The sequence below is a fragment of the Halosolutus amylolyticus genome (assembly GCF_023566055.1).
GTDB lineage: Archaea > Halobacteriota > Halobacteria > Halobacteriales > Natrialbaceae > Halosolutus > Halosolutus amylolyticus.
Genome location: NZ_JALIQP010000007.1, coordinates 1 through 115,343, shown reverse-complemented (window position 1 = coordinate 115,343; position 115,343 = coordinate 1). Strand labels below are relative to the sequence as shown.

The window sequence follows — 115,343 nt, the reverse complement described above, 5'->3', positions numbered from 1 at the left end:
GCGGTCCCTGTCGAGAGTTGGGTCAATGCCAGGAAACTCCGCGCTTCGTACTCCTTCAGCCCGAGGTCCTGCAACAGACTCACCGTCTCGGCTTTACGTTGCTCAGATGTCATTATGTTGTCCGGTCATGGCCGAATGGTTGAGAGGACTAATTCACGCTCGGTCGGGATTTGGGTGACTGAATCTCCACACTTCGAGCAGGCGTTCATCGCTTTGCTGATGTACGTCCTCTCACAGACGGGGCACGAAAACAGGGCCGTGGTGACTTCGTCTTCGGAGTCGTCGCGAGTGGGCAGTGTCTCGGCCTGTGTGCGCCCGCTGAGTTGGGAAAGCCACGTGTGAAGCCGGCTCATTGGGTTACGGCCATCCCGCGGGCAGTAGGTCTTCGTGGTCGGCCACCAACCGGTATAACGACGCGTTCTCGTCGAAGCTGGGTCCCCGCCGAATCGTGCAGGAATCCGTATCCCACGTGATATAGCCTGCCTCGGAGAATTTGGGCAGATGAACGTGATATAGAGCTGTGCGCATCTTGGTGAGGGTGGCGTCGTCGACGGCGTCCGGGTCGCTGTCGGTTTGCCAGGCAGCAACCCGAGTGGCGAGGCGGTCGAGGGAGACTGGAGTCTCCTGCTCGTCGAGGTAGTACAGGACGTACCGACGAACGGGATCTGCCAATATGCTTAAAGTATTTGTTACCGCCTCGTTTGACTGGGCCATACTGTGGTGAGGACGTACTAACGAATAACCTCTTCTTATAATAAAATTGTTATGATTGGAATATTCAACCTAAATCTGTTATCGGTGGATATATTGAAGCAAGAATGTGAACAAGAGAGCTATGAACGTAAGTGGATTTGAGATTTTCAATCGATTCTCCGGCTATCCTTGATCGGTGACCGGTCCATCGTCGGTGTCGTCCTGGCGCGCGTCGGGTGCTGGCCGTGGATAGAAGTGGTCCCATGATTGGACCTGCGTCTCGGAGATGATCTCAGAACTGTTGATCGTCAGGCCCAAGTCCGCCAGTTCGTTGCGGATCTCTTCGATTTCCCCGACCGTGTCGGCGACGACCTCGATGTGGACATTCCGTTCGCCCCCAAGCAAATCGCGGGTGGTCACCACACCGCGAACGTCGAGGATCTGTTCGGCCATCGATTCCAGTTTATTCGGATTGACCGTGCAGACGAACATGACGTGGAGAGGGTAGCCCGCTTGCTCGTAGTTGATCTCGGGGTGATAGCCTCGGATCACGCCCCCGTCTTCGAGTTTGTCGAGGCGATTTCGGACCGTCGTGGAGGTCACATCCACCTTCTCGGCGATCTCTGTGTCGGTTTGGCGGGCATTGAGTTGGAGTTGGTGCAGGATGCTCCGGTCCACGTCGTCGATTTGAATGCCGTCCATACCACGTCCTTGGATGGGGTGACTGAAAACTCCGTATGGCCCTTCACTAGCATAGATTGACGCAGTCCGTCCGATAACTCCGCAAGCATATCTCTCATCGGCAAACCGGCGACTACGAACACCAAGTCACCGAAGCTAAATCCAGAAAACGCCGAGTGCGGCGTAGCTCGCCACTCCGCTTCGAAGAGATGGATTGAATCCACGCTACTGGATGAGGGACTCAAGGTACTTGCGGAGGTCTTTTACCGCGTCTGTGACCCGTCGCCGGCGACGTGAGTTGACATCGACTTCTATGCCGTGACTCTCAATCCATTGGCGCATTTTGTTACGACCGGCTTTCCGTTTGATGCCGACCTGCCGGAGGTGTTTGATCGGGTGTCGCAGCCAGTTGTATTCCTCGTGGGCGAAAACGTCGATATACTCCGGCGAGTGGGCGATGAGGATGATGTGGATCTGTCTGTCGGCTAGCAAGGCCCGTCGATACGCCCAGCTACCATTTGGATCCGACCCAACTGACGGCTGGTGGTACCACGCTAGCGGGTCCCACTCGAACCCGTGTGTCTGGAGTGTTTCTGTGAACTCGTCCAGCGGCTGCTGGACGGTGCCGACGTATTCGGTATCACGAAGGCGGTACTCGGGCTGTCCGAGAGTTCGCCCAAGTCGGGTGATCAAGGGACCGAGCCGCGTTCTCACGCGGTAGGGAACATTGGGTTCGAGAGTCTCAACGATGGACTGCATTTGGTGGCCGTTGGGTTTCCAACATCTCGAATGTATTGCAGACCCGGCGAAACGCAACTGAAGTGAGCGACATCCCGCCACCGTATACTGAGCGGAATCGCCCCATGCTGACTACATCCTCTCTAGTCAGCACGGCCTCAGCGAACCGTCAGCGATTGAGAATTCCAACAGAGCCACTTTGATTGCATCCAATGAGTGCGCCACAAAAAGACTCGCAGACAATTCATTACAACATTATTTGATTGAATTATTCGGTAAGTAGAGGTGCGTACTTACCGCGTGAGTCGTCAGAAGGAGTTATTAGAGATCAATGCTATCCTGACGTTCCTTTTCAAGCCGTTGACATCCAATCACTAACGAATCGGGAATGTTGGTCGCGTCCGCGTGGAGAGCTTCGAAAACTACCGCCACCTGATCAAACTTTGAACCACGTGAGGCAACCAACGGTTCTGTCCCCCAAGTAATGAACTCGTTATCCGCTAACATCGGCAGATGAACGTGATGTAATTCCTGACGAAGCATCTCCGGGTCGGGTGGGACGTTGGGCACTATTGCACTCTCTGGCAACGGAACTGAGTGATCGGGTTCAGCATCCAACAGAGAGACGATGAGTTGGCGACGTGGCTCCGATGAGAGTGCTTTGAAAACGGTATCCCAATTTTCGATGACTTGGTCACCGTTCTCGAAATGTTCACCAACCATGGCAATCAGTGACAAATTTGTGCCGTGGGCATAAGAAGTCTTGCCGTGATGAAACGGTTACAGATGGTTATCAAAATGTTCTCAGTGCACAGAGCCCACCGAAAAGCGTGTTCTTCACCTACACAGATCGATACCTGCACCACCTGTACGTAACACTGAGGCCAGGAACATCGCCTGACCAACTCGCGCACCCTATTCAGCACGGTCTCAACGAACTATTTGCAATTGAGAATTCTAACAGCGCCGCTTTGCTCACATTCAATTGGTTCCCAGCAGAGCTAGAACTCTTCTCCGGTAGATTCGGCCTCATCCAGTTGGTCGTACATCTCGTCTGGGAAGGGGAGACTTCCCCAGATGGAGTATGGACACTGGTCCTGTCCGATGCAGTACCGCTGCATATCGTCGTTGTCGCAGTTCATCGGAAGCGGGGTGTCGCCATCGATCGTATTCGAGAATTCGTAGCGAATCTGGTAGTCGGTAACCTGTTCATCGTACCATGACCACCGCGAGAAGACGCCCTTAAGGTCCCCGACAATCGTATCGAGGTCACTATCCTGGTACTGTGGCAGCCACATCACCATCCGGGCGAAGCTGTACAGGTCCTTTCGGACTGGCTTCTTTTCGTAGAGGCGTTCGGCCATGTTCGCCATACAGGGGAGCTCGAACAGATCTTCGATCGACTCGACGTCAAGAGGCTGGACGCCACGCGAAGACTCCTGAATCCGATAGTGGTTCGTATTTCCGTGCTGTCGGATAGTGAGATTCCGATGGTCGCGCTGGGATGCAAGGAGATTCCCAAGACTCCGAGGACTCGAGATACGATTACATACGTCCCGCTTCCAGTCCGCTTCTGGGTCGTACGCCTCCACTGCTTCAAACAGCTCCTTCGCTGAGTGGAACGCTCCCAGCGTGGTGACTTCGTCTGGAGCGTCTCGAATCGCGTCCCGAAGTACACGGATGGTCCGTTCGCCGGGGTTCCAGTCTCGCCAGATTCGTTCGTGGTGTCCCGTCTCGATGAAGCGGTCGATGCGCTCTGTGATGGCCGATTCATTCGTGGTCAGCCACGTCAGCTGGTCTTCGGAGAGGTTCTCCTCTTGGACTCGCAGGAGCTTCTTGAACGCACGTCTGGCGTACTGGCGATACTTCGTGTCGAAATCACCGACCGGTACGTAGAGGCAGTTGTCCTTGATGCGAGTGAGCAGTTCTCCGGTCTCTCCTGGCTCGGTGTCGGCGTGAACGAGACAGTCCCTCGACGCCGCAGCCATCGGGATTTCGAGATACAACCCCTCACCAAACTCGGGTACCTCCTTGATTCCTGTACAAACGCGACCCGGGTGCGGACCATCCTCTCCGGGGCCTTTCGCGTACAACACCTCTGCAATATCCTGTTGAAGACTCCCGTCACCGAATTCTCGCAGGAGAGAGGCGAGGTTGTTGACGTATAGCTCGCGAATATCGTAGAGGACCTGCACCTTTCGCGGTGGGGCGTGCTCGAACTTCGGGTGTGCCTTGACGCAGATCGCACTCAACGTCGCGAGGACGGCGAGTGTTCCCGGTTCGTCGACGAACGGTTCCTCCGCTGCGTTTGTCCTGATGTCTTCTTTGAACGCCGCTGTCCCGAACCGCTCGAGGTTGTTCAGCAAATCTTCGGGTTGGTCTTCGCCGTCGACGATATATCGATTGTAGCCCCGCGTGAACAGCTGGTTGATGCGGGTCGTGCCGTATTCGAGCGGGAGCGTCGCAACGCGATAGGCGGCACGCTCGTCCTCGACAGGCGTCGACTGACTCATGACTGGAGCACCTCCGGTGTCGCAGATTGAACGTCGAAGTTCGGGCTCTCTATCGGCGTGACGATACTGCAGACGTCAGCATGCAACGAATAGGGTAGTCGGGCGACTCGACGACGGTCGGCTGTAACCACTGGGTCGATGGGGATCTCATAGGTGTCTTGCAGAAGGTCGTTCAGCACTTCTCGACTCTTGGCGTCGTACCGATGGGCAGGGTCCGAATCGAAGAGGTAGACGTGAACGCCCTGACCGCTGTACACTACCATCGTCTCCTCGGCGTTGAAGTCGTCCTCGAAGATATCCCGCAGCTCGAAGCCATACTCGATGGCCCGTTCGATATCCTCAAAGGCATACGGATACCCCTCGGGAGCAGCGTCGAGGATTCCTGCGGCGTTGAGGAACGCATCGTCATCCCGGTCGTCGACGTCCTCCGAGACCGTATCCGCTGCTCGGTTCCTGGCGATATCTTTCGCATCGATGTCGACGAGGAGGACCCAGGGTCGCTCCCAGTGATCCAGCGCGTAATAGACTGCATCAGGACACGGGTCTGGTTTGTCAAGCAGGTCTGGATCTGCGAGCGCGAAGTTACTCCGACCGAGTGGATCATTCCGTGCTGGATGCCGGATGAATTCGAGGACGTCGTCGAACTCCTGAAACGCTGCCGTGGTCCGCTCACCGGAGGTGTTCGTCTGCCACGTATCTCGCCGAATGAAGTCCTTGTCGGGGACTCCATCTTTCCGTACCGGGTGGGGTTCCCGAAATGCGAGTGCGTACTGTTTCGGCCCCTTCGCTGTGATGAACGACGGGAGTTCGTCACGGTATGAGGGGAACTCCTCGGCGTAGTACCTGTAGATCTCCTCGCGAGTTGCGTGACGCCACGTCATGTGTTCCACTCCTGGTCGAGTTTGTTGAAGCTCCGAATCGTCGTCAGCCCAGCTGCGTCGAACGATTCAACAGCCTCTCGAATATCCGAGAACGACCGGGCTGCACGCCCGCTCACACTGCTCTCAATTCGATCAGCCTCTGAGAGACATTCCAGCACCTCGATGGCTGTCTCGCGTCTGTTGAACGCCCAAACAGCGTTCGCATCCACTGCACTCTGCTTGTCGTAGTCGTCGACCGGCGCGTGTTTGTTGTTACTCGCGAGTTCAGCTTCACCGACCCACACGAGTTCCCCATCGGCATCGAAGCCAGCGACGTCGAACACCGTCTCCTCATCGTACTCATAGTAGGATTCGACCTGTGCGACGTCTTCGTGGGAGTCTAACCACAGTTCGAGCAGCTTTACACCGACCTTGTGCGGCGTCTTCTCCCCGACATCTCCCTGACCAGGGCCGACCTTGAGCTTCTGGCCGAGCAGTTCTCGCCCTGCCGGGAGGACGGTGTAGTACTTCCGACCGCACGCTCGTCCTTCCTCCAGCAGGTCTTGATCGACGAGCCGTTGCACGTCCAGGTCGTCAAAGTCGTTCTTGAACGCACTCATTGAATCCAAGAGTCCATGATCCGGTGCGTCACCATTCATCACGTCGAGGATGCGGGTCAGAAATCGGATGTCGTCGTGAGTAAGCCCGCGCCGTCGAAGCTCGTCATCCGGGACGGTTACACCACCAGCCTGTACTGGTGACGATCTGTTCTCGTCGGCAGCGGTCCCCTCCTCTTCACCGATTAGCTCTTCTGGCTCAGTTGACCCAGGATCTCCAAAGAGCGGGTTGGTGGTATTCCTGTCTTCCCCTTCGTTTCCTTCGTTTCCTTCGTTCTCTTCGTCGGCTGCTGAACCACTGGTTGCCTGTCCGATGAACGACGACTGCGTCGAGTCCACAGGGCTAGCCGATTCTGCGGATGTCGACCGTGCATCGTTTGATCTACTTCCCCATCCTTCATTGTCGGCTGCCTCCGATTCGCTTGGCCCCTCAGCAAGCCCGTGCTTGGTCTGTGTTCGCTCCGACAGCCGAGGGAGGGCCACGGCCTCGAAGTGGTCCTCCTGTTCGACAGAGAGCGGCTCGTCACTCTCTGGATGACCGGCTGCTATCGGGAGCGGCTTCACCGAGAACGGGGCTGGACCCGTCTCCCCGAATGACGGGCTCGGAAGTTGCGCGATCCACTCCCCACTGGGGAGCGTGTTGATCCGATTTCGGAGATCAGTCGGGCTCAGGTCTTCGTGGGCCAGCGACTCGGCGAGGTCGCGTTCGATGGATATGTTCCCGATAAGCTTCGTTTTGATGTTGTTGAGGACCTCGTCGTAGGCACGCTCGCTTCGATTCCTGACCTGTCCGGGGAACTGCATCACCAGTCCCATGCTCAGGCCGAACGACCGACCTTGGGGAAGCAACTGCTCGGAAACGAGTTTCGTCGAGGCGACGGGGGCTGCCTCCTCGATGATGAGGTTGGTGAGATTCTCGTAGTCTGTCTTCCCATCACGTCGACGAACCCGCACTGCGTCCCAGAGGTTACTCAACAGGAGGAGTGTAATTGCTCGCTGAGCCTCCGGGCGGAGATCACCCAAGTCGAACAAGATCGTGGCATCTTCGTCGAGGAACTCACAGAAGTCGAATCGGTTGTCGACGTAGTCGCCGTTATCCCCCTGTTCCGGAACGTGACTGAAGATACGTCGCAGGTGCGCGTCCTCTCTAAGTTTGTCGAGGCGGTTCCCAACGGCGTCCATCGACACCTGGAATTGTCGGTCATCTTTCTCAAAGTGGCGCGTAAGCGACTCCTCGACATTTTGGTTCTCGGCAGCGACAGGAGGGACTGTCCGCTCGCGTTGCATCTGGAGTGCAGCCGCAAAGAGATCATCGAGGCCGAAGGCGTCACTACCGTATTCCTCGTCGAAGAGCGCCTTGATGAGGTAGCTGAGAATCTCGTTGGCGACGAACGCCTGTTCATACTGTTTGCGACCCATGACCATCCGCATAATGTCGTGGAAGTGATCGACCTTGTCCTGGATCGCATCCTCGCGCCTCCACCCCGCTTCAAGTGTCGAACGGATATCGAAGAAAGAGAAAGCAGGGAGGGTTTCGGGAACGCAGAACTGATAGGTGTTGTCCACTCCGTTGAATCGGTTATAGTGACAGCGAAGGTAGTTCGCACACATCCCATCGCCTTTCGGATCAACGATAATAACCGGCCCACCCGTCCTCTCCCTGAGAGACAGCGCATCATTGATGATTGCTTTCGACTTTCCGCCCCCAGTTGATGCAAACCTGCCGTAGTGTCTCGTTAAGAGATTTGGCGGAATCCGTACCGGATCTGGTTGGATCGTACTATTTTCATCAAGTGCATATCCGATCGCCATCCCCTCACGGAACTGTGCCATCAAATCGGGATTCGGTCGTGGCAGGGGATTGCGACTGCGCTGCTCTGATCGTGCCCCTCGAGAGCCCTCGACAGTCAAATCATCGGCGCTCGGGACAACAACCACGTTTGCGAGTTCGTCCGCATTGAACACGAAATCTGGCCGCTTTTTCCCGCTACCAGCGATCATCTCTCCGTTGAGAACGCGCTCGAGATGGCGTTGAGCTCGTTTGGCTTTCTGCCGATCGAGGTATCCTTTCTCTCGGATACGCAGTCCGTAGAGTTCGTAAAACGGACCGTCGAGTGGATGGAGTGCTGCCTTCAGCTGCTCGAGTTCTGCGCGGATCTCAACATCGCCGCCAGGAGCCATTGCAACGGCTCGAGCATTGACGGTGAACGTTCGACGTGGGTGTTTGCCGTCGATTCTCTGAATACGGTTTTTTGTCTCCTGAGACAGCTCTCGATCTGCAGGATCTGCATCGACAGGCTCGAGCCATGAGCCGATGAGGTCCTCGGCCCAAGTATCGCGTCCCTCTTTGAGGTCCATTTTTCGGATTTCAGCATCATCCCGCCAATCAGGTTTGCGCTGCCAGAGAATCTGATAGACAGTCGGTGCGGTCATCTCATGGAGGACCTCAACAACGGCCGAAAGCGGAGGTTGCTCTGATTCATATTCTTCATCGGGTTCGTCGACGACAAACGGCGCGATGGTCGTCATCCAGTCTTCTTTGCGGCCAGTTTTACCGAGCCACTCGACCCCCAGTGGTGAGGGCTTCGGGGTTTCGTCTTCTATTTCACCTTCATCGAAACCTTCCAAATCACTCTCTCCCGTATCAGTTCGAGGATTCTCTCGGTTCAACGCTCCCTGTTCCTCAGACTCGAGATCTTCCCCCGCCAAGTCGGGTTCAGGTGTGAGAACCGCCTCGAGATCGAGTTCCGTTCGCATAACCGTGAACGTGGTCGGGTAAATCGACCGGAGGCGCTTTTCAAGCGTGTTGAGGTGTTCTTCCTGGTTGACCCCGTAGTAGAACTCTACTGGTGCATCAGGACCTGCAGAGACGGCGAGGAATTCGAACGTTGGTGGAGCTGTGTCCACTCTGGGCCTCACCCGGTTCCAGAAACTCTCTGCCGCTGGGTTCGACAGTTTATGAAGACTCTCAAGAGCGGCTGGAATATCCGACCGACGGAGTGGTCCCGACGTCGGAGTCACTTTCAGATACTCGTTGTTACTCATGTTTCGATTCACCTCCGTGCTTACCGCCATCAGTCTGTGGTGGAGTTGAGACCTGGCGTGAGGTTGTTGGATTAGTATTCATAGATCGCTCTGTAGATGTGTCTGCTGAACGGCCTGGCAACTCAGTCTGTGACTGGGCTTTCGGATCGAAGTCGATCACTGCCGTCTCGTCTTCCATTGCTCGGACTTCGATTCCCCGCCACTCACCGTCGACGCCGACGAGCGCCTCCGAATAGCCCGTCCGGTCGTTGCCGGGAACGGCTTCCTGGACGAAGCGCATCTGTGCCGAGTTGAGGCCGAACTCGTTGGCCCACTCACGATCCATGCCGTCGAGGTGGTGGAACTGCTTGATCGCACACTGGTCGATGATCGCCTCGGACTCTGGATGCTGGAAGAACTCGTCGACGGTCTGGGTCACAAGTCGGATCGAGAGGTTGTGATGTCGGTGGTGACGGAAGACGATCTCGAGGTATTCGAGACTCGCCGCATCCTGCATGATGTACCGAGCCTCGTCGATGACGAAGACGACCTCTTTGTCCGTCTCCTTCGCTCGCTCATAAACCAACGAGATCAACAACTGCATGACGAGACTCGTGCTCCCACCGAGACTGCCCTCCTGCTGGGCGAGATCGAGATAGATCACCTTCTCGTCGCGGATGTCGAATTCGGTCTCTCGGCCCAAATTCTCGTACCGGCCGTCTTCCGCGAACGGGCGAAGCTGATCGATGAGCCACGTTGCGTCTTCGCCGATCTTCGTCGCTTCCTCATCCGTCCGCACGACGTACTCTTCCGGGGTCTCGACCATCTCCTCGAGGATGTCGAGGACGTCCCGCATCGTCGGGCTCTCGTTGTGATGAGTCGCGATATCGTCGGTAATTCCGTTGCGTGAATAGGCACGCTCGATCGCGGTCTCCAACGTCGTCCGGCGGTCGCCGAGTGTGATTCCCCGAAGCGCAAAATAGTTCGAGAGGAAGCTCATCACGCTATCGAGCTTTTCGCGATACGGGCTGGCGTCCTTGCCCATTGCCCGTTGCACACGTTCGGGAGTGGGCTTGATCTCGAGGGGATTCAAACCCATCTCCCCGCCGATTGTGATTCGCTCACCACCGAGGGCTTCGGCGACACCGGCCCAGTTGTTCAGCGGCTCGAGGATGATCCCGATACGGTCCTCGCTTTGCTCAATCGAACGGATGAAGTTCTGCTTCGATCCGAACGATTTGCCAGAACCAGGGTCACCGATCGTGAACATCGCATAGCCGTTCTCTCGAGCGAACGGGTCGATGACGACCGGACTCTGGTTCTTCCAGTGAACGCCGAACTCGACGCCGCCGTCCTCGAGAATTGTGGCGTTATGTGGCGACGCGAGCAACGCACCGACCGCACCACCGAGTGCTGTGGCCTCCCGGCCGAACGGGTTGGGGCCGATTGGCGCTGCAGCCTGGATGGCGAGGTCTTGCTTACAGATAGCCGTCTTCGGCGAGAGTCCAGCGGGTTGTTCACGAAGCCGGCTCCGAACTGTCCGGACGGCGTCACGAAGCTCGTCACGTGACTCCGATCGAACCGTAATGAACATGCCTTGCTCGAACACCCGGCTCCCGTTCTCAACGCTCTTGTACGTCGACAGCGCCTCGTTGGCTCGCTCCTGAAGATAGCTCCCACGGACAGTACGCTCGAGGTCAGCATCGGCCTGGAGGTCGTCGGCCACTCGCTGGAGTTCGTCTCGAGCCTGCTGCTGACTCTTCGGGGTGATATGGACCGTCAGATCGAACTCGACGTCCGTGAGCTCGAAGAGTTCGGTCAGATAGCCGTCTTTCGGGTAATCCGGGTAATCGGCGATGTAGAGTGTGGACGTCCACTGATCACCGACGCGAGCGGTCCGCGTATCCCACTCGATCGCCGCCGGTGCGACGACGTGTTGATGATGTTCGGCGATGTCGTCGAGGACCTGACCCTCTTCGAGGCCGTCTTCGACGGTCGCCTCCTCGAGGAGATCCGCGAGTTCGACTTCTTCGACGTCTTCAGCTCGCCAGCGGTCCCATCCCCACTTCACGAGAAGCGTGAGCAATGCCGTTGCACCGATGTAGAGGGCAATCCCAGCCTGCGTCCCTGGATCGGGGAGTGCGTCGATCACTGATCGACCCTCCGTTGATGATCAATGGTCGGATGATCACGAATTGCATCCGCTCCGTCGTCGTATTCGTGTTCCTCGCCGTTCCAGAAGTCCAGTGAAAGGACGAATAGTTCGACCGTCGTAAGCCGATGAGCGGACCATCCTGATGCCTTCTGGATGAATTCCGTCTGGAGACCGTGGCAGCGGTTCTCGAGTTTCTCGAACATGGCCGCCCGGATCTCCGCGTCGGTCATGTCGTTGCGACGAGTCACGAACGGGTTGAACAGGAAGCCGACCACCGGAAACGAGGTGAGTTTTTCAGCGGGCGACTGTTCGTCCTGATACCGATCGTAGACCTCGAAGGGGTCGACTTCGACGCCGATGAAATACCGTACCTGTTGGGTCCCCTCGAGGTCTCGCGGACGTTGCTCGCGATACTCCTCGAGTAACTCTTTGAAGATCGGGTTCTGCTTGACGTCGCTGTCAGTGAGCCGCCCATCGATTCGCTCGATCAGCTTCTCGACTGGGAACGACCGAGTCGTAGCGTGGAATTTGAGCGTGAAGTCGAGTTCCTTGTTCGCGAACTCCTCGCCGAGTTGCTGAATCTGAGCCCAGTCACCGGACATCGCGAAGTCCATGTTCCCGGGATCGATCTCGAGGTAGGCCTCCATCGCGCCATCGGAGCGCTCGATTGCACCGGCACCAGGCCACGCTCGCCTGATGTTCGTGAGATCCTGTGTTCGTTCGTCCGGCTTGAACGGCGTATAGCTCACGAGTCCGCCTTCGGTACTCGCTTCGGTGGACTCAGCCGTGGCCTCCGTGCTGTAGGTGAACCGAGGCCGCTTGCAGTAGTGGCGGTAGACGTCTCCCAGCCACGTTGACGCCGGGAGATGGTTGGGTGACGCGTAGACGATCGACCCACCAAGGACGACACCGAGTAGGACGAACGGTAAGATCGCACCATCGAGTCCCGTGAGCCCACCAAAGAGGAGGCCACCGATCGGGAAGCCAAGGAGCACATAGACGTCTCCCTCCTCGATGTTCAGAATCGGTATGCGACTCTCTTCACCCAGCTCATCCATGATTCGACGGCCAGCTGCATCGTGATCTCGTGTCATTCAGTAATACCCCGGATCGTTCTCGGTGCGACGGTACGCCGGGACGCCTTCCTGGCCGTACGCATCTGTCGCAACGTTATCGTGGTCGGTTCGTCCTCCGCTGCCGCTCGAGTTTCCAGACTGTTGGGATGAGCCACCGCCTTGGCGCATCTTCGACGCAGCCGTATAGCCAGCAGCCGCTTTCGGTCCCCACGCCGCAGTCGTGGCTGCTGCAGCAGGGCCTGCAACAACACCGGCCCCAACGACTGCGCCAGCTGTTACTGCGCCCTTGGTCGTCGCTCCGATGATCTTCGTCGTCATCGGGCTGGCATACTTGAACAGCTTCCAGACGATGAGAATCGAAAGGAGTGGCAGCGTAACCGCGATGAGGTAGCTCAGGAACGAACTATCCGGAACAAGCGCCGAGTCCGTCCCCTCACTGAACAGGAGTTCATACCCTTTGAACAGCAGCGCCACTGGAATCGGCATAATCGCAAGCGGTACGAACTTCATACAGACCGTGCGGGCGATGTGAGAGACGACAGGAAGGTTTCCATAGGCCAGTGCGATACCGATCGGAATCGCATAGATCAAGATGTACAACAGGATCTCGCGAAGGAAGAACAGCGCCTGTAAGATCCACATGGCGACAGCGCCAACTCCAGTGAGGAAGAGAGCTAGTGCTGGGTTCGAAATGGTCAAATAAAGCAAGTCGATCATTGTATCGGTTACCGTCGAGACGTCTGGGAGAAGGGCAATGGTGAAGCCGTCGACGAGATAGAGCGCTAACACAGCGACCCAGTACCACGTTACGATCAGGAACGCACCTGTCCAGGCACTGCGCTTTGCCTTTCGTGTCTCGTACGCACTGCCGATATTGAAGATTCGAATCGTATGCCTTCCCTGGACACACATCACGAGCAACAACAGGGAAACGAGCATGATCTCCCCAGCAACGAGATTGCCATGAATCTCTTCCCACGGTGTGTTCGACGGTTGACCAAACACGAAGGCGCCATCCGTCTCCGGTGTTGGCGTGCCGAAAACCTGTGCCGTGACGGCCTCATAGCCATCTGTCAATCCCTCCTGGAACCATTCGATGAGCTTGTCAACTGCGTCTTCGAACCACTTGATCCCGATATCCGAGAGTGACCACGACATTACGAGTCCCTCTCAATGTCGATCTCACAATCATCGGGAGCGGTACCGAGATAGTGGATAACGTAGTCAAGAGTGAGATCTATGGAATGGCTTGTAGAGAGGCGGATAGTGAACTGACCGCCCTGTCCAACCGAATCGCATTTCGATCGTGTACCCGCTGGCGAAAAGGGTCGCGTGTTGCTGTAGATCAGGACTGTCTCTCCTGCAGGGAGAGCTATTGACTCTGCATCCGCTCCAAAGTCATTCTCTGGATCGTAGATACCACTCTCTCCAGCCTCATCGTAGCTCTCGTGTGTCGGGAACGGGACATCGCCTTCGAACCGAAGCGCGGTAGCTGCGGTTGGTCCAGTTCCTCGATTCGTCACAGAAAGTATCGCCTCTGCTTCCGTACTGGAGTCTCTCGCACCCTCGTACATCTCCTCAGGGTAATTCCTGGCCAACCGGAGTTCTGTTAACTCGAGATCCGGTTCGAGCGTAACTGACGTCGTCTCAACGGTCTCCTCGTCTGCAAGCCCAAGGAGTTCGTATTCGCCAACTGGATAGTCGGTCCCAATCTCGATCGCAGTTTTGGACACCCCCGATTCAATCGTTTGTTGGGCAAACAGCTCGCCAGAGGGATCGATGAGGTTCAGCTGGTCAACTGCATCCCGTTCGAGTTCAACCACGAGCTCAAGCCCTTCGACCGTGACGCTCTGGATAATCTCTCCACCGGGGTCTGTTGATGGGTCGTCATCAGAATCACTCAACGCAGAACAACCAGCAAGTCCAGTAGTGATCCCGACGAGTATGCTTCCGAGAACGGTGCGTCTATCGAGTGGTGTTTGTTGAATTGTCATAACGTATCTCTCATTTTCAAGAACGAGCCGATCCGCTTCGCTGCGTATAGTGCGACAGCAAAGGGAATGGCATACCGGATAAGATCGACTAACAATGTGAACCAGCCTGTCGGGGTGGCCAACGGATGCCACGTTTCTGTGGCTGTATCGCCGATATAGGCTGGGTTGTGCGAGCGCCACGAACCGGGATGGTACTCTGCGGTGTAGATGCCCGGCTGGTGAACAGTTATCTCTGCGATGCCAGCTGCGTTCGTCCGCACCACCTGATCGCCGATCGTAATGTAGCCCTCACGCGAAGCAGCGCCAATCAGTGAGAATCGTGGATCGTCGAACGGACTCTCGAGCATGATCGGCGCTCCCGTCTCAGCATCGCGAAGCTCAATCTGCAACGTCACTGCACTCGCGTTTGATTCGATGATTTCGACAGAGAGGTCACTCTCGCGTATCTCCCGTTCCAACCCTCCATCGGGTTCAATGATTTCTGCTGAGACACCGCGAACAATCCCGTCGACCCTGATAGCATCTCGATCGATACCATCGTACCGGAGAGCAAGACCGGAAGAACGAGTATAGGACTCGGAGACGACGTCGATGTCGACGTTCTCGTGAATCGAGGGTTCTGGAGACGAACTCTCTGTCCCCCAGACCTCGAGAATCTTGGGACCGTCACGGATGGGTTCTGAACGCGGGCCTAGCTCGGATGGATACGCGTGGACGTATACGGGGAGGGCGTCGGATGGTATCGACTCTTGACCGTCCCGACTCGAGTGTATCAGATCGTCCCAGTTGGTATCTCGAGCCGTGTAGTATCGCCACACACCACGGACGTTCGCCTCACCATCATCCGAAAGCGTGTATCCATGCCACGGTTGGGTCTGATAGATTGCGACACCGCTGTCGCCGTTTGGATACGATGCGTGGTAGATCGACGCCCGTAGATCGTAAACCTCTACATCGAGGTCCTGAGAGACGGTCACCTGGTCGGTGATGACCTCCGTCTCATTGCCACGATCGCGTTCGACTCGAGCGCTGATATCCGCCTCGAGTGTGAGTGTTGCCGGGCCACCACGATCGAATGCATATTCGAATGTCGGAATCTGTGTTCCTCCTGTGGTCTCGACAACGTCGTCATCGTGTAAGAGGCGGACTTCGTCGATTCTGTGGTCTTGGATTGACGAGTTGCTGTCGAGACGAACACGATAATCGACGAATCCACTGAGTTCGCCTTCCGGTGCGATGTAGTGAACGGTCCTATTTTCGTCTATGTGTGTTCTCGTCGACGGCTGGATCGAGAACGTCGTCGCGTGTGCATCGGCGATAAGGACAGAATCTGTTAGCTCTGCATGGGTAGGATAGATCGAAGTCTCTGCATTTCCACCCTCAAGTGACTCGTAATCGTATGCAGTCCAGCGTTCAGCGGTATCTGGGGGCTCTTTGAATGTGATATCCGTGCAATTGCCGAGTTCCTGCATGGCCGTTCGCTGCTCATCGTATCGTTCCTCGTACTCGGCATCACTGAGACACTCATTCGGAGCTTTCGACCAGAGTGTCGCCGTCTCGTTGACGTCTAACTCACTGTCGTCAGTGCCCGGTCGTGGTGGAGAGTCGGCACTCACGGCAGTCACCCCTGCAAACGCGAGCGTGACGGCAACGAAAGCGAGCACCGCAACCATGTGAGGGCGAGTATGATGCACGAGCGGTGTGAATCAAAGACGATCCAGAGTGCGGTGTTGAGTTACCACGGAACGAGATCGACACACTCAGCGAGTGGAAGCCCCATTGCCGATCCAGTAACCGTGTACAGCGGTCCGAGGATCACGAGGATAACCGCAGACTTCATCGCCGTCCGCTTGTGCTGCTTTAGGCTTTTTTTCTGCTCAATGTTCATGGTGAACATCTCAACGAGTGAATCAGCCTGCCAAACCACAACCAGTCCCATAATCCCGAGTGCAGTCGTAATCTGGAAGAATCCAGAGATCATGTCTGGCAAGCCTTCAGCGTCACAAACGATGCTATCTTGAGCCAGCACGGGGTCTACAGCGACGAGCGAAAGAATAAAGAACGAAACGAGTCCGCTACGTATCACTCGCTGTTGACGGACAATGGAATTACATTGTTCACCAGTAGGACGACCTCTTGTCGTCATTGAGAGAGCTGACCTCTACTAGATCTGTCTCGAGTCATCTCGCTGTGCAAATTTGCGGAGAAGCTACTGTTCAACGGGAGGTGCCGACTCCAACCTGTTCGAGAGAATTTTCGATTTCGGTTCCTCAAGTTGCTCATTGATTATCGAACAGCGATCTAATGAGATAGAGCATATATCTTCTGTATTGCTTAAATGATTCCAGGAATTGATTGTCTTACCAGACGTAATTCCAGCCAGTCAGGAAAATATAAGATAATAATGAAAGTCATATTTTCCTGTATTTGAGATCTTCGTTACCCCACGGGTTGAAGAATTTAGACCGCACGGGGTAACTATGAATAACGATAAAACAAAGCCACCCGTATCAGAGTTACCGGACTATATTCTCGGTCCACTCAAGAGCCAATCACCAGAACGGCTCGAAGTGATTTCGGAATATGCTGACACCCTCGCAGCCTGGAAACGAGAGAAGCACAATCACGAACACCATCAGAAGCAGGCAAAAGAAGAAGTGGATGCCGACCAGCCCGAGAATCTCGAAGATCGTGAAATCTCAACGGACCCAAGAGACTACGAAGAAGTACCTGTGAGTGGGGCCTACATCACGATCAAGGAAACCAAGCCTGGCTATTACTACTATTATTGGCAGCGGCGTGAAGGGAATTCATGGAAGAACAAATATATTGCACCTGTAAGTCCGAAAGAAGATTGAAGAATAGGGGTATCGTATCGAGAAGAATGCGATTGTCTATATTCGGTGGTTTGGTTCGTCGTTTCTGGTCCAATTATTGAACTGGTAGGTCCATCGCCTTATCTCTTTGAATAGATGTTCGACAGCGTATCAATTGCCGTGTATAGTGTCGAAATCGGAGACCGTTTCGGCGGAGGACAGCTTTCAGCCACGGACCAGAATCGATGAGAAACACCACGTCATCGAAATCGTGTTTCCCGTCGAGTTCAGACAGGAAGATCGGGGTAACACCCTCGTTTCGTGTTGGAAGGAGCCCGACGTAGAGGAATTCGTTCATCACGGGATACCGCGGCGTACAGCCATACCGTCAATCCCCAGGTAGGGTCCCCGCTTTATTGAGCGCGACGTGATCCCGTTGTTTGCCATTCGTCGACTGGAAATCAGCTTTCTGATCCCGGCCATGAACAATCAATCATACTTATATGACCGGAATTCTACAGAACAAGTATAGTAGTTAAAAGTAATACTTGGCGTAGCTGGAGTTGAATATTCACTTGCTTCAGTTCGCGCGGCGTCTGCTCACTTTCTACACAATGATATCGATGTTAGAGCCACCGGGACAGACGAATTGTGACATAAATACTACGGATTTCACCGCTTCACTCCATCAGACTCTAATCTGAACAGCGCCTAATCGCGGTACTTCCTCAAGAACGGTTAAAATAGGGACTCGCGTTCGAGAAACGAAAGTATCGGGCGCAAGGTTTAGTAAGCGAGCGTGTAATTCATCTACAATGACGCTCTTACCGGTCGACACTGATGTCCTGGAAGACGTATGTCGTGACATTGCCCAGGACAATTATGGGTTTATCTACGTCTCTGATCAAAAAAGCGAGATCAAGTCTGCCTACGAGAGCGCCAACATCGGACTCGTCAACGCGCGGTCGCTGTCGTCAAGCGACATGCGAAAAGCGTTGACCGTGATGGCGGCCGACGAGTTCATCGACATCGAGCAACTGCGAGACGGCGTCTTTTACGTCGATCCGTTCGGCGTCAAGGGGAACATGAACATCACCCGCGAGCTGACAAACTTGTTCGGCCAGCGGCTCGTCGTCACGGGGGAGACCTTACGGTCGCGGTTCTCGCTTGCGATTGACGACATCGAGTTCTTCGCCGACGAGCTCGCCGACCGGAACTACGTCCGGCGGATTACAGCGGGAAAACGCGACTACTATACGATCGGTCCCCAGCTCAAGGAACACGCCGACGATGTCGGCCTCGATTCACGCCTCGAGCGGGAAGCCTCGAACGGGAAGATCGCCCATAGTGACCTCGAGAGCGTCATCGACGTCGATGCAACTGCCGACGTGATCCGGTATCTCGACCGGGAGGGGTACATCGTCGACCTCGACGGAGAGTATCTGGTCGAGGAGGCCATCGACGAATACGCCCGGTATCTCGCCGAACAGATCGAGGACGCGGTCGAGGCGGAGTTCGAGGAATCGAGTTACGTGCTTCGAACCGGTGAGTTCGAGAAGGTCGTCGAAAACGAGATTGACAACAGATTCGATGTCCTCTCAAAGGCCCGCAGCATTCGCGGGGACCTCCTTGACGGGACCCGCGACACGTTGATCGACCGACTCGGACTAAAAGCTGAGCAGGAGATGGTCGAGGCCATCGAGCCGTTCGAAGCCGTCGTCGAGGACCACGCTCGGCGAGTTCTTATCGACCTGAAGGCCGAACAGGACCAGCTACCTGGTACGCTTCCGGAGTGGGTCGAACTGGCCGAGGATCACTTCGAAGAACTTCACGTGAGTGATACGACCGACGTCAACAAATACGTCCGTAATGCGGTTCAGGATCGGTACAGAGCCCTCGTCAACGAGGAGGAGTTCGGCGGGATGGCAGCGTGATCGAACTCAGAACGACAACAACGAGGTACGCAATCACCACGACCACGCATCACCGAAATTCTAACTACTAATCCACAATGTCTCGAAAATACGACTTCAAACGGATCGAAAGCGATGGACAGGAGTACGTGATCGCCGACCCGGTCAACCAAACCGACAATCCAGTTCGCCTTGACGCTCGCTGGATCAAGGGTGACCACATCGAAGGCGAATGGGAACGGGCCATTCGCGCGATCATCAAGACCGACCTACTGGGATCGATGGAACTCGAGGAGGGGAACGGCCGAATTGACCGACGGAAAGCGATCGAGACGCTCGCTGCAGCCAGCGACGACGAGGGAGACATCGTCACCAGCCAGCAACAGGCCGAGGCGCTGCTCGAGTTCTTCGCTGACGAGGACATCCTGAACCTGCAGGGGGGGAAGGTCGAGATGCTTCGCAACCCGAGCAACAATCCTGAGGAGATAAACGGGCGGATGATCCTCAATTGGGCGGCCGCGATCGACGCCTGCGTCGAGAAGATCTCCGAGACGATCGATCGGGTCGACGGCGCGAAGGAGAAACTCGAGAATAGGATGGCCGACGTCGAGCACGACTCAGGAAAGATCGATGAATATCTGACGGAGACCGCCCAGGAGCTCAAGAGCCTCGGCGACGGACCAGGCGTGCCACAGGATCCCGCAGAGCTCCCGGCGGAGGAGCGTGATCGGTTCCGGCAGCTCAAGCGGAAACTGGTCTACCACAAGAAGATGAAGGAGGCCGATCGTGAGAACCTCGCGGAGAAAGTCGAGAGCGGGACCGATCGGCTAGCGGACAACATCGAGATGCTCGAGTCGGCCAAGCTGACGCTCGCGAACAAACGCGAGCAGGTCCGAACGCAGGCATTAAAGAAGCAGACGTTCCCGGACGAGGCGATGAACATCGTCGACAACATGGGCGAGCTGACGACCCAGCTCGCCGGCGTCGGCGGTATCGAGGAGACGATCGAGGAGACGCCCGACCACGAGGTCGCCACGCTGGTCGACGACGTCCTCGGCGACATCGAGAGTGTCGGCGAGACTGCCCAGCAGACGGCTGGCGAAACGGTTGACGAGACGGGCCCCGAAACGGAAACCGGTGAACTCGAGATGTCGTAGGATGCGCGCAGACTCACTGCTGCAGGGGATTCGTCGGGTCGACGAACAGGGGAAGCGGCTCCTCGCTGTGCGGACGTTTTCGGACCCGAATCCCGCGTGGCGGGTCGACGTCGCGATGGCTACGCTCGTCGACGTCGCCGAACTACTTCGCGCTGGCGCCCCGTTTCCCCCACGCCTCGTGGAGGAAACCTGCGCTCGGCCGGTCAAGTTCGAATTCCAGCCCGATGGGGGGACACGAAAGACGGGAACGGGGATCGACTCGCAGAAACGGGATGACCTCGTTCGCCGGGTTCTCGAGGTCGGCTACGAACGCGGCCAGGCGACAATCGAGCGACTCGAGCCGGACGTCGCCGATCGCGTCGCGGCCGACGACCGGTTCGAGACTGTTGACTCACGGGTGTTCGTCCCGCTGTCGGCGTCCGCACCGTACGCGCGAAACTGGCGACCGCTCATCCGGACCGCACTCGAGCGCCTCGAGGATGTCCTCGATGACTTCAGACGAATCGTCAGCCGAGTACAGGCATCAGGTGCCGCTGGAGCGCTCACTATCGGCTGTGAGTCGATCGTCGAGATGCTCGAGACCCTCTCGATCGTTGTTCGGCGGGCGGATGCCGATACCCGATACGTCCGCGATCGTACCGACCACCGCCAGGGCGAACTGTTATCGACGATCGAGGACGCGACGACACAGATACGGAGTGACGATAATGCTTAATCTGACCCCAATACTGAAACGAGATCAGCCGACGTCCCGAATCGAGATCGGAGCCAAGAAGGTCGGCCTCGAAACGGACGCCGTCGAGATCCGACACAACGACAGACGGGCGTTCTTCTACGTCGAACCGGTTGACGACTCGATCGTCGACGGGATCGGGAACAAGGTCCGGATGCACCGGAACGTCAAGACGGTGTTCGGGGGGATTGACCGCGGCAAGGACTTCCTCGTGGATCCCGGCGCGTCGAAACATGACGTCGTGGAATGTTCCGCAGCGAAAATCCACACCAGCGAGGTCACGCCGAAGGAACTCGAGCCGTTCCTTCGAGAGAACGATTATCTGTTGCACCCGATGGAGGAGGTCGTCCCGAAAGGCGACGAACGAGCGACGTTCGAGGTCGCCGCGATGGAGCCGACAGGGTACACGACGCTGCGGGTCACACCGGACACGGAAATCGAGTTCATCGGCGCCGGCGAACTCCGGGAACTACGGGCGACGCGGGACGCGGCGAGTCGCGGTGGCCCTGGCCCTGCCGGAGAGGCGGCTGGCGACGAGGTGGGAGTCCAAGTCTCGCTCGAGCCCAAGAAGCCGACCGTCAGCTTCGAGGACGACGTCGCCGGCCTCCCGGAAGTAAAGCGCACAGCGGAGAACTTGCTCGCCCTGTTCGATCCCGACGTTCGCGACGAGGTCGTCGACCGCTACGGCGACGAGTTCGCTTCCCGAGGCAACAGCATGCTGCTGTACGGACCGCCCGGCTGCGGGAAGACCCTCATCTCGGAGGCGATCGCCTACGAGGCGAAGTTCAACTCGAGCATCGAGGACGCCTACGGCGAGGTCAAGTTCCTCGAGATCAAGGGCAGCGACGTCCTCTCGAAGTACTCCGGCGAGTCGGAGAAACGCGTCGAGGCGATTTTCGAGAAGGCGCACGGGATCGCACAGGAGGGGTTCGCGGTCCTGTTTTTCGACGAGGTCGACACCCTGATCCCGGATCGGGGGGACGACTCCCTGCAGCGCCACGAGCGGTCGCTGACCAACGCCTTCCTGCAGGAGATGAACGAAATCGAAGATAACCTGCTCGTCATCGGGGCGACGAACATGCCATTCACGATCGATCCGGCGGCGACCCGCCGGTTCCCGATCCAGCAGTTCATCCCCCAGCCCGACGAGGACGTGATGGCCGAGGTCTGGCGTAAACACCTCTCGGCCATGGACACCGAAGGCATCGACTACGAACGACTCGGGAGGGCCTCGAAAGGGTACACCCCGGCGGAAATCGCCGACCGCGTGCTCGGCAGCGAACTGCAGCGCGAACTCGTTGAGAGCGTTCACCTCCCCGACCGGGAGCCGATAGAGCCGGATACCGACTACTTCTTCGACCGGCTCAACGAGACCGAGCCGAAGACGATCCGGCAGTACGTCGCGAGCGTCCGGACGCAGATTGACGACCTCGAGGGCTACCCCGAACTCAAACGCTACGTCGAGGCCCAGGCCGACCAGCTGGACATGCACATCAGAACGGAGCCATCGTCGCTCGGACAGCTTTTTGGCACCGGAACGGAGCCGCCCGAACAGGCGGCAAACGAACCGACGGCCGGAGCGGCGGAACCGAAGCCGGGGCCGACCGAAGGGAACGAACCAGGGTCGGACATGGCCGAGATAGACATCTCGGATCCGGACTCCGTGGACGAGGGGATCGACTCGAACGGCGGTGAGGACGATGAGTGACGGCTACCGGCAGGTCGGTTCCTTCGAGAGCGATCCCGTCGACGCCGTCGGCGTCGACGACGGAGCGATCGCTGTCGGGATCGGCGACCGTGTCGTCGTCGAGACGGGGAGCGATCGGGTCGAGATCGATCACGGCGACCGCATCGTCGACGTCGCCCTCGCCGATCGCGTGCTCGTCCTCTCGTCGGACGCGTTGACGACCTATTCCCGAACCGGCGAGCGGATCCGAGAGCAGCCGGCCGCAGACAGCCACGCTGTCGCCGCCGTCAGCGACGAGGGACTCGCCGGCGTGCTCGGGCCAGAACGGCTCAGGTCGGTCGATATCGAGACCGGCCGCGAGCGGTTCGACGTCGAGCGCGTCCGTCCCGGCGGACCGGCAGACGACGCCCTCCTAGGCACACCGGCCGGGTTCGCGATTTCGACGTGGTCGTTTCTGACCCGAATCGACCTCGAGGGCGAGGTCGACTTCGATCGCAACCTCGAGGCCGTCGTACGGAGCCTGGGGCGGTGTGACGATGCGATCGTCGCGGCGCTCCAGAACGAGCGCCTCGTCGCCGCCGACCTCGAGAGCGGAACTTCCCGCTGGCGGACGGAGCTCGCAGTCGAACACGTCGCGCCGGTCGGTGAGTCGTCGGTGCTGGTGACGACCGCCGACGGCATCCGCGCGGTCGATCCGTCCGGGGCGACGACGCCGGTCGCCGGACTCTCAAGCGGGGAGGGGTACGCGACGCCCGACAGCTCACTTGTCTGTGCGGTCCGGGACGAGACCGTCTCGACGTACGTCCACAGCCGCGATCAGCTCCGGGTCGCCGTCGCGACCGAGAGCGTCGGCGTCGGCGGTACGATCGACGTCGAGGTGACCAACGTGACCGACCGGGAGCGCCGACTATCGCTGTCAGCGTCGATCGACGAAGCGACACTCTCACCGGCCGATCGGACTGCGGCCGTCGAGGCCGGCGAGACGACGATCGTCGACTTTCCGGTCGAATCGATCCGGGCCGAAGGGAAGACGACGGTCGAACTCACCGTAGACGGATCGGTCCTCGAACAGGCCGTGATCGACCTCGACGACGCAGCGAGCGGCGGGATCGCCGTCGATACCGATATCGAAGTGGCGACGATCGAGCATGGTGTCGCCGAACTCGCGGTCACCGTCGAAAACGTCGGTGGGGTGGGACTCGAAGCCCTTCGGCTACGCGAGACCAACGAGGGAACCGACGCTCTCAAGCCCGGCGAGGAGTGGACTGGAACGGTCTCTCGGCCGTACGAGCCCGATCGGCGGGTCTCAGTCGGACTCGAGGTCGCTCGAGGCGATCGACGCCGGGAGTACGCCCCGACGTGTACGCTGCCACCCGTCCCGACGATCGACGTCGAACCGGACGGCGACGCGGTTCGAGCGACCGTCGAAACCGACGACTCGGTGACCGTCGTCGATCGACTCGTAATCGAACTCCCGGGAGCGGGCCGGGTCCGAACGGAGGTGACGATCGAGCGCGACGAGTTCCTGCTGATCGTCCCGCAGTTCGACGACGGGACCGCACGGATCGGGTTCGAATCCCTCGACGTCGACGAGCGGGTCCGGCTCTCCGGCGGTCCGGGTTCGTTCGGCCGCTCGTCGAGGATCGGGGGATCGGACCGCCGTCGGACCGGTCGAACGGACGGGACGCGATCCGATCATACGACTGCGTCGACAGACAGTGACACAGCCGATTTGTCGGCGCAGAACCGACGCGAGAACCGCGACGATCGCGACGATCGTCACGATGGAACCGCACCGACGGACTCCGCGCCCGACGAAGCGACCGCCGACGCCGCTCCTGCGACACCGTCCCCGTCGGGACCCGACTACGGCGACGACGGATCGGACGATCGGTCGCGAGCCGGGGGCGAACCTTCCGCGACGGCTTCGGCGAGCGACGAGGAGCGAATCGGTGGCGGCTCCGGGGCCGACGCCGACGAAGGGGATGTCGGAGAACCGCAGTTGGTCGCGACCCGGCGGATCGACGAGGATTCGATCCCAGCCGGCCACGCTGTCCGCGACCGGATCGAACTCGAGAACCAGGGCGAGTCAGCAGGCGACGTCACCGTCGAGATCGGCGACTCGACCGTCGACGTCGGTCGTCTCGCGGCCGGCGACCGGACGGCCGTCGAGCGCTCGGTCGCAATCGGCTCCGGCTCGGAAACTGTCCTGTCGCAGGCGTCGGTTGTACTCGACGGAACGGTCTGCGAGCGGTTGCCCAAGCGTGAGCTGGCCGCCAGCGGCGACGGCCTCGCCGTGCGGGCGACCGTCGACGCAACCGACGGGACCGTCGTCGCCGACATCGTAAACCGCAGCGATCGTCTCCGGACCGTTCGCGGCCTCGAGATCGGCGGCCGGTCGGTCCCGATCGAGGCCCGGCTCGAGCACGGCGAGACGACCACCGCTACCGGGGCCCTCGACGAACAGTTCGGAACGGACACGGACGCGCTTGAGGGTGTCCTGGTGGTCGGCGATGGCGACGGCGCGGAGCGGCGTCTCGACATCATCGCGGACGTCTCGTCGGCCACAAAACACGGCCCCAACGATGGCGTGGACGGCGACGGTCCGTTCCAGATCGGGATCGGTCCGGAGACGCAGGTCGCTGGCGAGTACGGAACCGTCGTGCTGGTCTTCGAAAACGAAGGCGACCGACCGCTGACGGACGTCGCGGTGTCGGCCAGCGGCGAACCGATCAACGACCTGTTCTACTCGGAGGCGCGTCGCGAACGCCTCGAGCCAGGCGATCGGATCGAGCACTTCGTCGATATGGAACCAGGCGTGAGGTCGCCGTCGTTCGACGCGACGATTCGGTACGCGGCCGACGGCTCGGAGCGCGAGGTCGCTCTTCGCGCGGCCGGTCCGTCCGCCGAGGACGAAGCTGCCTGGACCGACGACCACCGCGAGCAGTGGTCGATCGATCGCGTCGAGAACGCGAGTGAGGACGCGGACGGTCCGTCGTCGCTGTCGACGCCGTTTCGGCTCGAGTGACGTCGGTCAATTTTCCGTCGAGCAAGTCCGTAACGGTCGGCCACGACAAGACCCGTCTCGATTGTCGAAGAGGATTTCACTATCGAGTGGGCGTTCGACGACGGAAGTCACGAGAATCGGGAAGTTGTACCACCGGAATCGCAAGAGAGAGAAACCTCGCGAGTCACGCCGAAAGTGCAGGGCGCGAACCGGTCACACGAGGAAGTCGCCGCTGACCGACTCCCGCGCGTCTCGGAGGTACCAGTAGGTCCCGCGTGCGGTGCGGACGACGATCCCAAGGACGGCCAGCGCGTAGACGGCGAGAGAGGTGAACAGCGACACGCGGGTTATCTGCAACGTCGCGGTCCGGGACTCGTGTTGGGTCGCGACATCCGCCGCGCGACTCGACTCGCCGGCCGCTTCGAACGTCGCCGTCGCGTTCTCGTAGGCCGTGTTCATCTCGTCGACGTTGTCGGTGTACGCGTCGTACTTGGCCGGATTCAAGAGCAACGGTTGGCCGGCGACCGTCAGGAACTGCTCCGACTCCATCGTCGACCACGTCTCTTCGGCCCGCTGACGCGCTCGCTCGCCCGTCGAGATGGCTGCAGTGTAGTTTTCGAACGAGGATTTGGCGCTCGCCTCGAGCGCCGCGGCCCGCTCATCGTCGCCCTGGAGCGAGACGACGCGAGCGAGCTGTCGCTGAATCGTCGCTTCTTCCACCAGCGAGACGTTGCCGGACTCGAGGCGATCCTTGTAGTACGCCTCCTGCTCCCCGATCGCCGATTCGAGGTCGTCTTCGGCGGCGGAGACCGCCCTGTCGCTGTCCGCTCGGAAGGTCGCGCCGTCGAGTTCGTCCGCGTAAAGCGTCATCGTGTTGTACGCGGCCGCCGCCTGGACGATTTCCGTCTGGGCCGCCTCGTACTCACCGGCAGACTGTCGTTCGCGGACCCTCTCCATGGACTCGAGATACAGCGACGCAGCGCTGCCGTAAGAGAGCACCGTCGTGACGTCCTCGCTGGAGACCTCGCCCGATCGCATCCGGTCGTCCATCGTCTCGATCATCTCGACGGTCCCGTCGGCGACCGGCCCATCATACGCGGAGACGTCCTGACGTATCGGATCGAGATCGAGCGGCACCGGTGAAGCGACGACGATCACCGTCTTCTTGTCGACGCCGTCGCCATCAACCACGTATGTCCACTCGTAGCTGGTTCCCAGTTCCGCATCGGTGTCGAACGCGGCCTGGTACACCACCGGTTGGGATTCACCAGCGTCAAGGTTCCCTGGTGAGTCCTCGATCGTCATCCACCTTTCCGGCCCGTCCTCGAGCGTTATCTCGAGGTTATCGACATCGTTGTAGCCGAGTACCTCGCCCACCGAGGTCGACTGCCGTTCAGATTCACCTATCGGAACGTCGCCAAACTCGATCCGGTTGGGAGCATCGAGTTCAGTCCCGTGTTCAATAGTCACGGTTCCCTCATAGCTCGTATCCGTCGCGCTGAGATTCGTCGAGCTGACCGTACCGCTGATGTCGTATTCCCCTTCTTCGAGTCGGGTATCCGCCGTCACGGCCAGTTCGACGGTCTCCCCAAATTGGCTTCGACCGTCGATCGTATCGGGCTGGTCAGCGACGGAGACGTCGATACCGGAGTTCGAAGAGGACGCCGTGACGTCGTCGAGCACGAGCGGGAGATCCCCTGCGTTCTCGACTTCGAGCTCGACCGTCTTCGTGATCGTCGACGTCGAGTCCCGCGGCTCGTCGAGCGTCATCTCGTCGTCTAGTTCGACCGCGCCGAACTCGGCGGGATAGATGACGCGGCCCTCGACGTCGACGGTTCGGGCCGCCCCCTCATTGCCGTTGGGGACGAGTTCGACCTCCCACGAGAGGTCCTCGTACTGGTCGACGCCGCTGTCTGCGTAGGCGTTCCAGTTCAGCGTGGTATCGCTCGCGCTGACGCCGAGATCTGCATCCTGATCGGTATTGACGACGGTCGCATCGACGTAACTGAGGCTCTCCTCGCCCGTGAGCTCCTGGATATCGATCTCACCGGACGCGCTGTCACCGACGACGACGTCGCCGATATCAAGGGGTTCGTCCTCTAGACCGGCGATAGCAGGGCGAACAACCTGAAAATCGTCCGAGTCACGACCGGCACTCACGGTGATCGTGCCGTCGCCCGCGTCGTCGGCCGCCTCGATCTCGAGGGTGATCTCCTCCGTGGTTTCGGCGGCGACGGTGTACTGATCCGGATCTATGGAGATCCCGGACCCCGACGACGACACATCGACCGAGACGGACTCGTTCCGGTCGTTCTTTATTGTGACGGAGTGCGTTTCGGACTCCGTCCCCACTTCGACCGGTTCGCTCGCTGCATCGACGGTGACGGAGCCGCTCTGTACGGCCGCCCCCGGGACCGCGGCTATCGTCAGTCCGAGTGCGAGGGCGCAGACGACTGCGACGGGCAGGACTCGCTCAGACATCGCTATCACCTACCGACACGACCGAGCCGACCCTCGCAGCATCGTACGTCCGCCGCCAGACGAAGAGTCGTCCGGCTACGATCGTTCCCAGCAGGCCGACGACGACACCGTACCCGATCAGGACGACGACGGAGGCGATCGCGAGCGTCGTTCGCGTCTGACCGACATCGTCACTCATCGCCGCCAGTTGTTCTTCGCGATCGGCGAGTCCGTGGTGTGCCGCACGCTCCCGCGCCTCTCGGATCTGGATATGCGTCGCCTCTGCGTCCTGATACGCCGCGAACGTCTCGAACCCGTTCGCGCTGACAGCCGCCTGCACGTCCGCACAGTCGGCACAGTCCTCGAGGAAGGTAGACGAGGCGTTCTGCACGGTCGCGATCGTTTCGCGATCCCGCTCGAACTCGGCGGACAACTGCTCGGCCTGGACCCGGAACTGCGTCGCTTCTTCGGGCATGTCGGCCCGCTCGTAGGCCGTCGCGGTCATACCGAGGTGCTCAATTCGCTCGGGTGTACTGTTCGTCGCATCGGCTTCCTCGTAGAGGCCATCGCCAAGGCGCTCGTAGAACCGCGTCAGCGCGAGAGTCGCGAGCGTTGCCTGCGTCTGATCGTACTCCTCGAGATCGTCTGCGTAGGCGCTCACGTTTTCGGCGGCCGCGAGACTCGCCTCGTAGTCGCCGCCCTCGGCCAGGACGTAAGCGCGATCGAACTCGGTGAGAACCCCGAGGACGGCCTCGAACTCCGCTTGGTCGGCCGCCGTGAGCTCACCCGTTACTTGCGTTTTGGAGACGGCGAACGTCCGGACTGTCTCCAGTTCGTCGTACTCGTCGTAGGCTTCGGTCCCTTCCATCGAGCGGAAGGTTTCGAAGTAGTCGTTCGCCGTCTCCTCTTGGGCGGCGGCGGTCCCCCCGAAGAGCGGTACCGTCGTGATCGTCGCGACGACAAGTATCGCAGTCAGTATCGTCGCCCGACGGTTGTGTGTGTGCATGTCGTTAGAACACCGTCCGTGAAAGTCTGTCGCGGAGGGAATCGCGCTTGAATACGCCGTCGACGGCGTCGAGCAGGAGCAGGGCGGCGTGGATCGTGACGATCGCGTCGTCACCGCGGCCGACGTCGTTGCCCAGGTCCCAGGCGTGTCGCAACATCTCCTCGGCCGGTGCGGCCTCCGAGACCGATCCCCGTTCGGCCTCGACCCGGTTGGTGACCGTCTCGTACCGATCTTTGAGGACGTTTCGCTGTGTCATTGCGTCCGAAGCGAGGCGCTCGAGAAGCGTCTCAAGATCGCACTCGCCGTCCCATTCGACGGTGGCGTCGGGCATGTCCGCACAGGCCGCGAAGAGGTCGACGTTGCGCTTGGTCGTCATTGCGTCGTTGATCGCGTCGATCGAGTCCGTGGCGGCGGCCAGCAACGCGTCGGCGACGACGTCGGGGTCCGTCTTCCCGTCCGCGAACAGATGGCCGGCTTCGGGGAGAGACTCGACGGCCTCTAGCATCCCTGTGACGACCGTGCCGTAGTACCGTGGGATTGTCGTATCCCTGCCGGCGTGGTCCGACAGCGACCGGATCCGCTGTCGAAGGCGATCGATCTGACTCCGCTGGGCCGACGACAGCGACCAGGTGAAGCTGGCGTCGACCTCGGCCGTCGTCGATCGATCCTCCCGGACAGTCAGGATCGATTTGCCGCCGTCGAAGAGCCCGTTTCGACCGGCCGGCGGGTCGATCTCGGCGCGATACTGCCCGATCAGAAGCGCGTCACGGGTGGCGGCCCCGTCGGAGCCGGTCGTCACAGAAATAGTCCCGTAGCGATCGCGCAGCGACTGCTCTCGCGGCGTGACTCTCAGCGGTGTCGGGCCGACCGGAACACCGTCCACGCGTGATCGAAGTCGTACGCGCCCAGTTCGAGGCGAGAGTGCGACCGTCCGATCGCCGTCCTGCGTGAACACGACGGTCTCCGTCCGGTTCTCGTACTTGTCATGGGTGATCTCCACGTCGACGCTCGAGCCGGGTTCGCCGGGCTCGAGAGAGACAGTCCCGGTCGCGTCCGTCGTCTGGCTGGTCCCGTCGTCCGTTCGCGTGACGGTCGCGCCCGCGATCGGGTCGCCGCCGTCTCGGTCGGTGACCGTGATCGTTGCCGGAAACGCGATCGGAAGCGTCGCGCTCGTTTTTCGGCGGCTGACCGTGACGGCCTCCGAGTCGTGCTCTCCCCGTCTCGCGGCAACGTTCCAGCTCCCCGGTTCGGACACGGAGATTCGTCCCGTTCCGCCAATGATCGTCGTCGATTCCGCTTTCGTGTCGCCGTCATCGATCCGTCTGTAGCCGATCATCGTCCGACCGTCTAGCGGTCGTTCTCCGTCGGTGACGGTCACGTCGAACGTGAAGCCGCTGGCGTCAGCGCCGGTCCGAAAGCCGAGTCGATAGTAGGTCGTCGGCGCCAGCGTCGCCCCGAGTAGCACACCGACGACGGCGAGCGCGTGTGAGGTCAGACCGTCCGGCGGCCACAGGCCGTCGGTTCCGGGCCATAGTCCGCCGCCGACGATCTCGACGAGCACGAGAGCGAGCGCCAGCGCGAACCCAGCGGCGACGACGCTACTGATCTTGAGTCGGTCACCCGTCCACTCGTTGTTGAACCGGTATGCGCCGTAGCCGACTGCAGGTCCGACGAGGGCCGGCAGTAGCACGAGTGCAACGGACTGGAAAGGCTTCACCGGGTCGAAGCCATCTTCGTCACCGCCGTCACCCTGGTTCGAATCAGTCTCCGCAGGAGAGAGTGTCAACGTCCCGATGCCGGCGTTCGTCGCGATCACCAGCGAGTCGTTCGCCGTCACCGTCGCGTTTCCGAGCTCAAGCCGACCATCTTCGACTCGGTGGCCGCCATCGAACGCGTACTGATCGATCGAGCCCGTACTCGATTCGATCACGACACCACGCACACCGAGTCCGTCGACACCCTGATCGAACATGACCGCCGATCCCCCGTCCGCGACCGTCGCGGTGAGCGAGAACCGATCGAATGAGACTAGCCGGCCGTCGAGCAGGGACTCGCCTCCCGATGAAACCGAGACTCTCGCCTCGCTCACCCCCGTCAGCGACGAGAGATCGATCTCGCCGGGTCGTACCGGCTCAGTGCCGGAGTCCACGTATCGCGTCCCATCGTCAGTCCGTTCGGCCGTCACTGAATACGAGGACCCGGTCTCGAGCAGCGGTTGCCAAAGCACGAGACCGCCGGTCGTCTCGCGGAGTTCCGCTTCGAGGGTCCGACTCGTCGAATTCCCGTCGGCGATGGAGATTTCGAGGCCGATGTCGGCGGACGAGCCGACCGCCTCGACGAGTTCTGACTGCAGGATCGACAACTGGGTCCCGTCCGCTCGGACCTCTCCCTCGAGGGCGGCGTCGTCGGCGGTGACTGTGACGGTATCGTTTTCCGTGATACCGACGGTTTCGCTCGCGTTTAGCGGAAGCACGATCCGCGGGTCATCGCCGTCGATCCAGACCGGGACGTCGTCGGCCGCGAACGCGACAGTGTGGAGATCAACCACGTCCTCGTAAGTCTCGTTTCCGGCAGTGACCTGAACGGTCGCGCCGACCAGTGACTTGTCGTCGTCGACCCCTGAGATCAGCGTTCTGATGGATACCTCGGCGGTGCCGCCATTGACGGATTTGGTGGCCTGACTGGTTGAGTTCGGTCCGCTGACAGATATAGTCACGTTTTCCGGCCGGTCCGAGAGATCGGTGACGTCGACCGTGAGCGCGTCGTCGGACCGCGTTACTTGCACGTCATCGGCGTCCTGCGCCGTCGATGCGGCCGTCGCCGGGACGACCATCGCACCGGCGACTGCGACCGCGAGGGCCAGCGCAACGAGGAGGCGGCTCGCAGTCATGCAATCGTCGGGGAAGGGTACTAGTGCAGTCATACTCACTCCGCGTTCCGTTCGACGTACGACTCGAGGTTGTCGACGATGCGGTCAAGCTGGGCGCTCGTAAGGTCGGCCCCGCCGCCGCGGGATTGGCCGGCGAGCGTTTCGCCGAGCATCTCGAAGTCGTCCCACGAGTGATCGAGCAGGGGGTTCAGGTCGAAGCCACCGAGTAACAGCAAGACATCGACGTCGCTCCCGCGGCCGCGCTTGGGCGTGAGACTCGCCTGCCCAGCCACGTTGATGTCGTGTTTGGCGGTCCACTCGCGGAACGCCTGATACACGTCCGGTTCGGTGATCTCGCCGTCGTCGATCATCCGTTCCGGCGTACGGACGATCGCGTAGGCGGCCGTAGTCGTCTCGACGTCCATCGGGACGAACGTCCCGCTAGCCGCCTGATCGAGCATGTATTCGAGCTCGTAGACGGAGCCGTTGAGGTCCGTCGCGACGGCCGGCGTGAAGTGGTAGGCGTCCATCTGGGACGGGATGGTCACGTAGTCTTTGATGTCAATGACGCTCCGCGTCTCGCGGCCGGCACCGATCATCAGGTCGATCGCGGTGATGATCGCGTCGTTGATCGAGTCGTACTGGTCCCCGGCTCCGTCCTCGTCGTCGAGGTGAGAGTTCGACGCGAGCAGTACCATGTCAGCGTTTTGCTCGTCGTCGTCCGTCCGGAGGAGTCGCGATAGTCCGCAGACTGCATTAAAGTGTCGCTGCGGTTGCTCGTAATAGTACGGCCAGACGCCGAACGCGGCGTGAATGACGCTGTCCATCCATTCCTCGGCGGCGTTGTTGTCGTTCAGGTCTCGGAGTCCGTCCCTGAACTGATCGACGACGTAGGGGATCGATCCGTTGCCGGTCCCGCCGCCCAGCGTTGCGACGTGCATGAACGCGTCAGTCGTGCCGAACTCCGTGATCCGGTTGACAATCCGATCGAGGTCCTCACGAGCGCACGCCGCCCCGTTCGGGAAGAAGTTCCCCGCCCCCTGCTGGGAGCCGAACTCGAGGGCGTGCGATTCTATTACGTCCTCATCTTCGGTCGCCCCCAGCTTCGATTTGAGCCGGTCGATCGTGTTCCGAAGGTCTGCCCGGTTCGTGTTCATTACCAGGATTCGGTCGTCGATCCCCGGATTCTCCGTACGGTCGAAAAACTGTGATGCGATCCGTCCGCCACCCTCTCCCGAGGCGATGACGCTCCATCTCGTAAACGTGTCCGTTTGTGCCATGAGTTACTTCATCTCGATCGCGTCGTCGGTAGTCGTCACGCTGTGCTCCCCGCTCAAATCTGCGACGGCGTCCCAGATCACCGACCGCGGAACCGGTGCCGTCAGGAAGTTCCGCTCGAGCTCGTCGAACGGCAACCGGTCGCCCGACTCGAGGTTGTACCTGACCACGTTGGTCAGCTCGCGCTCGAGGCGGTCCTGCTCGAAGACGACGATCTCGCCCTCGGACGTTTCCGTCGCGTCGTAACCGTCGGATTCGGCCCAGACTGCGAGCAAACAGGGGGTGTGCGACGACCGAACGGGAAGGTCCATCGTGGTCGACACGTACCCCTCCGCGTTGTACAGCTCCTCGAGACGCGGGCGAAGCTCCGAGAGGTGATCAGCCATATCCGCGCTTGTGTCCGAACAGACCCGCTCTCGGAGGCTCTGCTCGGTGAACTCGACGCTGATGGTCTTCTTATCGTCAACGCGGACCGATCGTTCGATCGGTGCGAACACCTCGTCGCCGGGGGTACCGCTCAGTTCGTAGCTGCCAGTCGGGACGTCCGTGAACGTTGTCGTCCCGGCGACCCGGGTCTCGACCGTCGCGCTCTCGTTGTAGCCGGCCCCCGATAGCGACAGCGTCGCGGTCCGTTCCGCTCCGCCGCGCTCATAGGCGATCTCGACCGTGAGATCGTGCGTATCGACGTCACCGACGCGGAGCACCGGGACGTCCGGATCGAGTTCGACAGATTCGTTTTGACGGTAGTAGAGCCCGAGAAACTCCTCGGCGTTGCGAACCGGGAGGTCGTCGTCCGTAACTTGCCCCGACGCCTCAAGCTCCGCCGCGATGGTCTCGGCGACGTCCTCGTAGGCATCGACGACGGCGACTTTGGTAGTGGCCGTATCCACGGCGTTGGCGAGCGAACCGGCGACGTCCCGCCAGCGCTCGGTGAACCGGTCGAACTCCTCGATCTGCTCGAGTTCGTCAACGAAGTCCTCGTTGACGATCGCCGGCTCCGTGTAATAGCCCGCCGGAAGGTCCGCCCGCCGAAGCGTCTCCGCCTCGTCCGCGAGGTCGCGCTCCATCGCAGCGACTATCTCGATACAGGTCCGCCGAAGATCCGCGCGGCGTCGGCTTACCTCCGAGAGGTCTAGCGCTGAATCCATCCCCGTAACGGCAGACTCGACGACATCGACCGCGTCGAGGTATTCCGCATCGATGTGTGCGGCCACACCGGCTGCTTCGACGGCGTCGACCAGTGTCAACACCGCGTCCCGCTCGGCTTCAAACGAGCCTGAGAACTGGTCCCGGAGCCGATCTCTCGCCTCAAGGACCGACTCGACGGCCGCCCCGTACTCGTGGTGGTCGAGGGCCTCAGCCGCCGCGTCGAGGTCGCCTTCGATCCTCTTAGCGTCGTCCGGCCGCTGCCCGCCCCGTTTCATTTCGTGGACGGTGTCGATCGACGTCTTGATCATCTCCCCCGCGATCGCTCGTCTGGCGTCGACCGCGTCTCGACAGTCCGGGATCCCCGCATCGTCGGCCGGGTCAGCTATCGCCGCGTCGGGAGTCGCAAGATCCACCGCCTCGAGTCGGTCGATCGCGTCCGCGAGCCGCAACAGTTCCTCGTTCGCGAACGTCCGGAATTCCGTTTCGACGTCGTCGTCGAGCCGATCGACCTCGGCGGAGAGCTCCTCGAAAGCCTGCACGTCAGCGTTCGCGACGCCTTTCGTGAGGTCGAACGCGCCGGATCCTAGGTCGAACTCGACTCCCTGCGCACGGAAATCACCCGCGATCGACTCGAGGCGTGCGTCGGCAGTGAACTCCCAGTCGGCATAGGTATCGGAGAGGTCGTTTACGTCTCGAACAGTTCGCTGGAACTCCTGTGCGACCGCTTGTGCCTGTTTCCGGACGTACTGTTGTTCGCTCGTGCCGTCGCGAGACACGACGCCGCGAACGTACAGCGCGATACCCCCGACGATGATCAGCGGAATGCCGCCGATGACGAACCAGACTGCAAATTCGGAGGTGGTCGTTACGAACACGCCGGCCCCGACCGCGGCACCTAGAACTACGAGGCTACCGATCACGAGCGCGCTCTTGAGGTTGGCATTCATCGAATCACCTCCAGTAGATCGGGCCCGACGACGACCACGAGGAGGGTGGCACCGCCGATTGCCAGGACGATCCCGACGAGGATCGGGACGAGTGCCGTCTTCCGATCATAGGAGACGTTTCGGCTCAGCTTCATGGCCTCCTCGACGCGCCGCGCCGCGGCGAGCGGGACAGCGACGCCCACGAGCCCGCCGACGACCAGTCCCCCGGCGAGCGATCCCAGTGCGGCCAGCCGCACGCTCGAGGCCGCCTCGGATCGTTCGGCCTCAGCAACGTCGGTATAGCGGTCGACCGCGGTCTCGGTCTCGGCGCGCTGTCCGTCCGCATCCGTCCCGACTGCCGTCAACGCACCGTACGATCCGCTCGCGTTCCCGCTCTCGGTCCGCCGCAAGAGATACTCGGTGAGTTCCGCTTCTCGCTCGGTCATGTTCTCGTATGTGTCATTGAGTCTCTCGAGATCCGATTCAGCGGCGTTGAGCCCCGCCTCACCTTTCTCGATCGCTGTCGTCGTCTCGCCGAGTTCGGCCGTCGCGTTCGATAGCGCCGCCCGTGCAGCCAGGTACTCGGCGACTCTCTCGTCGTCGACTCGTTCAAGAGCGTCGGTATCGGAGCCGGCCGTCGCGACCGTCACGGACAGGCCGTCGGTCTGGTCCTCGTTGAGCGTGACGGAGTCGGCGAACGCGATCGAGTCTGTTCCGTTTCCGGTGAGGGTGACGGTGTACGTGCCGTCGTCGTCCGCGGTCGGGGAGTCGCGTTCAAACCCGGCGCCGGCAGCCAACCAGTCGCCCGTATACGTCGTCCCGTCGGTGCAGTAGGCGAGTTCGAACGTCGATCCCTCGTACAGTGCCTCCTCGCCGCCGGTCCACTCACCGTCGATCGATCCAACGACGGTCGAGCCGGTGCTGTCGCAGTTGACGTCGGCCGCAGCGGTGGCGGTTCCCAATCCGAGGGCGAGTATCGCCACCAGGGCGACCGTGAACAGCAGGAATCGTCGTCCCGTACTCATTGGAGTTTTCCTCCGATTTCCCGACTCTTGTACCAGTAAGTCGCGCCGCTCACGAGCGCGACGCCTAGACCTGCGCCGAGCAATAGCCCGCCGGCCGCGATCACGAGCGTCTGCTCTGCGACCGACTGCGCCGTGATCGCTTGAGACGTCGTATCGATGGCTGTCTCCGCTGACGACCCGCTGACGCTCCCCGTCGACGCGAGCGCGCAGACAGTCAGGGCGAGTACGAGGACGCCCGATGTGAGTCGCCACCTCATGCGAGTAGCTCCTCCGTCTCCTCTTCGTATGCCTCGGCTGCCGCTTCGATGTCCGCGAGCCGGTCAATGTCCTCCCGACGGTACGTCAGCAGCGTCGTCACCGAAGCGAGGTTCCTGTCACTCATCGCGACGCCGATGTTGACTTCGTTCAGGTTGGACGTTTGCTCCAGATATTCCTTGACGATCCCGATTTCGACGCTGTGAGGCCCGGATCCGAGGTTCGATTCAGGCGCCCTGATCAGCGAGATTGCTTTCTGGGCTCCACTGACATTGGCCTTTGCGAGGGTCTGCTTCGCCGCCGACAACCGCGAGAGTGCGGCGCTGTCGATGTCGCGTTTCCCGACGAACGGTAGCAGATAGCCCGGCAAAGACTGCGTCATCGTCACCGAACGCCCGATCGCGCCGTACCCTGGCGTCGATTCTTCGCCGGCGACGCCAAACGACAGCGACGTCACGATGTCCCGAACGTCGATATCGGGCGTATCGATGCCATCGACCGCGCTCGGATCGACCCCGCTCAAGACCGGACCGGCAACGAGGTCGTAGATTGCCGCCGCGACGTAGTCGTTGTATTCGCCGAACTCGCCGCCCGCCGAGTCGAGGTACGAGATGCGCTGATTGTCGACCAGGATGATGCCGTCGACTTCGTCCTCGAGGCGACCGAGGCCGTATCGCGCGTTCCACGCCTGTCGGCCGGCACTGGCCTTCTCGTTCTCATCCGACCCGCTGACCTCGTCCGCGCCGCGGGTGTTCGGCAAGACGGCGACCGCGACCACCTTGGCTCGCCCGTCAGTGAACGCCTTGATTTCACGGGCGAGATGCGGCCCGATCCCGCAGCCAGTTCCGCCACCGAGGCCGAGAAACAGGAATGCGAACTGGACGCCCGATCCCGTCGGTTCGACCACGGGATTCGGTTCGAATTCGGAGTCGGCATCGGTCGGTACGTCGTCGTCTTGCTCACCGTCGGTCGGCTCTTCCTCATCGACCGGGTCGTCTCCTTCCAGCAGGTCGTCTTCGAACGACTCGTCGGCCGACGTAGACCGGTCGAACCCCGGTTCGAACTTCTCCCCAAGAATGGTCTGGATCTGCGGGGCGTGTTCGGCCATCACCTCGTCCGCGTCGACCGGATTGCGACCGAACCCGCCCGTGACCATCTCCTCGAATCCCGGTTCGGTCCCCTGAACGAGGCCGTGGTGTTCGGCGATTCCGTACTGATCTTCGGGCGGAACATTCGAGAGGTTCTGCAGGTCCCGCATCGTCGAATTGAACACGAGTGGCCGACCGAGCGTCGAAATGTCAGCCGAATCGAACAATCCCAGCAGCGAATCGTCGGTGTAATTGAACACCGAATCGACGATCGCTCCCCCCGCTTGTCCGGCCCCAACGAACAGGTACGTCATTTGGGTATCAAAGACTCTCTCGTTCGGTTTCAAATGTAGTTACAAAACCACACATATCCTATCAACTGAACCACTAGAGCAACATACAATAAAGGTGATGGCTCTCACACAATTCTGTTCTCTTATTCGTTGTTATCCAACAATACTATTTTTCGTCCGATGTACCGATGAACTATCCTATACACTATTCTTACGTTGTCCTTTTCCCTACAATGTCAAAATTACAATTATAAATGATGTGTAGTAAATCGAGTATATCATCGGTCGAGAATCAAACAGACGTTCTGTGGCGAGATCCGAACACGGAACGACATCCTCAGAACGGCATAGCTGACCAATTCGGGGCGGTTGCCCTATCCGCGCAGCCGCCGAAGCATGACGCTGTATTCGTTTCGTTCGTAGAGCGCCTCAACGTGTTCGAGCACCTTATCGGCCGCCGTACATAGGCTGGCCGCCCGCATCGGACTCTCACCTTCGACGCTCTGGGCCTCCACTCGGAGGTCGTCGGCAAGTGAAAGGAAATGGCGGGGGATGGTGTGGTTGTGGTCAGCGCGGACGTCGATATATTCACGCTCGATGCGATCGATTCGATCCCCAATATTGGCGATCAGTCGCCCGGTTTCGACGGCGCTATCGCTGTCAAGCGATCGGGACAGTCGTGGTAGCAGCGTTCGATCGTAGAACGTACACTCCTGATAGATCGCGTACAGCTGCACGTCGGTGATATCATCCCGGTCGAGCATGGTCTCGAGTTCCCGGGTCCGGTCGGAGAGATGCCGGTAGACGTCGCCGTTCTTGCGCTGTAGTTCGTTGTCGATCGCGTTAAGCCGGCGCTCGACATCACGTCTGCCGATATCCGCAATGGAAGACCGGAGCTCCGCGTAGGCGTCCAACGAGTTAACCGTCGATCGTAACACCGATTCCGAGTCCTCCGCTTCCGGCTCGCTCAGCGTCTCGAGCAACTCCCTCGACTGGGCCGACTGCGGTCGAACGGATCGCTCGACATCGTCGGCGATCGATGGGAGTTCCGTCGCCGGCTCCTGTGTCGCGTCTGGCCGCTTGAGCACGACCGTGTCGCTCTCGAGGGTGTCCGCGAGTTCCGTCGTCTGCTCGACGACGTCGCTCGATCGGAGCGTGAGGACGCCGCTCCGCGTGACTTCCCGACAAACCGTCTCGGCCGCAGTCCGTAGCCGATCGTATTGTCGCTCGGACCGTTCGAGTTCGGCCTCGGTCGCGGAGAGGTCGGCTTCAATCGCCTCCGTTCTGGTCGACTCGACCGCTCGCTCGAACACCTGTTCGAGACCGTCAGCAATCGGCCCGTCCCGAACGGTGAGCGTCCGTTTCGCCGACTCGACCTGTGCGTCGGCTGTCGGATCATCGATTCTCTCGACGGCGGCGGCGACCGCTCCAGCCTCCTCGAGCCTGTCGACTGCGTCCTCGAGTGCCTCCTCGAGTCGTTGTTCGTCCGGAGAGGGATCCGAAAGGACGCGACACAACTCATTGGCAACGGGATCGGAAGGGCGTGTTCCTGAGGCCACGGTGTCCGCGACCGACGCGATCGGTTGCGGCGTCACATCTTCTGAGTCGGACTTCCTCTCTTCCTCTCCGATGGGGACGGTCGTATCCTCGGGTGATTGATCCGTGGACGTCAATGATTCCGTGTTCCGCTCCCGTGCCGGTGTCTCGGGAGCCGTCGTCGATGGCGTAGAGCGCTGGTCCGCATTCCGGTCGGTGCGCTGTCCTCGACTCGAACCTGGGTTTTTGATCTCCCGAACCCGCTGTCGGACCTCGGAGACCACTTCGTCGACGGTGTCCGTCGCAATCGAGCTGATTCTGGTGGACTTCCCGCCAGCGGTCTGGATTTCGAGTTCAGTAAACGTCCCGTCCTGATGGGAACGGACACCGGTCACCTGATCGTAATAAATTTCTTTGTTGGTGCCGCCGCCGACCCCCGATCGGGCTTCCATATCGTACTCCGCTCCCTTGTTCAGGTTGATAGATGTATCAGTCACGACTATCGTCGTGATATAATATGTATCCGACGGACTGACAAGCGGTGGGGAATTTCCAGAGTTGTACGTCAAATTGTATAGCTTCGCGCTGTCGACTTCGATACCGCGTCTCGCGTTTCGTTCGGATTCCCCGATGAATTTTTGAACGAATGGTTGATACTTGTTGTTTATTTCTCTGACACCCCAGTACCAGATCACGATTCCCCCGAAAAGGCCGAGTCCGACGAACGGGCCGGCCGCGTCTATCATCGCGCCGATGAGAGTAAACACGACCGTCACACCGATCAGTACAAGCCACGGCGACCACCCTATCTTCCACCGGAGATTGTTGACGTCCGCTGCCATTATACAGCGAACGAATGTATTCAGGTCGTGATTAAGCTTCTGCCCTGATATGTCTCTTTCAGATATGTTATTAGCAAAGAAAGGGGTCGACCCGTTAGAAGTGACTCGAAGGATAATTGAGGCACCGGCAGAGTACGAAAACGCCATGGGGCCGTAGCAGGGAGGAGCTATTACCCCCTGTCGTTATGCCATGTTCTCCCGTCCGAGCGACGAAAACAGCGCCTTGACGGCGTCCCACTCTTCACGGACGTTCTCCGCCTGCTCGCTACTGCCTTCCTGTTTGAGCCGCTGGGCCCGATCGTACATGTCGGCCAGCGACGGCATCTCCGGGTTCCACAGCGTTCCCCAGAGGTGGACATCGTCGAGGTCCGGCGTAACGAGCTGTTTGACGTGAACGTCGACGGTTTCAATCCCGGCAACGTCTCCCGCATCGAGAAACTCTTTGTCGGAGATGATTTCGGTTAGCGTTCCGTCGGCGACGAACTCGGAGATTTCGTCCATCTTTTCGCTGGGTCCGTACACCAGGAACGTCCCGCCCCAGGCAGTTGTCGGATCGAATTCGGCCAGTTTGTTCTGGAAGAGCGCGTTCCGGACGAGTATCTCGAGTTTCGACCGGTCGAACGAACTCGCACGCGATCGTCCCAGCACCGGCGCAAGGATCACCGCCGGCGTAAACGAGACATCCGGATTCAGCTGGTACTTGTCCTCAACTGGCCGGAAACTGTCGGCTGGATCGAACACGTCACCCATGATCGACATCGTCGCGTCCCGATCGAGAAACTGTGGCACCGACGACATCGTAAACGCCTCGAGAAACGCAACGAGCGGCCGATTCACGTCCGTGAACTGTGGCGGATTGTACTCTTCTAGTCCGTCGATCCGCGGCCGGATATCTGCCTGTACGTTCTCGAGGCGGGTATTGTCGAACGGAATGATCGCGTCCACCGCTCGGGAGGTACGGGCTAGCCCGACGACGCCGTTTACCTTCGCACGGCCACCGTACTCCGAATATTCGGTCCCTTCCGACGGGATGACGACGCTGCTAAAGAGCGGCTTTGGAACGATCGTATTGTCCGCGAGGACGTCACTCCTGAGACGATCTGCCACGACCGGCGTCGCACCACAACCGGTCCCCTTCGTGACGCTATGGATGAACATCACTGCCTGAGAGTCCTGAATCCGCTCCGCCTTCATGTCCCAGCGCTCTCGAAACGGATCGGAGTCGCCCTCGAAATCGGCCTCCATCAGCTGTTTCCCGATGTCCCACCTGTAGCCTGCCCCCGCGTAATCGTGGCGACCGAACCCAATGATACAATTCGGTAGTAGGTCGTTGCGGCTGTATCCCTTCTCCTCCTGTGCGTAGTACGTCTGCTCGAGTTCGCTGATATTCGTGTTCAGCGGACCGTAGCCGGCGAGCCCGCCCTCCCAGATCCGAGCGCGTCGCTCGTTGTTCTCCGCCAGAGTCTCGCGGCGCAACAGGATCGCATCGAGAATGTTGTTCCCCGCACCCCCGACACCGATGAGGAACCACTTCTTGCCGTAGGAATCGTCGAGCAAATCGTCGCTCGGAGTCTCGGTCGATTCCTCCGGCGTCGGTCGGGACCGGTCGTCAGTCGACCCCTTGTCGGACGCATCCGCGGCGAACACCTCCTCGCACAGTTCCGGATACACCTGTTCGACGGACTCTGGTTCGTCGCCGTGTGCGTCTCGAACGTGTTCGACGAGGGTCCGCCGGTCCCACTCTCTCTCTTGCGCCATACAGATTTTACAGAGACTCGTCATTCTCGGTGATATCCCATCCGTACGTCGGAACTATCTAAAGTATTACGTGTGAACTCGCCATGGTTCGATACGCAATATCCGACACGGGCAGTGATCACAGCCTCGTAATAAAACATCACATATATTGTGGTTTATTTATATGAAAGACGACTGTTTCACGATTGAGACTGCCGACGCGCCGATGAGAGACTACTCGGCGGATTATTCACCCGCCGTGGCGATCGAGGAACCGATTTCGTAACGTCTCGAGTCCGGATTGGGCCGCCGTTCGATCGGTGAATTCGATTTCGAGAAAGCCCGGCGGTGCTCCCTCCTGCAGATCGATGGCGGCGACGATATCCGTTTGTCGACGACAGAACACGACCAGTTCCTCAAGGATATCCGATCGAGCGACGCTATTCGGTAGGCGTTCGGTCTGATACTGGACCGCTTCACTGTTCGTCCCGCCATCTAGTTCCCGGAGGACGAACAGGATCTCGTCGGCAACATCCCCAGTCGCGACGCCGCTACGGGAACCCATCGATGCTGTGGTGCCGGCGGTCACGTCGCCGGCTGCCGATCCCTCCTCCGTGCGTCTCGAACCAGTCCTACTCGTCGAGTGGCTGTCTTCGGTATCCGGCGTATTCCGGTCATTTATGGCGATCGCGGTACCGGTAACCTTCGCGTCGACGTCGTACTGTCGCTCGATGATCGGTGTGAGGTCGCTCACGAGTGCCTTCGGAACTGCATCCGGGAGTTCGACCGTGCCACTTCCGTGTTCGATCGTCCCGACCAACCCGCCGAGGAAGTCCACGGTGACGAGCAGATCGTCGGCAGCCTCGGCTGCGTCTCGAAGTTCCCGTTGTGAATCATTGAACGAACAGCGATGTAGCAGATAAGTCGCGTCTGAGATGTCGCGTTCGATCTCGGCGATGCCCTCGAACTCGTCGTGGCGACCCGCCAGAACGAAGTCGTCGACGCGGTCGGCCAGTGCTCCGTCTAGTCGTTCGACCAGTTCTCGGACATCCGTTAGCGTCGCGGTGACTTCGCGTCGCAGTTCGACGATCTGCCGCTCGTTGCGGCAAACGTGATTGGTGATCTCCTCACGATGTTCGTCGACCGCCTCGGCAGCCATGGCTGCCTCCCGAAGCGTACCGTTTTCAAGTCGGTCCTGGACGGCCTGCTCGGCGTCTCCGAGGTAGACTGTCCGGTCCGACGGTGGTATGGAAAGCTCGCGATAGCGGCTTGGAAGGTTCACGATCTCGTACGGTTCGCCATCTGGCGCAGTCGGTTTCATTTTGAGGCGACCGTCGGCGAGCGCGTCCTCGAGTCCGCGGCGGAGTTCTCTGACAGCGCGGTCGATCTGCTCCCGATCGAATTCGTGACCCTCTCGCCTGTCAGACCTGAGGTCGCGAACGTGTTCGACAGCGTCGGGAACGATCGGTTCGAGCCGCTCAAGCGTCGTTTCTCCGATTCGCTCCTCGAACGTGGCTGACGCGGGTTCCCCCTGAATTTCGTTCCCGCTCGAGTCAGCACCTGTTCGATCGGTGGGATCGTCAGTGGGCCCCGTCGATCGGAACCAAGCGACAAACACAACGCCTGCGGCGACCAGTGCCGTTCCAACCAGTACGAGCGGGAGTGGATCATCAACCAGCGATAGGACTGCATCGAATCGATTGATCCACACCACCGAATTCGCTCCCGCATCGACGGGCAGGTCCCGTCCCTGTATTACGGACGCCATCCCACCACCCGTAACTCTATCTGCATATCGGGAGTGTCGACAGTAGAAGTGCAAAGAAGTATCGGCTATCGGACTGATGCCGATCGACACCTGCAAGTTATTTTGATATGCCCCAGCCGAGCAACTACCGATCAGAAAGCCTCTGAATAGTACTTCCTCAGCTAGTGGTGCAACGATGACACCCCCGAAAATGACAGAAGCCATAACATGGGTATCGGATAGAGTGTATTCGTACCCTCCTATAGATGGAGTTCCGACTATCTCAACAAGCCCAACAGTCACCTCAACAAGCGAGGGGCGAATAGCCCCGAGCGCGGTAGGACAGGGTAGTTCACAGTGCACTACCGCCCCCGAGATGCCAGAATTCATACGATACCTGACACCTGATTGAAGATATGACCAAGGAGTCAGACCTTGATCGAGATCCAGCCGACATTACAAATTTCCTGTATCGTCTTCGCCCAGGAGATCAAATCTCGGTCACCACGAACAAGTCTTGGAGTGATGGAAGGCAGATGAGAGTCTGGAAAATAGTGATCGAAGAGCAAGGCGATAGAAAAAAACTATCAGATTTACGGACGGGGCCCACAACAGGACAACGGAAGTTACGAGTTGATGCCAGAAACACCAAAAGAAAAGGGGAACCACCCTGCACCAGAAGGGTTTCACCGAACGCCGAACACTGACGCGACGTACCGAGAGACCACCGGCGGAGCCATCGTGAACCTCAGACTCGTTCAGTGACCGTGCTACCGTGGTAGTATACAAGTCGAAATTCACCGTGTCGCCTCTGCAAAGCGCCCTGAATCCTCATCGTCCCATAGCCCTCTTGCCCATCGCCCTCGAATCCATTCTTCAGGCTTGTTTAGTCTTATAATTGTATCCGATACGAAGAGCCCAGTGACGACTGGCTTGATGGCGTTTAAAGCCATTGCGTCAATTATCAGAATGTATAATATGTATCAAAAGTAGTAAGCGTGTGGACAGATTACTCATCGAAGTCGCGTCGAAGTCGAATGGACTCACGATCGAGTAACGACTTGAGATGACGTATCACGATGGCTCACACCACTGCTTCAGCCTGTTCGTATCGATACCAGACACTGAGCCACACGCAGCCTGCAGATACTGTCGACGTCCCCCGCACAGATCCAGACGGCTGTCCGCATCCTGCAGCTGACGGTGAGGACGATCGCTGTCTCTTCCACGCAACTGAACGAGAGTTTCCACCCGCTGCGCTGACAGAGTCGTTCATTGACTCGGTCAAATCCCCAGAGCGTGACGCGACCTTTGCGGGCGGTCGCCTCGGCGATCTCGATCTGTCCAATCGCGTCCTTGACACATCCGACGGCGAACCGATCGATCTCAGAGGTGTGACGATCGACGGGTCCATCGATCTCACCGGGGCGATCGTGAATGTCCCGTTACTGCTCGGCAACGCGGCGCTCACCGGCGCGCTGGAAGGCGAACGTTCCACGTTCGAAGCTCCGGTGGATCTGGCCGGCACCAGCGTCGAGAAAGGTGTGTACCTCCACAACGCAACGTTCGAAAGCGGCATCGCCGCAAACGGATTCGAGGTGGCTTCGTTGATGCGCGTGCGCTCGAGGCCGCTGGTCCGGTAATCTTCGACGACGCCGAGTTCTCTGCGAACATCCGATTCGCCCGATCGCAGTTCGACGGACCCCTCTCCTTCGAGAACGCCCACTGGAACAATCTCGCGGACTTCACCGCGATCGACGGCCGATCAACCGCGTCGTTTGACGATATAACCGTCGGCGTCGAAGTGCGGTTCGTCGCGGCTACGTTTCACGAACTCTGGTCGCTTGTTCGCTGTCAGATCGCCGGAGATGCCGACTTCGAACACGCTGTCGTAGAGGGAGAACTGGACGCAACAAGCACATCGTTCGGCGGCCGCGCCGTCTTCGTGCTGGCCTCGTTCACGGGAACGACCGTATCGATGTCGAACGCAACTTTCCGAGACGAGGCGTGGTTCTACACGGGACGTTCAATGGGCCGGTCGATCTGTCTCAGGTGCGATTCGAAGACTTCGCCCACCTTCGCGACGCCGAGTTCGGCTCGGACGTCTGCCTCAGGGACGCCGCCTTCGAGTTTCAGGCATTCCTGCACGAATCAACGATCGAGGGTGCCATCGACGCCAGGAACGCGACGTTCGAACACTTCCAGTTCGCCGCGACCGTCTCAGGTGACGTCGACTTCAGCGGTGCTCGATTCGGCATGCGTGGACTCTTCGCTCGGACCGAGATTGACGGTACGGCGTTGTTCGACGATGCGTCCTTTGCGGGGAACCCCGACTTCAGCGACAGTCGATTCAAAGACCGCGTCTTGTTCGCGAACACGGAATTCCTCGTCGAACCGTCGTTCGACGGAACACAGTTTGCGGTCGATCCTGATCTGGATGCTGCTACCTATCCACAGTACAGTTCTACGGATCTGTCCTATCGGCGCCAGAATATCGTCGTAGTCAGAGAGAAACTCCAGAACGCCGGTGAGACGCTGTCCGTGGACGTGCTTACTGGCGACGTCGTCATCCCGGTCAGCGCGACTGGGTTACTCAATCCCAGCACAGACCTCCAAAAGCAGTCACGGAGGCACTTCGAGAGATTGTCCACTCTGACTGGTACAGCCTATTCGATCGATCGGTCGAACTCGCTCGTACGGCAGCGTCCGAACTCGGAGACGACTTGTACGCGGGATTCGTGTTTGGGCTCTCGGTCGATCAATCCACGTACGATGCCGCCTCGTTTATTGACACCTCGAGACTCATTGGTGCGCTTCGATTGATCAAGTCCGACGGGAAGGTACGGTTCGGACATCTGGACCCAGTCGTGTCCGATCTCGACTACGTGATCTCCGTTCCAAGAACGACGCGTTCGAATCGGGCGTTTCCGTCGGGACACATAATGAGTTCCGGAAGGCGAGTTTTAGATGACAGGTTCTCCAGACGGTGCTACTCGAACGCGACAAAACATTCGATCGCGGCGTTCGTGATTATCTGCCAGCACTTGTCGCGGCGGGACGAATCGATCGATCCGATGAACATCTGCAAGCTGGCTACTCATCCCGATTTACAGGACTTTTGTACTTCGAACGGATCTTCTCCCCGTCGCGCCACTGCCAGTAGTAGTACCGGTTGTCGTTTATTTCTTTGATCGTGATCGTCGCTTTCGAGGGGACGTCATCCGGAAGCTCCTCGGATCGACCTTGGGTTCGATCGTTCTGTTCGTCTTGTTCTTCGAGGCGTGCTTCGCGTTCGCGATGCTCCGCGAGTTTCTCCGCGTACTGCGTAACGTCCCGAAGAAGGTCTGGGGAATAGGTATCCAACGTTTCAACCGCGTCATCAGGGAGCGTCTCGGGCGGAGATGGTGAGGCGTAGGACATCGATCTGCCGTATTAACCAACATGTACGCCGATCGCATAGCTCTGTTGGTTAACAGACTAGAGTTGGCTTGGTTCGATCGGTCTCGAGGAATCCACTATTCAATCATTCTTCACTATGGTCCAACGATTCTCTGACCATTCACGATGCTGATCGTCAGGGTCGCCGTGTCCAATCTGTGAATTAACCAACAAGCGTAGGAAAAAGGCACTGCGTTGGTTAATGATGAAGAGGGTTAGTTCGGGATCAGCTTGAGATTACCGAGGGTCTGATTCGAACACCCCTCTATCGATGTGTTTCCGAAAGCCGCGAGAGATCCTTCCGAAACGATCGTTCGAGAGGACGGTGCCGGCGTTTCTCATCTTTTTTCGATGGAAGAACACAGACACCCCTCTATCGATGTGTTCGATGTCTTTGGAGGGTGGGGGGAGAATCGGGTGTAGTCGAGATAGGATAACTCCACAAGAACGACTCAAACATCGAAAATCACGGATCAGACTCAGAACCCTCAATTATCGATTGATTCAAGATATCCCTATCTTCATTCTTCTTCTAGCTTTCTAGCTAGAACACTCACACACCCCTCTATCGATGTGTTCGATGTGTTCAGTAGTTGGAGAAATCGTGTCCGTCTGGAACCAACAATATCCCGCTGTTCTGGTCGACGTCTGATCGATAGAAATCATCTCCAAAACTTCTTTTGAGCCCCTTCTCTGCACTGTTTCTACTGTCTGAGCGACTCGTCTGTCTCCCCGATCGGTCTCGCGGTACCCTACTCAAACACATCGAACACTTCGATAAAGGGGTGTCTGGGTGTTGATCAACCCACTCGCGATGGACTATCCTCAAATGGATATTGGCGACTGTTTGTTCGATGTGTTTGTATCGGCTCACCTCGGTCGGCAGTTCGTCACCATTTCCCCATTGATGCCGCTCAACACTTCGTCGCTACTTAACGACTGAATAGCTTTCGTCGATTGAACTCGCCACTTGGAGGCGAATCATTGATTGAAACGCCGATTCTCACTTCGATACAGGTAGGTACTTTTTTGACCCCTCCCTGAGTGTCGGTCTAGCATGGGTACCGATGACTCCGAGTCTTCACGCTCCGATCGGGAGCCCTCGGAGGACGAGAGTGCGACACAACCGAGATTCTCATCGAGTTCTTCCGATTCGGAGCGACCGTCGGATCGATCTTCCGACGTAGATCGGTCAGATATCGCTGATCGAGTGGACACTGACGACCGATCGAACGTCGTTAACCAATCAGACGACACTCGATCAAACGATACTCGGCCGATCGACGACGGCGAGTCGATCGATGACGACCAGTCGGATACAGGGGAGCGAAGTGACACTCAGACGGAGACTGGTGGATCTGAAGATCCTATCGATGAACCGTCCACGGCCGCTTCTGCGAACGAGTCGTCGACGAATTCGATACCCCCTACGGACGGGTCCAGTGACGATTCCCGATCGATCGAGGACATGCTTCTGGAGTTCGACGATCAGAAGGGACTCATTCGCGATCGGTCGCTTCTCGATCCGAACTATATCGTCGAGGAGGATCGAATCGTCGGCCGTGACAGACAGCTCCAGGAAGTCACGAAAATGCTCCGGGTTGCACTCGGCGACAACCGACCGCCGAACCTGTTCCTCTACGGCCCGTCCGGAACCGGGAAATCGCTCATCACGAAAGCCGTCTGCAAGAACATCAGCCGTATCTGCGAGTCTCGTAATATCCGCTTCGGGACGATCGAAGTCAACTGCCAGGACCTGGACACGCTCGGCGTCGCAGTCTACGAACTCGCCAGCCGCGCAGCCGACGAAGCTGGTGTCAGCGTCGAGGTCCCGAAACACGGCGTCGCGACGAAGGAGAAGTGGGACGAACTCTATCGGATCGTCAACGAGAACTTCGATTCGGTCGTGTTCGTCCTCGACGAACTCGACATGCTCGTGGGTCGGCGGGACAAACAGGAACCGGCGTTCTCCCGGCTGCTCTACCAGCTGTCGCGAGCCGGGGCGAACGACGACCTGACCGCGTACATCTCGGTCGTCGCTATCTCGAACGACACGAAGATGATGGAGTCGGTCGGCAGTCGAGCGCTGAGTTCTTTCACGCCGGAGGACGTCCACTTCGACGACTACGATGCGAACCAGTTGCAAGCCATCCTCCGTCGACGGCAGGACGCTTTCTACGAAGGGGTGCTAAACGACGACGTCATCCCGTTGGCCGCCGCGTTCGCCGCCCAGACTCACGGCGACGCGCGGAAAGCGATCGACCTGATTCGCGTCGCCGGCGAACTCGCCGAGCGGGAGGGCGACGAGTACGTTCGCGAAGAACATGTCCGGAGCGCGCAGGAGAAGGTCGAAAAAAACCGCGTCCTCGAGGTCGTCCGCGGGATCAGCACGCAAAAGAAGCTCTGCCTTTACGCCACGGGTGCGGTCGCCGCGGAAACAGACGACGGTACGGCTCGCAGCACGACCGGCTACCGCGTCTACGAGTTCCTGACCGATGCGATCGGTGCCGACCAGTATCATCAGGAGACCTACGTCAACAAGATGAAGGAGCTGACGACGTACTCGCTGGTCGATTTCGAACGCCGGAGCCACGGTCCGAGTTCAGGGATGTTCCTCGAGTTCCAGTTCGGCGAACGCCCGGAAACGATCCTCGAGACTCTCCGCGAGGATTCGCGTATTGACTCCGTTAGTCCCGACGAAGTCCAGTCGGTGGTAAGAGCACAACTTCGAAACACGTAGTGACGATTGAATCACCCTCAATTTCGAGAGCGATCGTGGCTGCCCCATCCTGAAGCCATTCGTCGTCCTTTGCCAGCGCGATAAAGAAGTCCGTGTCGGCGTAGATGATTATTTTTCACTCGGTGACCTCATCCACAGTATCTTCCCGGGCAGGTTCACGCGACTCTCGCTTGATCTCCTCGATCGATTTGTCGTCGAAGGCGTCGCCGACAGCATCGCGGAGCCCTTCGATCGGGTTTTCTTTGAGTGGTATCAGTTCGATCCGATCTTTGAGGTCGACAACACGGTATCGGTCCCCGTGTTTTTCCCGGATTTCATGTGGAATGACGATTCGACCTCGATCGTCTGCTTTAGCCGTTTTGCTCATTGTAATCTCTACTATTGAGGAACAAACAAAAAGCTACCACGAATAGTGCTAGCTTCCCCACCGTAGTCCCACAACGATCATAGAGTGAGATGAACAGCCATGACAGTGAGCATTATCTGTGGCTAGAACGAATATTCTATCTATGGATTTCATGGAACAGGCACCGATCCCGACACCGTTCGGGGTCGGCCGGGTGAACTGTTATCTGTTTCCCGAGAACGATCTGACCGTTCTCGATCCAGGTCCAGCGACCAAAGAAGCCTACGAAGAGCTAGGCCGGTCTCTCGATCGTATTGGTTGCAGTATCGACGATATCGATCGAGTGCTTATCACACATCCGCACATCGATCATTTCGGTCTCGCCGGACGAATCGTCGAGGAATCGGGTGCACGCGTATTCGCTCACAAAGATGCCGCCGATCGATTGTCCGATCCCATCGGGTACTTCGCGCAGGAGCAAGAGTATTTCCGACCGTTCTTGCTGTCGATGGGGATGCCTGCGGACACGGTCGATACGGTCCTTGAGCTACCGGAACCGTATGTCGATTACCAGAAACCGGTTACCGTCACTCACGAACTAACTGACGGAGACAGTATCGACGTCGGCGTCGATTTGGAGTGTATTTCCACTCCGGGTCACGCTCCTGGCTCGCTTTGTTTCCTCGCAACGTCCGAAGATGCCATGTTTACGGGTGATCACGTCCTGTCTGATATCACCCCGAATCCGCTACTTACGCTCGCTCCTGACTCGGATACGCGAACTCGAAGCTTACCGACCTATCTCGAGTCGCTCCGGTACGTTCTCGAAATCTCAGCGACGGTCGGGTACGGTGGCCACGGCGATCAGATCCCAACTCTTCACGACCGGGTTCAAGAGACGATCGCTCATCATCAGGAGCGAAAGGAACGAATTGCCGATCTCGTCGCCGAAAGCCAGCCGACGACGGCGTATCAGATCATGAAAGAGATGTTCCCGGATCTTCCGGCGACCGAAATGTTCCCTGGTATGTCGGAGGTGATCGGCCACCTCGACCTGTTAGAGGACGAGAACCGCGTCGTGATTAGCGAGGTAGACGATGTAACGCGGTACGAACTCGATACACAACAGCGTAGGTAAGTCTCCATAGCGGATTCCGCCTCTACTACCCTATTTTGCTTTTTCAACACATTATAAATTAGAGGTCCAAAGTAGGATAGGTGCTCTAACGAGCGATTTGATCCCAATTCTTGGCTCGAGAGACGTTCCGATCGCATCGAAGACACCCCTCTATCGATGTGTCCTGTTCGAGTGGTATCGTTTCACGTTCGATCGGAGTAGTGGTGAGGATCGATCGCTTTCGTTCGCCCTAATATATTTCGGTCCTTTTCACTTTCTGACGTAGCACCCTCCTCTATCGAAGTGTATTTGCCCGTCTCAGAGTGGGTACTGCCTTATCTAACCTATCGGAACACCATTATTCTTGAATCACTTATGGATTAAATAGGTCCGTGATGGGGTTTGTGGCTCTACACACCCCTCTATCGATGTGTTTCGAGATATCTGCGATTACGACCCACCCCTCTATCGAAGTGTTCCAATTCGGTAGCATGGCAGATACCCTCTATCGAAGTATCGTACCCCAGATATCCTGAGTAGTTGTGACGGTGCAATCAGCCACTCCGCTATTTTGATTTAGGGCCAAAAATACCAATAGTGGCCAGCGTATTTGTAGGGATACCACTGATGGAGCGAGATGACTTCGACGAGACGGCTCCCGGTGAAATCGTTCCCACGACGACACCGAAGGGGACGTATTCGGCGTTCCGGCCTGACCCGCTTTCCCCTTCAATCAGCACTGAGCAACTCATTACACCGCTGGCGGAGGCGACACAGGCACTTGGTCGACTCCACGGTATCGGCCCACGTGTCGGCTCAAGAGAAATCCTAATCAAGCCGTTCATTCGAAAAGAAGCGCTAGAATCCTCGCAAATCGAAGGGACACATGCTACCCTTTCAGATATTTACGCCTATGAGGCTGGACAAGAAGCCCTCATCGACGAAGATAGGCAGCAGGGAACCCAGGAAGTCGTGAACTATCTGCACGCGCTAACGCACGGATTGGATGCGATCACAGCTGGCGATCCAATTACTGTCGAATTGCTGTGCGAAATGCACGACCGGTTGCTTTCGGGTGTCCGTGGGGACGAAGCTGACCCAGGTAAACTCCGCACGACTCAGAACTTCATCGGCAGTACGCCATACATCCAGGACGCTAGGTACGTTCCGCCACCGCCGAACGACATTCCCGACCTTCTCGAAGACTTGCTTGAGTATGCGAACCGGGATACTGATCTTCATCCGCTTCTTCGAATCGGGCTGATTCACTACCAATTCGAGACGATTCACCCGTTTCTCGATGGGAATGGACGGCTCGGGCGACTATTGATCAGTCTTCTCCTGCAACGTGACGGTCTCTTGCCCGAGCCGTATCTCTACCTGAGTTCGTATTTCAATGCACGACGTTCAGAGTACGTCGATCATCTCTTGGCAGTCAGTCAGCGCGGCGAATGGGAAGAGTGGCTACTGTTCTTCTTACGTGGCGTGCAGTCGCAGGCAGATGAGGCCCACCAGCGTGCAAACTTGCTGGTTGACCTCCGTGAGGACTATCAACAGCACTACCAGAGCGAACGGTCTGAGAATATCCTTGAATTGGTCATGCGGCTCTTCGAAGATCCGTACCTTGACGTGAATACGGCGGCCGAGTGGCTGAATGTCGAGTACAGTACGGCCAACCGACTGATCGGACAGCTTGAAGATGACGGGATACTCGAAGAACTCACCGGGAAAGATCGGAATCGGTTCTACCGAGCGAGCGAAGTCTTCAAGATGATCAACAAGCCGATCGACCAACTCTGAAGTACTGAGCAGACGGGGGCTTGAGGCGTATGCATTGAGACGACCGGTCTCAACTACTGCGATCGTATTTCGATCTAGCCTGGTCAGGTGTCGAACGTCATCCCGTAACCCCACTCTTCCAGTTGTTCTTCGACGTCATCGAGTTGGTCGAGACCAGCTATTACGAGTGCTTCTCGAAGGTCGGTTAACGAGACATCGTCGTCGAATCGGTCCTCAAGTTCTCGAAGGGCATCGCGTTCGGCTCGTTTCGTTTCCGGTTGGAGGAACAGCGGAACTCGATCGCGTCCGTCCTGAACGCCATCGCGTCGAAACTTGTAGGGGATCTGCATCGACTGACGCTGTTGTGACTGCGGGGATTTCGAGGTCGATCCGCTAGTTGACTCGTTTTCGGCGTTTGCTATCGGCTCGGGCTCAACTGAACCCGTCTCCTCGCTGGTATCCGACGATGTCGTCGATGAATCCTCGGCGAATGGATCCTCGCCGGCGCCTTCTTTCATGCCGGTCATACCGATAGCACCTCGTGGGTCAGGTCACCCGGTTCGGGTGGGTTGGGTGCTTCCAGTCCGACATCCTGTTCTAGATGCCGCGCGATTCGATCGAACTGGGCGAGCGTTTCGACCTCATATTCGCGCTGGCGGTCTCGGAACTCGCGGACGTATTCGAACGCAGAACACTGTTCCATCCAGCACCCTTCCATCAGCGACGCTCGTTCGCCGATGATCTCTGGGACCGGATACTCGATCTCGTCGAGGATCTGGCGTTGATCCTTCGTGTTCTTGAATCCGATCGGAACGGCGGCAAGTACGCCAACCTCGACGTCGAGTTGATCCTCGAGACCTCCGACGAGCGCTTCGAGCCCTTCGACCGCAGCGCGACCCTTTGCGGTTGGTTCGACGGGAATCGCCAGCGATCGGGTCGCGTGGATTGCGTTGTAGAGGTGCGGTCCTTCGGTCGCAGGGGGGTCACAGATGAGAACGTCGTACTTCTCGGGTACACCCGCGTCTCGCAGGACACGAAGGAGTTGTGCGTGCATCCCGAACGCTTCGCCCATCGCTTCTGCCTGTTCTTTCTCCCGTCGGAGGTACTCCGCGAGGTCCGAGAGCATATTATGTTCGGGAACGATATCCACGCCTTCTGCGGTCCGGACCAGGTCCTCGAAGTCACCTTTTGGACGGCGAATCATGTGGCGGACGAGGTTGTCGACGGGCTCCGTCCGCTCGTCGTCTACTCCGAACAGTCGAGAGAGATTCCCGTCTTGCGGATCGAGCGGGACAACAAGTGGTTTGAGTCCCGCGCGCGCGTGCGCGACCGCTAGATTTGCGGCTGTGCTGGTCTTTCCGACCCCTCCGGCCTCGCTATACGTCGAGTACGCTAACATATTCTCTCCATGAAAGCCATTCATCTTGAAAGTTCGCCATCCTCATTCATGTCTTTATATCATTTTTTGACCTAGTGAACAACACTACTGAACATCATGAATGAACACCACTCATGAACACAATTCATGAACGCTGTTCAGCAATCTTTTTCATGGATGGTTTCCGTGGTAGTTGTCCATGAACGGGGGGAGTAGATGATAATAATGATCTCCACTACATGACTCAACGGACGGTTTGGCCACGGAAGCTCATTCGATGTATAGGACACAACTCATGAACACAATTCAAGAATGAATGTAGTGAATGAACACCACTGGTGAACAATACGAATGAACATCACTGATGAGAGTAATGGCGGTTTCGAAGTACAATAGTCGCAAGGATGGTCCAATCACCATCACCGGTAAAGACGGGGATGATGACTCTGGGCCCACCTACCGGTGCCAACCAATGGCAGATATCGAGTTCGATCGGTACACTGCCATACCAGAACTGAACGACTACGACACCGCCGGCGATTGGATCCGAGCATTCGGTATCTCGTCGGGACGATACGCAATATGTTCCTCGACGAACTCGAGGAGATCCTTCGAACAGGGTTTCCAGATATGCGGGACTTCTTGCCGTTCAGGGCGGAGAATGACAATAGCCCGAATAGAGTGTAGTGGATTGCCGGAACGGTAGTCTCCGGACACCTCAAATAGCTACGCGATCCGATCGCCTGGACGAGAGCTCCTGGTGACTACGAGGCAGTCGATAAAGTGCCTGAGAAAACCTGATCGAGATCGTCGAGGTCGAAAAGCGACCAGTTGTCGTCGAGATGTCGGTAAGGTTGTCGGTGATCCTACTTTTCGAAAAGAGAGCAAACCGTTCAGATCGATCTGTAGGGCCCCACCGGACGCTGTCGGCCTTCGTTCGAAGATCCTTGACGAGTCCGCGACCGACCGGATCACTGGTCCATTTGCATTCGGCGAGGAGGAGGCGATCGCAGAAGGTCATACTCTACCTAATGATTACTGCGATAATGACTTGTGTTTTGGTACGGTGACCGGAATGTGACTGAGAGAGCACACTTCAAAGGAGACTACCGAAGATTGACGGTTCCCTCTCGGTGGTGGCTGAACCTATGTCTACGATTTATTCTCGCGTTCTCTACCATCCCAGCACCGGAATCATTGAGTGTGCCAGAGGTCCACGTTGATTACGGTACACATGCCAGAAACAACAGCAACTGACTGGCGATAGAGTGCTTGAATGTTACAGTAGATTAGTCAGCGACGCAAATACAGGGATATCATCGAATTTCTCGGAAGTCTGCACCTGTGCTCCTGCTGATCTGTCCTATCATCGTCTGAACTAGATCTGTCGGGTCGTCATCACCAACTCTCGAAGAGTGATCCAGAACTTCAACATCAAGGATGCGTGCGTTCTCTAAACTACCATCTTCCACTTCGATATTGAGGATAGACTGGGTATAGATCGCAATCACACGGCTCTCAGAGACGGTCAGATATTCAATTTCGAACGACGAGAACGCGGCAGTGAGATCGATACTCGAAGCAAATTGATATCGCTTCGGTTTTTTACCGGCTGCCATTATATTGTCACTCTACACACCCTGTGAAAACTCTATGGGGAATGGAATCGCACGGGCATTCGACGGGAACCTGCCGAGATTTGGGAAATGAGTCGACGGCCCCTCCTGGAAGTTAGAATTAACCAACAGATTGTGGGTATAGAGCGACGTGTTGGTTAATTCCTGATCCTGGTCGAGGCGGCGCTGTCCAGATTAGAGTTTGAGGGAGTGAGGCGATAGGATTCGGGGTGGATATATAAGAATTCGATTACCTAGTCGGAGCTAGCATTGGGTTTGAGTTAGACTTTGTATAGCGCAAGCAGACACTGCACCAGCTGATAAAGTTCAGTATCCAGCTCCAGTTGCGAGAATCATCACTTTTAGTTACTGTGCTTTTCTTGGAGTATTTCGATATCAAGCGGGCGCGCTCGACTGTTTACAACTGGGTCCAGAAAGCTGACTACAGCCGACAGACGGAGCCCAGCCGGATCACGTTACGCTCGACGAAACCGTGATTCAACTGGACGAGAAATGCTACTGGCTGTATGCGGCTGTCGATCCCGAAACAAACGAACTCATCCATATCTGGCTCTCTTCGACGCGCAATGAGGGTGTCACCTCGATCTTCCTCTCCGAGTTGTCCGAGAAACCCGACGTCAACGATACAGTATTTCTTGTCGATTTTGGTCCTTGGCTGAAAGTAACTCCCCACGGATACGGACTCCGATTCGACATGAGATACACGGAAATCGGAACGCTGCCGAATATTTCTTTTAGATAGTAAAACAGCATATCTACCATTCTAAAAACTATTCTAGGAACGCCAATTCAGCAACCGCGGAGACATGGTTGCAGAGCTACGCATACTGCTGGAACCAGCTAATCTGAACAATGCCTAGACGCGCCGGTAATAAGACGAGATGGGCGGTCGCGTGCGGTGCTGAGGGCTCTTCTTGTGTGACCGAGTGGTCCTTAGTCCAGATGCATCGAATCAAGCTTTCTTGGTTGAGTAATAGTCGAAAGGTTTGAGTAATAAGTGAAGAAGTATCCAATCACTATTCTAAACCATTTCATTCAGTAATAGAGTTTCATTTTAGTTTGACAGGAAAACTATGGAGTATTCAGTTAGTTATACTGTACTCTGGTGGATGTGAACTAGATACACGAATCTGTCCATCAGTAGGGAGACATGAGCGAGTCAACAAAGAATCCAGCAGGCAAACCATCACAGAACCCGGCGTCCGTTCCACGTGCAACTATCCATAAACAAATCCTCGATACTGCAGAATCGCAACCAAATGCATCGATGGAAGCACTCGCAAGCGACGTGTCTGGGGCAACACCCGGGCTTGTCGAGAGAGTTCTTGAAGAATATGGCGATCCCGTTGACGATGATCCGTCGATGACTGAAACTGCGTCCAGCACATCCGATGATCAGCTTGACACACCGTCAGAGAACGATGAAACCGAATCAAAAGAGGATCAGGAACTGTCCGCACCACCGGATCCAGCCAAGGTGAGCAAGAAACAATGGGGGGTTTTACAAGCGATTTATGAGAATCCAGATGCGACCCAGCGGGATCTCGCTGAACGCTTTGACGTGACAGCCGCAACGATTTCGCGACGGGTCAACGCTATCGATGGGTTCGAATGGGGGTCTCGAGAGAAGTACGCCAACCAGATATTTGACAACGGAAATACAGAACCAATGATGCAGGACCACACGGACACCGCAGTCGAAGACCACGGAAGCCGTCTCGATGATCTTGAACAACAGGTACACCGACTCGAAACCCAGGTGAATGACTCCACATCACAATTCAGCAGTGACGATTCTGAACTCGTGGCGAAAGTGATGCATGCGTGTCTTCACTCGGACCAGATCACCGAAGACGAAGAGGTACAGATACTGACCGAATTTCTCTCCTGACCGAATTTCTCACTTGACGCGCCCGTCCCGCGCCTCGTACGATCGCGGCTGGCGAGCCAGTGACCCTGGCCGACCGGTGGTCGACGGTGCCGGCCAAGGGTGCGCACGCGTGCGTGTCTTGTGGAGTAGTGCTGCGTCGCCTATAGTAGCCACTGAAAGTCAATGCTCACTCGATCGAACAGCTGTCGTGCGATCGGTGTGTGAATTGTTCAGTTATCACTATAGCTCGTCACGCACTCGGTCGCACTCGCTCCCCGCACCGAGGCGGATGGCTCTCGGCACCTCTAGTGATCGCCAACGGAGCGTGCGCCGACACAATCGGTGACCCAATCGACCGGCGCCGGACAAGAACAAGACTGAAGAGCGCAACCGACGACCATCGAGAGGGAGACGTTCACCGACTGTGCGCTATATTGCGGCGACAAAACACGCGATCGGCGATCTCCGAAGCGACGGCCGTGGGAAGATCCTGCTCGCTGTCGCTTTCGGCTGGTTTCTGTCGATCAGCGTGCGGATGATCTTTCCGGCGGTGTTACCGCAGATCCGCGGGACGTACGGCCTCTCGCTCACGACGGCCGGCTTCCTGTTGACGGTACTCTGGATCGCGTACGCGAGCGGACAGCTCCCCGGTGGCATCCTCGCTGACTGGGCCGGGGAGCGTCGACTGTTGATCGCCAGTTCCCTCCTGGCGGCGACGATGCTCACACTCGTCATCGTCGCAGACTCGCCGCTCATCTTGTTTCTAGCAACGGCCCTGTTCGGCCTGGGGACGGCGCTGTACGGCGTCTCGCGCTTTACGATCCTGGAGAAGATTTACCCCGAGCAACTCGGGACGGCCACGGGCGTGACGATGGCCGCCGGCGACTTCGGGAACGCCGTGATGCCGCCCACGGCCGGGTTCCTCGCGGCGGCGCTGGCCTGGCAGTACGGTTTCGGGGTCGCCGTGCCGCTCTTCTTGGTCGCCGCGGGCGGGCTCTGGGCGACGCTTCCGCGCCAGCCGGCAGCACCGACACCACTGCGCGAGTCCCTCGCGCTCGACGATATCGCCCCGACGCTGTCGCAGCCGATCGTGATGCGCGGCACCCTGTTGCTCGTGCTGTGGGGGATCATTATCCAGGCGTTCATGGGGTTTTACCCGACCTACCTGATGGACGTCAAGGACCTCTCGGCACAGAGTGCGACCGTGCTGTTCGGCTTCTTCTTCGCCCTCGGAATCCTGCTGAAGCCGATGGCAGGCCGGGCCTACGACCGAATGGGCGTCCGGGTCCCGCTGTTAGTGCTGATGAGCACGGCCGGGCTCGCGCTTCTCGCGCTGCCGTTCGCCGAAACGGTGTGGCTGTTCGTCCTCCTGACCATCGGTGCGAGTAGCCTCCTGGGATTCGAGACGATCGTGATCGCCGATCTCACCCGGCGCCTACCGGACGGGACCCAGGGAACGAATTTGGGCGCCCTCCGGACGGTCTACATCGCACTGGGGGCGGTGAGTCCAGTCGTCTTCGGCGCGATCGCCGACCGCGGGTACTTCGACGAAGCGTTCCTCGGAATCGCTGGGCTCGCGGGGGTAGTTGTCCTCATCGTAGCCGGTTCGATCGAGTACTAAGCCGGCGAGAGTTACGGAAGTGTGAGGTATGCCCTCAACAAGTGGACTAGGTATCGTGTTCGGCGAAAGCGTCGCCGGCATCTCTGGCCATCTCCTTTGCCTCAATATGGGAATACGATTTTCGAACTACCTCCTCACTGTTATCCAAAAGACGAGCAGCAGCAGTGAATCCGCGCTGGCGAACCATTACTTCACCAGCGCCGCGACGCCCTCCATGTGGCGCGAGATAGCCGTGCTTGTCATCGAGGGAAATCTCAGCATCTTCGCAGAGACGCTGCATGATCCGGCGAGCACCGTCTGTATTGATCGAGGGCGGTATCAACTTGTATTCACGAAGTACCTCGAAAACATCGTGTTGACCGGTAAGCTCGTCGACTGTAGTTTCAATTTTCTCTGGCGTCCAACCATGCTCATCCCGTAATCCTGTTCGAAGCGTCTTATAGAGTGTCGGAAGATGAAACGTCGGAAATACCGGCCAGTCTCCACTCGCAGGATCTAGGATTTTTTTGTATCGCGACATGGGATTTACAGACTGTTTCGTCAGTGATCGATCGGACCAGTTCTGTTTCTTCGCGAGTACGGTCATTTTTCTATCTTCGAGTGAGACGTCCGCCCATCTGAGGCCGTTCCGCCGATCGTCTTTCGGATCCGCGAAAATCTCGCCACCGCGTACGCCGGAATAACAGAGGACGTAGACGATCGCTCGGTCACGGAACTCTCTGATTGCGTCGAACCCCTTTTCGTCGACTGCATTATGCGCTCGTTCGTCGACGTAACGCGTGATTCGCGTTCTGTCTTTGTCAGTCCAAGCCTGTTGATCGCCTGATCGGCGACCGTCATTCTCGGGAAGCGGTTCTTTTGCGACGTTTCGCTGTGCGTAGTTCGCCTCAAGGAGTCCTTCGCGAACACACCAACCAATGTACGCACTGACGTTCGCGTAGTACGTCCGGATGGTTCCGGGCTTGAGTTCTCGTCCCGTGAGGTCCCGAGCATATCGTCGGAACGTTCGCTCGTTTACCTCGTCGAACGTCCCATCTGAGTGCGGATCCGCTTCGAGCCATTCGAGAAAGTCGTCCACGGAGCGTTCGAGATTCCGTCGATAATTTCCACTTCCGTCGCCTCCTTTCGACTTCGATTGGAGGAACTGCTCGAGGGGGGCCGCAACGGAAGTCGACTCAGAATTCATGCGCGATCACCCTGGAGAGCCTGTGGCCAACTGAATCCCATCGTTCGTGATTGGTAGAGGGGATGGAGTCTCATAAAACCACACTTGATTATTGAGCTAATCAAGTGTGATCTACTAACAGCAGGAAGTGCAGTTTTTCGATAGTAGAACCCTCGTCGGACAGAAACAGATGTTAATGAACCAAACACTGCTATATAAAAATGTGGTGCTTGGGAGTTGAGACTACAGCGGGTTTAACGGGGGTGTATGTGTGGTTTCGGCCGAACTGACGAGCGGAAACTGCATCAGTTTGCTCTTCAAATGGCCATTCTTATTGTACTACCAGCTATTTGGCCGAATATCTTCGACTTCCGGAAGCGTTACCAATCAGACGGTGCGCTAACCCGAACAGAGCCCCTCACTATCCGATTCCAGTATCCTTCTTCAACAGCGTCAGCGTGTTGTCGTCTGTCACGATCGGCGAATTCTCATACTCACCAGTTAACGCAACCTGCACAAGTAGATCCACTGCTCACCAAATCGAGTACAGCAGACACGCGAACGCGAAGTAGACGAACCGTAGTCCGAAATTCTTCGACGTAGTGGCGGCCATGAATCGTTTGATCGACTTGTATCCGCTCTCGATTTCCCACCGATAGCCGTACTCAGTAAGGTGTCCACTCTCCCGATTCGTCATGAACACCGAGTACTGGCGGTGATCATCATGTCTAGAGTTATCTTTCCGGCGGTAGATCAGCGTCGTGCGATGCCACTCGTTGTCGCCGAGATGCGACTTCTGATCGGTTTCATACCTGTCCTCTCCGTTCGAGGAGTCGCTTGGCCTGGGCTTTTTCCCTGGTCTGCATCCGTTTCGGGACGACGTAGGAGAGGCCGTAGTGGTTGAGCATCTCCAGGATTGCTGGCTGTCGAACTCGCGGTCCATTAGTACGACGTGAACGGGTGCTTCAGTGGAGTCCAAGAGGTTCTCGACGATCTCCTTGCGTGACTCGCCTTTCTTACGGGCGGGCATCAAGGACGAGCGGGACTGCGTTACCGACCAGCTGGACTGTTGCCCACTGGTACGCGCACTCGTCGGTCTGTTCTTTCATCCCGATTATCTCTTCCTCGTGTCGGCACTGTCTAGTTGAGAACCTCCTCGGCTAGCGTTCGACCATCGAGCGCCTGATCCGGTCGATCGTGGTTATGTGGTGTCTGAAGCGTCTGAGCCAGCGGTGTGCGCTGGTTGGATTGGCCCTCCAGAAGGAGTAGAAGTGGTCAGTCCGCATTGAGACGGTCTGAAACAACTTTTCGACGTGGTTTCGCTCGCTGTAGTTGAGCTGACCGCTCAATTCGTGGCGAGCAAGGGCAGTCAGATAGCCGCCGGCATCGACGAGAAACTCTGTCTCGTCAAGATCATGTTTCTCGGTGAGTCGGTACAGGAACGCCGTTGCGAGGTCAGCCCACGGCGGCTGAACACGTCGATTTCCAGCGGCAGCTTCGATTCCGTGTTGATCGCGGCGTACATCCATTTTTTCTCGTCGTCGACTTCGATCTGTTTCTCGTCGACCGCGACCCGCCGACGGCATAGCCGTCGCGGGTCGCTCTGAGCCTCCGGCAGTTTGTGCGTCCAGTTCCAAATTGCGTTCTGAGACGGTTAACACCGAGTGATTCGAGCACTGCGACGACCTCTCGAACCGACAATCTCATCGATGCAGTCGCACCCCGAACACCCTGATAGGTGTCGGGGTGCGATCGTTCTCCCAAACCTCATTACAGTCAACGTCTAAGGTCTCTCTGAGTAGGTTGGCGAGTTGCATGGACACTTCTTGCCACCAACTGCTCATTCCTCAAACTCACATCTATAGAGTGCCATGCTGTTGTTCAGACTACCAAAAGATATAATAAATATGAGTGAATATTATAATCGTAATGTCATCAACAGCAACTATAGTGAGTTTGTTATTGAACGGGTTGGCATTCGGTATGTTGTACTTTCTGTTCGCCTCCGGACTATCGCTCGTGTTCGGACTGATGGGAGTAGTCAACTTTGCTCACGGTGCGCTGTACATGATGGGTGCATACATTGGTCTTCTCATATATCAACAAACCTTTGGAACAGGACTTTTTATCGTCGCATTCCTCATAGCGCCGTTTGCAGTCATGGGAATTAGCATGCTTATCGAACGGTTCACCCTCAGGCATCTGTACGACGTCGACATCCTCTATCAAGTACTCTTGACATTCGGGTTAGCTGTAATACTCGAAGGTGCATTTCGATTGGTTTTCGGACCAGTCACGCTCTCTTTCCCGACACCGGGGTTACTCAAAGGCTCCATATCGTTTGGTGGAGTCATCTTCCCGTACTATCGTCTCTTCGTTATCATCGTCGGTGCAATCGTTGCTGTTGCGTTGTACCTGTTTCTGGAGCGAACTCGATACGGTCTCATCGCCCGCGCAGGCATGATGAATCGAGACATGGTAGAGGCAAACGGGATAAACATCGATCGAGCGTATACTTTCATGTTTGGGATCGGTGGATTTCTCGCAGGTTTGAGTGGCATCATGGCTGCTCCAATGTTCGGAGTCTTCCCAACAATGGGACACGACCTCATCCTTCTGGGCTTCGTGATCGTGGTAATTGGTGGACTCGGTAGTTACAAGGGTTCAATCGTCGGTGCACTGGTCGTCGCACTCGCAGAGACGTATGGAAACTTCTTTGCACCCGAGATCGCATCCGTCACACTGTTCGCACTGATGGTCCTCGTACTATTGTTTAAACCAAGTGGGATGTTCGGTAAACCGGGGGTGCTAGCTCACTGATGAGTACTTCGCTCACCAAAATGTACATCGACACCTCGTCACGAGAGATACAGGTCTTGAGTATTGGGGTTCTGATTGCGCTATTACTTTTGCCACAATTTTTGACCTCCTACCAGACTCGTCTCGCAACGGCCTTTTTGATATTGCTTCTGTTTGTAGTGAGTTACGATTTGTTGATCGGATACGCCGGTGTGCTCTCGTTCGGTCACGCACTCCCGTATGGTATCGGAGCGTACTTTCTTGGTCTGAGTCTCCAGGGGAGACTGCCGTTTCTGGCTGAAGGGCAACTCTCCTTCTTGGCTGCAGTCGTCATTGCACTAATTGCCGTGTTACTAGTGATGTTGGTAACTGGGGCGCTGGCGCTTCGAACAAATGGCATCTATTTCGCCATGGTGACTCTAGCGTTCGCACAGATTGGGTACATCATGATGGTTGAACTGGACAGCGTAACCGATGGTGAGAACGGATTGTTCATCTCATTCCCCGACGTATTCGGTTACTCGTTAGCGAATGTAGGAAATGTGTACTATCTATCCCTCGTCTGTGTAGTGATATCCTATCTTCTGATTCGCCATCTGGTCAAAACCCCGTTCGGCCTCGTGTTACGCAGTATTCGGCAGAACGAAGAACGAGCACAGTTCATTGGTCTCGATGCATACCGGTTTCAGCTTGCTGCCTACACGATCAGTGGGTTGTTCGCTGGTATTGCGGGAATGCTCTTTGCAATTTCAAACACGTTCATCACACCGGACATGCTCTACTGGGAAACGTCGGGAGATGCCATTATGATGGCGATTATTGGCGGTATTGGAACACTATGGGGACCAGCACTCGGAGTCGCGGTTACGTTTGTGCTCGAAGAGGTGCTGAGCGGAATGTTCCTTACAGCGTGGCCAGTCTTCATAGGAATCTTCTTCGTACTGGTCGTAATGTTCATTCCAGGTGGACTGGCAGGTATCATTCAAAACTGGCGACGTACTATCTCGATCGACGATCTCAAGCGCCGGATCGAACGGTAACGCTCTGAATAGAGTTTGATCTGTGGACGTTCAGTACCAATTACAAGGTAGACGGGGCCAGTTCGGATATTGTTTGTTCAATTACACCATCGCTCGCAGTCCGTGGCGTCGTTAGCACAACGCTGTCGATATACTCACGATCGAAAACTGCCCGTACCTGTTCGCGTGCCGATTTTGGTTCGCCTGCAATGGCGAACGTTGCAACCATTTCATCGGTGATATGTGCAATAGCGTCGCTGTCGTTGCCAGCCGCTATCGCAGTGGTGAGGTCGTCGATTACTTCGGGATACTGCTGGGCAAACGCTCGTCGATACGCGTCGAATCGACTGACGAAGGTTGTAATGTGCTGTCGGACGGCATCGTACGCAGTTTTTCGATCGTCGCTTACGGCAGCAGTTATCCACGGCACTATCTCGATCGAATCGGGACACCGACCAATAGATTCTCGGCCTGATTCGATCTCTGTAGTAGCCGATTCCAGTGCCGGTAGTGGAATTCCATAGGGGATCCAGCCGTCGAAGAGTTGTCCTGTGAGCCGTCGGTTCGCGGGACCAATTGCTGCATTGTACAGCGGAACCTGTACCTCTCGACAGGGGAGGTCACACACGGAAAAGATATCCCCATCGTACTCCGTCGAATCGTCATCGGAAGTTAACGCCTTGATGATATCGACTGTCTCTTCTAGTCGCTGAAGCGGCCGGTCAAATGCCAATCCGTGATAGTCTTCGACGATAGGGGGGTGGCTGGCCCCCAGTCCGAGAATGAATCGTCCGCCGGATTGTCGCTGGAGAGACATTGCCGACATCGCGAGCAAGGTCGGTGTACGTGTGTAGACGTTTGCGATACCGCTCCCAAGCGTAATGGAACTGGTTTGAGTAGCGATTTCAGAGAGTTTCACGAACAGATTATGTTCGACTCCCTCCCCAATCCAGACCGATGTGTATCCTAGCGCCTCGGCACGGACTGCAAAATCGACAAGTGATGTGTGTGTAGTCGATCGAGGGAACAAACCTACTGATGGTGCCATAACTCCCGTTACTGGTCAGCGGAGAAGTACTTTGTGCTAGCTGGTTTGCGACGATACTGTCTGCCGGTAGTGATACAGGAGTTATGTTGTTGGAATCGATCAAGTCGGATACCCGCTGTCGTTTCGGCCACATACTGTGATGAAACTAGACCGGTCGAGATCAACTGCGGCAATCTAAACAGCATCCGTGGTTGAATCGGCAGGTTCAGGGGGTGAACAGCGAAGTTCACTGGCCGATTTGCGTCGCTCAGATCGAATTCGGAGATTCACCTGCAATTGCCATCGAAACAGTCCAAATCAATTGCGAGAGAACTGGTAGACCAGGTATCATTTGCTTCCAGCGGCATCAATAGCCATACGACCGGCGAAGTTGCCTCCCCAACGGTGGAATGTGGTACGCATGATCTGGTGCGTGAATGACAGACGGTCACGGATGGAACAAAGACCGTTCGCTATTAATGTACGGTAGTCCGTAACAAGCAGCTGATTTGTGTCTGTACTTGTTCAGATGGGCCCCATTCTACCGAAGTATATCGGCCACGTTCAGACCATTATGCAGAAGATCCTCTGTTCAAGACCAGCCGAACAAACGTACTATAATACCGAACGTACATGTCCCATGTTATCGTGTACCTCGTGCGAGAATTCACAACACAGTCGAGAGAACAGGATAGCCGATCACCAGCTTGAACAGGACGGATATTACACCAGTACGGGTGTCAACAACGTATGGATACGAGCCAGTCCCCGGTAGACGAATCAGATGTCGCAGCTCGCAATTGATGGTCGGGACCTGGACACAGGAAGACCGGTATGAAAGTGCATTGCCGACATCTATTACAACAGTACCGGTGTAATATATGGGTGGCGTGTTCAACGACTTATCATCCGACGTACCGAACGTATTGTCAACTGACAAAATACGTTGTACGTCAATGTCGTACGCACTACGAGATATAATCTCGTGCAAACGTCTGGGTCAGTTGAACGCGAGTCTCAAACCCTGCTACAAAAGATAGCGAGAGCGTGAGGGAGGGGACAGACCATACAGGACCGAACAGGGCGAACAAATTAGCGTTCGCCATTGGCGAAAGTTTGTATGGTCTTCGAGAGGGCAGTAGCAAACAAGTCGGCGACCCGGTATCGGCCGATCGCACCAGCGGAGCGTCGGTGTATACCCGATTAATCGACGGCTTTGTGATCGGCGTGGAAACCCGTTTCAGTGGCCAGAAAACGCGTGATCGGTTCTCGGGGCTAGCGAGACGGCTGCCAAGAGATGGGAGTTCCGACCACAGCTGCATGGCCCCGGCAGTAAAGAACCGGTTTTGAGATTGCAGGTTCATCGATGACTGTCCGGATCTAGCAGTCGGAATCGACGGTTATGGTCGTCGGTGAGGTGACAACGTCATTCACCGGAGCTAGGTTCTCGAATGGAAGATCCCAGTCACAACCTTTAGACTACTGAATTGACTCGAAGGTTACCCACTGTCCTTCATCCCCACAGTACGGCGCGCTAACTTTGTGTCCTCACATAAATACAACCACAACAACTATTACGAAGCTCCGTAATTGGTTGATTATGGTTCAGATAGCAGCTATTCATAATGGCTCGACCAACTTGCCAACCAAGCGGACTGAGGATGGATCACTCATTACGGACGCCTCGTTACGTGAAGTTCATCAGGATTGCCAGCAGCTTGTCAAAGATCAAATCGAGCACGGTGTGAAAGCGGAACAACACGGATTCGATCGCATCTTCTTTACCGAGCACCACTTCGAACTGACTGCTGCTGAATTCAGTCCGAATCCGATGATGTCGCAAATGGCGATCGCGAGCCAAACTGAAGACATCAAGCTCTGCCAGGGAACGAATATCATTACGTGGCACGATCCGGTCCGGTTTGCCGAGCAGGCGGCGATGCTTGACATTCTAAGCGACGGCCGGGCAGAAATCGGAGTTGGACGTGGCTATCAACCACGCGAGAACGAAGTACTCGGAGGCCAATACTGGGGCGGTACGATCCAGGACCAGGAGAAGAACCGGGCATCGTTCGAAGAAAAGTTCGAGATTATCAAGAAAGCCTGGACGGAAGATCTGTTCTCCCATCAAGGAGAGTTTCATACGATCCCGCCGAGCTATACCAAGTGGCACCACGACCACGAAAAAGCGTTTCTCGAAAGCGACGTAACGGAGTACGAGGTCGATGATGTCATGGACTGGAAGAATGCGGATTACTATTCGAGCGACCTCTGGAACAGTGTCGTTTCCGGCGGTTCGACGCTCAAATCGCTCTCTGTCTTCCCACAACCGATGCAGGAGCCGTATCCACAGCTCTGGCAGCCGGTCTCTACGTATCGGTCGTGTGACTGGGCAGCACAGAATGGCGTCAACGGAATGACGTTTGCTCACACCGAAGGTGTGAGAAAGAACCTCGAACGGTACTACTCCGCCGCAGAGGAGGCCGGGTGGCCGGACCGTCGGCCTGAGTATGATGGCGAACCCTTCCGACACGGGTGGGACGAAGAACGGGAGCGTGGATTCATCACGGGACGATGGATATTCAACACCGAAGTCGGTGACGATGAAACATTCGAAAAGTGGAAACAGGGCGTCGAACACACCTGGGATTTCTTCGGTCCATTTGGGTTTACGGCACCGATCACTGGCGATCCGGAGCAGGTCCCAACGGCGGAAGAACTGGAAGAAAAGGGAGTCATTATCGCCGGGGATACCGACCACATCGTGGACAGAGTCCTGACCCAGGCCGAGATGCTGGGCTACGAGGAGCACTTCAATTTCGCTATCTTCTTCGAAACCTCGGGTGTTTCCAACGAAAAGACCAACAAACAGCTCGAGGCGTTCGGAGAAAAGGTCCTGCCCCACCTGGAAGAGGAGTATCCGAGTCCGTAACGGCCCAAACCTAGTTGGTGATCAGCGACAGTCTCGAGAGTGACTTTTCACGTCACTATGACTTCGTAACGGAGCCGTGCTGGCCAGGATAAACGAACGGCAGTGAGGGTACTGGGGAAACGAATCGAGCGCTGCCAACTTTCATAGCTTCTGAACGTCATTTCACACGATGACAACGATCGTTGTGTGAGCCGTGTTGTGTGGTGAGTAGAGAAGACGCAGATCCAGCCAGGGCGTGCCGGCTGTCTCCTGTCTGCCGAAGAAATCCGCGTTTGGCGAAGGCCGGGATAGCTACAAACTTCGTCTGGAGTACGAGCTTCGGGTCGGAACATCGGAGTGTGAGGTAATTATGTTCCCAGAACGGGAACTCGCGGCGTCAGAACGCGGATAGAAAAATAGCAACCTGCTGGCGTTAGGAATTGGCATCCGACCGGAGCGAGTCGCGGTCGAGCTTGCCGGTATTAGACCGAGGTAATTCGTCCCGGAAGATGAATTCACGTGGTCGCTGATAATCGCCGAGGTCGTCATTGTCACGGCACCATTGTTCTAGTTCATTTTCGGTCAGTGACCCGTCGTCTGAAATGACGTACGCTGTGACTCGCTCACCCCACTTTTCGTCCGGCATGCCGATAACTGCAACTTCGTGGATCGCCGGATGATTATCGAGAACCGTTTCGACTGCTTCAGCGTAGACGTTGACACCACCGGAAATAATCATGTTGTCGACGCGACCCTCGAGATAGATATTGCCGTCAGTTCCGATCCTGGCGAGATCGCCGCCGTACCACCATCCATCGTCGTCAAAGAGTTCCTCGGTCTTCTCGGGTCGGTTGTAGACGCGGTTCGCGGTACTCGGTCCCCGGGCGATGATCTCGCCGATCTCCCCCGGTTCAACTGTTGCCGTAGGATCCTTCGATTCCGGTTCGATAATGCGAACGTTGTGGTTCATAACCGGCCGGCCGACGCTCTCGAGTGCCTGCTCCGTAACTTCTTCGGGGAAAAGAACCGTGACAAACCCAGGGTCGGTACCACCGTACACCGTCAGGACGTTTTCCGTATACTGGTCCTGAAGTCGCTTGTACACATCTGTACTTATTGCTTCACCGGCATAGCCAACTCTATCGAGTGAAGACAGATCGTAGTCGTCGGCGTCACCGTGTTGAAGAATCATTTTCCACATCGTTGGCGTAATGATTGTGAACGTGATCCCCTCCGATTCGATCAGTTCGGGAACCCGGGCCGGAGCAAACTCGTCCATACAGACCACGGTCGCACCCATAGACGAACAGGACAACATGAACAGTGGCCAGCCGATGAATCCCGTTCCAAACGGATTGAGATATACGTCAGTCCGGTCGGACTGATAGATATACGTCGCCGTCTGGATAAACTCAATCGCTTCTTCGTGGGAACGGACCATCCCCTTTGGCTTTCCTGTGGTACCGGATGTAAAATTGATGAAGGCGTCGTCGGACGGCTGGAGATTGACGTCTGGTTCGGTTTCGGGAGCGCCCTCGACGAATTCGCTGACGTTCGATGCAAACGATGGTGATTCGGCGTCGGAGTCGAGAGCGATCAACCGTTTTACGTCGTCGGTCTCGAACGCTTCGACGTCGTCAGTGTATTTCGGTTGGAAGACGATCGTTTCCGGTTCCAACTCATCGATCAGCGACTTGTTCACGTTGACTGCGGCCCGCGTATGAAGATTCGCTGGAATTGCACCTACTTTCAGAGCCGCAAAATACGCGACAGCATGCTCGACGGTGGTGTCACTAACAAATACGATCCTGTCACCTTTTTCGATACCATCCTCGAGATACGCGTTTGCCATTTTACGGCAGTCGTCGTTGAACTCTACATAGGTATTGCGTCGATCATCGGAAAATGCCTGAACGAAAACCTCCTTTTCTGGATACCATTCAGTTGCTTGGTTCAACGCTGCTTTGAGTGTGTGAGTGTTGCTGTCTATCATTGTTCTATCGTGCTAGAGGAGTGACTCTGCTATTATTTAAAATTGACTCACATCAACTATCGCTGCGCGTGATCAACGGTTTGAGCTACTCGTTATATGGGTCAGATCCCATGAGAACGCTGACGTCACTGTGACGTAAACGCGACTGTTACTATAGTAGCTCTTGAAACGATTTACATACCGACCGCAACGTCGTCCTGCGATCGAGTGTGAATTGAATTCAAGAGCTACTCTAGCGAAGACGGTTTGGAGTTTGGAAGTGAATCGCATCAGACTCCCCGTGTGGATCTCGGGTCTTGCCGTTTGATCGACCTGCTGAACGACGAGTCTCCTCGGCGATAGAATTATACTTCATCCCTCGAGAGACTAGGCCGTGAGTAAGGAGAAAATCCAATCAGTGACCGTCGTCGGAGCTGGAAACATGGGCCACGGGATTGCAGAGGTCATCGCACTGGCTGGTTACGAAGTCACGTTGCACGATATAGACGAAGATGCGCTACAGACAGGATACGAGCAGATCACACAGAGTTTACAGGACCTTTCCACGTCAGGCCGTATTGACGAATCCCCCTCCGAAATTGTCGCACGTATCGACACCGAACCGAATTCGGCGAACGCAATCGAGAATGTCGACCTGGTTATCGAAGCGGTATCCGAGGACATGGGACTCAAGCGGAACGTGTTCAGTGAACTCGACGAACACGCACCCGCTGACGCGATCCTTGCAACGAACACCTCCAGCCTGAGTATTACGGACATCGGTGAAGGAACCAACCGGTCATCAAAGGTCGTCGGGATGCACTTTTTCAACCCGCCCGTCTTGATGCAACTCGTCGAAGTGATATACGGAGAAGAGACGAGTGAGAGGACGGTCGAAACAGTCGCTGATTTCGCCAGAGCACTAGGGAAAACACCGATCTCTGTGGAAAAAGACGTTCATGGGTTCGTCGTCAACAATGTGTTGGCGCCGTTTTCTGTCGAGGCCGACCACATGGTTTCGGACGGCGAGTCAAGTATCCGAGCAATCGACTCCGCGATGGTTCACCGACGCGGTTATCCAATGGGGCCATTCGAGCTCGGAGACATGAGTGGGATCGACGTAACGTACGAGGCCCAGGACGCGGGTGACAAACCCGTCCCACCATTAATGGAAGAAAAGTACGAGGCGGGTGAGTACGGCCGCAAAACCGGCAAAGGGTATTACGATTATGACCTAGGTGACGGTGCCGAATACAGCATAGCGGACGGCTCAGAGGTCGACACGTTTCGCATCGAGGCATGTCTCATCAACGAAGCAGCGTCACTCATCGAACGCGAAATTGCCACTGCAGCGGATATAGATAAGGGTGTGAAGCTTGGAGCAGGGTTTCCCGAGGGGATATGTGAACGTGCAGACGCGATCGGGATCGGTGTCGTATACAACAAACTCAGAACCCTCTACGAGGCGAGTGGTCACGAGCGTCACAAGCCATCTCCACGTTTGAAAACGATGGTAGAGGAAGGAAGGACCGGAAAGACCGCTGGGGAGGGCTTTCACACGTACGACAACGACGAGCAGTAGTCTGAACGTCGAGAGATGACTGGACGGAAAACTATTTTTCTATCGAACATGACGTACACCTGTATGGAAGAGACACTGGATACTGTTCTAGTCGAGATGGACGAAGAGACCGGACTCGGCCACATCACGTTGAACCGACCGGACAAACTCAACACGATCAATCAGCAACTAAAAAGCGATCTTACAACGGCACTCAAGTCCCTCCGTGAGCACGACAAGGAAGCGTCTGGTGTGTCAGTACGTGCCGTCGTTCTGGAGGGAGCAGGTGAACGCGCATTCTGTGCAGGTGCTGATGTCTCCGGATTCGGCGATCGAACGCCCGGACAGTTCGAACAGCGAACAATTTTCGACCGGCTTGCTGATTTTCCGGCACCGGTTATCGCCAAGATAGAGGGGTACTGTCTCGGAGGGGGGCTAGAACTGGCCCTTGCCTGTGACCTCCGTCTCGCGAGTGCCGAAAGCGAGTTCGGGTTGCCCGAAGTCGAACTCGGTCTACTTCCCGGCGGTGGCGGCGTGCAGTACATTTCACGGCTTGCTGGCCCTGCCGTCGCGATGGAGATAGCGATGACCGGAAAGCGGTACTCCACCGAATTTGCCGAGGAAACAGGAATCGTTTCTGCGTCGTATCCAAACAGTGAGTTCGACGAAGCTGTCGATGAGTTCGTCCACGAACTCGCTCGGAAACCACCACTGGCACTTCGAGCTATCAAAGATGCAGCACACCGTTCGGTCGAGACTGGACTGGCAGAAGGACGTCGATACGATCGTCGAGTGTTCTCGACACTCCTCGAGACAGCTGACCACGAGGCTGCTGCTGCCGCGTTTAAATCGGACGATCAACCCGAATTCGAGGGTCGATAACGTAATTTCTCGGCGAGGCCAGTGACAAGCCGCCTGTCTCGTTCATCAAGAGGCGTTCGGTCCGACGGTAACGAACGAACCAACTCCGAACCGTGGTGACACACCGTTCCGAGGTGGATCGATCGAAGCAGTCCGACGCTGCCGAACGCCTGCCGGGAAACTGCTGAACGGGATGGTGCCTTCCCAGGGCAATCGCCATCACCAGCATACGCTATCGGTGCTGGGATTCAGTTACGTGTCCCGGACCTCGTGGGACGTACGTGTTCACGGAACCGTCTGGCACCTTGGACGGCTATCCTAGTCAACAAACTAATATAGGATTGGAACATTGCTTGCCGCATGACAGATGTGCCAGCGCTAGATTCGTACCGGCTACACGAACAGGACTGGGAGAGCTATGAAGAACTCCAGGACTCATTCGAGTTCGAGATTCCAGACGAATTCAACATGGTAAATTACGTCTGTGACCGCTGGGCAGACGACGACGAAGAACACATCGCTCTCTACAGCGAGACTGTAGATGGGGAGGAGACGATATACACGTTCTCGGAACTCCGAACGATGGCGAACCAGATCGCGAACTTCCTCGGCGATCAGGAGATCGGACGAGACGCGAGAATTGCCGTAAGCGGATCTCAGCGGGTCGAAACGATCGTCGGTCATCTTGCTGCGTGGAAGCTCGGTGCCGTCTCCGTACCACTGAGTAATCTGATTGGACCGGATGGTCTCGAGTACCGGCTGAACGATTGTGAGCCAACTGCATTCATCGTCGATGGGGGCGCAGTCGAAACCCTCCGGTCGGTCAAAGATGACATCGATTCTCTCGAAACGGTGATCGTCGCCGAAGGGGAGGAAGCTACCGGCGACGAGTATGCGTTTGAGGAGGTTGTTAGGTCCCAACCGGCGACATTCGAAAACGCCACAACCGATCCCGAAGACGAAGCGATGATAATCTATACGAGCGGCACGACAGGGAATCCTAAAGGGGTCGTACACGCACACAGAGGATTGCTCGGCCTGATACCGCCACAGTTGATGAAACATGATATGCAAATCCGGGACGACGAGGTGGAGCGAATCGTTGCCGAGTGGTCGTGGGTTGCCTCGATCAACGATACGATCCTTCCGGCCTGGTATTTCGGAAAATCGATGGTTGCACACAACCGGCAGGGGTTCAATCCCGAGAAGGAGTTCGAACTAATCGACAAGTACGATATTACGATTCTCGCTGCCCCGCCAACGGGTGTGCGAATGATGATGCAAATCGAGGACGCCACCGAACGATACGATCTCGACAGTCTCAGGGTCTTCGCATGTGGCGGCGAGGCCGTCGGTGAGACGATTGAGGAGTGGGTCGACGAAACGTTCGATGGCGCACATCTCGTCGATGGGCTCGGTCAGACAGAAGCGCCAGCACTGACGGGCGACTGTCCGTCGCTTGGGTGCGGGCACAAAGATGGAAAGATGGGGCGCCCAGGTATCGGTGTCGAAGTGAAGGTCGTCGACGTTCGCGGAGACCGAGAAGAGGTCGACAGAGGTGGGGTCGGTGAGTTGGCGATAAAATACGACAACCCGCAGTGTTTCAAACGCTATCTGAACAAGCCGGAAAAGACAGCAAAGAAAGTACAAGATGGGTGGCTGTACACTGAAGACCTCGTATCGATGGACGAAGAAGGGTATCTCGAATTCGAGAGTCGAGCTGACGACGTAATCATTAGTTCGGGTTACCGGATTGGGCCTGAAGAGATCGAAGACTGTCTCACGGGACACGAGGCGGTCGTCGACGCAGGTGTGATCGGTGTTCCACACGATATCCGAGGAGAGATTCCAAAAGCCTTCGTTACCCTGGTAGATGACGCGACACCCACTGATTCGCTGAAGTCGGAACTACAGGAGTATGTCAAGAGTCGGCTCGCGAAATACGAATATCCACGAGAGCTAGAGTTCATCGAAACGCTCCCGACGACGTCCTCGGGGAAACTCCGTCGTGTCGATCTCCGGAAGCGCGAAGGAATCGCTGACGACTAGGCAACCTCTCTTCGTGTTTTCGACGCGAAGGTCCAACAGTCCATCTGCCTACAGAGCGATCACACGCACTTCGTCGATCACGTCACGCGTGTTGATGTCGGTTGGGACTGCCGACAGGTCCTGTATTTCGACCCATCAGAGTACTGTACATCGGTGTCCGTTCGATCGTCTGCCAGTATCGTCGAATAACAGAGCCAATAGCGACGGCGTTCCGCTCGACATCACTTGTGAGACAGAGTCACAACCAAAACCCTATTTTTAAATACAATCCGCAGTATCTATAGAGTGGATATGGAGTTTAGCGTACCCGAAGAAGCGAGACATATCAACCGCGCACTGGATGACTTCATCGAGCAAGAAGTCAAACCACTCGAAGATGAACATCCGAAGTTCTTTGGCGAGGATAGAGAACGCCACATTGTCGACGACGAGAACCTGCAGTGTGAGGAGTATCGAGAACTGGTTCACCGAGTCAAAAAGAAGGCTGCAGAAGCTGGATTTTACGGGATGGAGATGCCCGAGGAGGTCGGTGGCGGCGGCGTCGACATTCTGACGCGTTCTATCGTTGGGGAACACGTCGCCAATCGAGAACCAGGTCTTCACGAATACGGCGTATTGGGAACGGAAGGGGGTCCTACACCGATTTTACTGGCTTGTAACGAATCCCAGCGAGAGAAATATTTGTATCCACTAATGGACGCAGAAATCTCGTCGGCGTTTGCTATTTCCGAACCGGAATGTGGAAGTGACCCGCAGTATATGAACACAACGGCCGAAAAGGACGGTGACGAGTGGGTCATCAACGGCAAAAAGTACTGGATCAGTAACGGTCCGTACGCAGACTTCGCGATGGTCTTTGCGCGTACGAGCGGTGAGGACGGCGATATCGACGGTATAACCTGTTTTCTCGTCGACGCAGAGAATCCCGGGTACAAAGTTGGAAAGATCCACCGAACGATGGGGTTGACCCCCGGCATGCAAAGCGAGTTGATCTTCGACGATTGTCGGGTGGGTAAAGATCAAATCCTCGGTGAAGTCGGCGAAGGATTCCAGACAGCGATGAGCTGGATCGGCGGGGGTCGTCTCAATATCGCGGCCTATACCGTTGGAAAGGCCCAGTATCTGTTGGATCTCGCTGTCGATTATGCGAATCAACGAGAAACGTTCGGGACGGAGATCCGAAATCGTCAGGGAGTTTCGTTCCCGTTGGCAGACCTCGCAACAGACATCGAGCAAACCCGACTCCTCTATCGGTATGCCGCGTGGAAGATGGACCAGGACGAGCACGCCCGAAAAGAGGAGTCGATGGCAAAACTCAGAGGGGCAGAGCTCTACAACAAGGCTGCCGACGTTGCGATGCAGGTTCACGGTGGTGCCGGCTTCATGAAGAGTCTTCCAATCGAGCACGAGTATCGCGCAGCACGAGTCTACCGTATTTTCGAAGGGACCGACGAGATTCAAAGGCGAACGATCGCAAACGAACTCTTCTAGGTGATTACACCGGGTAAAACACGGGCAAGGCTGCGTCATCGTCGACTTGCCACAATCGCATCTCTACTGGAGTTCCGATCGTTATCTCGTCCGGATCGGCTGGAACAAGAGCGGTCAACTGCGGACCGTCCTCTAGTTCGACGATCGCCACGACATACGGTGTTAGCTTCTGGAACGCTTCCTCCCTGGCGGTATAACAGATCGTGAACGAGTAGATCTCACCGTCTCCGGACGTGTCCGTCCAGTCAGGCTCTTCACGACCGCAGTTCGTACAGACGATCCGGGGATAGAACTGCTGATGATCACAGTTTGGACACTGTTGGACGAGGAACCTCCCGTTTGCCGTTTCGCTCCAGAACTCGGCAGTGAGACCAGTCGGCTCTGGAACGGGCCCGTCCCACTCTTCACACTTGTCGACCACCGGGATAGGACCGTCGGTCATGGTTGGCCCCTCCGTTCCAGCACGACGGTACTACTACTCGAAAGAACGCCGCCTGTTCCGTGGGCAACAGCCGTGGTAGCATCTGGAACCTGTCGTTTTCCGTCGTACTCTCCTCGAAGTTGGCGAACAGCTTCGATCAGGAGGAAGATCCCGAAATGGCCGGGGTGACAGTACGAGAGCCCGCCTCCGTGAGTATTGGTCGGTAACGACCCATCTGGCCCGAGGGTCCCGCCTTCTACGAATTCACCGCCGGCACCCTGGTCACAGAAGCCAAGATCCTCGAGCGTCGTAAGGACCGTATACGTGAACGAATCGTATATCTCGGCAACGTCGACGTCGTCTACGTCGATTCCAGCCTGCTCAAACGCTCGTGGACCAGTCTCTGTGGCACCAGTCGAAGTCAGATCTGGCATCTGACTCATATCCTTTCGGTGGGTCTGGGTCGACGCAGCGCCACTAATAGCAACGTTCGTCGAGTCTAGTTCGGCGGCTTTCTCCGGTGAGACGAGAACGAGAGCACCACCGCCGTCAGAGACCAGACAACAGTCGAGCTGTTTCAGCGGGGCGGATACCGGTGGCGAACTGAGAACATCGTCGACTGTGAGCGGATCGCGCCTCGCTGCTTTGGGATTCATCGAGGCCCACTCTCGCGTCGAAACTGCGATTTCTGCTAACTGGGCTTCCGTCGTTCCGTGCTCGTGCATATGTCGCTGTGTTGCCAGCGCATACTGACTAACGGGCGTGAACGTCCCAGCCAGTTCAGCGAACTGGTCGACGGGATGTGAGCTTTCGATTTCCGGTGTTCCTTCCCCGGCAGTCCGCTGGGTCGACCCGTACGCAATTACGACGACGTCTACATTTCCGGATTCCATCGATCTCGCTGCTGTTTCGACGAATCGTTCGAACGCTGATCCGCCAATTTCAGTCCCATCCATGTACTGTGGGTGATCGATCCCCAGATACTCTCCGAGAAGAAGCGTCGGGAGATCGTCATTCGCACCGGCGACTGCAACGCCATCTACGGCATCGAGATCGAGACCTGCGTCGTTAAGCGCTCTCACAGACGCCACCGCAGCATTATCTATCCAAGTCCGGTCCGGCGTCTTTCCCAGTTCGCTCTCGCCAACTCCTGCGATAATCGGATCTGTCGACATTACTCGATCCCCTGTCGTCGATTTCTGGTCATCGTTGCCACTACCTGTGGCGTTGTATCTATCCATTGCATACTGTTACCACATCATAACGGTGTCAGGAGAGAACGATAATAATAGTGGTTGCTCGTAATTTTACCGGTTTTCCCAGCAACGCCCCTTCTCAGTTGGGGAGTACCACTCAAGCGTCAGTGTCTCCTATCCAGGCAAGCCTGGAGCAGCCAGCCCTACCTACGGCGTCCGTCGATCACTTGTACCTGGGCGGTGACCGATTCGTGGTTGCGTTGTCGTCAATGCATTTCCCCGGACTACCGATGAGCGAAAGACTTGGGAAACAGGGTCAGTCGTACACGACAGTATTTATTATTTATAGATTTTTGGCACAACGAAACGGATGGTTCAGAGATGAATGATTGTGTCACTCAGCATAATACCGATCCCAATCTTTATGCACTATTAGATACCTCTACACATAATATGGCAGTAATACCATTCGCAGAAGGATTTATGGAAGACATTTCCGCAAATCCTTACGATGCGAACTTGATGAAATCTGTCTGTAATGATTGTGGCACGGGTTTTTTCGGTACCAAGGACCGATGTGAAAACTGTGCAAGTCAGGACGTAGAACAGGGAGTCCTCGACAGGGACGGGGAGATTTACACGTACACTATCCAGCGATACCCGCCACCAGAGCCATACAAACTGGGCTCGACGGACAGAGACGAGTGGACGCCACGACCAGTGGCGTACGGGGAGTTCGATGGCGTTCGTTTTCTCGGCCTTGTCGACGGTGACCGACAACAACTAGAGGTCGGCGCACCGATCGAACTCGTCGTCGAGCCTGGCTGGGAAACGGATGACGGTGACGAGGTACTGATATACAAATTCGCACTTCAGGAGAACGAAACATGAACTCGACACAAACACATTCCCGTGATACCTACGTTGCTGGGGTCGGGATACACGAGTTCGGTCGCTTCGAGAAAACATTCGAGGAAATCGGAAAAGAGGCGGTTGTGGAGGCACTGGACGACGCTCAAATGTCTATCCACGACATGGAGGCCGGTTTCTGTGGGAAAACATATCTCCCGACATCGACTGGGGTACGTGTTCTGAAAGAGATCGGTCTGACTGGTATTCCAGTTCCGGACATCGATGCCGCGTGTGCTGCCGGTGCAAGCGGCCTCTCGACAGCCACGGCAATGGTTGAAGCGGGAGCGATCGACGTTGCGCTGGCGTTCGGAGTCGAGAAAATGCCCCGTGGGTTCATGGATCCGACGAACATCTATCCGGACTGGATGTGCCACATGGGCCTCTCCCAGAATCCACAGTACTGGGCTATGTCAGCTAAGCGTCATATGTATGACCACGGGACGACGAAAGAGCAGATAGCCGACGTGGCTGCCAAAAACCACCAGCACAGTGAACTGAACCCGAACGCCTACTACACTGATCCGATGGACCGCGAGGAAGTCCTGGACTCGCCACTCGTCTGTGATCCACTCAATCAGTTCTCGATCTGTGCTCCCAACGACGGTGCTGCGGCAGCAGTCATCTGTAGTGGTGAGGTCGTCGAAGAACGTGGCATCGACGGCGCAGTCGAACTGCTCACAGCAACTCACCGGACCGCGACGTTCCCCTTCCCGCGGGGGGGAACGTTCTGTGCGTCACCGACAGGGAACAGATCGACGACAAAGATGGCGGCCGATGCAGCATACGAAGAGGCAGGAATCGGACCGGACGACGTGAGCCTTGCAGAAGTTCAGGATACGAATGCGTTCGGCGAGCTTCTCTGTTACGAGCAACTGGGCTTCTGTGATCCGGGCAAAGGCGGTGAGTTTATCGACTCCGGTGCGCCGTGGAGAGATGGCGAGCTCCCCGTTAACGTCAGCGGCGGTCTCATCAGCAAAGGTGAACCCCCGGGGGCGTCCCACATTGGCCAGGTCCACGAACTGGTGTTACAACTTCGTGGAGACGCTGGCGATCGACAGATCGACGATCCGTCTGTCGGTCTCGCCCACGTCCTCGGTGCCATGGGACAGTGTGGTATCACAATCCTCCGCGGGTAGTGGTGCCGTAACGGGTATCGGTACGCCAGGGTACCGCCGACTAGAGAGTCGAACTTCTGGTGTTGTTCGGGTCGGCCGGTCTGGTCGTCCAGAAACACATCTATTATAGACCATTTGCCGCGTTCGCCCTCTATCGTTCTAATAGTTGATTTCACCACCATAAGCTATCCAATAAGTCCGCACGGACGGAATCGAAAATCGGTGTGTGTCGTGTTTACCCAAATCATTAAATACTAGCCCTACTGGATTTAAAAAGAGGTATGATCACCCTGTCCGACGAACAGCAAATGGTAGTAAAGGCAGCCAGAGAGTTGGCAGAGAGCGAATTTACAGACAAAGCCTTCGAGTGGAACGGTGATGTCCCGTGGGAAAACGTCGAACTTCTCGCTGAACAGGGATATCTCGGTATCAGTTTTGGGACGGAGTACGGTGGCGAGGGGATGAGCGAACTGGAGTCTCTACTGGTCATCGAAGCCGTCGCTCGAGTCTGTCCGGATACTGCGTTGTTCATGAACGGCCACAACGTCGCACCACGAGCCATCGATATGTTTGGTTCGGACATGATAAAAGAAAAGTATCTCCCGGGGATCATCGACGGGACAGACTACGTTGCAGTCGCGATGTCCGAACCCGAGGCCGGTTCGGACCTCAACGCGATGGAGACGACTATCGAACGGGATGGCGACGAAGTAGTGATAAACGGTGAGAAAATCTGGGTGAGCGAGTATCCAGACGCGACCGCTGTCGTGGTTTGGGGAAAGTTTGCTGATGGTCTTGGCACAGTCGTCGTCGACCTGGACGAACCCGGAATCGAAGTGGCAAATCACTTCGAAAACATGGCAGGGAACGTCCAAACACAGTTTTTTCTCGACAACGCCCGGGTGTCTGACGACCACGTCCTAACCAGTGGTTCGGATGGGTTCCGGAAGCACATGCAGGCCTTGAACTGGGAGCGACTGTCGACAGCAGCGATGACGAACGGAATCGCCCTGTGTGCGCTCGACAAAGCCCTCGAGTACGGAACGCAACGCGAGCAGTTCGGCCAACCAGTTCTCGACTTTCAGGGTATCGAGTGGAAAATCGCGGAGATGGCGAAACAGGTCGAGACCTCGCGAGCGATCGTCCACCAGTCAGCCCTCAACGCAGTCGAGAACGGCAGTATTCCCAATCCGCTCGAATCCACCATCGCCTTCCTCCACTCTGGTGAAGCAGCAGACCATATCGTAGACGAGTCACTCCAGATCCACGGAGCCAACGGCTACATGAACGGTCATCCACTCGAGTATCTCTATCGCATGGTACGAGGGCTTCGAATCGGAGGGGGAACGGACGAAATACAGCGAAACACGATCGCACGGATAGTGAAACGGGACGGAATGCCACACCTCGCGTAATCGACACCGACTTCCGCGTACCGGCAGTTCGATCTCCTGGCCGACCATCAGCGACAAACTCAACAGCGCTTTTGATGGACGGCCTCGCCAGTGGACGACACGAAACACGACTCCAAACTGGGTGCCGTGTCGACCGGGACCGAGAAAATCATCGCCGGTGGGGATGCGGTTACGATACTGTTATCACTTTGTGCAGTAATAACTGAGACCATGGTAATACGATCATCACGTCGGGGGCAGTAACTATGGTTACACCGACGAACGCGACGCGAGCGGCAGCACAGATACGGCCAGGCGACGAAATCGTTGTCGACACGTCGCGACCCACGGCTACGCTCGAATCCGCGTTGGAACGTGACGACTTGAGAGACGTGGTCGTCACGGTTTTTGGCTACCCCTATGCTGACTCGTCACTGCTCAGGGCGCTCGCGAATCACGATGGAATTTCGGTACAGCTCTCGATGGTGCCATCAGGTGTGCGCGACCTTGTAACCGACGGCGACATTTCCTACGTTCCACGCACGGTCTACCAGACAGCGCAGAGTCCCGCCCTTAGACCGAACCGGCGCACGGTGGGAATCGTCCAGACACCACCAGGAACGGACGACGAGGATCATCCGATCGGCTGTTTGTCCACGTTCGGAAGATCGCTCGTCGAGACCGGTGACGTAACGATCGTCGAAACGAATCCGCGAGTTCCATCGCCGACGCAATCTGGACGGATCGAGCGTTCGAAAATCGATCATCTCCTGAGTTCGGAATCGGGCCTTCCCACGCTCGATCTGACCACCAGTGATGTCGCAGCCGATATCGCCGAGAATCTGCGCCCGCTCGTGCCGGAAACCGCGACGGTCCAGCTCGGGGTAGGTGGTCTCATGGAGTCGATTGGCGAGAGACTCGCTACCGGAGGCCCCTACTCGTTGTGGACCGGTCTCGTCGGAGAGAGCGTCCGACCAATGGTCGAAAACGAGTGCGTCACTCGTGCTACTGGCTGCGTAGCGATCGGTAGCACCGAATCGTTTTACGACTGGGTACAGAGTGTGGAGGATATTAGATTCGTGAGTGGGTCAGTCTCACATGCACCCGCAAAGCTCACCGAGCAGACAAATCTCGTCGCGATTAATTCAGCACTTCAGGTAGATCTCACTGGACAAATCAACGCCGAGACGCTCGGTGGACGGCAGGTTGCAGGCGTCGGTGGACAGTCCGCGTTCATGACGGCAGCGAGTAACGATCCGGAAGGGCGTGCGATCATCGCGCTCGAATCGCGTGCGTCGAACGGAATCTCAAAAATTATCGGTGCACTTCCTGACAGGGAGATTGTAACGACACCGCGGTATGCTATCGACGCGGTCGTCACTGAATACGGCGTTGCGAGGCTGACGGGACGGACGACCCGCGAACGAGCGAGCGACCTCGTTGCAGTCGCCCACCCGGACGACCGAACAGAGCTCCGAGAAGCGGCACGCGAGTACGGGCTGCGCTAATCATAAATATATTTGTTCGTCGGTCGAGACTAGTGCGCTATGCACGACTTCCTCGAAAACATCCGTATCTTGGACCTATCCCGGCTGTTACCCGGCCAGTATACAACCTCGTTGCTTGCGGACCTCGGGGCAGAAATAGTTATGGTCGAACATCCAGCCCACGGGAACCCAAGCCGACACCGACCCCCAAAAATCGACGGACGGGGTGCCGCACAATTACTTCGTGACCGGGGCAAACGCAGTGTCGCGATCGATCTAAAAGACGATCGAGGACGAGAGGCGTGCCTGTCCCTGGCCGCCAGCGCCGACGTGGTACTCGAAGGGTTTCGTCCGGGAACGGCCGACCGCCTCGGTGTGGGATACGATGACGTCCGGGAAGCCAACGAAGAGGTCGTCTACTGCTCGTTAACTGGCTACGGCCAGGATGGCCCGTACTCCGAACGACCCGGGCACGATATCAACTACATCGGGATCGGAGGACTACTGTCGCTCACGGGAGAGCAAGACGGCCAACCGACCGTACCCGGCTATCCGATCGCCGATCTCGCCGGTGCGCTGTACGCGAGTACGGCGATCACGGCTGCTCTGGCAGGTCGCGCTGGAGAGCCAGTACACCTTGATGTAAGTATGGCCGACGTCGTCGCGTCATTTTCGATGACCTACGCAGATCGGTTGCTCGGAGGCAGCGAATCACCGAAACGAGGGGAAACGGTACTAACTGGGTATCATCCTGGATACCGTGTGTATCAAGCAGCAGATGGCAAGCTTCTGACCATTGGTGCTCTCGAAGATCGGTTCTGGAAGAATCTCTGCACCGCAACGGACCTCGAATCGATCAGCGACGAGAACGTCGATTTTTCGAGCGACGTCGATGAATCGAAACAAGAGGCACTCGTAGAGATGCTAGCAGCCACGATCGCAGAACGGCCGCGTGACGAGTGGTTGCAAATCTTCGACGAGCACGACGTACCCGCCGGGCCGGTAAACGATTTCGAGGAGATATTTTCTGATCCGCATCTGCGTAAACGGGGCCTGTTTGAGGAGACAGGGAGTGAAGAGTCCGAAGATCATTGGTCCGCCAAAGAACTCGCGTTCAAACACACATTCGGTGATCGAGGAGATAGGACAAAAAAAGACGCACCGTCGTGTGGTGAAGACACCGAAACGTTGCTGTCTTCGATCGGGTACGATCCAGAGACAATTGAGGCGCTAGCCGCACATGGAGTGATTAAAACAGCAACGGACCGGTAGCGATAGTAGCTACCGACAGCCAATTGGCACCCGATCACACGACAGCTATCCGATCGACGTGTGAATGGTTTCAGTGACTACTGGTGGAAGTACGTATCCCGATTCGGATGGTGATGCGCAATCTCCAGAGCTGTTCGGTGTAGTAGTATGGTACTACGGCTAGCCAGGTATTGCAACTGTGAGGCGGCGAGATCAAGTGGCTGTAATAGCCACTGACTTTGGTAGCCTCAGCTGTGGACCGCATTTTCAAGCACTCGGAGTGCGGTTTCCAGTAGGTTGCTGTTGGTAGAGAGGGAATCGATAATCACGTGAAACAGGAAAGAGCGTTCGATAATAACAGATGGGTTTCATCACCGGAAAAACGCCAGTACGAAGTGATAAGAGACGTTTTCTTCCACCTAGTGCCACTATCGAGTACCATTTCTTGTCAGGAAGGTATCCGGCGTTAACGTATACCATAAGTTGTTACAGCCACATGGGTCTCACATGGCAGAAAAACTTCCCGTCGAATCGACTCGAAAGACCTTCGATATAATTGAGGAATTGGTCAAAGAAGGAGAATTGAGCGTACAAGAGATTACCGAGAAACTCGATGCGCCAAAAACGACGGTCCATGGGCATCTTCGCAGTCTCGAACAGCTCGGATACGTTATCAACGATGGGCAAAAATACCAGACGAGCACCCGTTTCATTGCGCTGGGTGAACTAACGAGAAACCGGATGGAGCTGTTTAACGTTGCAAAACATAAAATAGACGACCTAGCCAATGCGACAGGAGAGCAGGCTTCAATCGTCATCGAAGAGCGTTTCAAAGCAGTAACATTGTACACGTCAAAAGGCGAAAAAGCGATTGAACTTGAGCCGTTTGCGGGGCAGTGGTTCCCGATGCACACTATTGCCGCCGGAAAAGCCATTCTCGCGCACTTCCCTGACGAGGAAAAGGAGAAGTATATCGAAACGCACGGGCTAGAACAGCGGACGGAAAATACCTATACCGACCGCGAAGCATTGTATGAAGAGTTCGACCGAATTGTCGAACAGGGATACGCCACCGACGCTGAAGAACACAAAGAAGGACTCAGTGGGATTGCCGTTCCAATCCTCGATGGGGAAACGGTAAAAGGTGCAATCAATCTTTTCGGACCGTCGAGTCGAATGCGAGTCGATGAGTTTGAAAAAAATAATTCATTAGGACAAGAATTATTCCAGATTTCGAACATTGTTGAAGTTAACCTTGGGTATATGTACGGATAAACAGGGCGTTCTTGGAAATGAATCGGCCATCATCGGATGGCATCACGAGTAATAGATACGCGATTCCCATGACGTCTGCACTATAGTCGGTACTGAAATAATTCATACACCGATCGCAACGTTATCCTGGCTTAGGTGTGCAGTGATGTTCAGTAGCTACTATAGTTGGGACAGAAACCCGAGTCAGGCGAAGTCGTCCCTGAGGAGACGGCGAGTATGACGATACCCTCTATACGTAAAGTGTTCTCTTGATATCTTCCTGTCCAGGAGCGAGGATAGAAAGGTATTGTTCGAATGCGATGAACAGGTCCGTAAACAGCACAGGTATCCGCTAGTAGGGCTCGTCCCTTCTGGAAAGAAAGGCCGGAACGACGAGGGACAACGCGTTCTTCAGCGGGAAAAATTGTCCCGGGTATCGTGGACTATTAAGCAAACGCGGACCGTAGCAGAATCGGTGTTGTCAAATACAGCGTACTGGTAGTGGGTAATAGACCGTGAAATACTTCGAGGATGTCAAAGTGGGTGAATCGTATGAATCGAGGGCGGTTGCCGTTACCGAGGAGGACATCGTCGACTTCGCTACGCAGTTCGACCCGCAACCATTCCATACGGAACCCAGTGCAGCGAAGGATACGATGTTCGGAGACCTCGTTGCCAGCGGCTGGCATACAGCGGCGTTGTGCCACCGGTTAAGTCTCGAAATCCTGAACGAAGCCGGGTGGGGAGCCGGCATCGGTAGGGGCATTGAAGAATTGAAGTGGATTGACCCACTATACGTAGGAGACACGCTTCGAATCGAGTACGAAATTGTCGATAAGTCACGGGATTCCAGTCCTGATGCATACGGGAATATCAGGAGTCGGATCTCAGGATACAACCAGCACGACGAATGTATCATAACCTATCGGGGGAACGGAATGCTCCAATGTCGAAATTCGAATGTGGGGTAATACTGCCGGGCAGAAGTCTCTGAAGAGAATTCGCCTGACAGGAGCGGCGAATTCTCATAACAGTTCTGTCCGACAGTATAACACCCACGACTGCGCTCTGGTGTCCAGTACCCGTGACGAGTCGTCAGGTCGAAGCCGGTAGGTGGTCACACTGTAGAGACCATGGCTATCAGATCGGTTCATTATATAATGTCTAGCTTGGTTCCCAGCCGATTAGAAGTATGTTCACATATGAACAGCTGACGGAGGAAGTTCCAGTTGTCCTATGATTGAGACCGAAGAGCGAATGAGGGGCATAGAAATGGGAAAGGATGAAATAGACGACTTTCTCTACGAACAGGGACACGGGATATTGTCGCTAATGGGGTGTGGTGAAGCGTATGGTGTTCCGATGTCGTTTGGATACGATGGTGATCGCATTTTCATGAATCTGATCACGTTCGGAGACGAGAGCAAGAAAGTAGATTACATAACTGACACCGAGCATGTGTCGCTGACCGCATATCACGTCGAAACCCGCCTAAAGTGGAAAAGCACCGTTGTAAACGGCATGCTGGAGGAAGTGACGGATGACAAATACGCAAAAGAGGTACTGGACGATAATGCGTTGTTTCCGACGCTCTACCCGCCCACTGAACCGATGTCGGACGTAACGCGCGTTGCAATCCAGATAGAAGAGATGACAGGACGAAAAGGAGAGGAATACCAGAGTTGAATACGGACGGACCGGGTTGTGACTGAACCACGCCGATGATATTGATCGTTGACTAAAACCGAAGCCACGGAACACCCAAAAAAATTTAATCTCTTACCACCTATTACTGATGGCATGGAGCCCGTACTCGTAAGTTTGTGCCGGACGCCACAGGGAAAAAAGAATGGTATCTTCGCCGATATCCGTAGTGAACAGCTTTCGATTCCCGTCGTGAACGCCCTTTTGAACGACACTGGCCTCTCGGGCGAGCAGGTCGACGATCTACAGTGGGGGTGTGTCAAGCAAGAAGGTGAACAGGGGAACAATATTGCACGAACGATCACACTCCTCTCCGACCTCGGGGAATCGGTTCCCGCTGCAACTATTGACCGCCAGTGTGCTTCGTCTGCGCATGCGATTATGAGTGCTGCCGACGCCATTCGTGCAGGCCAGCGTCAATGCATCATCGCAGGCGGTGTCGAAAGCATGACTCGCGTCGAGCGGGCAGAAGACCGGAGCCAAATTCCAGGGTTGGATAACGCGTACGATCTCGACGAGCTGGCCATGGGTCAGACTGCAGAAACCGTCGCCGAACAGTACGGCGTCTCGAGAGAAACACAGGACGAATATGCAGCGACCAGCCAGAAACGAGCCGTCGACGCGACCAGAGAGGGTCGATTCGACGACGAAATCGTTCCGATCGACAACGGTGAGGAAATCATTACAGAAGACGAAGGGCTTCGACCAGGGACAACCGCAGAGAAACTGGCATCCCTGCCACCCGTATTCGAAGAGAACGGTACAGTCACCGCAGGTAACTCTTCACAGATGAGCGACGGTGCAGCGGCCGTGATGGTCACCAGTCAGTCCTTCGCTGATGACTATAGCCTGGATATTCTCGCTCACGTCGGCCAACACTCTGTCGTTGGCGTCGATCCGCACGTGATGGGGATCGGGCCAGTGCCCGCGGTCCGGGAAATTCTCGATCGGACTGACCGTTCGATGTCGGATTACGGGCTCGTAGAACTCAACGAAGCGTTTGCCAGCCAGACGGTCTACTGCAAGCGCCAACTGGGTATCGATGACGACTCGTTCAATGTCAACGGCGGTGCTATTGCGATCGGACATCCGCTTGGCGCTTCCGGTGCCCGGCTTCCAGTTACGCTAGTCCACGAGATGCAACGACGAGGAACCGACCGTGGTATTGCGACGGCCTGCGTCGGATTCGGACAGGGGGTGGCGATCGAGTTTACACACCCGTAATTCTGGTTGGCTTCCCGGTTACGAAGTAGGTCAACCGAGTCAACCGGTAACAGCTCCTGTCTACAGTGCCAACATTGATTGTGGCTATACATTCCGGTAGTGTCAAACAGTGATGACAATTTTGAAAGCCTGCCACCTCAATGGGCCAGCATGGACAACGACGATTCAGGCAACATGAGGGAAGATGAAATAAAAGCAACAGACAACTGTATAGCGATCGGCGATACCGACGGATGTACGCATGAATCACTGACCCGGGTTGGGAGCGACAACGGGAAGAACACATATTTCACCTGTTTGGAGTGTGAGGCGATGATCGTCGAGCCAACAGATTCGCCCGGTGACTCGTCGATGCATCCGGATACGACCACCGAAACGAACTCAAATGCGATTCTGGATCTGGTGCGAACGCTATCGGACAATCACCGGGGGGAGACTCACAGATCACCGACAGCAGATATCGGGACGACGCTTCAGACTGCTCGCGACAGGCTCGGAAAGATCGTCCGTCGCGATTAGAGTGACTGAAAGTGAAAATAGCGATCCGTCGATAACGCCCGTCAGGGGGCAGGCGAATTCCCTATCCAGAAAGAGGATACTCAGGTGGCAGACGAACGCCTGACACGATCGGTCAAGCGTATGTAAAATCACGTTGACCAATATAAGAAAATGATTGGTGAGTAATCGATACCATTTTGGTTGCGCATGAATTATTTTGACCGACATGTGTGAGAGAACACCACGCACCAGCCGTGGTAGCTTCCAATGGTCCGGCACGACTTCGTCTCGATCCGTTCGTTCACCACAGCCCGTACAGATCGGGGGGAGGGATACAGATGAGTGAATCCAATACCGTCTCGTTCGAACTTTCAGAGGGGATTGCGCGCATTGAATTGAATCGGCCAGAGAAATACAACGCGTACGTCCCGTCGATGGGGGACGAAATTCTCACAGCTCTCGACGAAGTACAGGAACGTGACGACGTACGGTGTATTGTCCTCGAAGGGCGCGGAGAGGCGTTCTCGGCCGGTGGTGATATCGACGGGATGAAAGAGCGAGTCGGTACTGATGTGCAAGTAATGGAGCAAGCAGAACGGCTCTCGAGTGGTGCGAACAGAGTCGTTACGAGACTCTTTCGGGCGTCAGTTCCAACTGTAGCGAAGATCGATGGGCTGGCAGTCGGTGCCGGTGCGAGCCTCGCTTTGGCGTGTGACCTATTGCTCGCCAGCGAAACAGCCCGAATTGGGTTCGGGTTCAGACAGGTCGGGCTCACGGTCGATACGGGTGTATCCTACTTCCTGCCACGGCTGGTCGGCTCGAACGTTGCGAAAGAGCTGGTGTATACAGGAGAGCTGGTCGACGCCGACCGAGGGGCAGACATCGGCATATTCAACCACGTCTTCGCGGATGAGGAGTTCGACGAGAACGCAGAGGAGATCATCGAAACGATCGCTGACGGTCCAACTCGTGCCCTTCGTCAGTCAAAGCGGCTGATCGACGATGCACAACACTTGCCGTTCGAGTCAGTACTCGACAACGAAGCGATCGCACAGGGTGCAATGATGGGAACACCCGAGCACGAAGAGGGCGTTCGTTCGTTCCTCGAAGATCGCGAGCCGCAGTTCAGAGATCTATAACCGATTCGTATCGGCGAGATCGGTCACGTAGTGATCAATCGTTCGACGCGCGTAAAGACCACTGCGAAGATCACAGCGATGAGTGAGATAACGATGAACAACACGCTGATGACGTTTACCTCCGGTGATGCGCCGAACTGGATTTCGTTCCAGATATAAATCGGGAGCGTCTGCGTCGCCGTGTCACGGACGAAGAGTGTATAGACAAATTCGTTGAACGAAATGGCAAATGCCAGCAACGTCCCAGCGATAATGCCGGGCAGGACGTTAGGAAGCGTCACTCTTATAAACGTTTGAACGCGCGACGCGCCCAGGTCCATCGAAGCCTCTTCGAGCGACTTATCGAGACTCAAGAACGACGGGATGATTACGATCGCAGCAAAGGGGACCGCTCGCACGATGTGAGCAATTACGACACTAGTAAATCCGGACCCGATGCCGACCGTGTTGAGGAAGGTAAACAGGGCTGCTGCCGTCACGACGAGGGGGACGATGATCGGGAGGATCAAGAGAAGATTGAACCCATCTTTCCCTCGGAACTTATAATTTGTCAGCCCGTAGGCAGCCAGCGTACTGAGGATGACGGCAATCGGCACAGAAACGAGACTTACCTTTACCGAGGTAATCGTGGCGTCTCTCGCAGTGCTGTCCCCGAAGAACGTATGATACCAGTCGAGTGTGAACCTATCGGGTGGGAACGCGAGGACACCGGAGTCGGAAAAGGACATGATCGTAACGATAAGCAACGGGACCCAGAGGAAGAGCATTATGGCAAGAAGCGCAACCTGCGCCATTCGTTTCGCGTGTCGTTCCACAGCACGCTCGACGTACGCTGCCGCGTTGGAACGGAGACTCATTTGTCACTACCTCCGATTCCACCAGCCACGTCATCTGAAAAGTACGATCCGACCACTAATAGAGCCACCACGATAACCGTTAGAACCGTTCCCATCGCTGCAGCAAGCGGCCAGTTTCCGACCTGGTTGAACTGGGTTTCGATCACCATTCCAACCATCAGATGATCCGTCCCACCCAACATGCTTGGGGTAATGAACGCTCCAAACGTTGGGATGAACACGAGAATTGTACCTGCAATGACACCACTCTTTGTCTGTGGAAGCGTCACGGTGAAGAACGTCCTGATCGGTCCCGCCCCCAAATCTTTCGCTGCTTCTTTCAGGTTATCGTCCAGTCCTTGTATCGAAGCATAGATCGGGAGTGTCGAAAGCGGAAGCCAGATGTACACGAAACCGATCAGCACTGCAGTGGTCGTGAACATATACCCGCTGGGATCGGACGAGAATAGCAACGACTCGATCCAGTTAATCAGCCCGTCGGTCTGTAAGATGTTGATCCAGGCATACATCCGAACGATGTAATTCACCCAGAAGGGCAGAATCACCATCAGTAATAAAAATGTTGTTTTCCGGGAGAAATAGATGATCGAATATGCGAGTACGTAGCCGAGAGTGATAACGACTGCTGTAGTTATGACTGTGACGTACAATGTGAACAGGATAACGTCGACGTACACACCTTCGGTGAAAATTGCAACGTAGTTTTCGAGCGTATACGCCGCAGGTGGCATGTCTTCCAGAAAAGACAGTCTAACCATCAAGAAGAGGGGAATGATGAAGAATAGTAAGAGAACGGTAAACGGAATCCCCACGACGAATAGCAGTCCAGTCCTGTCGTCCGATCGTTTGAACTGCTTCAGTCGATCGATCCAGTGTGAATATTGCTTCATGCTTCGACCTCGCGTTTCTGTTTCGTCGTCTCGAACGTGTGGATGGCCGAGTGATCGCAACCGACGTAGATCGAGTCACCAATGTTGTACTCGCCGCTCGTATCACTGATCGTGATAGTGTTATTTTCGATATCGACGAGATACTGGTACTTTTCGCCAGCATACGTTTTGCCGGTCACTGTCCCGCCAAAGCTGAGTCTCTCAGGCAACTTTTTACTCGACAGTGTCGCATCGTGTGGTCGGAACCCGACCTCAAACTCGCTTCCCACAGAACGAGTGGCAATCAGCTCCCGGCTGATGGTATCCTCAACCGGGATCTGCAGAGTCTCACCCTCGATATCGACAGTGACGTAATCTTCACCGATTTCGCCGATCGATCCTGTGACGATGTTTGCATCACCAATGAAATCGGCGACGAACGCAGAGGTCGGCTGATCGTAGATCTCTTTCGGTTCACCTCGCTGTGCGATCTCGCCGTCTTTCATTACGATCATCTGGTCAGAAACGGAAAGTGCTACTTCTTGATCGTGCGTCACATATAGAAATGTGATTCCAGTCTCGGATTGAATTCGTTGGAGTTCGACCTTCATTTCTTGCCTCAGTTTTCGGTCTAGCGAGGCCAGTGGCTCGTCAAAGAGTAGAATTTCTGGTTCCTTGACAACAGCCCTTGCCAACGCGATTCGTTGTTGCTCCCCGCCACTTAATTCGGAAATGTCTCGGTCTCCATAGCCAGGGAGATTAACCATCTCTAGCATCGTCTCGACTTTCCGATCAATTTCTTCGGTCAAGTAGGATTCCCCACCGTATTTGAGACCATATTTGATGTTTTCCGCAACGGTCAGATGTGGAAAGAGTGCCAGATTTTGAAACACCATATTGACGTCGCGTTCGAATGGCGGGTCGTCCGTGATATCACGACCATTAATCTCAATGCCTCCATTTGTGGGGTCTTCAAACCCGGCAATCATGCGGAGTGCTGTAGTCTTGCCGGAACCACTTGGTCCGACAATACTTGCGAAACTTCCTTTCTCGACCGAAAAAGAAATATCGTCAATAGCGATGAGCGAACCATAGCGCTTTGTGAGGTTATTTATCTCGATATGGTGTGACATGAGATACCATTTCTACACCTCATATTATATAATTTTTGGTATAGTTATTTCCCTAGTTTTGCTGATAGAACGCAACCAGGGTTTCGTGATTCTCTGTCCGGAATTCGGTTCGCAATCGATCGTGGTCTCGGCCAGCAGAACAGTGGACAAGTGAGCCGCATACTCAATAACTCCGAGTTCACAACGTTCGGAAGGTGACAAACGGGTCTGACGATGACGACGGTCGCTTATGCGCCCATCACACGCGTCCAGAGATCGGCGTATTCTGCGTTTACCTCGGCGCTTTCTTCGATATTATTATAATCAGGTATGTCGTCTGGGACTCGGTCGCTGTCGTCGATGAAGTCGATTTGTTCCTGTGAAAGATCCAGTTCTTCAGCGTAGTCATCGAACGCAGAAATAGTCGGAGCAGTTGCGTGTTCAGTGAACAGTCGAACCTGGTTTTCGGGGCGAAGAGCCCAGTCGAGGAATGCTAACGCACCTCTTGGGTTGGGTGCCCCTGTCGGGATAAACATCTGTCCGTAATCCAGAACGCTTCCTTCCTGAGGAATCGTCCAATCGACTGGCGCGTCGTCCTGGAATCGAGAGAGCGATGCCCGGCCAGGCGTATTGACGGTCGCGACGATATCTTCACGGGACATCATCTCCTGTGCCATCGAAAAATCACCCCAGTACGTCTGATTGAGGTCCCGTTGTTGGACGAGTACCTCTTCAATTTCTTCGAAATCATCGGGATCGGTCGGATCCTGACCCGTGTATAGCGCAGCGATTCGGCATGGATAGGTGTGGAGTTGGCTGAGTGCGATGTCGCCTGCTAGATCCTCTTCCCAGAAGATGTCCCACGAATCCGGTGGTTCGTCGAAGTAGTCGGTATTGTATACTAGTGCTGGAGCCCAGTCACTAGAGTAACTAATTGCGACGACATCGCCGTCGTCGTTTGTGAAGTGTTCTTCGTCCAGTTCTTTCACTTCCTCGAGATTCGACTCCCACCCATCCATAATTTCTGTTGGAAGTGGCTCGAACCAATTGTTGTCGTCTTGGAGTCCTTCCTGGAGGATATTCGGTAGTCCGAATGAGACGTCAATCTCACTGTTGCCCTGGTTTAGTTCTGCTCGGACAGGTTGCGGGCTGGCGTGAAATGCATGATTGACGGACAAGCCGTATTCATCTTCGAACGAATCGGTAATCGCTTCCATCCAGCCGTTGAAGATGTGCCAGCTGTTTACAGAGCCTTCCGTCCCGTCCGGCGGAATTTCGGATGCTTCGATCGGACGGAATCCGTCGTTAGGGCCGTTGTTATCTCCGCCGAGACAGCCCGCGAGCCCCCCAGCTGCGCCAGCAGCCGTCATTGCCAAGATTTTTCGCCTATTCGGCTTGTCAGTAGTGAGCATACACCACTACCAATTCTGTCCCATATATTTAATTCTTTATCTGAACAGAGGGGAGAACACCGACAAATAACCCATCACACCTCCATGGATTATATTCGCCACCATGCTGTTATAATAAAATGCCACTGTCGATTTCGTGGACATGGAGTGTCACGAGAGCAAACGGGCTGTTACGATCCCAGACGTTGGCGGGTCGTTGGAACCTCAGAAAGTGGTCAGTCATCACACCGCGAGCGGATACCGATAAATCGATTTCGTTTGTGCAGGAAAAAGACAACGCTTATTTCCCAGATACGAAAACAATCATTGGTATGCGATACCAAGCACGTGGCAAGTACTACGAAGAGCTAGAAGTGGGTGATATCTACGAGCACCGGCCAGGACGAACGATGACCGAGTTCGACAATACGCTCTGGACGTTGTCATCACTGAATATGCAACCACTCCACCTTGACCGCCATTTTGCTGAGGAGACGGAGTTCGGCGAACGATTGATGAACAGTATGTTTACCCTTTCAGTGGTGGTCGGTGCGCAGGTAACTGACCTGACGATGGGAACGACGGTGGCCAATCTCGGGTTCGAAGAAATCTCGTTTCCACGTCCGGTTTTCGTCGGCGATACGGTATATTCTGAAACGGAAATTATCGACAAGCGAACTAGCGAGTCCCGCGATGACAGCGGCATCGTGACATTCGAGCACCGCGGTATCAATCAGGACGGCGAAACCGTCTGTTCGTGCACGCGGGTCGCGTTGATGAAGCACGCACCTGACGCCGCTGATCTCCAGACATGAAACCGGTTCGATCGCTGTTGTACGTACCTGCGAACAACTCGGAGTGGGTCGCTTCAGCCCCTACGAAGTACGAGGCTGACGCAATCATCTACGACCTCGAAGATGCTGTTCCACCCGAGGAAAAAGCGCACGCTCGAAACGTGCTTTCGGAAGCGTTGCCGGACGCCGCGTCCGAAGACACGGTATTCGCTGTTCGAGTGAATCCGCCGGATACCACCGAGTTCGACGCCGATATCGACGCTATTGTTCGAGAAGAGGTCGATGTGATCGTCGTACCGAAACTGTCTACCGTAGAAAACGTCGATCGGATAGCCCACGTTATCGACTATCTCGAGACGATCCGTGGTCTGGAGACGCCGATACAGATCGCGCTGCTTCCGGAGACAGCGTGGGGTTTTACCCGAACTGAAGAGTTGTGCGAGGCAACCGATAGAGTCAGCGCCCTGATTGGGGCCTCGAGTCGAGGCGGAGATATCGAACGAGCACTGGGTTTCGAATGGACGAAAGGAGCCGACGAACGTCGATTTTTCCTCTCGAAACTGCTGATGGAAGGACGAGCAGCAGGACTCAACCAGTTTATTGCCGGGCCGTGGCTCGACGTAGCGGATACCGACGGACTCACTGCCGAAGCCGAAATGGTCAAACAATACGGGTATACAGGCTTCCAGGTGGTCCATCCGGATCACGTTCCGATCGTAAACAACGTCTTCACACCCAGCGTGACTGAAGCCGAGGAGGCAAGGGAATTACTGTACGCATTCGACGAAAGCGATGACGACGGTGTCTTCCAGTTCGACGGTCAGATGGTAGATATCGCACACCGGAAGCGAGCGGCCCAAATAGTCGAACAGGCCAAAGCGTTCGACGTGTTGTAGCTGTTTACTCCCATTACCTATCGACGGAATTATGATGGATGAGCTAGGATTATCTCTCATGACGGTCGAAAGCATCCAGAACGTCACAGTCATTGGTGCCGGGACAATGGGCCACGGTATCGCGGAGATCACCGCGATGGCTGGATACTCGGTCACACTCCAGGACGTTGATTCGGACGCGCTCGCCGAAGGGTACCGACGTATCGAATGGAGTCTCGACAAGTTGGCGGAAAATGGAGTTATCGAGTCAGTAGATACGGTTGCCGGTCGTATCGACACGGAGACCGAAACAGCATCCGCAGTAAAAAACGCGGACGTCGTCATCGAAGCAGTCTCTGAGGATCTGGAGCTGAAGCGAACAATCTTCGAGGATATTGACGGCCACGCATCGACAGATGCCATTCTCGCGTCGAACACCTCGAGTCTCTCCGTGTCGAAGATAGCGAGCGAAATATCGCGACCGGAACGAGCGGTCGGTCTCCACTTCTTCAATCCGCCAGTGAAGATGGATCTCGTCGAGGTCATCTACGGTGCGAAAACGAGTGACCAGACAGTCGACAGGGCACTTTCGTTCGTCAACTCGCTCGACAAGAAGCCGATCGAGGTTCAAAAGGACGTATTCGGGTTCGTCGTAAACAACATACTGCACGGGTTCATCGACGAACCTGCGTGGATGGTTTCGCGTGGTGAGGCCACGATACCTGAAGCTGATGCTGCAATGGTACACTGTCGGAACTACCCGATGGGACCGTTCGAACTCGCCGATCTGTCCGGCATCGACATTGCATACGATGTTCGACAGGCGGGAGACATCCCGATACCACCAGTTATGCAAGAACGGGTTGACGCCGGCGAGTACGGCCGCAAGGCAGGCGTCGGGTACTACGATTACGAGAACGGTGACGGCCCGATGTATGAGCAGGGCGATGGCGTCACGTTCGATACGCTCCATGTCGAAGCCTGTATGGCCAACAAAGCTGCCGAACTACTTGAACAGGACGTCACCACTGTCGAAGATATAGATACAGGGATGCAACTGGGCGCAGGCTTTCCGGTTGGAATCTGTGAACGTGCTGATGAAATCGGCTTGGGGACGATCGTACAGAAGCTCTCTACGTTCCACGAAAAATACGGTGAAAGCCGCTACGAACCCGCCGAATACCTCGTCCAGTTGGTTGAGGAGGGTCATGCGGGGGTAGCAGCTGGAGCCGGATTCTACGAATACGATACCGAGTAATGTCGACCTTCCTAACTGATAACCAGGTATCTCACCCACCAAATATCAGAACTGACGATCAGGGAAAAGATACAACAGAACGATCGTAGCGGAGAAGAAAGGTGTTCGATTACCGCAGACACCCTGTGTCTGGATCACCTTCCTAAATCCGGCAGTTCATCGAAAAGCGACTGGAGTGATCGACTCGTTCGGCCGTACACTCGTCGGCGTAGGAAAGCTTATATAATTCGGCTAAGTCTATTATGATACCACACTATGCGTTTCGAACTAACGGAAGAACAGCGGCAAGTGCGAGATGCTATTCAGGTATTTGTCGAAGAGGAAGTCGAACCGGTCGCCAGGGAACTCGATCGCGGCCACGAGTATCCAGCGGAATTGCTCCAACAACTCGCAGACCAGGGGATCATGGGAACGACGTTGCCCCAGGAGTATGGTGGTCTGGGATACGGAATGGTCGAATATGCACTGATCATCGAGGAGCTTTCGAAAGGACTGATGGCGCTTGGAAGCGCGATCAATGTTCACGTTATCACCGCCTCGCTCATCCAGAAATACGGGAACGACTACCTCAAAGAGACCTATCTCCCCGAGATGGCGACGTACGATACGGTCGGAGCCTTCGGCCTGACCGAGCCAAACGCGGGAAGTGACAATGCAGCGATGGAGTGTCAGGCAGAGCGTGACGGTGACGAGTGGGTCATCAACGGTCAAAAACGCTGGATTACGAACTCACCGAATGCCGACGTCATTTCCGTGCTTGCGAAGACAGGCCCCGAAAGTGATCGGTACCACAACATAAGCGCGTTTCTCGTTCCAACCGATGCCGATGGTTTCGAAATCGGGAAAGAATGGGATACGCTCGGGCTCAATAGCGTCCAGTCCTGTGATCTCCATTTGAACGGCGTTTGCGTCCCGGAAGAACACCTGATCGGCGAGGAGAACGAAGGATTCATGCATGTGGTACAGGGCCTCAACGTCGGGCGCGTCAACGTCGCTGCACGGTGTTCGGGAATGGCACGTGCGGCCGTCGAAGACGCAACAGCGTATGCGAAAGAGCGAGAACAGTTCGGACAGCCGATCGGTGACTTTCAGGGGATTCGCTGGAAAATTGCAGAGATGGAAGTCAAGGCAGACATCGCTAACCTCCTTACCCTGCGAGCCGCGGACTTTGCTGACCGCGGCCATGGGGACAAGGGCCGGGAAGAGAGCATCGCCAAGCTGTATTCCAGCGAAGCAGCCGTCGAAAATGCCCATGAGGCGATTCAGATTCTTGGTGGGAACGGGTACACGAAAGAGTACAATCCCGAACGATATCTTCGCGATGCGCAGCTGTTGACGATCGGTGAAGGGACAAACGAAATTCACCGAAAGATCATCGCCGATCGCGTGCTCGGCCCGTCGAGTACGTGAGTAGGTCGCGACGATCCAATCGAGATTCTCGGCTCTTACACTCGACCTCCATACGATCCCGAGATTTTAATACGTTGATGGGAATACTAGGTAATGTATGAGCGAAACACAGCTGCATGCGTTAAACACGGCGAACTTGACGTTTCCATATACACCCGTTGTAGGTCTCGATACTGGATCATTCACGTGTTCGATTCCAGTCTACCTCATCGACCATCCCGAGGGTACCGTGCTGGTCGACACTGGACTCAACCACGAGCTCGTCGAGGATCCAGAAACGTACGGAGCTTCACATCTCGAGGGAATGGTTGCGGGAACAGATATAAAAAATACCCAGCCGCCGACCGCTCAGTTCGCGGATCTCGGGTACGAACCATCCGAGATCGATTACGTAATCCTCACCCACCTCCATTTCGACCACACCGGTTATATCGATGCGTTTCCCGAGGCCGAATTCGTCGTCCAGCGCGACGAACTTCAATACGCCTGGTGGCCGGAGAAAGAGCAACATCCGTTTTACCTCGTCGACGACTTTGCCCCGCTTCGGGAATACGACGTGAGCGCCATTAGCGGTGAGTACGATCTATTCGGCGACGGTAGTGTACGTTGCGTTCCTACACCTGGACACACACCCGGCCATCAGTCGGTGGCCGTGACTCTCGGTCCCAACGAAACGGTGATCTTGGCTGCTGACGTCGCCTACTGTCGCGAAGCGTACGAACAGGAGCTGTGGATGACGTTCGATTGGTCAGTCGAGAAGACACTCGAATCAATTCGATCGGTCAGACATATGGCCGCGACGGAGGGGGCAACCGTGAGCATCCTCCATGATCCGGCGGATTTAGAGCGGCTTACCGAGCACTGATGGGGGACCCGCCGCGGCGATTTCATCGGAGATTTTGAACGCAAAGACTTAATAGAACCGCTGTACGTCACTCTGTATGAAAATCGGCATATCCTTCCCATCGTTTGCCAGAGACGAGTTCGCAGTTCCGCCGGAGCGGCTGAAACAGTTCGCACAAACTGTAGAAGAAAATGGGTTCGGTGGTCTCTGGATGCCCGAACATCTCGTGCGTCCACCAACTTACAAAACGTCGTTTATGGATCCGCTGACGACAGTTGCGGAGATGGCCGGTGCGACCGAACGCTTACCGCTCGGGACCGGGATCCTCATTCTTCCACTTCGGAATCCAGTACTACTCGCAAAACGCGTCGCAACGGTCCAGTATCTTTCATCATGTCGAGTGACACTCGGTGTCGGGCTCGGTTACAATGAGGCGGAGTTCGATAGCGCAAACGTACCGTTCGAGGAGCGGTCGTCACGATTCACTGAAGGAATCGAACTGTTGTATCGCCTCCTCCACGAAGAGGAAGTCACCTTTGACGGCGACTATTATCAAGTGGAGAATCTAACGATCACGCCACGACTGAACCGCCCTCCAGAAATTCTGCTCGCAGGGAGTGGAGTCGATCGCGAGGATGGATCGCGATTCGTTCCTATGGCGATCAAAGAGCGAATGCGGTTCGCAGATGGGTGGCTAGCACCCGGGTTGACGGCAGACGAACTGGAACACGACTGGAAGGCGTTCGCGTCGTACCTGAAATCCGAAAACGAGGACCCGGCAGCATACGCCAAACTCGCCGTCAGTTACACTCATCTCGTTCCGAATGCGGATACCGAGCTGGCAAAAGAACGCCAGCTCAAGGTCTACCAGCAACATACGACGTGGCCGAAGGAACACTACGAAGAAAACTATATCATCGGAAGTATCGAAGACGTACGAGACGGGCTCAAGGAATACGAAAAACAGGGTTTTGACCAGGTCATTGCACTCACGTCAGCACACGACCTCGATGGTTTGGACAGGCAGCTAGATCTGTGGCCAAGACACTATCCGGAGTATTTCTGATCCCCGAAGGAGCAGTGAAACGCCTGCGTCCCCTTTTATTTTTATCTATATCTGAGGTTTAATTCCAAGTAATAGTGTATCGTTCCGTCCGTGTCGATACATCGGGGTTTGAGTTACGGAACCATCACGACTTTTCCGACGAAGCTCTCATTCGAGACGGTTCGCTGGGCGTCGGCCACTTCCTTTAGTTGAAACGTTTTCCAGACATCTACTGAGAGTCTGTTCTCCCGTAGTAGTGCAGCTATTCGCTCGAGTATCGTCCCAATGTTCCGGGTCAGGGAAACCGTATAGGGAACGATGGTGACGTTTTTCAGGAGTGCCGTCGAAATATCTATCCGTGGACTGTCCTCGTAGCCACCAATAATAGCAATCGTCCCGTGCTGATCGATTACGTCTACATCTAGCTGTAAATAGTCACCAACCCGATGGTCCAGAATGACGGCTGGACGGTTCGAACACTCCTCGAGAATGCCGTCGGCTAGATCCGGGCGACTGTAATCGAGCACTCGATCGGCACCTAGCTCACTGACTCGTTGTCGCTTCTCACGGTCACCAGCAGTGGCAACGACGTTCGCTCCCATCGTGGAGGCCAGTTGGACGGCAACGTGACCAACGCCACCACTTCCGCCATGAATCAGACAGGTCTCGCTTGGTTGCAACCCACCGTATCGGACCAGTGCCTCCCAAGCGGTCACCGCGACTGCAGGGATCGCTGCACCCGACTCGAAAGATACCGGCAACGGAAGGTGAGCTAGTCGGTCAGTGAGTGCGACGACGTTTTCAGCGTACGTTCCCTGCCGATCGGTGCCCGATCCAGGGACGTTCGAGTGAGGGATGTACCCGAACACTCGGTCGCCGGGCTCGAACCGATCGACGTCGTCACCGGTTCCTGTAACGATTCCGGCGACGTCTTTCCCGGGTATCAGGGGGAGTTCGTTGCGAAATGCCCCCGTTCGTCGGAGGATATCCGACGGGTTAATACCGATGCCTCGCACGTCGATCGAGACCTCCTGTTCGCGGGGGGTTAGGGGTTCAATCTCATCGACGCTACTGACTGATGGACCACCAAAATCGTGGTAGCGAACTGCCTTCATCATCAGCTCTTCCGCCTCAGTCGTCGTACTTGCCAGCTCTCCGTGCTTCCTCTGCCAGGACTGGGAGAGCGAACCGCATCGTATCGTACCCCTGGTGGTTAACAAACTCGAGAAGTTCGATGAGTTCGTCCCGGGTCGCGCCATGTTCGATGGCCGACTCGATATGAACTCGTGCACCCTTTGTGTACAGTTGGGTTGTGGACATATCTATCGCAATATAGATGAACTGTTTCAGCTTCGGGTCAAGTGACCAGTTTTTGCTGTGATGGCCCGAAACATCGGTGTGTTTTTCCAGGAATTCGTGATCGAGAGCGAGGAGGGGCTCCCAAAGTTCATGCCACCATCCACGACTCTCCTTGAAGTACTCGCGGACTCTGTCCTGTTCGGCACGTTCCTCATCCAACACGTCGTCCGGGAGACCGACTTCGTCTTCAAGCAGCGGCAACCCGTCGATTATGGTGTGCATCGATACGAACGTGATACTTTCAATTACGTCTACAATTTCGTCAACAGTGGCTCCTTCCTCGAACGCAAGCCGAATACTATCTCTGAGCCCCCCCTCGTAGAGATGTGTGACTGAAGCGTCGATCGCTACTCTGATGAGTGCTTTATTTTTTCGTGGGATCGCGTTATTTTCCCACGGGTGTGCAGCCAGTTCCAGATACTCCTCGAAGAGATCTGGGTCTAACCGAACCCACTCATCGTACGCTTCGGGCCAGTATCCGACACGCTCTACGTATTTGTTCTTGAGTTCTTGCTCTTTTTTACCGAGATCATCCGATGCCATGGTTCCAGTTAACAGTTGGGTAGAACCTTATAAATAATTAACCCACAGATCGTGTGCGAATTGAAGACCGTAGAGTCAAAGGAAGGTAACGGAACTGATAAGTGTTCTTCGGACGGAGGGTAAGCAATTTTGTTCGATAATACCGGATAACTACGAACGAATGTCTCCCTCACCGGCTCTAAATAACGATAGTTGCGCTACTCTCGTTAGCAATGACCCCCGAATCAGCGCCCGAACGGGATATATACGGCATTTCACCCGTGTGACGACACAAGTACGGTAATAGCGAACGTATACTGTGGTATGTTACCGAACAGCTGTTCAAACAAGGATCCAGGACACGCGATTGGTCGCCGCCGAATTACCTGATCTTCCCCGAGAATCACCCAGTCGACCGGCCACACCATCTCTTTACACTGGTGCTCTGCCCTTCAGAGACCAGCAACGAGATTTCTGTCGATGAGGCAATCATTCGCTGTTCTGTGGCCGGAGACTCTACTATTGATGCGACACAAAGTGTCCGGGCCGCTATCGGCGCCCCAAATTCACAATAGTACATTTGTAATATCTCACCTGCCCCAAAGATATTTACATTCGTACTTGTGTAAATATTCCTGGTCAGGTTGAATCATCTCCGGATACCTGTCGATAAGACAATCATTCGCTGTTCCGTGGCCGGAGACTCTACTATTGATGCGACACAAATTGTCCGAGTCGCTATCGGCGACTCCGAAGTTTACAATAGTACATTTGTAATGTCTTGCCTAACCCAGGTTTTTACATCCATACCTATGTAAATAAGGTCCCGGTCAGGTTGAATCTGCTCCGGTTGCCCGCCGGAGACGAGATCGACACTGACGAGACGACATTCACCAGACCGCAAGCGGGGGGACCGAGCCATAGGTAACAAAGCGAGACCAACACGACATTGGTATCCTTGCAGACCGAGTCAGGTACGACGGGACAGCCGTTCTGTAATGTCGTATATAGTCCGTATCGGGTGTTTAATAGGCTCTGTAATGGTCTTGTGGATTCTATCGGAAGCGATCGGAAGGCTTGCCACGTGTGAGACGGCGTCCTCGTCTCGAGTGTCGGATGTGACCACACGACGAGGAATTCGTTATTACAGAACGATTTGGTCGTGGACGGAGAGAGCGGTCGTAGCATGGAAAGAGCAACAGCTCGGTTCTAACTGTTGCCCGAGTAATAGTTCGATCGATCCGTGAGATACAGTGGCGACGAGGCAGTCACTGTGGACGTGAACCGACACCCTAGTACGGTTCTGCGATTGTAGAGGTGTGTCAGACAGGAGTGACGAACTCGGAAGAGCAACGAGAGTTCGAAGCGTGAATCCGATCGAATCCCTGGGATAATGATGGATAAATTTCATGACTTCGGACTGATTGCGTTATAGCGGGACGACAACTCGCTCACCATCTGGTCTGGAACCGTCACAACGCGCCGGAGTGGTAGGCGACCCAAAGTTTTATTGCGCCTGCTTCCCAAAATGATTACGGACGACAGAAATGATACGGCTGCCGTATCGGCCGTATCGTATACGCATCACAACCATGATTACGTTACACAGCCAGTCATACGAGATCGATTGTAACGAGTTGGCAACACTCAAACATCTTGCCATCGAAGGTGCATTAGACGCTCCGATAACCGTTTCAACTCGAAATCTTTCGAAGGCGCTCTCCGTATCGACCCAGACAATTTCCCGGCGACTGCGTGAACTCGAGTCTGCGGGCCTCATCTCACGCGAGATCGTTGCAGACGGACAGCGGTTAACACTCACGTCAGCGGGAACGGACGTTCTCATGCGCGAGTTTGAACAATACCAACAGATCTTCAATTCGAAATCACCGCTCATCTTCAAGGGAACGGTCACCGACGGATTGAACGAGGCGAGACACTACATCAGTCTCGACGGTTACAAGGAGCAATTCAAAAATCGTCTCGGCTACGAGCCATATCCGGGAACACTCAACGTTACACTCTCTCGGAGGGACGTTCCTGAACGATCGGTTCTCGAAGTCAAATCGGGGATCGATATCGATAGCTGGAGTGACGACGAGCGAACGTACGGTGCTGCAACGTGCTACGCTGCTCGGGTTGAGGCCGATTCCGAGGACGTTTTCGAGCCCGCACACGTGCTCGTTCCAGATCGGACACATCACGGTGAAGACGCTATCGAAATCATCGGTCCCGTCAGCTTTCGAGACGAACTCGAACTAACGAACGGAGATCACATAACGATCCATGTCACGGAGTAATTCCACTCATCACACCTGGGAGACATCGAACGTCACGGTTGACAGAGCCATTTCTGCATTTCGGGCTGGAAACCCCATCCTCATCCACGATCATGGTGATCGTGAGGGAGAGACCGATTTAGTGTATCCCGCAGGTGACGTTACGCCCGAATCCGTCGCTCGACTTCGGAACGACGCTGGCGGTCTTATTTGTGTGGCTCTCAGTGACCGGATCGCAGACGCCTGGGAGCTTCCATTCCTCGCTGACGAACTGACTCACTCTGCTACTGATTGTGATCACCGTGGATACGACGAACGGTCGTCATTTTCGCTGACCGTGAACCATCGGGACACCTACACAGGGATCACAGACGAAGACAGGGCACTGACCATCAGCGAGCTCGGGGCTGCAGCTCTCAAGCCGGTGCAGGTTAGCTTCGAAACGACGTTCCAAGTGCCTGGTCACGTTCACCTCCTACGAGGTGCCCCGGATAATCTTGACGATCGGCAGGGACACACGGAACTGGCAATTGCAGTGGCCACGGCGGCAAACCGCGCCCCTGCTGCAGTCGTCTGTGAAATGCTTGACGACGAAACGGGTGACGCACTGTCACCCGAAGACGCCAAAGTATATGGAAAGAAGAACGGTATTCCGTATGTTGAGGGAGCTGATATCATCCGAACAGTCACTCAAAGTTCCCAGTGACTGCTCCACTCGTATACCGTCGATGCTCCGTAGCGATCCGCGAGAGACAGTTTCAAGTATCGGTATCTGGGATAGCACGACGTTCACACCCAAATCTATAAGTAAACTCTCACAAAACGTAGCCCGTATCAATGATCGACGGCAGCAGTTTTCGAGAAACGCTTGGTTCATTCGCGACCGGCGTAACGGTAGTCACGATGAACCACGACGGCGTCGACCACGCGATGACGGTGAACTCGTTCACTTCTGTGTCCCTCGATCCGCCATTAGTTCAGTACAACGCAGACAAAGGGACAACCTCACACGATTTCACACGGAAAGCGAAGAACTTCGCGGTGAATATTCTAGCGGAGGACCAACAGGAGATTTCTGATCGGTTTGCTGGTGCACACAAGGAGATGGACGATCCGTTCGAAGATCTAGCGACCCGAAGAGAGGAAACTGGAGCACTAGTCTTCGAAAACACCCTGGGATACGTCGATTGTGAACTCTTCGAGAGTTATGACGGAGGCGATCACACGATTTACGTTGGTGAGGTGCAGTCAGCGGACACGAACCGATCCGGGGCGAAACCGCTGACGTTTTTCCGCGGAGAGTACGGGACGATCGAGTAGTCGGCTAACGTTCCCTGCAACGCCGCTGAAACGACGTCGTTGCAATCGAATGGACACTGATGTACACGATCGAGTCGAAGACACACCTGCCCGCACGGGCATTGCCTCCTGTCTGCTTTTGGTAACATCTCACGATCCAATTGTCACTCGGATCCTCACTCTGACAACAGCAAGTCGGTTCGGGTTTCATAACTATCGGCGATCGACCTTCGACTCCGTTTCTATCGGCGCAGTTGAGATGCGTCGAACCCACGATCAACTTTCGATGGCGATGAAAGTGTTTCACGTCGCTATGGCTTCGAGAGAGCACCTACGAACACAGTTATGTGATCCAATCGTCGAACAGCCGTCTGCTGCGATCGTGTTACCGTTGGCACGTTTGGCAGTACCGTCGGCACGTTTGGCAGTCGAGTTTCGATCGAACGCTCGGTTGACCGCCACGAACTGGGCGAACACCAGCTATTCACCGTCACTGCTTGCGGGCCTCTCGTCACAAGAAGGGGACGCCCTTGCTATCCGAGCGGGGAAATGTATAAGTGTATTTTTGACAAAGTACTTGTCATGGATATCGAAGATCGGATTCGACGTCTGGAAGCGAAAGAAGCTATCCGGAAGTTGCGGTACGAGTACGCCTCGACCGTCGACACTCACAACTGGGACCGTTTTATCACTCTGTTTACTGAAGACGCAACGATCGAATTTCCACAGCAGAACGTTGAGCAAACGCCCTTTATCGGCCGTGACGAAATAGAATCGTTCGGCCGATTGATGGACGAACTCCTCACATTTTCAGCACATATGATGCATAATCCGCTGATCGACGTCGATGGCGACGAGGCGAGTGGAATCTGGTACGTAGCGGTTCCGGAGGTGACACCAGACGGACCGGTGCTGATCCAGGGTCGATACGAGGACCAGTATCGTTGTACTTCAGATGGGTGGAAATTCGATTCAACGGAGATTTATTACGATTACCGGGTTAGTCCTGACGAGGGCTGGGACTTAAACGCGGTTGAGGAGTGGCGAGGACGAGATCGCCCTTGAGACTCCAAATAAAGATCGGAGCAGGACGCGTCGATGAGACTAGGAGTATGAATCGGAAGGTGAGCCAGACACGAACCGAAAACGAGAGCGAAAATTTAAGTAATCATAAATATAGGACAGTATTATGGAGTTTGGATATGGAATACTGAGTGCGCAGAATCCGCCGGGGTCGGGAAAAACGAACGCTGGCGTCTACCAGGAGATCGTCGACCTAGTACAAGTAGCGGAAGAGTCAGATTTCGACGCTGCATGGACGGCAGAACACCACTTTATGCCTGACGGGCATTCGCCCTCCCCACTGACCCTCTGTGCCGGATTGGCAACGGCAACCGAAACGATCGATATCGGTACATGCGTTCTCCTTGCACCGTTTCGGCATCCGATAAAACTCGCCGAAGATGCGGCAACAGTCGACCTGTTATCTGACGGGCGGTTCAATCTCGGAATCGGCGCGGGGTACATGGAACGAGAGTTCGACGTGTTCGACGTGTCCATGAAAGAGCGTGCAAAACACGTGGCCGAGACGATTCACATCTGTCGAGAAGCGTGGACCGAAGGCCCGGTGTCCCACGATGGTGATCTCTATCAGTACAGTGATCTGGAAGTCGAACCGAAGCCAGCTTCTGAAAATGGCCCACCTATCTATCTCGGGGGGACCTCTCAGCAAGCAGTGGACAGGGCTGCCTTCCGTGGGGATGGGTTCATCGGAAACGCGAACATGGGCTGGGAACCGTCAGATGCAGGTGCCGGCGAAGACGGCTTCGACCATTGGGGAGACCAGTCGAACTATATTGCGGCTGAACACGACGTCGATATGGACGACTTCCTCGTTGGAATCCTGAACTACTGTTACGTGGCCGAAACCGACGAGGAGGCCTGGGAGACGATGCTTCCGTCGTTCCTCTACACACGTAGAGCATATGCCGAACACTCGAAAGATCGTGATCCTGACGAGTTCACTTTAGAAAATCTGGGTGAAGAACGAATCGAGCGGCTGAAAGAAAATCTGCTCGTCGGGAGTCCCGAAACGATAGTCGAACGCCTTCGAGAGGCCGAACGGGGGGCGGCCTGTGACATTCATATGCTGTTACGAATGTGGCAGCCGAAACTAAACTTCGAGGAGAACGCGAGATCGATTCGACTGTTCGGAGAGGAGGTCATTCCAGAACTCTCCTGACACATTACAGTTGTATCAAATTCGGATTGGGGTGCTATCCATCGACGAAGCAACTCAGCTGACCGGTTGTCTGTGACGACGAGTCGACCAGAGACACGAGTGCAACGGGGAGCAAAATTGGAGGTACACAACTCATATGCTATCATTTGGGCAAACATAGTCGGTAGATTTTTTATATTTCAGATCTAGTCGGATACTAGATGTCCAACATATTGTTTAGATGCGATAAACTAACAAAAAAGTTCGGGGCTGTTACTGCGATCGATTCAGTCAGTTTCGAACTCGAAGACGGAGAGATTCGGGCGTTGATTGGGCCGAACGGAGCAGGGAAAACGACGCTTTTTAATTTGCTCACGGGGCGGCTCGACCCGACAGCAGGAGACGTGTACTTTCGAGAAGAGTCGATCACCAACCTGTCACCCGAGTCTATCGTCGAAAAAGGAGTCGCGCGCTCATTCCAGATAACGAATATTTTTAATGAGTTTGAGGTCGTGGAAAACGTACAAGTCTCGCTCGTCGCTAGAGACGGTCAAGGGTGGGACGTACTTCACAACATGAGCGGGCTAAAGCGGTATCACGACGAGGCAATGGAGATACTCGAGCGCGTTGGCCTCGACGAAAAGTACAATCATCCAGCTAAATCATTATCCCACGGTGAGAAACGAGCTCTAGAGCTCGCTATCGTGCTGGCTCGAGATCCGGAAGTACTGTTGTTAGACGAGCCAACAGCGGGGATGAGCCAGGTCGAGATCGATGAGTTGCTCGAGTTAATAACCAGTCTGGCAAACGAGTTCACGATCCTGATCGTCGAGCACAACATGGACGTAGTGATGACCGTTGCAGAGACGGTAATGGTTCTCCATAATGGCCAGTTTCTCGCGGAAGGAACACCGGAGACGATTCAACGGGACGAAACTGTGCGCGATGCGTACCTCGGAGGAGAGGTATGACAATGCTTTCGATTGATGCTATCGACACGTATTACGGGCAGAGTCAGGCACTGAAGAACGTCTCTCTCGAGGTAAACGACGGAGAAGTCGTCACGATTCTCGGTCGAAATGGAGCGGGGAAAACAACGACGCTCAAAAGTGTAATTGGGTTCAACGAACCGCGGCGCGGATCGATTACATTCAAGGGAGAGGATATTACCCACAAGGAACCTTATGAGCGGATTCAGGCCGGTCTCGGGTACGTCCCTGAAGACAGGGAGGTATGGGGAAAGCTAACTGTCGAAGAAAATTTAAAGATACCAGCAGATCGCGGCGGTAACCGGACGATAGAGGACATCTATGCGGTCTTTCCGAAGCTCGAGAAGCTCGCGTCGAACAACGCAGAGAACTTGAGCGGAGGAGAACAACAGATGCTCGCAATTGGACGAGGAATGCTCGGTGGGACCGAACTACTATTGCTCGACGAGGCGAGCGAAGGGCTCGCTCCAAAGATCGTCGACGACGTGCGAAGAGCACTTCACGAACTCAAAGACGAGTTGACGATCCTCATGGTCGAGCAAAACGTGAAACTCGCGCTGGATCTTGCAGACCGGTGCTACATACTCGTTAACGGCGAAATCGTATACGATGGGGCAGCGACGGAGTTAGAAAACAGCCCGGAGATCATTGAGCAACACATTAGTGTCGACTAATTCATACGTTGTGTAGTGGTCTTGGTTTCGTCACCTGAGTTCGACTACTATTGACATCACGATATTGTCGGATGCTCGTTCACGAGGTAGCTTCGCTATCTCGGATTCAATCGCTATCGTCTCGGATATACCGTCTCGTTTTCGAGGAGCGATCCTGTCGTAGATTTTGCTTTGGAGTGTCTACGCCCGTGTAGTGGCGAACAGGATACAGTTCCGGGTCGGCGTCGCATTCGTCGTGACTGATCCTGAATCTACTGGACGTCCGTCGATGACACAGTTTCCCAAACAATTATAGTTCATGCCCGAACATTGGTACTGTATAACACTATGACGAGGAGAAGAGACGTACTTAGATCGATGGGGACAGTAACGGCGTCCGCCGGTGCAGTTGGGTTGGCCGGATGCACACAGGAGAACAGTTCGAGCGGCGATTCCACGATGAGAATAGGGATGGCAATACCGCTTACGGGGACTATCGGTCCGGTAGGAATCTCTATGGAAGACGGTACCGAAATAGCAAAAAACCGGTTCGAAAGTGAACACGACGATTTCGAAATTGAGTTGGTTGCACAAGATACCCAATACGAACCCGAACAAGGAGTCCGTGCGGCCCGAGAATTGATTGAGCAAGAAAACGTCGACGTCCTGATTGGGCCTGCCAATTCCGCCAGTGCACAGCAGGCCGGTGAAGTTGCGATGCAAAACGAAGTGATTCAAATGAACCCGGCAGCATCCGCAAACCACCTGACTGCGGAAGAATGTCGTGAGAATCACTTCAGAACTATTCTTAACTCGGATATGGAACAAATAATCACAACAAGACACGCATTAGATAATTTTGGTCCCCGAATGTCTCTGCTGACAGTGAACAATACCTATGGGCAGGCGGTACGCGATGCGACCCACGAGATCGTCGAACAGGATGGTGGCGAAATTGTCGACGATCTTCAGGTGGCACCTGATACACAGGACGTAACCGCACAGGTGGAAACACTCAGAAACACGGACGCTGATAGCATCATGATTCGAGTGCTAGGCAACGCGAGTCCGGCATTTCACCGCCAGGCACACGAAGTTGGACTGCCAGACGAGTATCCGATGTCGACGTCCGTTCTATTTACCGAAATCAAAGCGCTCGGCGAATATCTCGAAGGATATCATGCATGGAGCTTCTTCTCCTGGGAAGACGACGAAGACGAAAACGTTCAGCAGTTCACTGAAGATTTCCAAGCAGTGAGCGACGATCACGAACATCCATGGAACCATACTGCTTCTGCGTATTGGGCTGCACTCCTACCTGCGTTAGCGGCAGTAGAGCAGGGGTCGATGGCGTACGACGATCTCGTTTCGGGACTCAAAGGAATCGAACACGACGATCCAGTGCCGATTAAACTACGTGAATGTGACCATCAGGCACAAATCCCGATGCAGGTCGTCGAGCTTGTCGGGTCTGATGAATACGAACATCCCGTTCGAGAGCCAATCAATACCGTCAGCATGGAAGATAGCCTCTTCCCCTGTGAAGAGTACGACTGTACAATGTAGGTCAAGCATTGACCGCTATCGGTGATTTGCTACTCGGTATTGTGGGCTGATCATACCGCCTATACTGCTTCGTAGGATCGCTAGCCGGGGCTTGATTTCGGTGTCGCCACTGATCCAGCCGCAAGTTAGAAACCGAGACACGGCGGTTGTTCCTACGGATATCTCACCGTTCGGCGAAGATTATAGACGGCACATTTGAGCACCATCTCACGAAACTCAAGATGCCAGCTTCGCGCACGCACGGCGGAGCCGAGCGTGCGCTTGAGGCTTGAGAAGACGGTTTCAACCATCCAGCGACGGTTGTATCGATCACGATCCATGCGGACGTTATGCGCGTGATCGAGCGCCCAGTAGATGCGATGTTTAATCAGTGGCCGAATCCCGTGTGCGCGAAGTTCGTCTCGGAACGCTTTGTCGTCGTAACCACGGTCTGCGGCCACTGAGAGCAGGTCACCCGCATTTCGGCGGGTGACCTGCAGGCCGATTCTGAAATCGGATGGAGTTTTCGCCGAGACGTGGACGTCGGTGACGTACAGCGTTTCGACGTCAACTAAGGCGGTGACTTTCAGCGTCCGAACGCGGTAATGCGCCCGCTGGGCGTAGTGGCGTGAGGGCTGGTCACGGTCGAACCCCGTTGAATCGATGGCAGCGTGGCCAGTGCGTTTCTCGGCTGATTCGCGGAGAAACGCACGGTACGTCTTCATCGGGATCTGTTCGAACCAGTCACGGAGAACGGTGAAGTGAGGGAGACGTGTGAGCCCGATTTCTTCGAGAATGCCGGGCATTTCGCTCAGAAGGTCGATCGTCTGGCGGTAGGACTTCCCCAGCTCGATTCTCAGTGCATGCAGCGTGAGCATCGCCCATTCGGCGAACCCGCCTCCTCCTTCGGGATCGGCGGGTTCGTCTGGGTTCTCGACAGCCTCTTTAGCTTTCGTGACGCATTCTCGGGTGAAGCGGCGGATTTCAGAACTCACAACACTCTGCCGCTTCGCTTTCTACGCAGATAACGAGATTGCGGCGACGCCGGCTAGCGATCCTACAGAGCAGCCTATACAGCACGACAAACGCGACGAATACGACGATAATTTCGATTGAGGCATCTATCCATCTTGCATATGGAACACCGAGTTCCAACAGAAGCATACCGATAGCCTGTCCAACAAAGGCCATCGAAAAGAGAACTTCAAATCCGAGGATGAAGTTCAGACCGAAATCATCTTCAATTGGATTCTGGCCGTACACAAATATTCTAACCATATCTGCATAAGTCTTTTTTCTCCTCTCACCGCTTAGTTTGTTCGTGTAGTGAGCAGTAGTTTCACGAGAAGAAATTCTAAAGAGGAGGATATCAATAGAGCCACTACAACAGACATCTCCGAACTCCCGTTATTGCAACGCGTGCGTATTTCGTTCGCTATCATTCATTTTGGCGAGACAGTCCAGCCAGCGGCATCCGCTGGCTTGGGCGCGTCGGACGCCGGTATAACTACGACCAGTCAGATCGGGTACTGCCTGATCACCCACCACTTGAGAAAGTGCTGAACTGCTATCCACCGCTTATCAACGCACTGATCGCATTCGAGCGGAAGTTGGCTGTTAGTCGGTATCTCCAACTGGACGACTGACGTCGTCTCTTAGGACTGATACCACGTGTTGTCGCCATCAGGAAATCTCTCAAGTTTTAAATTGAGGATGGTTGTCACAGGTTTATCACCGGTGCACTTTTGTAGTGACGGATAGGAAATATGGTGTGTGGTATGTCAACCAAGAATGTCGGGCAAGCAGAGATAGCTGTACTCAAATGGCTTGCATTGAAGGGTGCACTCGATACTGATATCAATACATCTTACGAGGAAGTTGGTGGAGAGATTGATGCGTCAAGCCAGACTGCATCGCGAAGACTACAACAACTCGAAAATGCAGGGTTTATAGAGCGAGAGACGACCAACAATGGCCAGTTCATCGAAATAACTGGAGAGGGTGAACAAACACTCTTGACCGAGTACAAGAGTTACCAGCGCATTTTTAAAGAAACTTGAGGTGGGTACAACACATGGGGCAAACACGATATCTATAGAAGGTATTAGAATCCTTCGTAGGATCGCTAGACGAGACTTGATTTCGGCGTTTTCATTCACTCGGTCGAGGAGGAGAAACCGAGAGACTGCGGGCAATCTTACGGAAACTTAACCGTTCGTCGAAGATTGTAGACGGCACATTTGAGCACCATCTCACGGAATTTGAGGTTTTAGCTTCGCGCACGCACGACGGAGCTGAGCGTGCAATTGATGCTCGAGAAGACAGTTTCAACCATCCAGCGATGATTGTACAAGCGCCGGTCAATCCATGCGTTGTGCACTTTATCGAGCGATGAGTAGATCCGGAGAGGGAATCAATGGACGGGTTTGATCTGACCGGCGCTCATCTCGGAACGGTTTCCCGTCGTATGCTCTGTCAGCCGAGAGTGACCGCAGATCCACGGCGTTACGCCGCGTGACCTGCGGCCGATCTTCGCGTCGTGTTTCTTCGTCGTCGTGCAGTGAACGTTGTAGACGTACAGTGATTTCACGTCCATGAGAGCGGTGACTTTGAGCGAGCGGATGCGGTAGTGCTTGCAGTTGGCGTAGTACCGTGAAGATCGATCGTAGTCGAAGCCAGGCGAGTCGATTGCACGTGGCCATTGCGTTTCTCGGCGAATCAGCCGAGAAATGCACGGTAGGTCTCCATCGGAATTTATTCGAATCAGTCACGGAGGACAGTAAAGCGAGGGAGGCGCGTGAGACCAATCTCTTCAAGGATACCGGGCATTTCGCTGAGCAGATCGATTGTCTAGCGGTAAGATTTCCCCAGCTCGATTCGGAGTACTTGCAGGGAGAGTATCGCACATTCGGCGAACCCGCCACCCCTTCGGGGTCAACGGGGGGTCCGGGTTCTCGACAACGCTTTAGCGTTCGCGACCGATTCTCGGGTGAAGAGGCGGAATTCCGAAGTCACAACACTCTACCTCTTCGTTTTCTACGGATCACCTACTGCATCTCCATTACTAGCTGGCGTATAAAGTACTTATGTGCGTGTTGATGTTCAGATTTGTATATAAAGGCGGCAAAACCAACGCGGACTTCTCGATAGCGCTCTCCGGTGGTTAGCTAACCAGTACTTTGGAAGGATTTATTTCATATGCCGAATAAACCTCTATGGAGGACGTAATGAAGGTACTTGTTACTGTTGCTGAGGTAAAAACTATCAGCGATGAGTTCGAAATCGAGGGAGCCGACATCGCCGACCAGTACCTCGGTGCCGATCTCAACGAGTGGGACGACTACGCCATCGAAGAGGCCGTCCAGCTCCAGGAAGACGGCATCGCCGACGAGGTGGTCACGGTGACGATCGGTCCCGAAGACTGCGAACAGACCATTCGCCAGGCGCTCGCGAAAGGTGCCGATCGCGCCGTTCGCGTCTGGGACGACGCCCTCGAGGACGTCGACCTGCTCGACGTCGGCGCGAAGACCGAGATCCTCCGCGCCGCCGTCGAGGAGGAGGATCCGGACCTCGTGCTCACGGGTGTCCAGGCCGGCGACGACAGCTTCGCCGCGACCGGCGTCTCGCTGGCCGAGGACCTCGGCTTCGAGTGGGGTGCGGTCGTCAACCACCTGGAACACGATTTCGACGACGACACCGCTTCGGTCCGCCGCGAACTCGAAGGCGGCGTCGAGGAACTCACCGAGATCGAACTCCCCGCCGTGCTGACG

The 115,343-nt window shown here is 55.9% G+C and carries 90 protein-coding genes and 6 pseudogenes (1 of these 96 running past the window's edge); 48 read left to right on the top strand and 48 right to left on the bottom strand.

The window, feature by feature from the left end; genetic code table 11:
- From MUN73_RS20890 to MUN73_RS20825, 14 genes are all read right to left on the bottom strand, one after another.
- Window positions 1-113, bottom strand: partial view of a TrmB family transcriptional regulator gene (locus MUN73_RS20890; RefSeq protein ID WP_250142457.1) — the start only. It extends 706 nt beyond the left edge of the window; 113 of the gene's 819 nt are visible here — the first part of the coding sequence; it begins with the start codon at window positions 111-113; its stop codon lies off the left edge, out of view.
- 244 nt (window positions 114-357) lie between these two features.
- On the bottom strand, window positions 358-714 hold the full coding sequence (locus MUN73_RS20885) for a DUF7344 domain-containing protein (RefSeq protein ID WP_250142456.1): 357 nt from the start codon (window positions 712-714) through the stop codon (window positions 358-360).
- Between the two features lie 162 nt (window positions 715-876).
- Window positions 877-1,395 carry an Lrp/AsnC family transcriptional regulator gene (locus MUN73_RS20880; RefSeq protein ID WP_250142455.1) on the bottom strand — a complete coding sequence of 173 codons (519 nt, stop codon included), beginning with the start codon at window positions 1,393-1,395 and terminating at the stop codon, window positions 877-879.
- A gap of 204 nt (window positions 1,396-1,599) precedes the next feature.
- Complete coding sequence (locus tag MUN73_RS20875) at window positions 1,600-2,133, bottom strand: hypothetical protein (RefSeq protein ID WP_250142454.1); 534 nt, start codon at window positions 2,131-2,133, stop codon at window positions 1,600-1,602.
- A gap of 300 nt (window positions 2,134-2,433) precedes the next feature.
- Entirely contained in the window at window positions 2,434-2,835 is a 402-nt protein-coding gene (locus MUN73_RS20870; protein WP_250142453.1) for a hypothetical protein, read from the bottom strand.
- 278 nt (window positions 2,836-3,113) lie between these two features.
- Window positions 3,114-4,625 carry a primase-associated protein gene (locus MUN73_RS20865; RefSeq protein ID WP_250142452.1) on the bottom strand — a complete coding sequence of 504 codons (1,512 nt, stop codon included), beginning with the start codon at window positions 4,623-4,625 and terminating at the stop codon, window positions 3,114-3,116.
- Entirely contained in the window at window positions 4,622-5,506 is an 885-nt protein-coding gene (locus tag MUN73_RS20860) for a bifunctional DNA primase/polymerase (protein WP_250142451.1), read from the bottom strand. Before MUN73_RS20860 ends, MUN73_RS20865 begins: the two co-directional genes overlap by 4 nt.
- On the bottom strand, window positions 5,503-9,147 hold the full coding sequence (locus MUN73_RS20855) for an ATP-binding protein (RefSeq protein WP_250142450.1): 3,645 nt from the start codon (window positions 9,145-9,147) through the stop codon (window positions 5,503-5,505). The genes MUN73_RS20860 and MUN73_RS20855 overlap by 4 nt, the downstream gene beginning before the upstream one ends.
- Window positions 9,140-11,278, bottom strand: coding sequence for a VirB4 family type IV secretion system protein (locus MUN73_RS20850; protein WP_250142449.1), 2,139 nt, complete (start codon window positions 11,276-11,278; stop codon window positions 9,140-9,142). The genes MUN73_RS20855 and MUN73_RS20850 overlap by 8 nt, the downstream gene beginning before the upstream one ends.
- A complete protein-coding gene (locus tag MUN73_RS20845) occupies window positions 11,275-12,375 on the bottom strand; it encodes a TraC-like domain-containing protein (RefSeq protein ID WP_250142448.1) in 1,101 nt (366 codons plus the stop codon). The genes MUN73_RS20850 and MUN73_RS20845 overlap by 4 nt, the downstream gene beginning before the upstream one ends.
- Window positions 12,376-13,515, bottom strand: a complete 1,140-nt coding sequence (locus MUN73_RS20840; RefSeq protein WP_250142447.1) for a TrbL/VirB6 family protein — start codon at window positions 13,513-13,515, stop codon at window positions 12,376-12,378.
- Window positions 13,515-14,351: a hypothetical protein gene (locus MUN73_RS20835; protein WP_250142446.1), complete on the bottom strand. Its 837-nt coding sequence runs from the start codon at window positions 14,349-14,351 to the stop codon at window positions 13,515-13,517. The genes MUN73_RS20840 and MUN73_RS20835 overlap by 1 nt, the downstream gene beginning before the upstream one ends.
- Window positions 14,348-16,024, bottom strand: coding sequence for a DUF8186 domain-containing protein (locus MUN73_RS20830; RefSeq protein WP_250142445.1), 1,677 nt, complete (start codon window positions 16,022-16,024; stop codon window positions 14,348-14,350). Before MUN73_RS20830 ends, MUN73_RS20835 begins: the two co-directional genes overlap by 4 nt.
- Window positions 16,025-16,086: 62 nt before the next feature.
- Window positions 16,087-16,497 carry a DUF7985 family protein gene (locus MUN73_RS20825; RefSeq protein ID WP_465260997.1) on the bottom strand — a complete coding sequence of 137 codons (411 nt, stop codon included), beginning with the start codon at window positions 16,495-16,497 and terminating at the stop codon, window positions 16,087-16,089.
- A 334-nt stretch (window positions 16,498-16,831) separates the two neighbouring features.
- Here MUN73_RS20825 and MUN73_RS20820 point away from each other — a divergent pair, with 334 nt between their 5' ends.
- The 6 genes from MUN73_RS20820 to MUN73_RS20795 all read left to right on the top strand — a co-directional run bounded on the left by MUN73_RS20820 (window position 16,832) and on the right by MUN73_RS20795 (window position 25,685).
- Window positions 16,832-17,209: a hypothetical protein gene (locus tag MUN73_RS20820; RefSeq protein ID WP_250142443.1), complete on the top strand. Its 378-nt coding sequence runs from the start codon at window positions 16,832-16,834 to the stop codon at window positions 17,207-17,209.
- 773 nt (window positions 17,210-17,982) lie between these two features.
- Window positions 17,983-19,101, top strand: coding sequence for a hypothetical protein (locus tag MUN73_RS20815; RefSeq protein WP_250142442.1), 1,119 nt, complete (start codon window positions 17,983-17,985; stop codon window positions 19,099-19,101).
- A 77-nt stretch (window positions 19,102-19,178) separates the two neighbouring features.
- A complete protein-coding gene (locus MUN73_RS20810) occupies window positions 19,179-20,237 on the top strand; it encodes a hypothetical protein (protein WP_250142441.1) in 1,059 nt (352 codons plus the stop codon).
- Between the two features lies 1 nt (window position 20,238).
- On the top strand, window positions 20,239-20,952 hold the full coding sequence (locus tag MUN73_RS20805) for a hypothetical protein (RefSeq protein ID WP_250142440.1): 714 nt from the start codon (window positions 20,239-20,241) through the stop codon (window positions 20,950-20,952).
- Window positions 20,945-22,678 (top strand): ATP-binding protein, encoded by a 1,734-nt coding sequence (locus MUN73_RS20800; protein WP_250142439.1) that lies wholly within the window; start codon window positions 20,945-20,947, stop codon window positions 22,676-22,678. The genes MUN73_RS20805 and MUN73_RS20800 overlap by 8 nt, the downstream gene beginning before the upstream one ends.
- Window positions 22,671-25,685, top strand: a complete 3,015-nt coding sequence (locus MUN73_RS20795) for a hypothetical protein (protein ID WP_250142438.1) — start codon at window positions 22,671-22,673, stop codon at window positions 25,683-25,685. The genes MUN73_RS20800 and MUN73_RS20795 overlap by 8 nt, the downstream gene beginning before the upstream one ends.
- A gap of 192 nt (window positions 25,686-25,877) precedes the next feature.
- Here the strand turns inward: MUN73_RS20795 and MUN73_RS20790 are convergent, their stop codons facing one another.
- From MUN73_RS20790 to MUN73_RS20740, 11 genes are all read right to left on the bottom strand, one after another.
- A complete protein-coding gene (locus tag MUN73_RS20790) occupies window positions 25,878-28,145 on the bottom strand; it encodes a hypothetical protein (RefSeq protein ID WP_250142437.1) in 2,268 nt (755 codons plus the stop codon).
- Window positions 28,138-29,130, bottom strand: coding sequence for a hypothetical protein (locus MUN73_RS20785; protein WP_250142436.1), 993 nt, complete (start codon window positions 29,128-29,130; stop codon window positions 28,138-28,140). Before MUN73_RS20785 ends, MUN73_RS20790 begins: the two co-directional genes overlap by 8 nt.
- A gap of 4 nt (window positions 29,131-29,134) precedes the next feature.
- Complete coding sequence (locus MUN73_RS20780; protein ID WP_250142435.1) at window positions 29,135-32,053, bottom strand: hypothetical protein; 2,919 nt, start codon at window positions 32,051-32,053, stop codon at window positions 29,135-29,137.
- A 2-nt stretch (window positions 32,054-32,055) separates the two neighbouring features.
- Window positions 32,056-33,279 carry an FtsZ/tubulin family protein gene (locus MUN73_RS20775; protein WP_250142434.1) on the bottom strand — a complete coding sequence of 408 codons (1,224 nt, stop codon included), beginning with the start codon at window positions 33,277-33,279 and terminating at the stop codon, window positions 32,056-32,058.
- A gap of 3 nt (window positions 33,280-33,282) precedes the next feature.
- A complete protein-coding gene (locus MUN73_RS20770) occupies window positions 33,283-35,373 on the bottom strand; it encodes a hypothetical protein (RefSeq protein ID WP_250142433.1) in 2,091 nt (696 codons plus the stop codon).
- A complete protein-coding gene (locus tag MUN73_RS20765; protein WP_250142432.1) occupies window positions 35,370-36,377 on the bottom strand; it encodes a hypothetical protein in 1,008 nt (335 codons plus the stop codon). Before MUN73_RS20765 ends, MUN73_RS20770 begins: the two co-directional genes overlap by 4 nt.
- The gene (locus tag MUN73_RS20760) at window positions 36,374-36,634 is read right to left on the bottom strand and encodes a hypothetical protein (RefSeq protein WP_250142431.1); all 261 of its coding nucleotides are present in this window, start codon (window positions 36,632-36,634) and stop codon (window positions 36,374-36,376) included. The genes MUN73_RS20765 and MUN73_RS20760 overlap by 4 nt, the downstream gene beginning before the upstream one ends.
- Window positions 36,631-38,034, bottom strand: a complete 1,404-nt coding sequence (locus MUN73_RS20755; protein ID WP_250142430.1) for an FtsZ/tubulin family protein — start codon at window positions 38,032-38,034, stop codon at window positions 36,631-36,633. The genes MUN73_RS20760 and MUN73_RS20755 overlap by 4 nt, the downstream gene beginning before the upstream one ends.
- A 353-nt stretch (window positions 38,035-38,387) precedes the next feature.
- On the bottom strand, window positions 38,388-40,538 hold the full coding sequence (locus tag MUN73_RS20750) for a hypothetical protein (protein WP_250142429.1): 2,151 nt from the start codon (window positions 40,536-40,538) through the stop codon (window positions 38,388-38,390).
- A gap of 36 nt (window positions 40,539-40,574) precedes the next feature.
- Window positions 40,575-42,173: a cell division protein FtsZ gene (locus MUN73_RS20745; protein WP_382181099.1), complete on the bottom strand. Its 1,599-nt coding sequence runs from the start codon at window positions 42,171-42,173 to the stop codon at window positions 40,575-40,577.
- A 205-nt stretch (window positions 42,174-42,378) separates the two neighbouring features.
- Window positions 42,379-44,265: a CPBP family glutamic-type intramembrane protease gene (locus tag MUN73_RS20740; protein WP_250142427.1), complete on the bottom strand. Its 1,887-nt coding sequence runs from the start codon at window positions 44,263-44,265 to the stop codon at window positions 42,379-42,381.
- Between the two features lie 689 nt (window positions 44,266-44,954).
- Between MUN73_RS20740 and MUN73_RS20735 the strand changes: the two genes are divergently transcribed.
- Entirely contained in the window at window positions 44,955-45,518 is a 564-nt protein-coding gene (locus MUN73_RS20735) for a hypothetical protein (RefSeq protein ID WP_250142426.1), read from the top strand.
- Between the two features lie 364 nt (window positions 45,519-45,882).
- Window positions 45,883-46,698 (top strand): pentapeptide repeat-containing protein, encoded by an 816-nt coding sequence (locus MUN73_RS20730; RefSeq protein ID WP_250142425.1) that lies wholly within the window; start codon window positions 45,883-45,885, stop codon window positions 46,696-46,698.
- Between the two features lie 270 nt (window positions 46,699-46,968).
- On the opposite strand, the gene MUN73_RS20725 is transcribed toward MUN73_RS20730, so the two are convergent.
- Window positions 46,969-47,295 (bottom strand): DUF6788 family protein, encoded by a 327-nt coding sequence (locus tag MUN73_RS20725; protein ID WP_250142424.1) that lies wholly within the window; start codon window positions 47,293-47,295, stop codon window positions 46,969-46,971.
- A 1,486-nt stretch (window positions 47,296-48,781) separates the two neighbouring features.
- On the opposite strand from MUN73_RS20725, the gene MUN73_RS20720 reads away from it, so the two are divergent.
- Complete coding sequence (locus MUN73_RS20720) at window positions 48,782-50,053, top strand: orc1/cdc6 family replication initiation protein (RefSeq protein WP_250142423.1); 1,272 nt, start codon at window positions 48,782-48,784, stop codon at window positions 50,051-50,053.
- A 10-nt stretch (window positions 50,054-50,063) separates the two neighbouring features.
- Here the strand turns inward: MUN73_RS20720 and MUN73_RS22835 are convergent.
- Together MUN73_RS22835 and MUN73_RS20715 are read right to left on the bottom strand one after the other, a co-directional pair.
- A pseudogene (locus tag MUN73_RS22835) lies at window positions 50,064-50,162 on the bottom strand (type II toxin-antitoxin system VapC family toxin); the annotation flags it as partial.
- 6 nt (window positions 50,163-50,168) lie between these two features.
- Entirely contained in the window at window positions 50,169-50,420 is a 252-nt protein-coding gene (locus MUN73_RS20715) for an AbrB/MazE/SpoVT family DNA-binding domain-containing protein (RefSeq protein WP_250142422.1), read from the bottom strand.
- A gap of 142 nt (window positions 50,421-50,562) precedes the next feature.
- Between MUN73_RS20715 and MUN73_RS20710 the strand changes: the two genes are divergently transcribed.
- Window positions 50,563-51,537, top strand: a complete 975-nt coding sequence (locus tag MUN73_RS20710; RefSeq protein ID WP_250142421.1) for an MBL fold metallo-hydrolase — start codon at window positions 50,563-50,565, stop codon at window positions 51,535-51,537.
- A gap of 606 nt (window positions 51,538-52,143) precedes the next feature.
- A complete protein-coding gene (locus tag MUN73_RS20705; RefSeq protein WP_250142420.1) occupies window positions 52,144-53,316 on the top strand; it encodes a Fic family protein in 1,173 nt (390 codons plus the stop codon).
- A gap of 83 nt (window positions 53,317-53,399) precedes the next feature.
- On the opposite strand, the gene MUN73_RS20700 is transcribed toward MUN73_RS20705, so the two are convergent.
- The 4 genes and pseudogenes from MUN73_RS20700 to MUN73_RS20685 all read right to left on the bottom strand — a co-directional run bounded on the left by MUN73_RS20700 (window position 53,400) and on the right by MUN73_RS20685 (window position 56,292).
- Window positions 53,400-53,822 (bottom strand): DUF7970 domain-containing protein, encoded by a 423-nt coding sequence (locus tag MUN73_RS20700; RefSeq protein ID WP_250142419.1) that lies wholly within the window; start codon window positions 53,820-53,822, stop codon window positions 53,400-53,402.
- Window positions 53,819-54,694, bottom strand: coding sequence for a ParA family protein (locus MUN73_RS20695; RefSeq protein ID WP_250142418.1), 876 nt, complete (start codon window positions 54,692-54,694; stop codon window positions 53,819-53,821). The genes MUN73_RS20700 and MUN73_RS20695 overlap by 4 nt, the downstream gene beginning before the upstream one ends.
- Window positions 54,695-55,437: 743 nt before the next feature.
- Window positions 55,438-55,682 (bottom strand): annotated as a pseudogene (locus tag MUN73_RS20690) (ATP-binding protein); the annotation flags it as partial.
- Between the two features lie 307 nt (window positions 55,683-55,989).
- Window positions 55,990-56,292 (bottom strand): hypothetical protein, encoded by a 303-nt coding sequence (locus MUN73_RS20685; protein ID WP_250142417.1) that lies wholly within the window; start codon window positions 56,290-56,292, stop codon window positions 55,990-55,992.
- Between the two features lie 266 nt (window positions 56,293-56,558).
- On the opposite strand from MUN73_RS20685, the pseudogene MUN73_RS20680 reads away from it, so the two are divergent.
- The 3 genes and pseudogenes from MUN73_RS20680 to MUN73_RS20670 all read left to right on the top strand — a co-directional run bounded on the left by MUN73_RS20680 (window position 56,559) and on the right by MUN73_RS20670 (window position 59,801).
- Window positions 56,559-57,159: pseudogene (locus MUN73_RS20680) on the top strand (IS6 family transposase).
- 301 nt (window positions 57,160-57,460) lie between these two features.
- Window positions 57,461-58,201 carry a MarR family transcriptional regulator gene (locus tag MUN73_RS20675; RefSeq protein WP_250142416.1) on the top strand — a complete coding sequence of 247 codons (741 nt, stop codon included), beginning with the start codon at window positions 57,461-57,463 and terminating at the stop codon, window positions 58,199-58,201.
- Window positions 58,202-58,604: 403 nt separating this feature from the next.
- Window positions 58,605-59,801 (top strand): MFS transporter, encoded by a 1,197-nt coding sequence (locus tag MUN73_RS20670; protein ID WP_250142415.1) that lies wholly within the window; start codon window positions 58,605-58,607, stop codon window positions 59,799-59,801.
- A 46-nt stretch (window positions 59,802-59,847) separates the two neighbouring features.
- Here MUN73_RS20670 and MUN73_RS20665 read toward each other — a convergent pair whose 3' ends face one another.
- From MUN73_RS20665 to MUN73_RS20655, 3 genes and pseudogenes are all read right to left on the bottom strand, one after another.
- Window positions 59,848-60,987: a tyrosine-type recombinase/integrase gene (locus MUN73_RS20665; RefSeq protein WP_250142414.1), complete on the bottom strand. Its 1,140-nt coding sequence runs from the start codon at window positions 60,985-60,987 to the stop codon at window positions 59,848-59,850.
- A gap of 400 nt (window positions 60,988-61,387) precedes the next feature.
- Window positions 61,388-62,096: pseudogene (locus tag MUN73_RS20660) on the bottom strand (transposase); the annotation flags it as partial.
- Window positions 62,097-62,106: 10 nt separating this feature from the next.
- Window positions 62,107-62,783, bottom strand: a pseudogene (locus MUN73_RS20655) (IS6 family transposase).
- A 112-nt stretch (window positions 62,784-62,895) separates the two neighbouring features.
- Between MUN73_RS20655 and MUN73_RS20650 the strand changes: the two are divergent.
- A complete protein-coding gene (locus MUN73_RS20650; protein WP_250142413.1) occupies window positions 62,896-63,786 on the top strand; it encodes a branched-chain amino acid ABC transporter permease in 891 nt (296 codons plus the stop codon).
- Window positions 63,786-64,805, top strand: a complete 1,020-nt coding sequence (locus tag MUN73_RS20645; RefSeq protein WP_250142412.1) for a branched-chain amino acid ABC transporter permease — start codon at window positions 63,786-63,788, stop codon at window positions 64,803-64,805. The genes MUN73_RS20650 and MUN73_RS20645 overlap by 1 nt, the downstream gene beginning before the upstream one ends.
- A 40-nt stretch (window positions 64,806-64,845) precedes the next feature.
- Here MUN73_RS20645 and MUN73_RS20640 read toward each other — a convergent pair whose 3' ends face one another.
- Window positions 64,846-65,832, bottom strand: a complete 987-nt coding sequence (locus tag MUN73_RS20640; protein ID WP_250142411.1) for an LLM class flavin-dependent oxidoreductase — start codon at window positions 65,830-65,832, stop codon at window positions 64,846-64,848.
- A gap of 1,579 nt (window positions 65,833-67,411) precedes the next feature.
- Here MUN73_RS20640 and MUN73_RS20635 point away from each other — a divergent pair.
- Complete coding sequence (locus MUN73_RS20635; RefSeq protein ID WP_250142410.1) at window positions 67,412-68,743, top strand: LLM class flavin-dependent oxidoreductase; 1,332 nt, start codon at window positions 67,412-67,414, stop codon at window positions 68,741-68,743.
- Between the two features lie 412 nt (window positions 68,744-69,155).
- Here MUN73_RS20635 and MUN73_RS20630 read toward each other — a convergent pair whose 3' ends face one another.
- Window positions 69,156-70,715, bottom strand: a complete 1,560-nt coding sequence (locus tag MUN73_RS20630; RefSeq protein WP_250142409.1) for a class I adenylate-forming enzyme family protein — start codon at window positions 70,713-70,715, stop codon at window positions 69,156-69,158.
- Window positions 70,716-71,088: 373 nt separating this feature from the next.
- Between MUN73_RS20630 and MUN73_RS20625 the strand changes: the two genes are divergently transcribed.
- From MUN73_RS20625 to MUN73_RS20610, 4 genes are all read left to right on the top strand, one after another.
- Window positions 71,089-72,276: a 3-hydroxyacyl-CoA dehydrogenase gene (locus tag MUN73_RS20625; RefSeq protein WP_250142408.1), complete on the top strand. Its 1,188-nt coding sequence runs from the start codon at window positions 71,089-71,091 to the stop codon at window positions 72,274-72,276.
- A 63-nt stretch (window positions 72,277-72,339) separates the two neighbouring features.
- Window positions 72,340-73,137, top strand: coding sequence for an enoyl-CoA hydratase/isomerase family protein (locus MUN73_RS20620; RefSeq protein WP_321575780.1), 798 nt, complete (start codon window positions 72,340-72,342; stop codon window positions 73,135-73,137).
- Window positions 73,138-73,476: 339 nt separating this feature from the next.
- Window positions 73,477-75,165 (top strand): acetate--CoA ligase, encoded by a 1,689-nt coding sequence (locus tag MUN73_RS20615; RefSeq protein WP_250142407.1) that lies wholly within the window; start codon window positions 73,477-73,479, stop codon window positions 75,163-75,165.
- Between the two features lie 291 nt (window positions 75,166-75,456).
- Window positions 75,457-76,656, top strand: a complete 1,200-nt coding sequence (locus MUN73_RS20610) for an acyl-CoA dehydrogenase family protein (RefSeq protein ID WP_250142406.1) — start codon at window positions 75,457-75,459, stop codon at window positions 76,654-76,656.
- A gap of 4 nt (window positions 76,657-76,660) precedes the next feature.
- Here the strand turns inward: MUN73_RS20610 and MUN73_RS20605 are convergent, their stop codons facing one another.
- Both MUN73_RS20605 and MUN73_RS20600 read right to left on the bottom strand, forming a co-directional pair.
- The gene (locus MUN73_RS20605) at window positions 76,661-77,098 is read right to left on the bottom strand and encodes a Zn-ribbon domain-containing OB-fold protein (RefSeq protein ID WP_250142405.1); all 438 of its coding nucleotides are present in this window, start codon (window positions 77,096-77,098) and stop codon (window positions 76,661-76,663) included.
- The gene (locus MUN73_RS20600) at window positions 77,095-78,252 is read right to left on the bottom strand and encodes an acetyl-CoA acetyltransferase (protein ID WP_250142404.1); all 1,158 of its coding nucleotides are present in this window, start codon (window positions 78,250-78,252) and stop codon (window positions 77,095-77,097) included. The genes MUN73_RS20605 and MUN73_RS20600 overlap by 4 nt, the downstream gene beginning before the upstream one ends.
- A 474-nt stretch (window positions 78,253-78,726) precedes the next feature.
- Here MUN73_RS20600 and MUN73_RS20595 point away from each other — a divergent pair, with 474 nt between their 5' ends.
- The 11 genes from MUN73_RS20595 (at window position 78,727) to MUN73_RS20545 (ending at window position 90,251) form a co-directional block, all read left to right on the top strand.
- Entirely contained in the window at window positions 78,727-79,164 is a 438-nt protein-coding gene (locus MUN73_RS20595; RefSeq protein WP_250142403.1) for a Zn-ribbon domain-containing OB-fold protein, read from the top strand.
- Window positions 79,161-80,321: a thiolase family protein gene (locus MUN73_RS20590; protein WP_250142402.1), complete on the top strand. Its 1,161-nt coding sequence runs from the start codon at window positions 79,161-79,163 to the stop codon at window positions 80,319-80,321. The genes MUN73_RS20595 and MUN73_RS20590 overlap by 4 nt, the downstream gene beginning before the upstream one ends.
- 260 nt (window positions 80,322-80,581) lie before the next feature.
- Window positions 80,582-81,715: an acyl-CoA dehydrogenase family protein gene (locus MUN73_RS20585; protein WP_250142401.1), complete on the top strand. Its 1,134-nt coding sequence runs from the start codon at window positions 80,582-80,584 to the stop codon at window positions 81,713-81,715.
- A 245-nt stretch (window positions 81,716-81,960) separates the two neighbouring features.
- Window positions 81,961-83,202, top strand: coding sequence for an acetyl-CoA hydrolase/transferase C-terminal domain-containing protein (locus MUN73_RS20580; RefSeq protein ID WP_250142400.1), 1,242 nt, complete (start codon window positions 81,961-81,963; stop codon window positions 83,200-83,202).
- A 39-nt stretch (window positions 83,203-83,241) separates the two neighbouring features.
- The gene (locus MUN73_RS20575) at window positions 83,242-84,453 is read left to right on the top strand and encodes a CaiB/BaiF CoA transferase family protein (protein ID WP_250142399.1); all 1,212 of its coding nucleotides are present in this window, start codon (window positions 83,242-83,244) and stop codon (window positions 84,451-84,453) included.
- Between the two features lie 486 nt (window positions 84,454-84,939).
- Window positions 84,940-85,707, top strand: a complete 768-nt coding sequence (locus tag MUN73_RS20570; RefSeq protein ID WP_250142398.1) for an IclR family transcriptional regulator — start codon at window positions 84,940-84,942, stop codon at window positions 85,705-85,707.
- A gap of 494 nt (window positions 85,708-86,201) precedes the next feature.
- Window positions 86,202-86,657 (top strand): MaoC family dehydratase, encoded by a 456-nt coding sequence (locus tag MUN73_RS20565; protein WP_250142397.1) that lies wholly within the window; start codon window positions 86,202-86,204, stop codon window positions 86,655-86,657.
- Between the two features lie 265 nt (window positions 86,658-86,922).
- Window positions 86,923-87,372 carry a pyridoxamine 5'-phosphate oxidase family protein gene (locus MUN73_RS20560; protein ID WP_250142396.1) on the top strand — a complete coding sequence of 150 codons (450 nt, stop codon included), beginning with the start codon at window positions 86,923-86,925 and terminating at the stop codon, window positions 87,370-87,372.
- A 114-nt stretch (window positions 87,373-87,486) separates the two neighbouring features.
- Entirely contained in the window at window positions 87,487-88,614 is a 1,128-nt protein-coding gene (locus tag MUN73_RS20555) for a thiolase family protein (protein ID WP_250142395.1), read from the top strand.
- 150 nt (window positions 88,615-88,764) lie between these two features.
- The gene (locus tag MUN73_RS20550; RefSeq protein WP_250142394.1) at window positions 88,765-89,133 is read left to right on the top strand and encodes a hypothetical protein; all 369 of its coding nucleotides are present in this window, start codon (window positions 88,765-88,767) and stop codon (window positions 89,131-89,133) included.
- Window positions 89,134-89,450: 317 nt separating this feature from the next.
- Window positions 89,451-90,251 carry an enoyl-CoA hydratase/isomerase family protein gene (locus MUN73_RS20545; protein WP_250142393.1) on the top strand — a complete coding sequence of 267 codons (801 nt, stop codon included), beginning with the start codon at window positions 89,451-89,453 and terminating at the stop codon, window positions 90,249-90,251.
- A 23-nt stretch (window positions 90,252-90,274) separates the two neighbouring features.
- Here the strand turns inward: MUN73_RS20545 and MUN73_RS20540 are convergent, their stop codons facing one another.
- The 4 genes from MUN73_RS20540 to MUN73_RS20525 all read right to left on the bottom strand — a co-directional run bounded on the left by MUN73_RS20540 (window position 90,275) and on the right by MUN73_RS20525 (window position 94,501).
- Window positions 90,275-91,108 (bottom strand): ABC transporter permease, encoded by an 834-nt coding sequence (locus MUN73_RS20540; RefSeq protein ID WP_250142392.1) that lies wholly within the window; start codon window positions 91,106-91,108, stop codon window positions 90,275-90,277.
- Entirely contained in the window at window positions 91,105-91,998 is an 894-nt protein-coding gene (locus tag MUN73_RS20535; RefSeq protein ID WP_250142391.1) for an ABC transporter permease, read from the bottom strand. The genes MUN73_RS20540 and MUN73_RS20535 overlap by 4 nt, the downstream gene beginning before the upstream one ends.
- Window positions 91,995-93,110, bottom strand: coding sequence for an ABC transporter ATP-binding protein (locus tag MUN73_RS20530; RefSeq protein WP_250142390.1), 1,116 nt, complete (start codon window positions 93,108-93,110; stop codon window positions 91,995-91,997). Before MUN73_RS20530 ends, MUN73_RS20535 begins: the two co-directional genes overlap by 4 nt.
- A 227-nt stretch (window positions 93,111-93,337) precedes the next feature.
- A complete protein-coding gene (locus MUN73_RS20525) occupies window positions 93,338-94,501 on the bottom strand; it encodes an ABC transporter substrate-binding protein (RefSeq protein WP_250142389.1) in 1,164 nt (387 codons plus the stop codon).
- Window positions 94,502-94,812: 311 nt separating this feature from the next.
- Here MUN73_RS20525 and MUN73_RS20520 point away from each other — a divergent pair, with 311 nt between their 5' ends.
- The 6 genes from MUN73_RS20520 to MUN73_RS20495 all read left to right on the top strand — a co-directional run bounded on the left by MUN73_RS20520 (window position 94,813) and on the right by MUN73_RS20495 (window position 100,727).
- On the top strand, window positions 94,813-95,295 hold the full coding sequence (locus MUN73_RS20520) for a MaoC family dehydratase (protein ID WP_250142388.1): 483 nt from the start codon (window positions 94,813-94,815) through the stop codon (window positions 95,293-95,295).
- On the top strand, window positions 95,292-96,170 hold the full coding sequence (locus MUN73_RS20515; protein ID WP_250142387.1) for an HpcH/HpaI aldolase/citrate lyase family protein: 879 nt from the start codon (window positions 95,292-95,294) through the stop codon (window positions 96,168-96,170). Before MUN73_RS20520 ends, MUN73_RS20515 begins: the two co-directional genes overlap by 4 nt.
- Before the next feature lie 58 nt (window positions 96,171-96,228).
- A complete protein-coding gene (locus MUN73_RS20510) occupies window positions 96,229-97,407 on the top strand; it encodes a 3-hydroxyacyl-CoA dehydrogenase (RefSeq protein ID WP_250142386.1) in 1,179 nt (392 codons plus the stop codon).
- 255 nt (window positions 97,408-97,662) lie between these two features.
- Entirely contained in the window at window positions 97,663-98,817 is a 1,155-nt protein-coding gene (locus MUN73_RS20505) for an acyl-CoA dehydrogenase family protein (RefSeq protein WP_250142385.1), read from the top strand.
- A gap of 97 nt (window positions 98,818-98,914) precedes the next feature.
- Complete coding sequence (locus tag MUN73_RS20500; RefSeq protein ID WP_250142384.1) at window positions 98,915-99,682, top strand: N-acyl homoserine lactonase family protein; 768 nt, start codon at window positions 98,915-98,917, stop codon at window positions 99,680-99,682.
- Between the two features lie 76 nt (window positions 99,683-99,758).
- The gene (locus MUN73_RS20495; protein WP_250142383.1) at window positions 99,759-100,727 is read left to right on the top strand and encodes an LLM class flavin-dependent oxidoreductase; all 969 of its coding nucleotides are present in this window, start codon (window positions 99,759-99,761) and stop codon (window positions 100,725-100,727) included.
- Between the two features lie 113 nt (window positions 100,728-100,840).
- On the opposite strand, the gene MUN73_RS20490 is transcribed toward MUN73_RS20495, so the two are convergent.
- Together MUN73_RS20490 and MUN73_RS20485 are read right to left on the bottom strand one after the other, a co-directional pair.
- On the bottom strand, window positions 100,841-101,824 hold the full coding sequence (locus MUN73_RS20490) for an NADPH:quinone reductase (RefSeq protein ID WP_250142382.1): 984 nt from the start codon (window positions 101,822-101,824) through the stop codon (window positions 100,841-100,843).
- A 13-nt stretch (window positions 101,825-101,837) separates the two neighbouring features.
- Window positions 101,838-102,608, bottom strand: coding sequence for a carboxymuconolactone decarboxylase family protein (locus tag MUN73_RS20485; RefSeq protein ID WP_250142381.1), 771 nt, complete (start codon window positions 102,606-102,608; stop codon window positions 101,838-101,840).
- 1,571 nt (window positions 102,609-104,179) lie between these two features.
- On the opposite strand from MUN73_RS20485, the gene MUN73_RS20480 reads away from it, so the two are divergent.
- The 8 genes from MUN73_RS20480 to MUN73_RS20445 all read left to right on the top strand — a co-directional run bounded on the left by MUN73_RS20480 (window position 104,180) and on the right by MUN73_RS20445 (window position 111,594).
- Window positions 104,180-104,887, top strand: coding sequence for a DUF120 domain-containing protein (locus tag MUN73_RS20480; protein WP_250142380.1), 708 nt, complete (start codon window positions 104,180-104,182; stop codon window positions 104,885-104,887).
- Complete coding sequence (gene ribB / locus MUN73_RS20475) at window positions 104,874-105,572, top strand: 3,4-dihydroxy-2-butanone-4-phosphate synthase (RefSeq protein ID WP_250142379.1); 699 nt, start codon at window positions 104,874-104,876, stop codon at window positions 105,570-105,572. The genes MUN73_RS20480 and ribB overlap by 14 nt, the downstream gene beginning before the upstream one ends.
- A gap of 131 nt (window positions 105,573-105,703) precedes the next feature.
- Window positions 105,704-106,186 (top strand): flavin reductase family protein, encoded by a 483-nt coding sequence (locus MUN73_RS20470; protein ID WP_250142378.1) that lies wholly within the window; start codon window positions 105,704-105,706, stop codon window positions 106,184-106,186.
- A gap of 561 nt (window positions 106,187-106,747) precedes the next feature.
- Window positions 106,748-107,230, top strand: a complete 483-nt coding sequence (locus tag MUN73_RS20465; RefSeq protein ID WP_250142377.1) for a nuclear transport factor 2 family protein — start codon at window positions 106,748-106,750, stop codon at window positions 107,228-107,230.
- A 124-nt stretch (window positions 107,231-107,354) separates the two neighbouring features.
- Window positions 107,355-108,407, top strand: a complete 1,053-nt coding sequence (locus MUN73_RS20460; protein ID WP_250142376.1) for an LLM class flavin-dependent oxidoreductase — start codon at window positions 107,355-107,357, stop codon at window positions 108,405-108,407.
- A 200-nt stretch (window positions 108,408-108,607) separates the two neighbouring features.
- The gene (locus tag MUN73_RS20455; protein WP_250142375.1) at window positions 108,608-109,357 is read left to right on the top strand and encodes an ABC transporter ATP-binding protein; all 750 of its coding nucleotides are present in this window, start codon (window positions 108,608-108,610) and stop codon (window positions 109,355-109,357) included.
- Complete coding sequence (locus MUN73_RS20450; RefSeq protein ID WP_250142374.1) at window positions 109,354-110,049, top strand: ABC transporter ATP-binding protein; 696 nt, start codon at window positions 109,354-109,356, stop codon at window positions 110,047-110,049. Before MUN73_RS20455 ends, MUN73_RS20450 begins: the two co-directional genes overlap by 4 nt.
- A gap of 327 nt (window positions 110,050-110,376) precedes the next feature.
- Window positions 110,377-111,594 carry an ABC transporter substrate-binding protein gene (locus MUN73_RS20445; RefSeq protein WP_321575778.1) on the top strand — a complete coding sequence of 406 codons (1,218 nt, stop codon included), beginning with the start codon at window positions 110,377-110,379 and terminating at the stop codon, window positions 111,592-111,594.
- Window positions 111,595-111,746: 152 nt separating this feature from the next.
- Here the strand turns inward: MUN73_RS20445 and MUN73_RS20440 are convergent, their stop codons facing one another.
- Together MUN73_RS20440 and MUN73_RS20435 are read right to left on the bottom strand one after the other, a co-directional pair.
- On the bottom strand, window positions 111,747-112,568 hold the full coding sequence (locus tag MUN73_RS20440) for an IS5 family transposase (protein WP_250142372.1): 822 nt from the start codon (window positions 112,566-112,568) through the stop codon (window positions 111,747-111,749).
- On the bottom strand, window positions 112,558-112,851 hold the full coding sequence (locus MUN73_RS20435; protein WP_250142371.1) for a hypothetical protein: 294 nt from the start codon (window positions 112,849-112,851) through the stop codon (window positions 112,558-112,560). Before MUN73_RS20435 ends, MUN73_RS20440 begins: the two co-directional genes overlap by 11 nt.
- Window positions 112,852-113,351: 500 nt before the next feature.
- Between MUN73_RS20435 and MUN73_RS20430 the strand changes: the two genes are divergently transcribed.
- Window positions 113,352-113,633, top strand: coding sequence for a hypothetical protein (locus MUN73_RS20430; protein WP_250142370.1), 282 nt, complete (start codon window positions 113,352-113,354; stop codon window positions 113,631-113,633).
- Window positions 113,634-113,770: 137 nt separating this feature from the next.
- Here MUN73_RS20430 and MUN73_RS20425 read toward each other — a convergent pair.
- Window positions 113,771-114,588 (bottom strand): annotated as a pseudogene (locus MUN73_RS20425) (IS5 family transposase).
- 212 nt (window positions 114,589-114,800) lie between these two features.
- On the opposite strand from MUN73_RS20425, the gene MUN73_RS20420 reads away from it, so the two are divergent.
- A partial coding sequence (locus tag MUN73_RS20420) for an electron transfer flavoprotein subunit beta/FixA family protein (RefSeq protein ID WP_250142369.1) occupies window positions 114,801-115,343 on the top strand: 543 nt, incomplete at its 3' end.

Bases quoted from the DNA above. Each gene is read 5' to 3' on its own strand.
- MUN73_RS20820 (WP_250142443.1), top strand. From the start codon at position 16,832: ATGAATAACGATAAAACAAAGCCACCCGTATCAGAGTTACCGGACTAT.
- MUN73_RS20835 (WP_250142446.1), bottom strand. From the start codon at position 14,351: ATGACAATTCAACAAACACCACTCGATAGACGCACCGTTCTCGGAAGC.
- MUN73_RS20515 (WP_250142387.1), top strand. From the start codon at position 95,292: ATGAAACCGGTTCGATCGCTGTTGTACGTACCTGCGAACAACTCGGAG.
- MUN73_RS20720 (WP_250142423.1), top strand. From the start codon at position 48,782: ATGCTTCTGGAGTTCGACGATCAGAAGGGACTCATTCGCGATCGGTCG.
- MUN73_RS20675 (WP_250142416.1), top strand. From the start codon at position 57,461: ATGAGCGAGTCAACAAAGAATCCAGCAGGCAAACCATCACAGAACCCG.
- MUN73_RS20435 (WP_250142371.1), bottom strand. From the start codon at position 112,851: ATGGTTAGAATATTTGTGTACGGCCAGAATCCAATTGAAGATGATTTC.
- MUN73_RS20880 (WP_250142455.1), bottom strand. From the start codon at position 1,395: ATGGACGGCATTCAAATCGACGACGTGGACCGGAGCATCCTGCACCAA.
- MUN73_RS20495 (WP_250142383.1), top strand. From the start codon at position 99,759: ATGAAAATCGGCATATCCTTCCCATCGTTTGCCAGAGACGAGTTCGCA.
- MUN73_RS20470 (WP_250142378.1), top strand. From the start codon at position 105,704: ATGATCGACGGCAGCAGTTTTCGAGAAACGCTTGGTTCATTCGCGACC.
- MUN73_RS20885 (WP_250142456.1), bottom strand. From the start codon at position 714: ATGGCCCAGTCAAACGAGGCGGTAACAAATACTTTAAGCATATTGGCA.
- MUN73_RS20870 (WP_250142453.1), bottom strand. From the start codon at position 2,835: ATGGTTGGTGAACATTTCGAGAACGGTGACCAAGTCATCGAAAATTGG.
- MUN73_RS20810 (WP_250142441.1), top strand. From the start codon at position 19,179: ATGTCTCGAAAATACGACTTCAAACGGATCGAAAGCGATGGACAGGAG.
- MUN73_RS20455 (WP_250142375.1), top strand. From the start codon at position 108,608: ATGTCCAACATATTGTTTAGATGCGATAAACTAACAAAAAAGTTCGGG.
- MUN73_RS20570 (WP_250142398.1), top strand. From the start codon at position 84,940: ATGGCAGAAAAACTTCCCGTCGAATCGACTCGAAAGACCTTCGATATA.
- MUN73_RS20520 (WP_250142388.1), top strand. From the start codon at position 94,813: ATGCGATACCAAGCACGTGGCAAGTACTACGAAGAGCTAGAAGTGGGT.
- MUN73_RS20805 (WP_250142440.1), top strand. From the start codon at position 20,239: ATGCGCGCAGACTCACTGCTGCAGGGGATTCGTCGGGTCGACGAACAG.
- MUN73_RS20775 (WP_250142434.1), bottom strand. From the start codon at position 33,279: ATGGCACAAACGGACACGTTTACGAGATGGAGCGTCATCGCCTCGGGA.
- MUN73_RS20795 (WP_250142438.1), top strand. From the start codon at position 22,671: ATGAGTGACGGCTACCGGCAGGTCGGTTCCTTCGAGAGCGATCCCGTC.
- MUN73_RS20485 (WP_250142381.1), bottom strand. From the start codon at position 102,608: ATGGCATCGGATGATCTCGGTAAAAAAGAGCAAGAACTCAAGAACAAA.
- MUN73_RS20875 (WP_250142454.1), bottom strand. From the start codon at position 2,133: ATGCAGTCCATCGTTGAGACTCTCGAACCCAATGTTCCCTACCGCGTG.
- MUN73_RS20585 (WP_250142401.1), top strand. From the start codon at position 80,582: ATGATCACCCTGTCCGACGAACAGCAAATGGTAGTAAAGGCAGCCAGA.
- MUN73_RS20685 (WP_250142417.1), bottom strand. From the start codon at position 56,292: ATGGCAGCCGGTAAAAAACCGAAGCGATATCAATTTGCTTCGAGTATC.
- MUN73_RS20640 (WP_250142411.1), bottom strand. From the start codon at position 65,832: ATGGCACCATCAGTAGGTTTGTTCCCTCGATCGACTACACACACATCA.
- MUN73_RS20760 (WP_250142431.1), bottom strand. From the start codon at position 36,634: ATGAGGTGGCGACTCACATCGGGCGTCCTCGTACTCGCCCTGACTGTC.
- MUN73_RS20615 (WP_250142407.1), top strand. From the start codon at position 73,477: ATGACAGATGTGCCAGCGCTAGATTCGTACCGGCTACACGAACAGGAC.
- MUN73_RS20580 (WP_250142400.1), top strand. From the start codon at position 81,961: ATGGTTACACCGACGAACGCGACGCGAGCGGCAGCACAGATACGGCCA.
- MUN73_RS20500 (WP_250142384.1), top strand. From the start codon at position 98,915: ATGAGCGAAACACAGCTGCATGCGTTAAACACGGCGAACTTGACGTTT.
- MUN73_RS20740 (WP_250142427.1), bottom strand. From the start codon at position 44,265: ATGAATTCTGGCATCTCGGGGGCGGTAGTGCACTGTGAACTACCCTGT.
- MUN73_RS20865 (WP_250142452.1), bottom strand. From the start codon at position 4,625: ATGAGTCAGTCGACGCCTGTCGAGGACGAGCGTGCCGCCTATCGCGTT.
- MUN73_RS20545 (WP_250142393.1), top strand. From the start codon at position 89,451: ATGAGTGAATCCAATACCGTCTCGTTCGAACTTTCAGAGGGGATTGCG.
- MUN73_RS20550 (WP_250142394.1), top strand. From the start codon at position 88,765: ATGGACAACGACGATTCAGGCAACATGAGGGAAGATGAAATAAAAGCA.
- MUN73_RS20490 (WP_250142382.1), bottom strand. From the start codon at position 101,824: ATGATGAAGGCAGTTCGCTACCACGATTTTGGTGGTCCATCAGTCAGT.
- MUN73_RS20505 (WP_250142385.1), top strand. From the start codon at position 97,663: ATGCGTTTCGAACTAACGGAAGAACAGCGGCAAGTGCGAGATGCTATT.
- MUN73_RS20450 (WP_250142374.1), top strand. From the start codon at position 109,354: ATGACAATGCTTTCGATTGATGCTATCGACACGTATTACGGGCAGAGT.
- MUN73_RS20635 (WP_250142410.1), top strand. From the start codon at position 67,412: ATGGTTCAGATAGCAGCTATTCATAATGGCTCGACCAACTTGCCAACC.
- MUN73_RS20645 (WP_250142412.1), top strand. From the start codon at position 63,786: ATGAGTACTTCGCTCACCAAAATGTACATCGACACCTCGTCACGAGAG.
- MUN73_RS20535 (WP_250142391.1), bottom strand. From the start codon at position 91,998: ATGAAGCAATATTCACACTGGATCGATCGACTGAAGCAGTTCAAACGA.
- MUN73_RS20825 (WP_465260997.1), bottom strand. From the start codon at position 16,497: ATGACGACAAGAGGTCGTCCTACTGGTGAACAATGTAATTCCATTGTC.
- MUN73_RS20745 (WP_382181099.1), bottom strand. From the start codon at position 42,173: ATGACGAGTCTCTGTAAAATCTGTATGGCGCAAGAGAGAGAGTGGGAC.
- MUN73_RS20540 (WP_250142392.1), bottom strand. From the start codon at position 91,108: ATGAGTCTCCGTTCCAACGCGGCAGCGTACGTCGAGCGTGCTGTGGAA.
- MUN73_RS20695 (WP_250142418.1), bottom strand. From the start codon at position 54,694: ATGTTAGCGTACTCGACGTATAGCGAGGCCGGAGGGGTCGGAAAGACC.
- MUN73_RS20845 (WP_250142448.1), bottom strand. From the start codon at position 12,375: ATGACACGAGATCACGATGCAGCTGGCCGTCGAATCATGGATGAGCTG.
- MUN73_RS20610 (WP_250142406.1), top strand. From the start codon at position 75,457: ATGGAGTTTAGCGTACCCGAAGAAGCGAGACATATCAACCGCGCACTG.
- MUN73_RS20530 (WP_250142390.1), bottom strand. From the start codon at position 93,110: ATGTCACACCATATCGAGATAAATAACCTCACAAAGCGCTATGGTTCG.
- MUN73_RS20860 (WP_250142451.1), bottom strand. From the start codon at position 5,506: ATGACGTGGCGTCACGCAACTCGCGAGGAGATCTACAGGTACTACGCC.
- MUN73_RS20790 (WP_250142437.1), bottom strand. From the start codon at position 28,145: ATGTCTGAGCGAGTCCTGCCCGTCGCAGTCGTCTGCGCCCTCGCACTC.
- MUN73_RS20765 (WP_250142432.1), bottom strand. From the start codon at position 36,377: ATGAGTACGGGACGACGATTCCTGCTGTTCACGGTCGCCCTGGTGGCG.
- MUN73_RS20750 (WP_250142429.1), bottom strand. From the start codon at position 40,538: ATGGCGTTTTCGTACTCTGCCGGTGCCTCAATTATCCTTCGAGTCACT.
- MUN73_RS20445 (WP_321575778.1), top strand. From the start codon at position 110,377: ATGACGAGGAGAAGAGACGTACTTAGATCGATGGGGACAGTAACGGCG.
- MUN73_RS20575 (WP_250142399.1), top strand. From the start codon at position 83,242: ATGCACGACTTCCTCGAAAACATCCGTATCTTGGACCTATCCCGGCTG.
- MUN73_RS20710 (WP_250142421.1), top strand. From the start codon at position 50,563: ATGGATTTCATGGAACAGGCACCGATCCCGACACCGTTCGGGGTCGGC.
- MUN73_RS20480 (WP_250142380.1), top strand. From the start codon at position 104,180: ATGATTACGTTACACAGCCAGTCATACGAGATCGATTGTAACGAGTTG.
- MUN73_RS20620 (WP_321575780.1), top strand. From the start codon at position 72,340: ATGGAAGAGACACTGGATACTGTTCTAGTCGAGATGGACGAAGAGACC.
- MUN73_RS20840 (WP_250142447.1), bottom strand. From the start codon at position 13,515: ATGTCGTGGTCACTCTCGGATATCGGGATCAAGTGGTTCGAAGACGCA.
- MUN73_RS20595 (WP_250142403.1), top strand. From the start codon at position 78,727: ATGGCAGTAATACCATTCGCAGAAGGATTTATGGAAGACATTTCCGCA.
- MUN73_RS20700 (WP_250142419.1), bottom strand. From the start codon at position 53,822: ATGACCGGCATGAAAGAAGGCGCCGGCGAGGATCCATTCGCCGAGGAT.
- MUN73_RS20430 (WP_250142370.1), top strand. From the start codon at position 113,352: ATGTCAACCAAGAATGTCGGGCAAGCAGAGATAGCTGTACTCAAATGG.
- MUN73_RS20600 (WP_250142404.1), bottom strand. From the start codon at position 78,252: ATGTCGACAGATCCGATTATCGCAGGAGTTGGCGAGAGCGAACTGGGA.
- MUN73_RS20725 (WP_250142424.1), bottom strand. From the start codon at position 47,295: ATGTCCTACGCCTCACCATCTCCGCCCGAGACGCTCCCTGATGACGCG.
- MUN73_RS20465 (WP_250142377.1), top strand. From the start codon at position 106,748: ATGGATATCGAAGATCGGATTCGACGTCTGGAAGCGAAAGAAGCTATC.
- MUN73_RS20650 (WP_250142413.1), top strand. From the start codon at position 62,896: ATGTCATCAACAGCAACTATAGTGAGTTTGTTATTGAACGGGTTGGCA.
- MUN73_RS20800 (WP_250142439.1), top strand. From the start codon at position 20,945: ATGCTTAATCTGACCCCAATACTGAAACGAGATCAGCCGACGTCCCGA.
- MUN73_RS20460 (WP_250142376.1), top strand. From the start codon at position 107,355: ATGGAGTTTGGATATGGAATACTGAGTGCGCAGAATCCGCCGGGGTCG.
- MUN73_RS20755 (WP_250142430.1), bottom strand. From the start codon at position 38,034: ATGACGTACCTGTTCGTTGGGGCCGGACAAGCGGGGGGAGCGATCGTC.
- MUN73_RS20555 (WP_250142395.1), top strand. From the start codon at position 87,487: ATGGAGCCCGTACTCGTAAGTTTGTGCCGGACGCCACAGGGAAAAAAG.
- MUN73_RS20560 (WP_250142396.1), top strand. From the start codon at position 86,923: ATGATTGAGACCGAAGAGCGAATGAGGGGCATAGAAATGGGAAAGGAT.
- MUN73_RS20525 (WP_250142389.1), bottom strand. From the start codon at position 94,501: ATGCTCACTACTGACAAGCCGAATAGGCGAAAAATCTTGGCAATGACG.
- MUN73_RS20605 (WP_250142405.1), bottom strand. From the start codon at position 77,098: ATGACCGACGGTCCTATCCCGGTGGTCGACAAGTGTGAAGAGTGGGAC.
- MUN73_RS20715 (WP_250142422.1), bottom strand. From the start codon at position 50,420: ATGAGCAAAACGGCTAAAGCAGACGATCGAGGTCGAATCGTCATTCCA.
- MUN73_RS20785 (WP_250142436.1), bottom strand. From the start codon at position 29,130: ATGCACACACACAACCGTCGGGCGACGATACTGACTGCGATACTTGTC.
- MUN73_RS20780 (WP_250142435.1), bottom strand. From the start codon at position 32,053: ATGACTGCACTAGTACCCTTCCCCGACGATTGCATGACTGCGAGCCGC.
- MUN73_RS20815 (WP_250142442.1), top strand. From the start codon at position 17,983: ATGACGCTCTTACCGGTCGACACTGATGTCCTGGAAGACGTATGTCGT.
- MUN73_RS20705 (WP_250142420.1), top strand. From the start codon at position 52,144: ATGGAGCGAGATGACTTCGACGAGACGGCTCCCGGTGAAATCGTTCCC.
- MUN73_RS20735 (WP_250142426.1), top strand. From the start codon at position 44,955: ATGGCTCACACCACTGCTTCAGCCTGTTCGTATCGATACCAGACACTG.
- MUN73_RS20770 (WP_250142433.1), bottom strand. From the start codon at position 35,373: ATGAATGCCAACCTCAAGAGCGCGCTCGTGATCGGTAGCCTCGTAGTT.
- MUN73_RS20665 (WP_250142414.1), bottom strand. From the start codon at position 60,987: ATGAATTCTGAGTCGACTTCCGTTGCGGCCCCCCTCGAGCAGTTCCTC.
- MUN73_RS20855 (WP_250142450.1), bottom strand. From the start codon at position 9,147: ATGAGTAACAACGAGTATCTGAAAGTGACTCCGACGTCGGGACCACTC.
- MUN73_RS20510 (WP_250142386.1), top strand. From the start codon at position 96,229: ATGACGGTCGAAAGCATCCAGAACGTCACAGTCATTGGTGCCGGGACA.
- ribB (WP_250142379.1), top strand. From the start codon at position 104,874: ATGTCACGGAGTAATTCCACTCATCACACCTGGGAGACATCGAACGTC.
- MUN73_RS20590 (WP_250142402.1), top strand. From the start codon at position 79,161: ATGAACTCGACACAAACACATTCCCGTGATACCTACGTTGCTGGGGTC.
- MUN73_RS20630 (WP_250142409.1), bottom strand. From the start codon at position 70,715: ATGATAGACAGCAACACTCACACACTCAAAGCAGCGTTGAACCAAGCA.
- MUN73_RS20830 (WP_250142445.1), bottom strand. From the start codon at position 16,024: ATGGTTGCGGTGCTCGCTTTCGTTGCCGTCACGCTCGCGTTTGCAGGG.